Genomic DNA, 114,017 nt, shown 5'->3' on the forward strand with positions numbered 1-114,017 from the left:
CTGTTCCACCTCGTGTACGGCGTGATGGACACCTACGCCCACGGCTACAAGGACCTGGCGAACTACCTGACCACCGCCCCCGCCGTCGAAGGCCCGTGGTCGGACCCGGTCAGGCTGCCGGGACGCGGATTCGACGCCGCGCTCTTCCACGACGACGACGGGTCCTCGTACCTGCTGAACATGGTCTTCGACTCGCGCCCAGGGCGCGGGTTCTCCGGGATCGAGCTCCAGCCGCTCGGCGGCGGCAAGCCGCGGCTCATCCTGGAGAACCGGCACGTGACCGAGGGCCCGCACCTCTACCGGATCGACGGCTGGTACTACCTGATGGTCGCCGAGGGCGGCACCGGCTACGACCACTGCGTCAGCGTGCTCAGGTCCCGCGCCATCGAGGGGCCCTACGAGGCCGACCCCGCGGGGCCGATGCTCACCGCCCGCCACGATCCCGGGCTGGAGCTGCAGAAGGCCGGGCACGGCTGCCTCGTCCAGACGCAGGGCGGCGAGTGGTACCTCTCCCATCTGGTGGCGCGGCCGTACACGCCGCGCGGGCGATGCGTGCTGGGCAGGGAGAGCGCGATCCAGCGCGTCGAGTGGGATGGCGGGTGGCCCCGGGTGCCGGGCGGGGTCCCCGCGGTCGAGGTCCCGGCCCCGGCCGAGACCGTCCCCGCCTCCGCCGCGCCGCGCGGTCCGTGGCAGGTCGCCGGCGCCGACTGGAGCACGTTGCGCCGCCCGGCGACGCCGGACTGGGTGACGTTCGAGGAGGGCAGGGTGACGATCGAGGGCGGTCAGTCCCCGTACGGCCTGCGCACCCCCAGCCTCGTCGCCCGGCGCGTCACCAGCAGGCGCTGCACCTTCGAGGCGAGCGTGAGCTTCGAGCCGGACAGCGTGCACCAGTCCGCCGGGATCACCGCCTACTACAACTCGCGCAACTGGTACCACCTGGCCATCACCACCGACGGCCTCGTGCTGACCGGCAGCGACCAGGGCGCCAGGACCGTGCACTTCACGGGCGAGCCCGCGAGCCGGCTCGCGGTCGAGTTCGACGGCGAGGTGCTGCGCTTCTCCCGCGACGGCCAGGCCATCCCGGTGGAGCTGGACGCCACGATCCTGTCCGACGAGCACGCCGACGAGATCCTCGACGGCCGGATCCGGTCCTTCGGCTTCACCGGCGCGTTCGTCGGCCTGTGGGTGCAGGACCTGGCGGGCGAGGGGTGCCGGGCCACCTTCGACGACCCGAATTACCGGACGCGGTGATGGTCGCGCCCGCAACCCACGCGGAGATCACAGAGGAGATCACATGAGAAGCACGCGATGGCTCGCCGCGGCGGCGATCCTGACCCTCGCCGCGTGTGGCGGCGACCCGGGCACGTCGTCCCAGCCGGTCGGCCAGGCGGGCGCGGGCGGCCCGGTCACGCTGGACTACTGGACCGACAAGCAGGGCTCGGAGGCCGCGGTCGCCGCGTTCAACGCCGCGCACAAGGACGTGCAGCTCAGGTACGTCAAGACGCCCGCCGCCGACCTCGTCAAGAATCTGCGCAACGCTCACAAGGCCGGCGACAAGGCGACGATGCCGTGCATCGCCCAGGCCGACAACCGCAACGGCGGCCAGCTCCTGGCCGAAGGCGTGATCAAGGACCTCACCAAGGAGGTGGCCGGCAGCACGGCCGCGTTCTCGCCGGGCGGCGTGGAGTCCCTGACGCTCGCCGGGATCACCTACGGCGTGCCGGACAAGCGCGACCCGCTGTTCTCCATGTACTACAAGCCGATCTTCGACAAGCGCGGGCTGAAGTACCCCACCACGTGGGAGGAGCTCATCGAGGTCGGCAAGGGCCTGAAGAAGGACGGCATCGCCGTCTTCAACCTGGCCGGCGAGGACCCTTCGACGCTGATGGGCCTGGCCTGGCAGGCGGGCGCCCGCTGGTACACGATCCAGGGCGACGCCTGGAAGATCGACTTCACGGACGACGCGTCGAAGTGGTCGGCCGGCATCATGCAGCAGCTCCTCGACGGCGGCCTGGTGGAGAAGATCTCCTACGCCGAGTACGCCGCCATGATGCGCGAGTACGACCAGGGCAAGATCGCGATGCGTCAGGTCTCCACCTGGCAGCTCGCCGGCCACCAGCGCAACATGAAGGACTCCCTCGGCAAGTGGGAGGCCGGGCCCAACCTGCTCGTCAAGGGCCAGTCGCAGCCCGTGTCCGCGGCCGACACCGGCGCCCTGGTGGTGCCGTCGCTGTGCAAGGACACCGCCAAGGCGGCCGCGGCGGCGCTCTGGCTGGCCACGGAGAGCAAGCCGGTCGCGGCCATGGCCGACCCGGTGGGCGGCTCCGGCTGGTACCCGGCCGTCGCCGACCCCGCGCCCTACCTGGACGCGGTGCTGCCCAAGCAGCTCTGGGGCGAGCACGCGGAGGCGGGCAAGCAGGTGATCGCGGAGTCGGACAACTTCGCCGCCGGCTGGGTGTACGGGCCCAACTCCACCGCCATGTACGAAGAGCTGGCCGACAAGTGGGGCAAGGCCATGAACGGCGAGATGAAGGTGGCCGACGTGCTGGAGCACATGCAGCAGTGGACGGTCGCCGACCTGAAGCAGAAGGGCGTCAAGGTCGCCGGTTGACCGCCGTGCGGGGAGCCGGGCGGCTCCCCGCATGACTTCTAGGGAACCACTCATGTCTTCTGTGACACAGCGCAAGGGCGCGGCGTTCTCCGTGCCGTTCTTCGCCGGCTTCGTCTGCCTGTTCGTCATCCCGCTCGGCTACGCCGTCTACCAGAGCCTGTTCACCGTACGCACCTCGGGGCTGGGCATCGGCCCGCGTCAGGAGGTGTTCGCCGGCTTCGGTAACTTCGCGCGCGGGCTGTCCGACTCGACGTTCTGGGCGGCGGTGCTGCGGGTGACCGTGTTCGCGGCCGTCCAGATCCCGATCATGCTCACGTTGTCGCTCACGATGGCGCTGCTGCTCGACTCGGTCACCAAGCGGGTGGCGCACCGCTACCGGCTGGCGTTCCTGGTGCCGTACATGATCCCGGGGATCGTGGCGGCCCTGATGTGGATGTACATCTACAGCCCCCGCCTGGGGCCGCTGATGGACCTGACCGGGATCAACTTCTTCGCCTCCGAGCTGATCTGGGTCTCCATGGGGAACCTGCTCACCTGGGTGGGCGCCGGGTTCAACATGCTCATCGTCTACGGGGCGCTGCAGTCGGTGCCGCGCGAGATCTTCGACGCGGCCCGCGTGGACGGGGCCTCCGAGCTGCGCATCGCCCTGTCGATCAAGCTCCCGTACGTGCGGGGCGCGCTGGTGCTGACCGGCATGCTGTCGATCATCCACATGCTGCAGATCTTCAACGAGCCGCTGTTGTTCCGCAACGTGGTGCCCGAGGTCATCACCAAGGACTTCACGCCGATCATGATGATCTTCTACGAGGCGTTCGACAGCAACGACTACAACTACGCCGCCGCCCTGTCGATCATCCTGGCCGTCGTGGTCGGCATCATCTCCATGCTCTTCTACCGCTTCACGAACAGGGCCCAGCAACCATGACCACACTCGCAACCGCCGGGAAGCGGGACAGGCGGGCGGCCAGGGCCGCCGAGGGCCTGCCCGTCGGCGCCACGCAGTCGCGGATGTCGCAGGCGCTGGTCCTGTCCGGCTTGGGGCTGTTCGCGCTCTACTCCGTCGCCCCCGTCTGGTGGCTGATCGTCTCGGCCACCAAGAATCAGACCGACCTGCTCTACACCGGCGGGCTCTGGTTCGGTGAGTTCAATCTCGGCCGCAACCTGGGACAGGTCTTCACCTACGGCAACGGCATCTTCGGGCGCTGGGTGCTCAACTCCTTCCTCTACGCCGGCGTCGGCGCGGCGGTGTGCACGCTGATCTCGCTCGCGGCCGGCTACTCCCTCTCGCGCTTCTCCTTCCGCGGCAGGGGCACCGGGCTGGCCATGGTGATCGGCTCGTTCCTCATCCCGGGTGCGATGCTGACCATGCCGCTCTACCTGCTGTTCACCAAGATCGGGCTGGTCGACACCGTGTGGGCGGTGCTGCTGCCCGCCTTCATCAGCCCGTTCTCGGTCTACCTGGCGAAGGTGTACGTGGACGGCGCCGTGCCGCCCGAGCTGCTGGAGGCGGCGCGGATGGACGGCGCTGGTGAGCTGCGGATCTTCTTCCAGATCGTCACCCGGCTGATGACCACCGGCGCGGCCACCGTCTTCCTGCTCGCCTTCGTCAGCAACTGGAACGGCTTCTACCTGCCGCTCACCATGTTGCGCGGCGAGGACAAATGGCCGCTCAGCCTGGGCCTTTACGCCTGGAACCTGCAGCGCACCGAGGCCGAGACCGACCTGACCGCCCTCGTGCTCACCGGCTCCCTGCTGGCCGTCGTCCCGCTCGCCGTCTTCATGATCGCGATGCGCCGCTACTGGCAGTCGGGCGTGACTCTGGGCAGCCTCAAATGACCTTGCGGGGAGCCCCTGTACCGGCCGCAGACCGCGAGCGCTGCCTCTGGTCCGGCGCCGTAGCCAGCCTTCCTGATCGTCTTACGGGCAGGGCGCCTTGTACGGACGCCCGGGAACGTACTGCGCCCATTCGGCCTGCGTGATCGCCGTCCCCGAGGCTTCGCAGACGTTCGCGCTCGCCTGCTCGACGTTCACCCCCCAGAGCTGCGCGGCGAGCCCGGACGTGCCGGCCAGGACGCTGCCGTCCGCGCTGAACTCCAGGTCGCCCACCGGGCTCTGGCCCGCGAGCACCGCCCAGAGCACGGGCTTGGCGCGGTCGGAGACGTTCCAGATCCTGATCGTCATGTCCTGCGACCCGGTGGCCAGCGTCGTGCCGTCGGCGCCGAAGGCGACCCCGGTCACGTCCGACGCATGCCCCTGCAGGACGGCCAGCCGCTGCGGGCGCTCGGGCTTGGCGACGTCCCACAGCCGGGCCGTCCCGTCCGTGGCCGCCGTGGCCAGCGTCTTGCCGTCCTTGCTGAACCGCAGGTCGAGCACGCCGCCCGCATGCGCGGTGAAGTCGGCCAGCCGGCGCGGCTTGGCGGTCTTCGACACGTCCCAGAGCCGTACGGAGGCGGAGCCCGAGCCGGTCGCGAGCATCCGGCCGTCCGGGCTGAACGCGACCGGGCCGATCCGCTCGTCCACCCCGTCCAGCGCCGAGACCCGCTTGGGCGCGGCGGGCGCGGCCACGTTCCACAGCGCGGCCTTGCCGTCCCGGCCGGTCGTCGCGACCATCCGGCCGTCGGGGCTGTACACGACGGAGCGCACCCCGCCCGTGTGCCCCGTGAGCGTGCCCAGGAGTTTCGGGGTGGCCGGCTCGGCGAGGTCCCACAGCCGGACGGTCCCGTCGAGCGAGGCCGTGGCCAGGCGGCGGCCGTCCGGGCTGAAGCACGCCGCCAGGACGAGCCCGGTGTGCCCGCTCAGCGTGGACAGGGGAGTGGTCACCGCGGGGTCGGTGAGGTCCCACAGCTTGACGGTCTTGTCGTCGGACGCGGTGGCCAGCGTGCGGCCGTTCTTGGTGATCGCGAGCCCGTTCACCTGCGCCGTGTGGCCGGTGAGCCGGGTGCGGGGGGCGACGCGGGCGGGGTTGGCGACGTTCCACAGCCGGGCCGTGCCGTCGGCGGCGGAGGTGGCGAGGTTCTGGCCGTTCGGGCTGAACGCCACGCCGGTGACGCCGTCGGGGAAGCCGGTCAGGGTGGCGGTGAGCCGGGCGTCGCGCGGGTCCTCGACGTCCCACAGGCCGACGGTGGCGTCGGCGGACGCGCTGGCCAGGAAATCGCCGTCGGGGCTGAACACCACGTCGTCCGCCTGGGCCTGGTGCCCGCGCGCGGTGCCGGCCAGCTTGGCCGCGGTGATGTCCCACAGCTGTACCGCGCCCGTGGCGGCGGCCGTGGCGAGGTATCGGCCGTTGGGGGCGAACGCCACGCTCCTGAGTGCGCCTTCCTGCGAGGTCAGCACCGCCAGGCTGCTGGGCTGCGCGGGGGCGAGCACGTCGAGCAGGGTGAGGGTGCCGCCGGTGGAGGTGATCGCGATGATGCGCCCGTCGGGGCTGAAGGCGACCTTGGTCAGCGCGGTGCTCTGCTGGACGACGGAGACCTGTTTGGGCTTGGCGGGGTCCGCGACGTTCCACAGCCGCACCGACTTGTCGGCGGACGCGGTGGCCACGAGATCGCCCTTCGGGCTGAAGGCCACGGACGTCACCCGGTCCGTGTGCCCCTTGAGCGTGGCCAGGCTCTTGGGCTTGGCGGTGTCGGAGACGTTCCACAGCCGCGCGGTCTCGTCGGCGGAGCCGGTGGCCAGGACCTTGCCCGTGGCGTTGAACGTGGCCGCCGTCAGCGCCTTCGTGTGGCCCTTCGCGACGCCGAGCGCCTTGGGGCGGAGGGGGTCGGCGACGTTCCAGAGCCGGGCGGTGGCGTCGGCGGAGGCGCTGGCCACCACGCGGCCGTCGCTGCGGTAGGCCACCGATTCGACGGGGGCGGTGTGCCCCAGCATGCGCGCCCCGATCGGGCGGGTGAGGCTGCCGAGCAGCGCCCCGCGGGCCTCAGGGGTGGCCGAGAGCCGGTAGGCGCTCAGTGCGAGCTGGGCGCCGAGTGAGGTGTCGGGGGCGCTGTTGGCGGCGGCGGCGATCTGGCGGGAGAGCGCCTGGTCGCGCTGCGCGGCCGCCTCGGTGGCGCGCTGGCCGGCGTCTCTGCTCTGGAGCAGCGCCACGACGCCGCCGGCCGCCGCCACCAGGAACAGGACGGTGAGCGCGGCGATCGCGCCGCGGGCGATGAGCGAGCGCCTGCGCTGGCGGCGCGCGGACGCCCGGAGGAACTCGCGCTCCGTGGACGTGCCCGCCCGCTCGGTCATCGCCTGATTACCGGCGGCCGTCTGCTCGGCCATCGCCTGGTTGCCGGTGGCCTTGCCGACGGCCGTCTGCTTGGCCATCGCCTGATTACCGACGGCCGTCTGGGCCGCGGCCAGCCGGGCGTCGGCGTACAGGTACGAGGACGGCTGCCCCTGCTGCTGCCACGCCTCGGCGTCCTCGGTCAGGCGGCGGCGGACGAGCAGCCCGGCCCGGTCGGCGCCGATCCAGCTCGCGAGCCGCGGCCAGGCCGTGATGAGCGCCTCATGGGTGAGCTCGGCGACGTCGTCCGCCACCGTGACGAGACGGGCACGGACGAACTCGCCCAGCACCTGCCGCGCGATGGACGGCGTCGCGGGCAGCAGCTCGGCGAGCGGAACCCGCCTGCGCGACGCCTCGCCCCGCTCGTCCACCCGGACCAGCCCGGTCAGCAGCTCCTGCGCGATCTGTTCCGACTCCGCGCCGAGCCGCCGCAGGCTCTCCTCCGCGCTCATCGCCAGGGCCCGCGCGACGCCGCCCGCCGCCTGGTAGTCCGCGACCGTCAGGACGTCGTCGTCCATCCGCCGCTGCCAGGTGGCCAGCAGGGCCTGGGAGAGCAGGGGCAGCACACCCCCCAACCGCTCCAGCGCCTCTTCCCCGGCCCGGACGTCCGCGAGGATCAGGTCGGTGAGCCCGGCCTCCAGGGACAGCCCGGATCGCGCGGCCGGCTCCTCGATCGCCGAGCGCAGCCCCGACTCGCTCATGGGCACGACGATCTCGGGACGCCGCATCGACTCCAGCAGGCCGGGATAGACGGCGCAGCGCCCGAAGTAGTCGGCGCGGACCGCGATCACCACGGCCGCCGACTTGGCCAGCTCGGCCAGCGCGGCCACGAACTGCCGTCTGACCTGCTCGCTCGCGCAGGCCGTGAACAGCTCCTCGAACTGGTCCACCAGCACCAGCAACCGCCCCGGGACATCGGGCAGCGCCCGCCGCACCCCGCCCGGATCCGACTCGATGATCGCGCGCAGGCGGACCGGGTCGAGGCGGCCGAGCCGGGCCAGCTCGCGGGCGAGCGCGGTGAGCGGATCGGCGCCGGGAACGAGCACGACGTACTCGCCGGCCATCTCGCTGCGCAGCGCGGGCAGCACCCCGGCGCGCAGCACCGACGACTTCCCGCAGCCCGGCGATCCGGTCACGATGAGCGGATCGCCGGGCCCGAACGCCTGCCGCACGCGCATCGTCAGCCATCTGGTCAGGTCTTCGCGGCCGAAGAACAGCGCGGACTGCTCGGGCCCGTACGCCGCCAGGCCCTGGTACGGCCCGGCGGTGACCGCCACGGGCCGGACCGGCGGTCCAGGGAGGGCGCTGGGGGGCGTGTGCGCCGGGTTGACCGCGAGCGCGGGCGGCTCGCCGAAGCCGGCGGCCGTGCGGCGCGGGCGGGGGAAGCCCGAGCCGGGCAGCGAGCGGGCCAGGCGCTCGTAGACGTGGTCGAGCGTGAACGACGCGGGGCCGCCCTGCTCGCCCTCGTTGAGCAGCCTCAGCAGCGCCCCGCTGAGCGCCGTGTGCCGGACGCCGGGCAGCGCCCACGCGTTCTCGTCCCTGCTGGACGACGTGAGCAGGTACGCGCCCCGCCACGCCGGGTCCGGCACGCTCTCGGGAGCCGGCCGGCCGCTGCCCCTGAAGCAGCAGTCCAGCACGACGACCGAACGCTCGGCCCGTGAGGTCGCCAGGATGTCGCGCACCACGGCGTACGGGAGCGCCTGGTAGCCGGGAACGCCCTGGGCGAGGTTCACGGTGGCGCGCGTGGCCAGGTGCAGCTCGTTGTCGGGGCTGAACACGCCGTGTCCCACGTAGTAGAACAGCAGGGCGGACGTGGCCTCCTGCGCCGCCTTGGCCAGCGCCTCGCCCAGGTTGGCCGGGGTCGCGGGGTCGAGCAGCACCGTCAGGTTCGCCGGGTTGAGCCCCGCCCGCTCGACCAGGCACTGGCCGAGGTCGGTGAGGGTCGCCGGGACCGCGGGAGCCTGCGGCAGGCTCGACGAGGGGCGGTGCGCGCCCGTCCCCGCGATCAGGACCCGGACCCCCTCCGAGGCCAGCAGCAGGGGTGGACCGTTCCACGGGGCCTGCCGTACGAGCCGGGTCTGCGTCGCAGAATCGTTCTCGGTCATCCGGCGCTCCACGGCATGGGAGATCAGTCGGCCACAGTGACAGTTGTCGGCGAGGCGCCGTGTGCGGCGACAGCTTCGGCCCGAAAGGACGAGCCGGCTGATCCGGACGACCCCCCGATCGGCACATATCGCATGCGGGAAAAGCGGGCGAGCCCGCGTTTCCCGGTTGTTAGGGTACGCAGGTCTTCGCCCGCCGTCGAGGGGTGCGGGCCCTTGACCTACCAGTTCGCGGGCAGCCCGGAGGTGGTGGCGGGCAGGGCGTGGCCGGGCGGGTGGATGACGTACGTGACGCCGCCGCTGCTGGAGCTGCGCAGCCACACGTTCTCGAACGCGGCCCGCGGATAGACGTGCCGCACGGCGGTGTTGCTGGACGAGGCCGGGTCGTTGGCGATCACGTCGCCCGCCGTGGTGAAGCCGACGATCGCCATCAGGTGGCCGTTGGTGCCGTACCCGGCGCCGGGCAGCTCGCCCTTCTTGAACGACTGCGAGGTGATGACCGGGATGCCGGCCTTGATGAGCTGTTCCAGCTCGGTCAGCGAGCGCAGCCGGGTGATGAAGCCGTCCATGCCGTAGCGTCCCGCGTAGGCGGTGTTGAACGGCCAGTTGCCGGCGCCCTGGTAGGCGTGGTCGTAGGTGTAGCGGGCGGCGTAGTCCACCTCCGGGTTGGGGTCGGCGGGATCGACCCAGGAGGTGTCCTGCGCGCTCGGCCACTTGCCCCAGAAGCCGAGGATCATGGTGGTCGAGGTGGGGCTGCACCACGCCTCGCCGCCGCCGTCCCATTCGGGGTAGTGGCCCTGGTGGACGTTCTGGGAGCGGCGCGGCACGGCCAGCTCCGTCCCCCACGCGCCGCCGCCCGGGCTGACCGGCACGGTCTTGCGCTCGGGCACGTTGGAGGCCATGACGCCGGACGTGCGCACGCGCGGCGTGATCGCCGAGCCCGGCGTGCGGTAGAGGGTCAGGCGCAGCTGGTAGGCGCTGACGGGCTTGCCCGCCGCCGCGACCAGGGTGTCCACGGCGACCGTGGCGTCCGCGTCGCCCTGACCGGGCACCGAGGTGCGGCGGATGTCGCCTTCGGCGTAGGCCCAGCGGCCGAGCGAGTACCACGTGGTCAGGCCCTCCGCGTTCCTGGCGCGGGTCTCGATCTGCAGCCAGCTGCCCTGGGGGAGGTCGGCGGTCCAGGAGGCGATCAGCTCGGTGGCCGGGAACCCGACGGGCCGCTCGGGGCCGGTCCAGCGGGCGTACTCCCAGGTCTTGGTGCCGAGCGCGTCGGTGTAGGAGGTGGTGCCCGCCGCCGTGCCGAACGACAGCCCGTCGCCGGCCGTGGTGCCCTCCTGGGTGCCGGTGGCGAAGTCGGCCCGCTGGAAGACCACGTCAGGGGTCGCGGCGGCTGGTTTGGTATCGGCCCTCGCGGCCGCCGTGGTGAAGGTCATGATGAGGAGGCCGAGCAGGAACACGGTCAGCGCGCGCATGTACTCACCTTTTTGGAAGGCGCCGGATGCGGCTGACATTAAGCACAGCAGGCGGGTAAGGCATCGGGAAATCTACGTATCGGCATGAACCATCGGATCCATGACTTCTCACGGCATGAACCCGGATGGAAGGGTGACTCGGGAGAATGAGCTGACCACAGGAAGCAGGACATGCGGAAATATGTGATTTTGGGGGTGCAGGGCAGCGGCAAGGGCACGCAGAGCGCCTTGCTCGCCGGCGACCTCGATCTGGTGCACATCAGCGTCGGCGACATCTTCCGCTGGCATGTGAAACACCACACCAAGCTCGGCGCGCAGGTCCGCCGGCTGGTCGCGGCGGGTGAGCTGGTGGGTGACGACCTGGTGGAGGACGTCGTCAGGGAACGGCTCCAGCAGCACGACTGGAACTACGGGTTCGTCATCGACGGCTTCCCGCGCAACCGGCGTCAGGCGGAGTTCTTCCTGGAGAGCTACGACATCGACGGGGTGATCCACCTGGACCTCCCGGACGAGGAGGTACGGCGGCGCGTCCTGGCGCGGCGGCTGTGCTCGCGGTGCGGCATGGACTACAACCTGATCGCCCACCGGCCCGAGACGGAGGGGCGGTGCGACGTGTGCGGCGGGGAGCTGGTCAGCCGGGAGGACGACAGCCCGGAGGCGCTCGCCAGGCGGCTGCAGGAGTATCACAGCAAGATCGACCCGGTGGTGGAGCTGTTCCGCCGCAAGGAATACGTCATGACGATCGACGCCCGCGCCGACAAGGCCACCGTCCAGCGCACCATCCGCACCCGCTTCAACCTCCCGCCGTACCTCCCGTCCCAGGAGGAGCCGGTACGGCTGTCCGGCTAGAGCTAGAGCCGCGAAGGCGGAAGTTTCTCCAATATCTGCACTCAACCTCCGCCAAGTCCGGTGATCCTCGGCGCATTCGGAGGATCGGATGGGGGCGTGAGGTTCTTCGCCGCCCAGTTGCTCCGCTTCGCGTGGGCCGAGGCCAGGTCGTGCGCGTTCGCCGTCGCCCTGTTCGCGGGGCTGGCCGTGTCGTCGGTCCTGCCGCTGCCGATCCCGCGCTACGACGCGCTGCTCGTCTACGCCGTGGGCGTCACGGTGCTCTTCCGCGTCCTGCGGTGGGAGAGCACCGCGGAGACCGTGGTCATCGCCGGGTTCCACCTGGTCGGGCTCGCCTTTGAGATGATCAAGGTACGGCTCGGGTCGTGGAGCTATCCGGAGGACGCCTGCACCAAGGTCGGCGGGGTGCCGCTGTACAGCGGGTTCCTCTACGCCGCGGTGGGCAGCTACGTCTGCACGGCCTGGCGGATCTTCTCGTTGCGCCTGGTGGCCTACCGGACGGTGCCGGTGACCCTGGTGGCGCTGGCGATCTACGTGAACTTCGTCAGCCAGCACTGGTGGATCGACCTGCGGGTTCCTCTCGCCTTCGCGCTCGTCCTGGTCACGTGGGGGACGGTGGTGCACTTCATCGTGGGCGGGCACCGCTACCAGATGCCGCTGGTGCTGTCGCTCGCGCTCATCGGGTTCTTCCTGTGGGTGGCCGAGAACCTCGCGACCTTCCTCGGCGCCTGGCAGTACCCGTACCAGCGGGAGACCTGGCGGCTGGTCCACCCCGCCAAGTTCGGGGCCTGGGCGCTGCTGGTCAGCGTCACGTTCGTGATCGTGGCCACCTGGCAGGCGAGCCGGGGACGGCTGCACCTGACGGCGGCGTCGCGGGGGGCCTCGCGGGGCTGGGCGCTGCCGGTGCGCCGGATCCCGCAAGCACCCGGCGACCGCTGACCACCGCGGCGTGGCGGGGGCGTCCCGGGGGCAAAGACTCGGCCACGGCGGTGCATGGGTCGGGTGTGGTCGCCGGTGCGCACGGGTTCCGTACGAGGAGGATCGCACCGGGTCGAGCAGGCACGGAACGTTCACGCGGGGAGAACGAGATGAGCATGCCCAAGATCGCGGCGACGATCGCGCTCGCCGCGCTGAGCGGCTGCGTCGCCCCCGCCGCCGGATCCGTGGCGGCGCGGCCGGTCCACGACGCCGTCGCCCCCGTGCCCCGGAGCGCGAGCCTGCGGATCGCCAAGAGCGTCGCCCCGAACCCCATGATCATCGGCGGCGAGTCCGTCTACGCGGTGACCGTCACGAACACCGGCGACCAGGACGCCGAGAACGTGCGGATCACCGATGTCCTGGACCCCGACGTCACCCTCGTCAGGATCCCCGCCGGCTGCTCCAGCGCCGGCCGGAGCATCGCCTGCGGCGGCCCGGGCCTGACGATCGGCCCGGGGGACAGCGTGACGTACCGGATCCCCGTCACCACCGACCCGGCCCTGCCCGACGGCACGAACGTGCGCACCCGCGCCCAGGTCTCGGCCTCAGGAGTGCCCGAGGACGCCACCCAGCTCGTCAGCCAGACCCGTACGCTGACCGACGCCGAGATCACCAAGACCGCCCCCGCCTCCGTGAACCCGGACGGCACCATCACCTACATCCTGACCGTCACCAATCACGGCCCCTCGCAGGCGGTGGACGTGACCGTGCAGGACGAGACCGACGGCAACCGGACCACGATCATCGACCGCCCGGCCGAATGCCCGGGCGGCGGCCTCACCCTCACCTGCCCCCTCGGGACGCTCGCCCCCGCCGAGAGCAGGACGTTCGCCTTCACCGTCGCGCCCGACGTCACCGGCGTGATCGAGAACTGCGCCGCCGTCTACACCGGCAGCCGCGAGGAGAACACCGCGAACAACCGCTCCTGCGCGGAGACCGCCGTGGAGCCCGTGAAGCCCGCGCAGTCCCCGAGCCCGACGCCCAGCCCGCCCACGCCTACGCCCACGCCGAGCCCGACGCTCACGGTGACGCCCACAGCGCCGGGGACACCCGCCGCGACCCCTGCGGAGAGCCCGGTGGCCGCGGGCCCGGACGAGAGCCCCGAGCCGGGCCCTCAGGAGGGCGGAACGGTGGAGGACGCGGGCCCGCCGCCCCCCAGGCCGGAGGCCGGGGACGAGGTCGCGGCCCCGCGCGAGGACAGGGACACCCTGCCCATGACCGGCGTCTCGGTCTGGATGCTCTGGCTCGGCGTGGCCGTGCTCCTCGCGGTCGGCCTGCTCGTCCGTTACTTCTCCCGCCGTGAGCCCACCGACGGCACCCCGTGACGGCCCGCCGGATGTCCGATTCGTGCAAGACCGGGCAGGCCCGCGCTTCCTACGGTGACGTACATGAGCATTCTCACCGACCGAATCCTCCATCCGGGGCAGGACGGATATGACGACGAGCGGCTCGGCATCAACCGGGCCGCCGAGTCCCGCCCCGCCCACGTCCTGACCGCCGCCACCGAGCAGGACGTCGCCGCCGCCGTACGGCTGGCCGCCGGGCGCGGACGGCCCGTCGCGGTGCTGGCCTCCGGGCACGGACCCTCGGCAACGGCCGACGACGCCGTCCTGATCAACACCGGCCGCATGACCGGCGTCCGCGTCGATCCGGTGCGTCGTACCGCCTGGGTCGAGGCCGGCGCGCGCTGGGCCGGCGTACTGGAGCAGACCACCCCGCACGGGCTCGCGCCGCTCAACGGCTCCAGCCCGAACGTGGGCGCCGTGGGCTACCTGACCGGCGGCGGCGCGGGCCTGCTCGGCCGCCGGTACGGCTTCGCCGCCGACCACGTGCGGCGGCTGCGGGTCGTCACGGCGGACGGCCAGGTCCGCGACGTCACGCCCGAGCGGCACCCCGACCTGTTCTGGGCGGTACGCGGCGGCAAGGACAACTTCGGCGTGGTCACCGCCATGGAGATCGACCTGTTCCCGGTCCCGCGCCTGTACGGCGGCGGCCTGTACTTCCCCGCCGAGTCCGTGCCGGGCGTGCTGCGCGCCTACGCCGAGTGGACGCGAGGGGTGCCGGAGGAGATGGCCTCCTCGGTGCTGCTGGCCGCCAATCCCGACCTGCCCGACGTCCCCGAGCCGCTCAGGGGCCGGTTCATGGCCCACGTCAGGATCGCCTACAGCGGCCGCCCGGAGGACGGAGCCGAGCTGGTACGGCCACTGCGCGAGCTCGGCCCGCGCCTGCTGGACACCATACGGGACATGCCGTACGCCGAGGTCGGGACCATCCACCACGAGCCCACGGCCATGCCCTTCGTCGCCTATGACCGCAACGTGCTGCTGCGCCCGCTGGACGAGGACGGCGTGGCCGCGCTCGTCTCGCTCGCGGGACCGCAGGCCGAAGCCCCGTTCATCGCCGAGCTGCGGCACTTCGAAGGCGCCTACGCGCGTGCCCCGGAGCCGCCCAACTGCGTCGGAGGCCGGGACGCCGCCTACTCGCTGTTCGTCGGGACCGATGCCGCGCAGGAGAGCCGGCGGCGGCGCGACGAGCTGTTCGGCGCCCTGCGCCCCTGGTGCACGGGCGGCGCGGTGCTGAACTTCATGGGCGTGGAGGACACGGGCACCGACCGGGTGCGCGCCGCCTACGCGCCGGCCGACTTCGACCGGCTCCGGCGGATCAAGGCGGCCCACGATCCGTCGAACCTGTTCCGCGTCAACTTCAACATCCCGCCGCGGGCCTGACTCATCGCGTGCGGGGCGGCTTCCCGTCCCGGCTCCACGACCCGAGCACCAGCAGCGTCTTCGTCCCCGTCACGTTCCCCGCCGTGCGCAGGCGGTCGATGACCTGCTGGAGATGCCCCAGATCCCGCACGCGTACGTGGATCAGCGCGTCGGGATCGCCGGCGATCGTGAACACCGCCTGCACCTCGGGCACGTCCGTCGCCGTGCGGATGATCTCGCTGACCGGCGTCGTGCCCGGATAACGTAGCTCGGTGAACGCCTCGATGCCCCACCCGAGCTTGGAGTAGTCGATCTGCACACTGAACCCGGTGATCACGCCGAGCTCCCGCAGCCGGTCCACCCGCCGCTTGACGGCCGCGACCGACAGCCCGACCAGCTCCGCCATCTCGGAGAACGTCCTGCGCCCGTCCTCCCGCAGCAGCCGCAGCACATGGTGATCGATGTCGTCCACCTCGGCCATGTGAGAACCTCTCTCTCAGGCGCAAAGAACATCGGCCGCGAAGCCCGGACCCTCACATTGTTTGCATCTTTCGCCGTACATTGCATCTAATACTTGCGCAAAAGCTGCCCGTGTTGCTGTGCTGGGAGTTACCCACGTACGAAGCCAGGAGGTCCGCGTGAGCGTGAGCGAGACTCCCGCCCCCGTGTCGCTCGACGACAAATACACGGCAGCCGACGGCCGCGTGCTCATCTCGGGCATCCAGGCCCTGATCCGCCTGACGCTCGAACAGCGCCGCCTCGACCAGGAGCGCGGCCTGGACACCCGGGTGTTCGTGTCCGGGTACCAGGGCTCGCCGCTCGGCGGGGTGGACCTGGAGATGGGACGCGCGCGGAGGTTCCTGGAGCAGGCGGGCGTGGTGTTCCAGCCCGGCCTGAACGAGGAGCTCGCCGCCACCTCCGTCGCCGGCACCCAGCTGCTCGGCCAGGTGCCGGGCCGGCGCCACGACGGCGTGACCGGCTTCTGGTACGGCAAGAACCCCGGCCTCGACCGGGCCGCCGACGCCATCAGGCACGCGAACACCGCCGGCACCGCGGCCCTGGGCGGCGCGGTGGCCTGGATCGGCGACGACCCCGGCTGCAAGTCCTCCACGCTGCCCAGCTCGTGCGAGCCGATGTGCCAGAGCCTGTCGATGCCGCTGCTCGCGCCCGGCTCGGTCGGGGAGATCGTCGAGTTCGGGCTGCACGCCGTCGCCATGTCCCGCGCCACCGGCCTCTGGGTCGGGCTGAAGATCGTCGCGGACATCGCCGACGCCTCCGCCACCGTGGACCTGGGCCCGCTGCGCGCGGGCATCCCGGCCCCGGAGCGCGAGCCGGGCGGCGCGGTCCCCATCCTGCTCGGCCCCGCCGCGCTCGACGCCGAGCACGACGTGCTCACCCGCCGGCTCGACCTGGCCCGCGCGTACGCCCGCGCGCACGGCCTCAACCGGATCATGTCGGGCCAGGGCAACACCGCCCTGGGCATCCTGGCCTCGGGCACCACGTACGCGGTCGTGCTGCGCGCGCTGGCCGACCTCGGCCTGGACGAGGCCGCGCTGGACGCACTCGGGGTGCGGCTGATCAGGCTCGGGATGCCGTTCCCCATCGCGTACGACGAGCTGGCCGCCATGACCGCCGACCTGGACCGGGTGCTCGTGGTCGAGGACAAGGTGCCGTTCCTGGAAGGGCAGCTCAAGCAGGCACTTTACGGCGGCGAGCGCGCCCCCGCGATCGCCGGCAGGGAGCTGCTGACCGCCCGCGGCACGCTCGCCGCCGAGGACGTGGCCAAGGCCGTAGCCACCTGCCTGGGCATCGAACGGCCCCGTCGTCCGCGCCGCCGCGGCCTGCTGCCCGTGGTGGCCGCGCGCACCCCCTACTTCTGCTCGGGCTGCCCGCACAACACCTCCACCCGCACCTCCGACGACACCCTGGTCGGCGTCGGCATCGGCTGCCACGCCATGATCGCGCTCGACGGGCACGGACGCGGCACCCAGGTCGGCCTCACCCAGATGGGCGGCGAAGGGGCGCAGTGGATCGGCCTGTCGCCGTTCACCGACGACCGGCATTTCGTCCAGAACCTCGGCGACGGCACCTTCCACCACTCCGGCTCCCTGGCGATCAGGGCCGCGGTGGCGGCGGGGGTGACGATGACGTACAAGCTGCTCTACAACGACGCCGTCGCCATGACCGGCGGCCAGCGCGCCGAGGGCCGGCTGGACGTGCCCGCGCTGACCCGCGAGCTGGCCGTCGAGGGCGTGCGGCGGGTGGTGGTCACGACGCCGGAGCCGGAGACGTACCGAGGGGTGCGGCTGGCGGCGAACGCGTCCGTGCGGCACCGCGACGACCTCCCCGAGGTCGAGAAGGAGCTGGCGGCGCTCGACGGCGTGACCGTGCTGATCCACGACGACCGGTGCGCGGCCGAGGAGCGGCGGCTGCGCAAGCGCGGCAAGCTGCCCGTGCCGACCAGGAAGGTCGTGGTCAACGAGCGCGTCTGCGAGGGCTGCGGCGACTGCGGCGACGTCTCCACGTGCCTGTCCGTGCAGCCCGTCGAGACCGAGTACGGCCGCAAGACCCGCATCCACCAGGCCTCCTGCAACTCCGACCTGAGCTGCCTCAAGGGCGACTGCCCGTCGTTCCTGCTGGTCGAGCCGGGTACGAAACGGGCGCACGAGACCCCTGGGCTGCCCTTCGAGCCGCCGGAGCCCGAGTCCAGGCCCGGGGGAGAGGTGCTGGTCAGGATGCCCGGCATCGGCGGCACCGGCGTGGTCACCGTCTCGCAGATCCTGCAGATGGCCGCCCATCTCGACGGGCTGCACGCCGCCGGGCTGGAGCAGACCGGGCTGGCCCAGAAGGGCGGGCCGGTGGTCAGCGACGTGCGGATCTCGCCGCGGCCGGTCAGCGGCTCCGTCCGCGCCTCGCAGGGCACCGCCGACGTGCTCATCGGGTTCGACCTGCTCGGGTCGGCGGCCGACGGCAACCTGGCCGTCGCGTCCCCCGAGCGCACCGTCGCCGTCCTGAACACCTCCGTCGTCCCCACGGCCGCCATGGTCACCGGCCGGGTGGCCGTGCCGGGGCACGCCGAGGCGGTCACCCGCGTCGAGTCCGCCGCCAGGAGCACCATCTGCCTGGACGCCCACGAGCTGGCAGAAGCCCTGTTCGGCGACCACATGCCGGCCAACCTGCTGCTGCTCGGCGCCGCCTACCAGCACGGCTGCCTGCCGGTCTCGGCCGCGTCCGTGGAGCGGGCCATCACCCTCAACAGGGCCGCCGTCGAGCAGAACCTCGCCGCCTTCCGCTGGGGCCGCGCCGCCGCGGCCGACCCGGAGCTCGTGCGCAAGACCGTGCTGCCCGCCGCCGAGCCCGAGCCCGAGGGGCTCGACCAGGTCGTGGCCGCCCGCGCCGCCGACCTGACCGGCTACCAGAACGCGGCCTACGCCCGTACGTACACCGAGGACGTGCGCCACGTGGCGGCCGTCGCGGCCGAGCGGGCGGGCGCGGAGGCGGGCGCCGCGATCGCCCTCGCCTACGCCCGCGGCCTGCACAAGCTCATGGCCTACAAGGACGAGTACGAGGTCGCCCGCCTGCACCTCGACCCGGCCGAGAAGGCGCGCAGGGAGCGCGAGTTCGGCCGGGGCGCGGTCGTGTCCGTGCTGCTGCACCCGCCGCTGCTGCGCGCCATGGGCATGAAGCGCAAGATCGAGGTACGCCGCTCGGCCGGCGTCCTGTTCCGCGGGCTGCGGGCGGCCAAGGTGCTGCGGGGCACGGCGTTCGACGTGTTCGGCCTGGCCAAGGTACGCCGCGTCGAACGCGCCCTCGTCGCCGAGTACCGTGACCTGATGCGCGCCGCCCTGACCCGGCTCACTCCCGGCACCGCCGACGCCGTCGAGGAGATCGCGGGCCTGCCCGACCTGATCCGCGGGTACGAGGACATCAAGCTCGCCAGGGTCGCCGAGTTCCGAGAGCGCGCCGGCACCGCCCTGACGCGGCTGGGCGAGCCCGCCGCCGCACACCCCGCCTGAGCCAGGAGTGACCGTGACAGTCGACCGCCTGCTGCCCGACCAGGACGCCAAGGACCTCATCGAGCTGACCCGCGAGATCGCCGGCAAGGAGCTCGCGCGCCGGGTCGACGAGCATGAGCGCGCCGAGACGTACCCGGACGGGTTGTTCGCCACGCTGGGTGCCGCGGGGCTGCTCGGGCTGCCGTACCCGGAGGAGCTTGGGGGCGGCGGGCAGCCGTACGAGGTCTACCTCCAGGTGATCGAGGAGCTGGCGATGCGGTGGGCCGCCGTCGCGGTCGCGACCAGCGTGCACACGCTCGCCTGCTTCCCCGTGGCCGCCTACGGCACCCCCGAGCAGCGCGACCGGTGGCTGCCCGACATGCTGGCCGGACGCCTGGTCGGCGGCTACAGCCTGTCGGAGCCGCAGGCCGGCTCCGACGCGGGCGCGCTCACCTGCAAGGCGGAGCGGGTGGAGAACGGCTACCGGATCACCGGCAACAAGGCGTGGATCACGCACGGCGGCATCGCGGACTTCTACGCCCTGTTCGCCAGGACGGGGGAGGGCTCGCGGGGCATCTCCTGCTTCCTCGCACCGGGGGCGGCCGACGGGCTCTCGTTCGGGCGGCCCGAGGAGAAGATGGGGCTGCACGCCGTGCCGACGACCAGCGCGCACTGGGACGGCGCGGTCCTGGACGCCGACCGGCTGCTCGGCGAGGAGGGGCAGGGGCTGCAGATCGCCTTCAGCGCCCTCGACTCCGGCCGGCTGGGCATCGCCGCCTGCGCCACCGGGCTCGCCCAGGCGGCGCTGGACGAGGCCGTGGCCTACGCCAAGGAGCGGCAGACGTTCGGCAAGAAGATCATCGATCACCAGGGCCTCGGGTTCCTCCTCGCCGACATGGCCGCGGGGGTGGACAGCGCGCGGGCGACGTACCTGGACGCGGCCCGCCGGCGGGACGCGGGGCTGGCGTACAGCCGGCAGGCGAGTGTGGCCAAGCTGGTGGCGACCGACGTCGCGATGAAGGTCACCACCGACGCGGTGCAGGTCTTCGGCGGGTACGGATATACGCGCGAGTTCCGCGTGGAGCGCTATATGCGCGAGGCCAAGATCATGCAGATCTTCGAGGGCACGAACCAGATCCAGCGGCTGGTGATCAGCAGGCACCTGGCCAAGTAGCCTCTGACCGCGTGCTTCCCCCGTGCCCGGGCGCCAGGATGTCCTCGACACTCGATGGGGCACAGCGGCTTCCCGCTCGGCCAGGCGCTCCAGAAGAAGCATGCCGAAGGCGAGTCGGCGATTGCGGCCACCACCCAGAGAGCCGGAGACAAGATCAAGGCGAGGAGGGGCAGGATTGATGACGACGTTCAAGAAGTGGAACCGCGCCAAGCACGTTGAGCAGGCCGGAGGGGAAGAGGCTCTGGCCGAGACCCGACGGATGGTCGACGATTTCATTGACGCCTGGCAGCTCGCCCAACGCCGCAAGAGCGCCGCTCTAACGCGCCGCCATGATGGGTGTGACGAAGGCGCGTGTCTCACAGATCGAGCGTGGCGAAGTCTCATCAGTGGATGTGGTGGCCCGTTACGTGGAGGCCATCGGCGGACATCTTGAGCTCACCGCCAGTTTCCCCGGCGGCACCTACCGGCTACGCGCCAGCAGGATGCGGAAGACGCATAAGCGACACTTCAAGTTCGTGGGCTCGCATGCCAAGCCGCGCACTACCGACGCCCGATAGCTAGCCCAGCAAAGGAACCAGTCGGCCGGCACGGCCATGTCCAGGCTTCGATGCGGCCGGACTGGAGTGCCTCGGGTTGAGCGGAGGCGGAAGGTTAACCCCGGGGTCGGCGTGGTCGCTGGCTCGTGCTCTGGTCCGTCTCGCACGAACGGGCAGCTCTCCCAAAGAAGCTTTTCGTGATCAGCCCCCTCCGCTGAAGAAGCCGCGCGATCAGGTATCTGTCAGCCGTCGCCGTTTATCGTGCCGCAGTTGCCCACCCAGTGCTCTTAGCCTGTTCAGCTTTCGGTCCGCCGGATCGCCTGCGGCCACTTCGAGCAGGTATGACCTGAACAGCGCTTCTGTGTCGCGCGTCATGCAAAGCTGATCGAGCTTTTCCTTAAGGGGAAGTGCCGCGGAATGAGTACTGGCGTCGTCCGCAGAAGCGGCCGTTCCCTTCTCCGCCTCGTTCAGCAATTTCCCGACTGCCTGGTGTGACATACCCAGCAGGTAGCCGATGTCCCGGTGAACGTAACCCCTTCGCGCCAGATCAGCCACTGTTGCTTGCGTCGCTTCGGCAGCCTTCTGTTTGACCAGGGTCGCCGCGAGACGGGTTGTCAGCGTGGCCTCCAGTTCTGCAGCGACTTCGTCGTCGGTCACGGTCAACTCGAAGTCGGCGTCAATCTCGGAGACACCCACATCCAGCATGGCAGCCACCAGGTCGCGCGCCATTTCCTCGGATTGCTCCAAGCGCTTCACCTGGGTGTGGTAACTGCGCTTGAGGCGGGGTCCGGAGACAGTCAAAGCCCACCAGGCATCACTCCTGCTGGCGGTGATGGTGTAAGTGTCGCGCTTGCTCACTGCTCCTCCTGCTCCTTCGCAACCTCGGCAAGGGATGCTCTCCCAGTTCTCCGGGATTCCTTTCGCTGTGCGCTCGTTGACTTCCGAGTGGAGAGACGCCGGCATCGCTTCCGAGCCGACATGCCACTTGGTGTGGTTGCCGCCTTCGCTTGAACGAACGGACACGTCGTATTCCTTGGCGAGCCTGCGCATCCGCCGCTCAAGATCCCGCTTCCTCATCACCAGTGTAGGCTACCGAGGTTGCATAGAAACAGGCAACTAAGGTTGCAGATTCATGCGGCGCCCGCCCGGAACGCGCTTGTGCTCTGGGCGCAATTTAGGAAATCGCCACTACCAAATTACGTCCGGCCCACTATCGTAAATATGGGCTGGATCGTTACAGGTTTTGCGGGCCCATTGTAGTGATCTTTCTCATATTGTTGAATGATCATGGCGAAAGGTAAAGCTTGTTTGTTGTTTCGCACCACAACAGATTGAGGGTGTCAGTGAACAAGTTAGTCAACGCGGCGGGGCGGCCGAGGCCGCCCCGCCGCCTCGCCTTGGCGACGGCGCTTACAGTGACAGCATCGCTACTGGTGGCAGGTGTCCCAGACGCAGCGCAGGCCGTTGCAGGGCCGACCGTGCCTGCCACACCTTCCGTCACCAAACTCCCGCGTCCTGACGATCCTGACGCATCGCTTAGAGCGGCTATCGAGGAAGCGAAGAAGCAGAATAAGCCGGTAGCAGTGGAGGAGGCGTTCACCGAATCATCTCGTACCTGGGCTTATCCCGACGGGCGTTTGACGTTACAGTCATATGCGGGCCCGTCGCAGCTTAAACAGGGCGATGGTTCGTGGGCGTGGATAGATACTTCTCTGGTGGAGAAGGACGGCGTCCTAAAGCCCAAGCTGGCCAAGGCCGACGTGCAGTTCTCTCTTGGCGGGAACGCTCCGTTCGCGTCGCTGGAGCGTGACAAGGGTCAGCGGTTCGCCTTGTCGTGGCTGAAGGATCTGCCGCGGCCCAAGGTCGAGGGAAATGTCGCCACCTATGCGGATGCGGCCGGTCCCGGCGCGGATCTCGTGCTTACCGCGCTGCCCGACGGCTTCCGGCATGATGTCATCCTGCGGGAACGTCCGTCCGCGCCGGTGGAGATCCGCATCCCGATCGAGACGGACAAGCTCACCTTCGGCAAGTCGAGGGACGGCATGCTGAAGCTGTCCGACGGTTCCGGAGCCGTGGTCGCGCAGGCCCCCGCTCCCGTCATGAGCGAGGCTGCCGCCGCTGCCACAACCGGGACGGGGCAGGCTGCGCGGGCGCAGTCTTCCGCCGAGATCACTACCCAGGTCGAGAAGGACGGCAAAGGCAAGAGCACGCTGGTGCTCACTCCCGACCCCAAGTGGCTGGCTGATCCGGCCAGGCGCTATCCCGTCGTGGTGGACCCGACCACCACGTTGACGCTGCAGTCGAACTTCTACCTGTATTACAACTGCGGCAGCAGCTCCATCATGACCGGCGACGCGCTGTGGGCGGGTAGCTCGCAGTCCAGTTGCGCCACGACGCAGCCGGTCAGCCATCTACGCACCTACCTCGACTTCGACACCACGGCGATCGTCGGGCGCGCGGTCGGCTCGGCTCAGCTGGAGTTGTACGCCTCTCGGGCGTTCAACGGCTGCTCTTACACCGGAGCGCTGAAGGTCTCCCGGCTCATCTCCGGCTGGGGCACGGGCGCTGAAGCCAATCCGCCGCGCGACTGGGCCAACAAGCCGAAGGTCGCCGAGGCCGGCTCTCAGCTGCAGGTGTGTCCCGCCTACAACCAGGTCCCGCGCGCGGTGACGTGGGAGATCAAGGACATCGCCAACGCCTGGGCGGCCGGTGCCACTGATCACGGCCTGCAGCTCCGCGGCGAAAACGAGATCCAGAACACCGGGGCCGGCACCCCGGGCTGGATCGAGTTCGACTCCTCCTACAAGACCGGGGGACGCCCGCCCAAGCTGACCGTCAGCTACATGCTGCCGCCGGAGATCCCCACCGTGACGGCCGAGTCCATCGATTCCCTCGACGGCACCGACGCGATCGCCCGCGCGCAGAACGTGAAGGTCGGCTTCAGCTCAAGCGTGCCCGAGGCCACCAACCTCAACTACACCGTCACCGTCAACGAATCCACGATGATCCCGCCGCCCACGGCGCCGACGGGACATGTCGCGCATTGGAAGTTCGACGAGGACACCGGCGCGGCCAGCGCAGCCGATGCCAGCGGCAACGGCCACACCGCCACCTACTCCGGCAGCCGCCGTAAGAGCGTCACCGGCAAGGCCGGCTCGGCCATCGACTTGAACGACATGACCGGCAGCAACGGCTGCTGCGTCCCCGACTCCTACGCCGCCACCAGCAGAGCGGTACTCAGCCAGAACTCCAGCTTCTCCCTCAGCACCTGGGTCAAGCTGAAGAACAGCGACATCACCCAGTACGTCGCCAGCCAGGACGGCGACCCGTTCGGACTGGCCCTGTACTACCTGAGCACCTCACAGAAGTGGCGGCTGCAGGTCAGCGGCGCTGGCGGCTCGACCGGCTACGGGATCTGGGTTGACACCACTCAGCCCGTCAGAACCGATGCCTGGTCGCACATCGTCGCCCTGTATGACGCCTCGGCCGCCAAGATCCGGCTCTACGTCGACGGCGTCCTGTCAGCTGAGGCCGACTACCAGCCATCCGGCACCGTCACCAGCGGACCCTTCCGCATCGGTGCCAGGAAGGGTGACACCGGCCAGCAGTACCTGCAGGGCGCCATCGACGACATGCGCCTCTACCAGCGCGCCCTGACTGCCAAGGAGGTCAAGGACCTCTACGGTGAGGTGTCCGCCACCAGCTACAATGCCAAACCGTCCGGCCAGGTCATCGAGCAGACCTTCGAGCTGCATAACCCGGCCAGCCTCAAGTTCGTGGTCAAGGCATGTCGCACGAGCGTCACCCCGCCCTCCTGCAATGAGGGCCCGGCCTACAGGATCACCTCCGACGCCCCGATGCTGCCATCCGATGCCGAGACCGGCATGGCCGACCCCACGCAGCCGATCCTGTCCGGCATGGTCAATCGCCCTTCCGGCGGTCAGATGAGTGCCAAGTACTACCTGTACGACAGCAGTGGCACCCCCGTCGGCGCGGCCCCGCTCGGCATCCGCACCGTCAACGGTGGCGAACGAGCCTCCTTCCAAGTGCCGGCCAGCACCGTCCAACCCGGCACCACCTACACCTGGCAGATGAGAGCCTGCGTCGGCGAGGTCAGCTCGGCACCAGACCCCGACCCGGACCCCGGCCCGACCCCGGACCCCGATTTGAAGGCTCGCTGGTCCTTCGACGAGGGAACGGGCACGATTGCGGCAGATTCCTCGAGCAATGATCACACTGTCACGCTCAACGGCGCGACGTGGGCAACCGGCAAAGACCAGTCCGGGGTGCAGCTCAACGGGACCTCCACCAGCTATGGCGTCACGAACGGGCCGGTGATCCATACCAACGGCAGCTACACCGTCTCGGGCTGGGCTCGCATCGACAACACCACAGCCGACCACACCCTCGCCAGCCAGGACGGAGCAGTCAACAGCGCCTTCAAGCTCGGCTACGCCCCGGGCGACAAGAAATGGCGCATGATCACTTACCAGTCCGACACTACCAACGCGACCCCTGTCAGAGCCCTGTCCACCCAGGACGCGGTCGCCAATCAGTGGACCCACCTGGTCGGCGTCTACGACGCCGCCGCCGGCAGACTCCGGCTGTACGTCAATGGGATTCTCAACGCCGACGTTGCCTTCACCAGTACCTGGGACGCCACCAGCAACGTCCAGATCGGCCGCAGCAAGGCCAACGGGGCACTCAACTACTACCTCAAGGGCAGCTTCGACGAAGTCCGCTTCTACCAAAGAGCCCTCACCACTGAGGAGATCACCGCCCTCCACACCAACCCTGCCATTGAGGCCACGGCGTCGGCTCCGGCTGCCGTACACGAAGTCGTCAACGGACCAGAGGTGTGCACGGCCAAGACAGCAGCAGTCTCTTTCACCACCCCCGGCACACCCCCGCCACCCCCAGTCGAGGACATCCGGAATCTGACACTGGGCAAGGACAGCTTCGTCATCAAGACAGCTAAGACGGACCCCGTCGCATGCAACGGCGCACCGTGCACCGTGGAGGACGTCACCGTCATGCGGGTCGGCGGCATCGGCGCCGACAGAACAGCAGCAGTGATCGGGTTTAAGCTCGACGAACTGCCAGATGGGGTGGCCATCTCCGAAGGCATTTTCAAGCTCGGCACCGCCGCCTGCGCGGGAGTCGCCTGCCCGACGGATACTGTCGTCACAGCAACGCCGTTGAAGACACCAGTCACCAGCGAGAGCAAAGGGTCGGATCTGCCGAACGATGCCAGCGGCGGCGACTTCTCGCTGCCGATCGGCGATGCTAAGGCGGACATCGCTGACGATGCTTTCCGGTGGCTGCTGCTCACCTCCAACAAGGACGAGGTCATCACCTTTGGCGAGGCGGCAGCGGTTGAGCAGCCGTCGCTGGTGCTCACTTACCTGCCTGCGAAGCCACCGAGCAAGGTTCTCAATCTCGCTGCGCAGGCAGGCGATGCCAGTGCAATGGCCAGTTGGGGCCTGCCCCTGGACAACGGCAGCATGGCGATGCTGGACGGCTACGACGTCGAGGTGGCCAACAGCACTGGCTCCGTGGTGAAGACCCTGGCGGTCAAGGACCCGTATGCGGCGATCACCGGGCTGACAAACGGCGAAGCCCACACAGTAAAGGTACGCGCCAAGACCGCATTCGGGCAGAGCGACTGGGAGACGACGACGGTCACCCCGAAGGCCGTGCCGCCACCGCCGGTCAAAGACGCGACCAACCCGTGTATCCCGTTCCTGGATGGCGAGCAGCCGCCGACAAGGGCTGCGGCCCAGGAGTCCGGGGCGCAAGAGTATGTCGACCGGGTCAAGGGCTACTACCAGGCGCAGGACGCCGTCCTCGAAGGCCGATCGGCCACGATCTGGGACGCGGCTGGTGTCACTCCCTCCGGGCCCAACACGGCGAAACTCTCACTCCTCAACGCCGCCCTGGTTCATGATCAGCGGGCTCTGGAGGACAGAGGCATTACTCGAAGTGGCTCCGCGGTAGAGGTGCGCAACGGCGTGGTGCAAGCCATGCCCAATGGCACTGTTCGGGTCTTCGCCGAGGTGAAGCGCACCTGGACCGACACAAGCGATTCCGCACCTGGCACGGCCGTGGCTGAGGCACGATTGACAGCCGGTACAGCGGGCCAAGCCGAAGGCATCGAATCCACCATTTCCATCTCCGTCTTCGACCGCTGCGGAAATCACACCTTCATTGACGCCCCGCTGCCGAACTACCAAGACGGGACCGACGGGTATGATCCGTGCTCCGGTTTCGCGCACCCCGATGGCCAGGTCGAGGAGGTCTGCGGGGTATCGAGTGGCACTACGGGAGGTAGTGCGGGACCGGGTCAGTGCGCGACGTATCACTGGAGTCTGTACTGCGAGAAGACCGACTACCTCGGGAAGAAGGGGTGGCATGTCCGCAGCTCCATCGAGTCCGAGTGGCTTCATCACGAAGGGTACGGCAACCTGAATCTCATGCAGCGGTGGGATATAGACACCTTCAGGAATCACATGTTTCTATATCCGACAAACGCGAAGTGGGGATGGGGGACCGAGTTCGGCAAGGCCGTAGCTAAAGCGCTTAAAAGCAAGCAGTATGGCACCGGGATGGGCATCAAGGCGTTCACTACCTTCCGCCACAATCTCCAGGTGGCCGAGGCCAAAGCAGGTGTTACGGTTGATCCATTGTCCTGGAATGGTTCCGGCACGACGACAGGGACAATCGTCGGCGAGTTGGCGGTCAAGTACGACCAGGATCAGAAGATCGGCGAGCACACCGCGGTAAATGACGATCCGTTTTACCCGATGGCGGTCGATGAGTCCTACAGGCATGTCGTATCGGAATGCAAGGCGCCCTATTTGGGTAACTGCGAAATCGATCGGTTCGGCCACTATCTGGAAAGCGGTCTCAAGCTCTTCTTCACATTCAAGGGCCAAGGGTACTCGGTCAAAGTTCGCCACACCGTCCGTTGCGACGTGGAAAGATACGGGATCGAGAACGACTGGGGAGCGTACGTCAAGGGAATCACCATCCCCTTGAAGTGCGTTCGGGGATCCACTCTCGAAAACCAGAAATTCCCGATGAACTAACCTGTCCTGTCCGGTGACGCGATAGCTGGAGGGGCGAATTATCGGAATCCGATAATTCGCCCCCTCTCAATGAAAGGATCGTGATGGCGCTTGGCCACGACGAGTCGCTCGCAAGAGGGGAGTCATGAATGAAGGGTTTAACGCGCTCGCGCCTACGTCTTCTTGCGGCTTCGTTTATGGGCCTTTTTGCTATTGCAATAGGCATCCTCTGGGTGCAGTGGAATGCCCGCGCTGGTCTCTGGGGAAATTATCTCCGCACTGAGCGTGCTCGTGTGGTGCTCGCGAATGCCTATGCTGTTGGGAATCCCGACTACAGCATAAACTTCAAATATTTGGATGACGATGACATTCAAATAACACCGTTCGGCGGATCCATTGAAGTTCATGTTGAACCGCGCCCACCGGATCCCCTCTTCGAGAGACCGGAGCGGCTGCATTCGCAAAATCTGCACCTCAGCCCAGATGGGAGTATCAATGTTCCGCAGCTACCTAGATGGAGCATGACAGAAGCCCTCTCCATCTTTTCGGATGAGGGAGAGGCGACGCGGCCCAGTAAAGAGAACGTGGACGAACTGCTCGGTCGCCTGGGTAGGGGAGTTAGCGCCGTGGCGGTGGTGAAACTGAAGGCCCCCCTGGAGGAGGAGGATATCTATCGTATGCAGTCTGGTTCTGAAGATATCGATATGGTATTGCTCTCCCCGGGAGATCATTCCAGAAAACCCATCTCATGGAGCAAGGATTTCTGTGCACAGAGAGGCTTCGAGGCCTGTAGCGGATCTCCTGTGCAGGTATTCCAACGATGGGTTTCGCTGCTCGACACAAGCGATATAACCGCGCTTGCAGCATTCGGCCTGGATTTGGGCGAGCTGCAAAAATGTGCGGCCGCGGGACTTGTTTATGGATTTATCACAAGTGGCGATCCTGTGCCGATGAGAAGACTACTCAGTAATGCCAGCATTGAGTCACTTCAGGTCGTGGACGTAAGGCTGCGTTGACCGGTATCACTCTAAGAGTGGCTCTGCCAAGATTCGCACCCGCACATCACCGCTGGAACACGCCGCGCATTGGTCAGCCTGGAGGCGCCGCCATCAAGCACGTGCGCGCTGGTACCACCGCCGAACTCGCCTTGTGGCGTTGAACAGGTGCTTGATCTCGGCGACCGTCGGCGGGATCAGGCCGGGGTTCTCGGGCGGCTGCTCATCGGGATGGCTGGGTGGCATGGCCTGGGTGTCGGTACGGTTCCGTGCTGCCGCCGCGCTGGTCACGCAGACCGCCAGGGCGGCCATGACCAGCACGATGTGCCGCAGGAGGGCCTCATAGAGGCGGACCTGGGATTCGTCCAGGCCGAACAGGCTCTTGCCGGCCTCGAAACTCTCCTCCACCGGCCATCTCAGCCCTGCGGCGGGATCAGGCGGGGCAGCGTGACCGGCCGACCGTCGGGGACGAAGCAGTAGTGGAAGGCCAGCTCGCCGGTGGTGCGGTGCTTGCGGATGAGCAGGTAGTGGGCGGGGCTGGCGGTGGCCGTCCAGGAAGGCGCGCAGCTTGGTGCAGGCGCCGTAGACCTCGTCGTCGGCCACGAAGTCCAGGCGCACGTTGTCGGCATAGGACTCGCTCAGCAGGTCGATTACCAGTTCGCCCTTGGTGGCGAAGGTGAGATCCAGCGGCAGGCTGGTGATGAGGGCGGTGACGGGGTCGCTGATCTGCTCAGCGGGATCCATTGCCGGCCGCCGATCAGCGCGTGCCCACGCTGGCGCGGACGTAGGCCAGGTAGACGGTGTTGATGCCGTTGTCGATGCCGCCGGGCGCAGCCCATGTGCGGGTGCCACCGGAATACGGCGGAAACGGGCCGCGGACTGAGGTAACCACTGGTCAGTGGCCTGCGAGTGCGGCGTAGGCGGTAGATCTGCCGCAACCGCGGTGGCCTCGACCAGGCCCTCGCCGCTGTGCGCGGGACGGCAGCGTCCTCACGGTGACCAAGTTCGACCGGATCGCCCGCAACATGGTCGAGGCCAACGAGATCCTGACCGACCTGTCCGGACGCGGCGTCCTGTTCGGCCTGGGCGCCAACGTCTACGACTGGAACGACCGGTTCGGGCGGCTGTTCCTGCAGCCCCTCGCCATGGTCGCCGAGTTCGAGGCCAACCTCGGGCACATGCGCACCTGCGGGGGCATGGCCCTGGACAAGAAGAACGGCAAGCTACGTACGTAGGTGTAGGTCCGGCCGTTCTCGGCGGCCTTGGCGCGGTCGGCCTGGGCGAACAGGGCGGTGCAGCGGGGCCGTCGGCAGCGCAGGCCTTCGCCGACGTCGGCGGCGTCCCAGAGCAGCCCACCGACGTCCAGGGGCATGAGGGGTGGGGTCGCACGCCGCGGCTTCCCAGCAGCCGGTCGTCCCGTGCCGGCCGGTTCTCCTCTCGTGGGTCCACGATTACGTGGGCGTACTTGTCCCTGGCGACGTCGGGCTGCTTGAACCAAGACGAAACCGTGTCTGACAGAACCCGACCGCAGCCCGGGAGTCTGGCAGCTATCGGGGCGGGGAAAGCGCCGTGTTGAAGGCCTTTGCGAGCGTGCCTTCAAGCCCCGGGCGATTGGGTGACCGGAACCACGACCCGTGAGATCGACAAGTCGATCGTCCGGTGTGACGGCAGCATCCTCGTTGAGGTAGCCGGGTCGTCGCCGGTTCCCAGATTCCGCTCCCAGCGCGGATGCGACCCGCCCGCAACGACCAGCCGAATCCGGTTGTTTCGCGCGAACCGGTGCGCGACGGCGTCGAGCTCCATACGAATTAGGCCCTGGGGCGCCGAAGGGTCGAGTCGGACGAACCCGTCGCTGACGTTGCGCGAGCGGCCTTGGGCATCCACTTCCGACACGCGAACGAACAGGTCGGCGAAGGGGTTGTCGGAAGTGTGGCCCAGTTCTACAACTGGGCTGCCGACGACCTCGAGCTCCGTGGTCAACGGATCTGAGGTGAATGTCAGCACATCGGAACGCGAGGCGAGCGCGCTGTCATCGGTGTAGCCCGCGGTCACTCCCGGGGAAACTTGTGTGACGAACGCGCCACCGTACGTGGGGGTCGGCTGGGCTGGGTCGTAGGTGAACTCGCTCACTTCTCCGGCGTCGGCCGGTTGAGCGGTCAGGAGGTGGCCGGAGCGGGGATACAGGATCTGCTCGACCGTCGCCGGCGGCCAGGACGGAAGGTCGCGCCACCCCTCGCCGGGGCCGCTGATGAACACCTTGACCGGCGTGGCGCGGCGCCGGTCGCTTGATCCGGCCAGATGCTCGTCGAACCAGGCGAGGGCTTCGGGGAGCAGGACGCGGGCACCCTCGGCGCCCCCCTGAGCATGCGTCCACGGACCCATGGTGAGTCCGGCATCGACGCCCCGATCGGTCAGCCGCGCGTACTCCGCCAGCGTCTGGCGAAGAAAGCCGTCCTGCCAGCCGCCCTGCAGCAACACGGGAACGTGCACCCGATCCAGCGCTTCAGTCAGGTCGGCGCGTTTCCACCATGGGTCTCCCAGATCCCGCCGGCTGACCCACTCGCGATACCAAGGCGCCTTCCCGTCCATCAGCTTTTCGGCGGTGTCGGCCAGCGGAAGAGCTGCCAGGGCCTTCTTGATACGGCCCCGGGCAGACAGAACCGCAATCATGCGAGGCAGGATGGGCTCCTCCTGCTTGGTGGTGACGAACGACCATTCGAACATCGTGCTGAGCGAGAACGCCCCGCCGGTGTAGACGAGTGCGCCGAAGTTGTGTGGCGCGCACGCGATGACCGCGGTTACCAGCTCTGGAGGCGGATCCATCAGCAAAGTCCACGCGGCGAAGCCGACAGATGAAAAGCCGTGCGTGGCGAAGCGCCCGTCGAACCACGGCTGCTCGCGCATCCAAGCGACGATGTCGGCCGCATCGTCGACTTCCCGCATGTGCGGTTCGAAGGTTCCCCCCGATCCGAACGTGCCCCGCCACCGGACCAGCACGACCCGATAGCCATGGCAGGCGAACACTGCGCCCGTCATCGCCGTGCCCATCACGTTGTAGCCGTAGGGGGAGCTGACGAGAATCGTTCCCGACACCGGTCTCTTCGGCTCCAAGAGATCCGCCAACAGCTCGACGCCGTCTCTCATCGGGATCCGCACGTTGTGCGTCACGCTGTAGTCGCTTGTCGAAGCGGGCAGCCGAGCGTACTTCGTCCACAGCAGGTCGGCGAGCCGTTGCCCGAGCGTCCGATCTTTGGCTCGTTGGTTCATCTCTCTCCTCTGCACCACAACACGTGCCTGGCCATGCGGCTCTCCCATCGCCCGCATCGGCCCGCGGACGCTCGACCCGGGTCCCGTCTGCCGCCGAGCGGTATCCCTCGTCCGCCGTCTGGCACACAGTAACACCAACTTTCAATAACTACTGAAAGTTCGTGTTACTACGGTACCCTTGCGACGAGACGACTGAAGGGAGCGCCGTGCGCGAAGACGAGATGGACGAACTCGCCAAATTCGTCGAGCGCTTCGCCTCCACCCTCACCGAGGCCGGCTTCCCGCGCCTCGCCGCCCGCGTCTTCGCGACACTCCTGGCCAGCGAGAGCGGGCGAATGACCGCGGCTGAACTCGCGGAATGGCTGCACGCCAGCGCCGGTGGGGTCTCGGGCGCCGTCCGCTACCTGGTCCAGCTCCGCCTCATCCGCACGGAACGGGACCCGGGAACGCGCCGCCACGCCTACGTCGTGGACGGCTCGTGGTACGAGTCCACGCTCCTCGCGAACCCGTTCCTCGAAAGAGGCGAGGCCGACCTGCGAGACGCCATCGCCATCCTGGGTGACTCACCAGCGGCCGACCGGCTGAACGAGACGCTCGAGCTCATCCAGTTCCTCAAGGACGAGACCCGCGCGATGATGCGCCGCTGGCATGAGCGCAAGGCGGCACTGCGAACACGGTGAACCGCCGAGACGGGCGTCACCTACCCAGTGGGCTTCAACGAGGTTGAGGAACCGACAGTCAGCCGCTATCGATGAAAACGATCTTGCGAGGAGGCCAAAGGGCAGAAGCGGGATGCGGGTGGGATGCTGCTGGTCAGCGTCCCGCGAGTGCCGCGTAGGCGGTGGAGCGGCCAATCTTGAGGGTACGGGCAGCCTCAGTGATCGAGACACCGTCGTCGACCAGACGGCGTAGTGTGGCCAGCTCGGCGGGGCCGATGACGTGCGGCCGGCCGGTCTTCTTCTTGCCCGGCAACATGGCACCAGTGGCCTCACGGCGCTTGGCGGCGGCGATCCCCTCGGCCTGGCGCTCGGCGCGCAGCTCCAGCTCGTATTCCGCGGCTGCGGCCAGGACCGCGAACATGAACCGGCCCTCCTTGGTGCCCAGATCAAAGTTCTCCGTCAGCGACGCCACCGTGATGCCTCGGTCGCGCAGCTCGTTGACCGTGGTCAGCACGTGCCCCGCTGAGCGGCCCCACCGGTCGGACTTCCAGAACTTCAGCGTGTCGCCCGCCTGAGGCAGCACCAGGAGCGCCTCCCACGCCGGTCGCGCGACCCCGCGCTTGCCCGACTCCTTCTCCATGACCAATTCGTCGTAGCCGCTGGCTGCCAGGGCGTCGAGCTGGAGCTGCGGGTTCTGGTCACGCGTCGAGACTCGTGCGTACGCCCAGACGGTCATCAGCCACCCTCCCGGCGGTGTCCAGAAACGTAAACCTTTCCGGACACCTTAGCGACCAGGCACGATGCCGTCCAGAAACGTCTGTCCAAAAAGTCGATCCAACATGATCGGGTATTTCGTCACGGGGCGAACAGGACGCGGGACTCAAGATCGAGGCGAGTAGTGGGAGCGGCCGGCGGGCTGAGGTTGAGTATCCAGTTGCCGAACCGGCGGATGACGTGGGTGATGTAGGGCGAGATGGTGGCCAGGTCATCCGGATCGACGGGACGGCCTTCGGCGGCGATGGCGTTGGCGGCGTCGGTGATGTCGCAGGCGGTCGAATGAATGACACAGTTGGCCAGCAGCTCGTTGAACTTGATGATCTTTTCGTGGTAGTCGGGGTCGTTGTGGCCGATGAGCTTGCCGCCGAACATGAGCCAGTCGGCGAAGCCGTGGAAGGCCTCGTTGCGGTTGGTGACCTGGGTGATCTGCTCGCGCAGGTCTGGATCCGACAGGTAGCGCAGCAGCGTGATGGTGCGCACCGCGCGGCCGAGTTCGCGAAAGGCTCGGTAGAGGCGGTTTTTCCGGGAGTGATTGCCGAGCCTGCGCAGCAGGGTGACCGAGGAGATCCGGTTCTGGCGGATGGAGATCGCGGTGCGCAGCAGGTCGGTCCAGTGAGTCTCGATCAGCCGCCAGTCGATCGCCTCGTCGCCGAACAACGAGTCGATGTGCTCGTAGCGGGTCTCGGCGTCGGGCCGGTAGAAGATCAGGTCGTGCCAGTTGCGGATGCGGGGCAGCAGGTCGAACCCCAGGAGGGCGGCCAGGCCGAAGACCGGCAGCGACTGGCCTTGGGTATCTGCGTGGATGGTGTCCGGCTGGATCTCCGAGGCGTTCTTTAGCAGGCCCTCGATGATGTAGACCGCCTCCCACACCCCACAGGGAATGAAGTGGCTGAACAAGGCGACGTAGGTGTTCGAGATGTGCCTGTACGCCAGGCCGCCGTAGCCTCCGTATCGGATGTGGGACTCGGCGAGCAGGTTGTTCTCCCACGTCTCGACTTGGGAGCCGTCCGCGGCCACGGTCTTGCCGTCACCCCACACCGAGGCAATGTCGAGCTGATTGAAGGCGTTGATTACCGTGGTGGAGGCTTTGGCGATCTTCTCGCTGGTGGCGTGCTTGTTCGCGGCCAGGGCTAGCTCGGCGGCGCTGACCTTGCCGCGCATGTGCGCGGCAACCTGGGCCGGGCCGAGCAGGGTGCCGTAGGTGAACACCATGAGCACATACCGGCCGAGCGCTTCCTTGATCTTCGGGTCGGAGCCGGACGCAGGCCCGAAGTGATGGTGCCATCCCAGCTGGTAGGCGGTGCGGGTGAGGATGTCCAGCAGGTCGCGCTGCGGCAGCCGATCGTGTACCGCCTCCTCCAGCTTGAGCGCTTCCGCGCTCCGCTCGGCGCCTTTGCGGCGGCGCAAGACGGGCCGGCCACCCTCCAGGACGAGGTCGGTGTTGCCCGGGTAGCCGGCGTCCACGCTCGCCGCGGTGTCGGCCAAAAGCTTCTTGTAGTGGCCGGTCAGCTCGCGGGCCTCGGCCGGCAGCCCGGCCTCGGTGCAGAACTTTTCGACCAGGGGCGCGCACTCCTCCCAGGACATGAGCTGGTCGTGCAGGTTGGCGTAGGAGTCCGACCCGGCCACCGCGATATCGCCTGATCGCAGCTCGGCGGCGAGGTAGGAGAACACGCACACCTCCAGATGGCGGCGTACCAGCATGCCCGGCCGGGCCGGATCCTTCAGAATCTTCCGCCACATCCCCGAAGCGAACGCGTCGATGGCCACCGACAGCGTCACGGTCACCGAGGCACCATCGGGGCCTTGCCGCTCCACGGTGAGGCGTTCGGGGACGAACGCGGAACGGGCGCCGCGCTGGGCCATCACGTACTCCACCGCGTCCAGAACACTGCGCTCGGCGTTGGTCGACTCCAGGTCTATCGAATCCACCAGCGTGAACAACGCCGACCGGTGCGAGCGGTAATGCTGGTCCAGCAGAGGCAGGTAGTTCTTGCCATGATGAGCTGAGACCGCTTCATGCGCGGCTGCGAGCGCCTCCAGACCTCCGGCCTGGTCGAGGGCCTTGAGCACCAGCCGGCCCGCCCGCTCGGTCACCGCCTCCTGGCCATCGCCGCTGTCCAGTGTGCCCGCCGCGGCGTCGGCGCCACCCTCACCGTTCTGCCGGTCCGTGGAGGTCATGGCCTCGCGGACGCCGTCCAGGACCTCGCCGAACACGCCCAAGAGCCGTTCGGACTCGGCGCGATGCATCTCCCGCAGCGTCTCCAGCTGGTCGCGGCCCTTCTTGTGGATGGCGGCCATCCGCTTGCAGAACATCGTCACCACGTCGTCACGGACCCCGGTCCGGACCGTGTGCAGGAGGCTGACGATCAGGGTGAGCCGCTTGTCCTCATCCAGTACCTTGCGCAGGTCGGCGACGTCGGTCACCCGTGCTTCGCCCGCGAAATGTGCGATCTTCCCCGGCGGGATTGCCTCCAGCCACTTCTCCGTCGACCCGAGCGCGTCCAGGTTCTGCAAGAACGCCAAGCGTGCCTTGAACTTGCCCAGCGACGCGGCCTGCGCCACGTCCTTCAAGGCGTCGTACTCGCTGCGCCGGGTGACCGGATCGACCACCAGCAGCCGGGCCAGCCTGGCGCGCGCGGCCGCATCCACCCGACCCGCCACCAGCGTGAAGAAGCCGCGATTGACCTCGGTACGGATCTTCTTGGTCAGCTCATCCAGCGTCGTGTAACCGGGCAGCTCACACTGTGCCCGGACCAGCTCCTCCAACGCCACATTGATCAAATCGGCCGGGTTGTCCTTCGCCTGCACCGCCTTGCGGATCGCCTCGGCCGCCACCGCCCGTACCCCGGCCGCGTCGTACACCACACCCATGCGCTGGCGTACGAAACTCCGATGCCGCTTGGCCGAGCGCTCCGCGGCAGCGGTCAGCACAACCCGCTCTGCCAATCCGATCACGCCGCGGATATGCTCGGCCACCACCGTAGGAACGTCTGTGAGCTTCGGGAAGTATCCCAGCCGCTGGTATGCCTTCAACCACACCAGCAGCGCCAGCAGATGCTGATCGTCCTGCGTCTTGCCGCGCGCCCACCCCACCTCAGCCAGCGACGGGGTGAACACCTCCGCCAACTCCCGAACAGACACCGCCCGCGCGAACCTCGGGTAGGCCGTCCGATCGATCGACGCCACCCGAACCCCCGGAAACCGTCACCAATCAGCGCGAACCCTCAGATCTTAACGACCGGTGATCAAGCCAGCGGCCCGTTTCCGCCGTATTCAGGTGGCACCCGATGTGCTGACGTTTGACGCCCACGGTGGCCGTGCCCTTCTTCTCCTGGCCGGACTCATCCAGCACGCCCACGGTCAGGCTGCCTGGCCGGGCGGCGGCATCGAGGCGGGTGACGGCGAAGCGGCGCACGGTGCTCATCGCGCCCGCGGTGTCCCATCGGGCGCGGTTGAGCAGGTGCTGGGTGGCGTCCGGGCGGCGGTCGCCGATCCATTCGGCGATCGTCCAGCCGTTGCGCCGGGGCAGTTCGGACATGACGGCTCGGACGTACTTGGCGGCCTGAAGCCGCGGCTCGATCCGTGGGAACATCCGGGCCAGCGCGGTCATGAGGTCATCGAAGTTCCGTTGCACACGCTGGGCCTCTACGATGAGGGCAGCAGCCGCTTTGGATCTTGTTCTCGTCACACAGACATGATCACGAGCGGCTGCTCTCGTTGTACGGGAAACCCGTCAGCAGACCACATCGACCCGGCACCGTGTCATCGCAGCTCGCACAGCAAATGGCGGCTGGGGGTTCACCCAAGGCCAGGTAGTGAAGGTTTCTGGGCTGCTGGCAGGAGCGCCAGGGGGATCGGCCCGGCGGTGTAGATGCCTGGCCCGATTTTACAGATGAGCTGGCCAAGGGCCCAGCGTGACAGCTGCCGATACATGGTGTTCAGAGTGACATCGCCGAGGTGACGGGCGATGTCACAGGCCCTCCAAGAGCGGTTGGGGTCTTGGTGGTGGAGGGCCAGGACCTGTTGTTGTCTGCGGCGGTCGGCCGCGGCGATGGGCCCTTCGTCGCGGGAGGCGGCAGGTAGTGGGGTGGGAGTGTCAGGAGGGTGATGTCGAGGTCGGTGATGGCGCGGCTGCGGTCGGGTCTGCCGTCGTCGAGTCGTTCGTGGTAGCGGGAGATGGGCGACTTCACTTTGCGGGTGCTGACGCGCGGGCGGCGGGGTGGCAGCAGCCCGGCCAGGACACGGCGTCCGATGGACCCGACCAGGCCGGTGGCGGTGCCGGGGTTGTCGCCAGGGCGAATCACCAGGTTGCGGGCGGCGTGCAGGGCGATGGAGAAGCCGCAGCGGTCGGGGTCGGTGCCGGGCTGGGACTCGGCGGCGTCGACCATCACGGTGCGCAGAAGTTGATAGAGCGTCAGCACCGACCACATTTCCTGCTGCAGGCCGGCGGGGTCGCCGGAGTGCAGGATCCGCCCCTGCATGATCGTGTGGCGGAGCGCGTAGTAGGCCGATTCGTGTTCCCACCGCTGATGGTAGAGGTCCACCAGGGCGGCGGCCGGATAGCGGCGGGCATTGGTCAACGTGGTGGCCAGGCGATACGTGCCGGCGAAGGTGGTGCCGTCGGTGCAGGTCACTGTCACGCGGGCCTCGATGATGCGGATCTGCAGGCTACCGATCATCGAGACATAGGAGCAGTCGGTGAGGGTGGCCAGAATGGGGGTGCGCCGGTTGCTACGCAGCCGGCCGAGCACCTGGGCGCCGGTGGCGCTGACTTGGGCGAGGAAGGCGTTGCCGTCGAAGCTTTTGTCCCGTAACACGAGCATGTCGGGCGTCAGCAGGTGCAGCAGGCGCCGGGCATAGCCGCTCTCGCCTTCGCTGGTGGGGCCGAAGACCGCGCCGATCAGGGCTCGGGTTCCGGTCTCGACGAGTGTCATCAGTTCCAGCTGGGGGTAGCCGCCGTGGCTGGGGCTGCCCAGCCAGGCCCGGTTACGCACGGTGTCGGGAGCCTTAAGGGAGCTGCAGCCGTCGAGGGAGACTGTGCGGTAAGCCCCGAACCGGTGCTCCGGGCGTGGTGGGCTGCGCCAGCGGTCCGCTCAGCACCTCGAACAGGCGCCGCATCGGCGCGCCACCGACTCTGCGGCGCAGGTCACGCAGGGCTTTGGCGGTGGGCGTCACGACCGGCAGGGCGGTCAGCGAGGCCGTCAGCTTCTGCCAAACCCAGCAGGTAGCCGACCTCGGGGAACAGACACATCGCCAGCAGGAAGTAGACCCCGACCCGCGAGGGCAGAGCGCGCAGGCGACGCTGCACCCCGCGGGTCTCCTCCAGGACCGCATCGACGAGCTCGGACGACACGAGCGCGGTCAGCTCACCCAAATGTCCGGGCGCGAACATTCGCCCGGCCGCCCAGCGGGGCGAAGAGTCCGCGCCGGTGGCGCGGGAAACAGCAGAGCTGGCATGCTTGACGGTCAACGGAGATCCAGTTCTTCCACGGCTGGTTGTGGAAGATCACCGTTCTACTGGATCTCCGCTCCCACGTCCTGAGAACTGGCGCGCTTGACGGCGCTACAGAAACGTTAACTACCTGGCCTTGGGCCAGCTCCACCTTGTCGGGAACCATCTGGGCTACCGCGTCGTAGTTGTAATTGCATTGCTTGCGGGGTGACGTCTTGTCCCCAGTCAGCGCCCGCTCGATGATGCGTTCGACGATCTTGTGCGTGGTGTCGCGCATCCGAAGATTTCAAGGCCCGGCAGCCCCCCGAGCGGTGATCCGTGGCTGGCTTGACACCGTCACGATCACCGTTCAGGGCACACCCCGCTCCACGACATACGGACAAACACACGAGGGCGTGGGGACTTAAACTGGCCACCAACGGCGACCTCAACTCGGCCACTTGGTGATCAGCGGACACCTGGCGAAGTAAGGCCTGCTTCCGCCTGGTTCGTGGCCGTTTTACCAGTCGCCTCGGTAGAGCTGGCCGCGTACCGCGCCGCCGGGGAATGCGACGGTGTGCAGGTTCACGTACCAGTTCTTCGGGTTGTTCCAGATGCGGCCGGCCACCGCGGCGGAGGTGGTCGTGCTCCCTGCGACGCCGTTGACGCCGGCGGGGAGGCCCTTCTCGGCGGCGAAGAAGGGCACGACGACGGGCCCGTTCTTCCCCTTCGGGGCGCGGTGGATGTGTGCGCCGACCGGTGCCCCGATCCGGTTCCAGGCGGTGGCGAACCAGACGCGGGTGCCCTCAGGCTGCACCAGCCACCCGGCGCGGCCGTTGTGGTCGCCGACCTTCGTGCCGGGCGCCGGGATTTCCTGGTGCCCGTCGGCTCGGGTGGTGAGGGTCTTGCCGAACCCGTGCGCCAGGATCGACTCCAGGTCCACCGGGCGGACCCGGTGCAGCTGAGCTCGTACGGCGCCGCCGCCGAAGCCGGCGTTGTGCAGGTTGGCGTACCAGTTGCCGGGGTTGTTGACGATACGCCCTAACAGGTTGAGGTCCTTGACCTCGACCGTGCCCTTGACGGCGTGCAGCGTGGCGGGCAGCGCCTCGCCGAAGAACGGGACCCTGACGTCGCCGTTCTCGCCCGCCTGGCCCCGATGGATGTGGAACCCGCTGGGCGCGTCCACGTTCTGCCAGCGGACGGCGTAGTCGACCCGGTGGCCGTGGATGCGGAACACGGCGAGCGCGCTGCCGTCGGGATCACCTACCTTCATGCCCTGGGCGGGCACTTCGTTCGCGCCCTTGAGGGATGCGGCCAGGTAGATGGGGGTGGTGGCGTGCGCGGAGAGCGGAACGAGCGAGGTGGCGATCAGCGCGGCGGCCGCGGACAGGCCGGGGGCGATGAGGGTGCGGAGGTTCATGGACTCCCTTTCGGTTCTCTCGGCGTGGTACGGCTGTTGCCGCTGTGAGGTTCAACTGGGAGGTTCAACCGCCGGAAGAACCGGGGGTGCCGGCGCCCGGCCGGGACCGGACGCCGGCACCCGTCACGTCACGTCGATGAGGTCACGGTCCGGCCGAGATGCCGGGTGAAGAACCGGGCCGCGCTGTCGGCCTCGAACCTGGGCAGCTCCATGTGCTTGCCCGTGTTGGCGTGCAGCGTCTTCTCCTTCGAGGCGAAGGCGTCGAACAACGCGAGACCTGACTCGCGCGGGACGTGCTCGTCGTCCCACTGCATCGTGAACTCGACCGGCACGGTGATCTGCCGCGCCGCCTCGATCAGTGACTCGGACCAGAAGACGCCGAGGACCGCGGCGGCGATCCTGGGCTCGGCCGCCGTCAACGGCACCCCGATCGCGCAGGCCATGTTCACGCCGAAATAGCCGACCGGTCCGTCGGCGCCGATCTCCGGCAGCTCCTGGAGGGCGTCCAGTGTCGCCCGCCACTCCGGCACGGCACGTTCGGCCAGATCGGCGTTGTACCGGGTGATGATCGGGCCGACCGGCTCGCCCGCCGCCATGGCCTGCCGTAGCGCGGCGATCTCCCGCTCGTCGGTCGGCGTACGCGGCCGGCCGCCGTGCCCGGGGGCGTCGATGGCGGCGACGTTGAAGCCGCAGGTGGTCACGAAGAGGCGGGCACGGCCCGCCATTCCCGGCGCCCTTTTGTCCTGGCCGCCGCCGTGGCCCATCAGGACCAGGGGTGCGCGATCGGCGCCGGACTCGGGTGACCAGAGGACGCCGGTCACCTCGCCGACGGTGAAGTCGCGTTCGAGGACGCCGTTCGCCGAGGTCTCAGCCGTGAAGTGCACAGAATGCATAGGTGTTGCCTTTCGGGATCGCCTGGTTGTCGAGGCGCTCCCGGCGACACCTACGTCAATCGCCGACCGTGCGGAGGAGAGGGAGCACCCATCTCGATACAGCGTTCATGGGTCTCACCTCCTGATGCGATGTCACGGTCTCCCGCACGCTATCAACTGCAGCTCAGCCCGCCCAACTCCTTTTCTTGAATGCGTTGATTGTCTGGTTCATGACGAGGTCATGCCGGGCCGGTGATCGCGTCTCTGGTTGGCTCGCGCCCCGCCCAGCAGGCTGGTCTCAGGCCGATCAGGAGGAGAGATCATGGTGGAGTTGCTCCAGCGTCACGAACGTCAGGGACGGCAGGCGCGTCAGGAACGGCGGCCGGCTTGGCACGGTCCGCTCACCGCGTGCGCCGCGGCGATGGGCGTGCTCGCCGCGGTCAGCGCGATCGGGCTGGTGGTCGACGAGCGGACGGTGATGGGCGAGGGAGTGTGGCTCAAGCCGTTCAAGTTCGCCGCCTCCTTCGGGCTGTACGCCATCACGCTGGCCTGGATGATCGGCAACGTGCGGCGGTGGCGGCGGACGCTGTGGTGGCTGGGGACCGTCACCGTCGCCGGCTTCGTCCTCCCCGAGATCTCCGCCATCACCTTCCAGGCGGTACGAGGTGTGCGCAGCCACTTCAACTTCGCCACCGCGCTGGACGAGACGGTGTTCATGGTCATGGGCGGAGCCGCCTATCTGGGCTGGCTGCTGACGCTCGTGCTGGGGGTGTTCCTGGTGCTGCAGCGCCGGGTGGACCGGGCGATGGCGTGGGCGATCCCGCTGGGTATCGTCGTCTCGCTTGCGGGCATGTCGGTCGGCTACCTGATGACCGCGCCGACGCCTGAGCAGGCGCAGGCGCTGGCCGGCGGGATGGAGCTGGCCACGATCGGCGCGCACACCGTCGGCGCCTCCGACGGCGGCGGCGGGATGCCCGTGACCGGATGGTCCACCGGCGCGGGCGATCTGCGGGTCGCGCATTTCGTCGGCCTGCACGCCCTGCAGGTGCTGCCGCTGATCGCGGCCGTGCTGCGGCGGTTCGTGGCCGTCGCCAGGACCAGGACCTTGCTGGTGATCGTCGCCGCGTTCGGCTACGCGGGAGTCACCGGGCTGCTGCTCTGGCAGGCCCAGCGCGGGCAGGCCGTCGTCCACCCCGACGGCACGACCCTGCTGGCCGCCGGCGGGCTCGTCGCCGCGGTGTCACTGGCCGCGGCGATCGTGGTGGCGGTCAGCGGCAGGCGGTGATCGTCGTGGCGGTCAGTGGCAGGCGGGGACGCGGGTCCGCTTCGCGTCGCCGGACTCACCTTCGTAATGATCTTGCGCCGGGAACGTGGTGGTCACCGGCAACGCCATCCCGGGTAACGGCGCCGCCGACCGGACCGGCCTGCGGTGCGAGCGGAAGAGCGGCACGTCGCTGACCGTCGTCTCCACCGGGGACTTCGTCAAGAACGTGCCCAAACTCCTGGTCAAGGTGCCGAACGACGCCACCGTCACGGTGAGCGTGGGCCTCTGACGCCCCGGCTGTTCCCGGCTGCCGTGTTCTGGAAGCCTGCCAGACCGGCGGCCGGGGCAGTGGGCACGTCAGCCTGGCGTGAGCGGGTGCATCCCGGAGGCGTCGGCGATGGGCGCGGGGAGCTCGGGGGCGGCGAAGACGGCGGCCAGGGCGATGTCGGTGCTGGTGTGCAGCCGGATGTGCCGGCCCGCGTCGGTGACCTCGATGACGCGAGCGGGAGGGCCTTTGAGCGCGGTCAGGTGGATGGCGCCGCCGTGCTGGAGCGCGAAGGTGTGGGCGTCCAGCAGCACGCGCAGGCCGCTGCTGTCGAGGAAGGTCACCCCGGCCATGTCGAACACCAGCTGGTCCGCGTCCGTCTGGCGGACCTCGCCGATGTAGGCGTCCAGCTCTGGAGCGCTGGCCAGGTCGATCTCCCCGACCAGGATGATCACGGTCGCGCCGGTGTGGTGCTGGTGGCGCATTCGTAGCGACGACATCGAACCTCCGACGAAGCAGCCTGTGCAAGGAGGCGGCCTCGCCGCGGGATCCGGATGAGGACGCCTCAAATAGAGCAAACCACACCGCACCGACGTCAGTAGGAACATTCTGCCCTCAAGAGGCCGATCCGGGTCATCCAGGCCGGCAGGTCCAAGACGGGTCGCGGCCGATGATGCCGAGCAGGCGGTCGAACGGCGGGGCATCCGCCGGCACGGGCACCGGTGGTCCGAAGGCGCCGCGCTGCCGGCCCATCTCCACCATCTGGCCGGTGAAGTGCAGCGCCCGCGAGACGGCCTCGGGGTCCGGCTCGTACTCCTGGCCGGTGGCCCTGGCCAGGTCCCAGCCGTGCACCACCATGTCGACGAGGTACATGTGGGCCAGCGCGGGCATCGGCAGGCCCATGGCGGGGCTGGTGCCCTCCCAGGCCTCGGGCCTTGACCAGGCGGCAAGCATGCGCTCCGCCCGCTCCGGGAAGTCGCCCGCGTAAGCTCCCTGCTCGGTCCTCGGCCCCTTGCGGGCCAGCGACTCGAACATCTCCGCCACCCACTCAAGGTGGTTGAGCAGGTCCTTGACGTCGAACTTCGCGCAGGGCGTCGGGAGCCCGAGCTGCTCCTGCCGGACCGCGCGCACCAATCCGGCGGTCCGTTCGGTGGCATGCGTCATCAGCGGCATCATGTCTTCCATGACAGCCATCGTGTCCCGCCGTCCGGAGGCGCGGCTTGTAGAAACGCGACAGCGCGGCTGGGTGGATCCGTACGCGGGGCTTGAGGCCTTTGATTACGCCCGGCACGCGCCATCGCCTGAAATTTCGGCGTATGTGGGCCACTTCTGGGTCGTCACGTGGACCGACCTCCCCGAGCCGTACGTCCAGCGCATCGTCTCCCACCCCACCGTGAACATGACGATCACCCACGACTTCCACCGGATCGCGGGAGTGATCAAGGGCGGGTTCTCGTACACGATGCGGGGCGGCGGACGCGTGCTCGGCACGCGGTTCCGCCCCGGCGGCTTCCGGCCGTTCCTCGGCGGCCCGGTGTCCACGCTGACCGGGTGCTTCGCGGAGATCGGCGAGATGTACGGCGCAGCGGGCGCGACCCTGGTGGAGCAGGTTCTGGCCGAGCCCGACGCCGGGGCCGCCGTCGGGCTCATCGAGGCGTTCCTGCTGGAGCTGGGGCCTGAACGGGACCCGCTGGCGGAAGAGGCCGCGGCGCTGGTGGCGATGGCGGAGGACGACGTGTCGGTGACCAGGGTCGACGAGCTGGCCGCCAGATCGGGGCGGTCGGTGCGCTCGCTCCAGCGGCTGTTCCGGGACTATGTCGGCATCGGCCCCAAGTGGGTGATCCGCCGCTTCCGGCTGCACGAGGCCGCGGAGCGGGTCTACGACGGTCTCGACCTCGCCACGCTCGCCGCCGAGCTCGGCTACACCGACCAGGCCCACCTGACCCGCGACTTCACCGCCGCGGTCGGCATGCCACCCGGCGCCTACGCCCGGCTCAGCAGCGCCGCCCAGACCTGAGCGCAGGCGGCGGCCCGTGCGGCCCCGGCAGCGCCGCCCAGACCTGAGCGCAGGGCTCCGGGCATGCCGGTGGCGACCGCCTCCAGGACGGCCGCCACCGGGGTCTCAGGGGTCAGGCGCTAGGGCAGGTGTTCCGGTACTCCTCGATCGCGGAGCCGCTGGGCGGCGGGCAGAGGAACTGCTCGTAGCGGGTGTCGTCATCGACGAACCGCTTGAGCCAGGCCACCATCGACTTGGCCATCGTGGTGTTGGTGGTCTGCGGGAAGAAGTGGCTGGCGCCGTTGAGCTCCAGGTACGCCTTCTCCGCCGACGACGGGATGCTGGTGTAGAACGGCTCGGAGTGCGAGGACACCGGGGCGACGGTGTCGCTCTCTCCACCGATGATCATGGTGGGGACACGGATGCCCGACCAGCTCTTGGTGAGGTTCCAGGGCGCGAGTGGTACGGCCGCCTGCAGCGAGGGACGATCGTTCGCCGCTTCGAGGGTGCCGCCGCCGCCCATCGAGTGCCCGGCCACCGACAGCCTGGAGGCGTCGATCCGGCTGCGTACGGCGGTCGCGCTGTCCTCCACGAGGTAGTCGAGCGCCGCGAGGAGCTGGCGGCCCCGGCTGGCGGGCTGATCGTAGACGGAGTTCGTCTCGATGCCGATCACGACGAAGCCGTGCGAGGCGATCCTCGGGCCGAGCCACGAGAGGCTGGACCATCTGGCGGTGTAGCCGGGGGAGATGGCGATCGCGCCGAAGGTGCCCTGGCTGGTGTCGGTCGGGTAGTAGATCACTCCGCCGCCGAAGCCGCTGACGCTCAGCGAGGAGACGGTCTGCTGCGTGGTGGCGAACGGGCCGCGGCTGGCTTCGAGTGCGGCGTTGGTGGGTGCGGGGCCGCGCTCGTACGGGCCGGCCGCCTGGGCGGGGGAAGCGATGGCGAGGGCGCCGCCGATTAAGGTGAGGGTGAGGGCGAGCTTTGGGGCGAGCTTGGTCAACGTTCGCGCGCCGCGCTGGGGGGTGGAGAGCTGCACGTCGTCATACTCCCTGCTCGTTGGGGGGTGACTGCGGTCTGTCGCCATTGTTCGGATGCGCAGTCAGTCGTGCATCGGTGAAATCACCGGTCTCTCGTTCAGGACATGAGCCTTACCAGTTCGACACGGGAGCGGATGCCGAGGCGGCTGAAGATGTTCCTGAGGTGATGCTCGATGGTGCGCCTGCTCAGGAAGAGCTGCTCGGCGACCTCCTTGTTGGTCGCGCCCTCGGCGACCATGCGGGCGATCTGCAGCTGCTGCGCCGTGAGCTGCTGCGTGGCCGGGGTCCCGGTGGCGCGCACCGGTTCGCCGGAGGCCCGCAGCTCGGTCCTGGCCTGCTCGGTCCACAGGCGGGCGCCGTACCGCTCGAACGTCTCCAGCGCCGTGTGCAGGTGCGTCCGGGCCGCGCCGGGGCGGCGTTCGCGGCGCAGCGCGCTGCCGTAGAGGAGCTGCGTACGCGCCGCCTCGAACTCGCACACCCCCTGCCCGTGCAGCTCGATCGCCTCGCGGAAGCGCTCCTCCGCCTCGCCGGGCGCGGCCAGGAGCGCGCGGCAGCGGGCGACCAGCGCGCGCAGGTCGGGGCTGCGCGTGCTGCCCACCCAGCGTTCGAGCACCCGCAGCGCCGCCGCGGCCTGCTCATGGTCGCCGGTACGCGCGCACGCCTCGATGAAGTGCGGGGTGGCCATCACCCGGATGACGACGTGGCTGCTGTTGCGCCGCTCGGCGCGCAGCCGGTTGGCGGCGTCGGCGGGGCGGCCCGCGGCCAGGTCGAGGTAGGCCAGCGCCCAGTTGCCGATGGCGCCCGCGATGCCCAGGTCGTGGGCGTCGGCCAGGTCGGTGGCGGCGTCGGCGCGCACCCGGCAGGTCTCCTGGTCGCCCTCCACGGCGGCGGTGATCGCCAGCCAGGCGAGGTGCTGGGCGGCCGTGTTGAGCTGGCCGGTCTCCTGGGCCAGGCGCAGCCCTTCCGCCGCGGTCGTCGCGACCGAGGCGTAGCGGCCCATCCAGATCTCCGGGTAGATCGTGTACTCCAGCAGCTGCGGCATGGCGGAGGCGGCGCCGCGTACGCGGGCGGCCGCGACGGCGCGGGCCGACAGGCGGTGCGCCGTGGCGTCCTCGCCGAGCAGCATGCTGGCCACGCACGCCCACACGAGTACGGCGGGATCGCGGACCGAACCGGCCAGCTCGACCACCCGCCGCAGCGGACCGGCCGCCTCCTGGTGCAGGCCGCTGAAGGTGGAGGCCATGCCGTCCAAATACTCGAACATGAGCTGGGCCGGCACCGCCTCGTCCGGGCGGCGCAGGGCGGCGGCCTGGCGGGCGATGGCGATGAACGCCCGGTTGTCGCCCGCCCGGTAGCTGGCGTCGGCGGCCCTGACCAGCGCTCGCACGCCGAGCATCCGGTGGCTGCCGATCAGGCTGGCCGCCGCCGACAACAGCTCCTCGCGGGCGCTGCCCGTCTCGCCGCCGAGGAGCTCGAGGCTGCCGTGCAGGAGCTGCACGTGGCCGCGCAGCTCGTCCAGGGCCGTGAGGTCGGGGGCGGTGAGGCCAGGAGCTGCGAGGTCAGCAGCTGTGCGGCCGGGAGCCGTGAGGCCGGAAGCTGCGAGGCCGGGAAGAGCGGTGAGGTCGGGGGCGGTGAGCGTGCGCAGGCCGGCCAGGAGTGAGCGGGCGACCTGGGGGCGGCCCGCGATCCACGCGTGCCTGGCGGCGGCGGCCAGCCGCTCCGCCTTGACCCGGTCGTGCCTGGTCAGCTCCGCCGCGCGTTCCAGGGCCAGGTACGGCTCCGGCCGGCCGCCGAGCGGCCTGGCCTCGATCGCCGCCGCGGCCAGCTCGTCGGCCAGCCGCTCCGGCGGCCCGTCGAGCGCCCAGGCCCGATGCCACGCCCGCCGCAGCCGCCCGGAATCCCCGCGCCCCTCGTCCGATGCCACGTCCTCCCTGTTCGCTGGCTCGTTCAGGAGGAGGGCGAGGTGGCGGTGGGCGCGGCGGCGTTCGGAGAGCGAGGCGTCGTAGTACGCGACCGCGCGCATGGCCGGCTCGCGGAAGTCGTAGCGGTCGCCGCCGGAGTGCAGGATGCCGGAGCGCTCGGCCGGCTCCAGCGTGGCGAGCGCGCACGCGGGGCGGGCGGCCTCGATCAGGGTGGCCGCGTCCAGTCCTGGGTCGGCGGCGATCAGCAGCACCAGCCGCCGCGCCTCCTCGGGCAGGGCGGCGAGCCTGGCCGCGTGCTCGCGCCACAGCCGCCCGGCCCTGGGTAGCGTCGCGGGCGGGGCGGCCAGGCCGGCGAGCTGGTCGGTGGTGAGCGCGCCGATGAGCTCGCCCAGCGCCTGCGGGTTGCCCCTGGCGATCTGGTCGAGCGCCGCCAGCAGGTCCTCGGGCAGCCGTACGGCGGACAGATCGCCGGCCAGCTCCCTGACCGCGACCTCGTCCAGCCCGCCCAGCACACAGGCCGGGACGCCGTCCGGCCCCCCGTCGCGCGCCGCGAACAGCAGCACGACCGGCTCGCCCGGCGCCCGCCTGGCCGCGAACGCCAGCGCGTCCCTGCTCTCCTGATCGAGCCGGTCCACGTCGTCCACGCAGGCCAGCACCGGCCGGTCGGCGGCCACCGCCGCCAGCAGGCCGAGCACGGCGGCGGGCAGCGCGAGCCCACCGCCGCCCGAGCCGGACTCCAGCGCCAGCGTCAACGCCCGTGCCTGCGCTTCCGGCAGCGCCGCGGCGGCCGCGGCGACCGGCCGCAGCAGGCCGTGCAGCCCCGCGTACGGGACCCGCGACTCGGGCTCCACGCCCGCGACCCGCAGCACCCGGAAACCGGGGCCGGCCAGGGCCGCGGCGAGGTCGAGCAGCGCCGTCTTGCCCACGCCCGGCGCGCCCGACAGCAGCAGCGACCCGCCGGAGCCGGCGCGGGCGTCGTCGAGCAGCCGCACCAGTGCGGCCTCCTCCTGGGCGCGCCCGCGCAGCACGGGGGAGCGCGTGACGGGAGGCACGTCGTTCGGTGACGTGACAGGGGACACGTCGTCCAGTGTTACGCGCGGATGTCAGGACTGAAAGGGACGTTCTGAAGGTGACGCTGAGGTCCCCGATGCTGACGCGCCATCCCGGCCCGCTGACGTCCCCTCATGGTTCCGGCGGCCCGGCAAGGGACGTCCCTGGTCGCCGGGGCCGCGCAGGGCCGGGCGCGCCTAGGGATATCCCGGAGTCACCGCCCGGGGCGCAGCCGGTGAGCCGGAATTACAGTCGGGGGGCTTTGCGCAACACGACCGGAAGGGGAATGCCGCTGACCGAACCCGGCACGTGCGGGCCGCCGGAAGAGGCGCTATGCGAATTACCTTGATCGTGGACGCGGAACGGCTCGGAAGAGGGCCGGCCGCCCTCGACGACCGGACCGAGGCGGGCGCGGAGCTGCTCGCCTGTGTACGCGGCCTGGGCGGACGGATCCGGGCGCTGCACCCGGGCGCCTCCGACCCTGCCCTGTCCGCGTTCTTCGAGATCGAGCTCCCCGGCACATCGGCCCCGCAACGGGCGATTTCCGACCTGCTCGACTGTCAAGGCGTGACCGCTGCCTACGCCAAACCGGCGGACGAGCCGCCATGAGCGCAAGCGGGATCATGCGAGAAGGAATGCCATGCCACCGAACAAACGCCGAACCGACCGAAGCAGCAGCACCCCGTCCCCGTATCCGACAGAGCGCGAGCTGGTCGTCATCGCCAAGGCCAGCGCCCGCCTGACCACCGACGCCTCCGGGATCTCCTCGGCCGGCGGGATGGACATCACCCCGCTCCAGGACGTCACCGGCGCCGCGAACGTCACGATGGTGCCCATGTTCGGCTCCGAGGAGCACCTGCGGGCCTCCCTCGCCGCGGACGGCACCCCGGGCCTGCCCGACCTGTCGGTCTTCTACCGGATCCTGGCCCCCGACGACCAGCTCGAAAGCCTCGCGGAGCGCGCGATGGCGGCCGAGGTCATCGAGGCCGCGTACGTCAAGCCGGGCGCGCACCCCCCGGTCCGCACCGACGAGATGGTGCCGGAGGCCAAGGAGGGGCCGCCCGCGCTGACCCCCGACTTCGTCACGCGGCAGGGCTACCTCGACCCCGCGCCGGGCGGCGTCGACGCCCGCTACTCCTGGACCGTTCCAGGCGGCCGGGGCGCGAACGTCAACATCATCGACATCGAGGGCGCCTGGCAGTTCAGCCACGAGGACCTGCTGGTCAACCAGGGCGGCGTCGTGGGCGGCACGCCGACGGCGGACCTCGGCTGGCGCAACCACGGCACGTCCGTGGTGGGTGAGTTCAGCGGGGACGCGAACCAGCTCGGCATCACCGGCATCTGCCCGGACGCCCGGGTCAGCGCCGTGTCCATCTTCGGCATCGGGAGCGCGGCGGCGATCAGGAACGCGGCCGACCGGCTGCGCCCCGGCGACCTGATCATCATCGAGCTGCACAGGCCGGGACCGAGGTTCGCCTTCGCGAACCGCGCCGACCAGCGCGGATTCATCCCCGTCGAGTGGTGGGAAGACGACTTCCAGGCCATCAGGTACGCCGTCGCGCGCGGCGTGGTCGTCGTCTCGGCGGCCGGCAACGGCGCGGAGGACCTCGACGACGCGCTCTACTCGACCCGGCCCGCCGGATTCCCGCAGTCGTGGCGCAGCCCGTTCGACCGGGCCGGCCGCGACTCCGGGTCGATCCTCGTGGGCGCGGGCGCGCCGCCCGTCAACACCCACGGCCGCGACCACGGCCCGGACCGTTCCCGCCTCGGCTTCTCCAACTGGGGCTCCGCCGTGGACGTCCAGGGCTGGGGCAGGGAGGTCACGACCACGGGCGGCCTGGGCAGCGGACCTGGCGACCTGCAGGGCGGCCCGAACGAGAACGAGTGGTACACCGACCGCTTCTCCGGCACCTCCAGCGCCACCCCGATCGTCACCGGCGTGCTCGGCGACGTCCAGGGCGCGCTGCGCGCCGCGGGCCGGATCCCGCTCACGCCCGCCCGTGCCCGTGCCGAGCTGCGCGCCTCCGGCTCGGCGCAGACCGACGCACCGGGACGGCCGCGCGCCCAGCGCATCGGCAACCGTCCCGACCTGCGCGCGATGCTGCCCAGGGTGCTGCAGGCCGCGGCGATCTGGACCGGCACCCAGTTCACCGGCGCGCTCGGGCCCGGCCAGACCGCCTGCTGGTTCACCTTCAACTGGCCCGCGCACTGGAACGTGCTGTGGACGGTCGTCCCGACGACGCCGCAGCCGGGCGCGCCGCAGCTCCGCTGGCGCACCCGCGTCGAGCGGGCCTCGGACACCTACGCCACCTACTGGATCTGCGTCTCGAACCTCACGCAGAACCAGGTCGGGATCGAAGGTCGTTACGCCGTACTCGGATGGTGAGAAAGGTCTACCCATGTTAGTAGGAGTGCAGTTCACCGGGACCGTGCCGGCGAATCAGTCCCGCCGCTGGTTCACCTTCAACTGGCCGGCGGCCTGGCAGGTCGACTGGAACGTGATGTCCACCTCGCCCGTGCCCGGCGCGGCGCAGGTCGAGTGGGACGTCGCGGTCGAGCGGGCGAGCGCCGACCGGATCACGTACTGGATCACCATCCGCAACGTCACCGGGCAGGACGTCAACGTCGAGGCCCGTTACGCGGTGCTCAATTAGCAGGGGGCAGCCATGCGCGTCCATTTCGAGTTCGACGGCACCGCCGTGCCGCAGCCCGGCCAGGCGGGCGGGGCCCACCAAGGAGCCCAGCAAGGGGGCTGGCAAGAGGGCATGGAGACGCTCAGCGCCGGCGCCGCCCAGCCGGGCGCCGCGACGGCGCCCGGTCAGGTCCCGGCCTTCACCGGGCTCCTCGAGCCGACGGGCGGCCCGTACGACGCGGGCGCGGCCCCGGCCGATCTGGTCGAACGGCTCGGAGCACGTCCGGGAGCCGCGATGACGCCGGCCGGTGACGGGCGGCAGACGATCGACGGCGGCACGGCCCCGCGGGGATAGCGATGGAGAGCGGCCGCCCCGGCACCACCGGGGCGGCTCCCGGCGGCGGGCAGGGTCAGCGCGTCTCGACGGGCGGGCTCCCGCGCGTCTTCGACAGGCGGCCGGCGACGGCGGGCAGCAGCCCGTGCGGCAGGAACAGCACGACCACGATCAGCACGAGCGCGTACACGGCGTACGACAGCACGCTCGGCGCGTACGTCGGCATCCCCGGCAGCGCCGACAGGCTGTTCAGCCCCTGCACCAGCAGCGTGATCGCGCCCGCGCCGACGACCGCGCCCCAGATCGTGCCCATCCCGCCGACGACGGCCATGACGATGTACTGGATCGAGATGAGCACCGGGAAGGACCCGGGAGCCACGTACCCGGTGTAGAAGCAGTAGATGCCGCCCGCCAGCCCGGCGAAGGCGGCGGACAGCGCGAAGACGACCAGCTTGTAGCGCCCCACGGGGATCCCCGAGGAGGCGGCGGCGGTCTCGCTGGTGGCCAGCGCCCGCAGCGCCCGGCCGGGCCGCGAGGTGATGACGTTGTGCGTCACCAGCATCACCAGCGCCAGCCCCGTCCAGGTCATGTACGCGTACGCGGGAGCCGTGCCCATCTCGAACGAGCCGACGCCGAACTGCGGGATGGCCTGCAGCCCGATGTCCCCGCCGGTGATCTCCAGCTGGCCGGCCAGCGAGAGCAGGATGAGCTGCATGGCCAGCGTCGCGAACGCCAGGTGGTGGCCGCGCAGCCGCAGCAGCGGCGTGCCGATCACCAGCGCGAAGACGGCCGCCGCCAGCGGCGCCGCGATCAGGCCCACCAGGGGCGGGACGCCGTTGAGCGCGAGCATCGCGGCGGTGTAGGCGCCGATGGCGTAGAACGCGCCCTGGCCGAGCGAGACCTGCCCGGCGTACCCCATGAGCAGCGAGACCCCGACGGTGACGATGGCCGCCAGCCCCAGCAGGATGTAGACGGCCAGCGCGCTGTCGTCCAGCACCGCGGGCAGCGCGAGCGTCACGGCGGCGACCAGCAGCCCGGCCACCAGCCTGATCATGTGGCCTCCTGGGAGATGGCCGAGCGGCGGCTCGCCTGGACGATCATGACGAGGAGCATGAGGCCCAGCGCCACCTCCAGCTGGTGGGAGCCGTAGCCGTAGCCCGCGGCCATGGTCTCGGCCACGCCCAGCAGCAGCGCGCCGGCGAGCGTGATCACCGGGCGGGTGAGCGCGCCGAAGACGGCGGCGGCGAAGCCGTTCACGATGAGCGTCACGTCGGTGTCGAACGAGATCGGCCGCAGCGGCGTGACCAGCACCCCCGCGATGCCGCCGAGCAGCCCGCCGAGCGCGAACGCCAGCAGTCCCATCAGCCGGACGTCGATGCCGACGACGCGGGCGGCGTACGGGTTCGAGGCGCACGCGGTCAGCGCCTTGCCGAGATAGGTGCGCCCGAAGAAGAGCGCGAGCAGCAGGAACGCGGCCACCGTCACGCCGATGACGAGCAGGTGCTGCGTCTGGATCCGGGCCCCGGCCACGGTCACGGAGCCGGCCAGCCCGGGGGCCGAGCGCGGCTGGTCGCCCCACAGCACGATCTCGACGGCGTACGCGAGCACGCCCACCCCGAGCGTGACGATCAGGGACGAGAGCGGCGTCGTGCCCCGCTTGCCGATCGCGGCCAGCCCCGTCAGCAGGCCCGCGAGCGCCGCGACCAGGGCGGCGGCGACCTCGCTGAGCCCGTGCGGCAGCCCGAGCCCGAGCAGCGAGGACGTGCACAGCCCCGCGGCGACGGCGAACGTCCCCTGCGCGAAGTTCACCACGCCGGTGACCCGGTAGATGGTGACCAGACCGCTGGCGATGAGCGCGATCGCGCAGCCGACCGCCAGGCCGTTGAGGAGATAGGTCAGGAAGGCGCTCATGTGATCGCCCCGCCCAGGTACGCGCTGGCCACCCGGGGGTCGCCGGCCAGCTGCTCGGAGTCGCCCTCGGTGACCAGCCGCCCGGACTCCAGCACGTACGCCCGCCGGCACAGGTCGAACGCCAGCCGCGCGTTCTGTTCGATGAGCAGCACGGTCAGCCCCTGCTCCCGGTTGAGCTCCGTCAGGTGGGCGGCCAGGTCGGCGGTCACGTTCGGGGCCAGCCCGAGTGACAGCTCGTCCACCACGAGAGCGTCGGGCCGCGACATCATCGCCCGCCCGAACGCCACCATCTGCTGCTCGCCCCCGGACAGCACGCCCGCCCGCCGCCCGGCCAGTTCGGCCAGCCTGGGCAGCAGGTCGTAGACGAACGACGGGTCCCGCTCGCCCGAGCGCCAGCCGCCCAGGGCCAGGTTGTCGGCGACGGACAGATCGGGGAAGAGCTGGCGTCCTTCGGGGATGAGGGCCAGCCGGCCCGCCGCCGCCACGGTGCCCGAGGTGGGTTTGAGCAGGCCCGCTAGGGTGTTGGCGAGTGTCGACTTGCCCGCGCCGTTCGGGCCGAGCAGGGCGACCATCTCGCCCCGGCGCACGGTGAGGGTGACGTGGTCGAGCGCGGTGGCGGTGCCGTACGAGACCACCAGGTCCTTGACGTCGATCATGTGGCCTGTCCGAGGTAGGCGGCGAGCACCAGCGGATCGGCCCGTACCTCGGCCGGTGAGCCGTCGGCGATGACCTGGCCCAGGTCGAGCACCACCACGCGATCGGCCAGGCGGGTCACGAACGCGACGTCGTGCTCGATCAGCAGGATCGTCAGCCCGTCCGCGCGCAGCTCCTCCACCAGCGCCGCGAGCCGTTCGCGCTCGCTGCCGCGCAGCCCGGAGGCGGGCTCGTCGAGCAGCAGCAGCCGGGGCTGGGCGCACAGGGCGCGGGCGAGCTGGAGCGCCCGCTGCTGGCCGATGGGCAGCAGGTCGGCGGGCCTGTCGGCCCACTCGGCCAGCCCCACCCTGGTCAGCGCGGCGTCCGCGGCCTGGGCGATCTCGCGCTCGTCGCGCCGGTGCCGCGGCAGCCGCAGCGCCGCCGAGACGAACCCGGCCCTGGTGCGCCCGTGCGAGCCGACCATGACGTTCTCCCTGACGGTCATGCCGCGGAAGACCCTGGCCGCCTGGAAGACGATGGACATGCCGAGCCTGGCCCGCCGGTGCGGCGCGAGCCGGTCCACGCGGTGGCCGAGGAAGGAGATCTGGCCGTGGTCGGCCGCCAGGTGGCCGGTGATCAGGTTGAAGAGCGTGGACTTGCCGGCCCCGTTCGGGCCGATGACGCCGCAGACCTCGCCCTCCGCGACGGCCAGTGAGACGTCGCGGACGGCGTAGACGCCCCCGAAGGAGCGGGCGACCCCGGTGACCGTCAGCACGCCCTACCCCGCCGCGGTGACGGTCTTGGTGAGCTGCTCCTTGGCCCAGTCGGTGGGGACGAACTGGCCGTTCTTCACCGTGTTGACCGAGATGTACTCGGGGGAGAGGCCGGAGTGGTCGGTGACGGAGTAGCGGAAGCGGCCGTTCGGCGTGATCAGGTCCATGGTCTCCAAAGCCTGCTGGATCTTGGTCTTGTCGGTGCCGTTCGCCTTCCTGATCGCCTCGAACAGCAGCAGGCTCGCGCTGTAGCCGTCCTGCGCGAACTGCGGTGGCGGGTAGCCGTGCTTCTGCTGGTACGGCTTGGCCATCTGATCGATGATCTGCTTCTGCTTGCCGTCGGGCAGGTGGTCGCCGACGACGCCGATGGCGCTCTGCACGGTCATGCCCTCGGCGGCGGCGCCCATCGGCTCCAGCCACAGCTTGCTGGCCTGGGAGGCGGTCAGGAACAGCGGCGTCTTGAGCCCCGAGGCCACGTACTGCTTGGCGGCCGTCACTCCTGGCGCGCCCGAGCCCCAGAACACCAGGGCCTGGGCGTCGGAGTCGCGCACGTGCTGGAACAGGGGGCTGAAGTCGGAGGTCGTGGTCTCGTACGGCTCGTCCACGGAGATCTTCACGCCGTACTTGGACGCGAGCGCGACCATGGACTTGTGCCCTGAGACCGAATAGGCGCTCTTGGAGTCCCAGGCCACCGCGACCGTCTTGATGCCCTCGGCCTGGATGTACTGCAGGTAGCGCTCGGCGTACATGCTGGACAGGGCGGGGGTGACGAAGACGTACGACTTGATCGGCTCGACCTGCTCCTGGGCCGGGGCCAGCGACAGGTACGGCATCTTGTCGCGCTGCGCCAGCGGCTCGATCGCCAGCGCCGAGTTGGAGAACACCGGGCCGATCAGCGCGTCGATCTCGCCCTTGATCTGGTTGTAGGCCACGATGCCCTGGTCGGGGGCGGTCTTGTCGTCGCGGGAGACCAGCTCCACCTTGCGCCCGAGCAGCCCGCCCTGGGCGTTGACCTGCTCGATCGCCAGCTCGACCGCCTTCTTGTCCTCGCTGCCGAGCGGCGTGTAGTTGCCGGTCAGGGAGACGATGAGGCCCACCTTGATCGGGTCGGCCGCGCCGCTTCCGCCGCCGCCGCCGTCATTGCCACCACACGCGGTGGCGGCGAGCAGGAGACAGACCAGGGACGGAAGAAGCCTGCGCATCAGGACCTCCTGGACCGCGTGAGACGGCCTCGCTGCAGGGGACGGCTCGGCCCCGGAGGACCCTCCGCGTGGCCCTGAATGTAGGCAGGTACATTACGGCTGTCAAGAGAGTGCCTAATATCCGAGGGAGGGTGATATGCGGCCTCAGTCGGTGATTCTGACCTTTCTCGGTGACCACGTATACGGCCGCGGGATCTGCGTGTCGTCGGGCAGCTTCATCGAGGCGTTCGCCAGGGTGCGGATCTCGGAGGAGGCGACCCGCTCGACGCTGACCCGGATGGTCCGCCGCGGCCTGCTGCGCCGCCAGCGCGCGGGCCGCCGCATGTACTTCGGGCTCACCCCGGCCAGCGCCGAGGTGCTCAGGGACGGCGAGCGGCGGATCTGGCACAGCGGCGTCGTCAACGACGGGGACGGCGACCGATGGACGCTGGTCGGCTTCTCGCTGCCCGAGTCCTGGCAGCGGCAGCGGCACGAGCTGCGCTCGCGGCTGATCTGGGCCGGGTTCGGCCCGTTGCAGAACGGGCTGTGGATCGCTCCTGGCGACGTGGACGCGACCCGCCTGATCGAGGATCTCGGCGGCGGCGTGAAGGTGTTCTCCGCCGAGCCCAGGCCGCCCACCGACATGCAGGCCCTGGTCGGGGAGGCGTACGACCTCGCGGGGCTGGGCGAGCGCTACCGGGCGTTCCTGCGCCGCTGGGACCAGGCCGACCCGGCGCCGGGAGCGCCCGACGACCTGGCCCGCTCGCTCACGCTGCTCACCGAGTGGCTGCAGATCATCAGGACCGATCCGCGGCTTCCGCTGCGTCACCTGCCGCACGACTGGCCGGCGGAGAAGGCCCAGCGGGTCTGCCACACGCTGCACGAGCGGTTCAGGCCGGAGGCGGCGGAGATGGCGGCGCGGCTGCTGGACACGGTTCCCGATGAAACTTGGGCAGAACGGTGACAGCCATCGCATAGTGGCCTAACTTGAGGCTTGAGCGTCAAGGAGTGCCGATGCGGAATCAGGGGATTGGATCATGGCCGGCACGCCGGGCGCGCATGACGCCCGACCGCGTGGCGCTGAGCTACCAGGGCCGCGACCAGACCTACCGTGACCTGCGCGAACGGACGTACCGGCTGGCTTCGGCGCTGGGTGTGGGGCGCGGGGAGCGGGTCGCTTACCTGGGGGTCAACCAGCCGGGGCTGGTCGAGACGTTCTTCGCGGCGGGGCTGCTCGGGGCGGTGTTCGTGCCGCTCAACGCCCGGCTGGCCACGCCGGAGCTGCGCTACATCCTCGACGACGCCCGGGTCTCCGCCCTCGTGCTGGGCGAGGAGCGCGACGGTGCGGGGCTGCCGGGCCGGCACATCACGGCGGCCGGCTACGCGGGGCTGATCGCGTCGGGCTCCCCCGAGCCGATCGACGAGCCCGTCGGCCAGGACGACCCCTGCCTGATCATGTACACCTCCGGCACCACGGGACATCCGAAGGGGGCCGTGCTCACCCACGGCAACCTCATCTGGAACACCTTCAACCTGCTGGTGGACGTGCCGCTCGCGCACGACGAGGTGACCCTGGTCAGCGCGCCGCTGTTCCACATCGCGGCGCTGGCCCAGACGCTGATCCCGACCGTGCTCAAGGGCGGCCGGGTCATCCTGGAGCCCTCGTTCGACGTGGACAGGACGTTCGAGCTGATCGAGGCGGAGCGGGTGACGGTCATGTTCGGGGTGCCGTCGATGTTCGGCTTCCTGACGCGGTCGCCGCGGTGGGCGGGGGCGGACCTGTCCAGTTTGCGGCACCTGTTGTGCGGGGGTGCGCCGGTCCCCGAGCCGCTGATCCGGATATATCAGGATCGGGGGTTGACGTTCCTCCAGGGGTACGGCATGACCGAGACCGCCCCCGGCGCGCTCTTCCTGGGGGCCGAGCACTCGATCGCCAAGGCGGGCTCGGCGGGCGTGCCGTGCTTCTTCTCCGACGTCCGCCTGGTCGCCTTCGGCGGGGCCCCGGCGCTGCCCGGCGAGCCCGGCGAGGTGTACGTCCAGGGCCCGAACGTGATGCCCGGTTACTGGCAGCGGCCGGAGGAGAGCGCGAAGGTGCTCTCGCCCGACGGGTGGTTCCGCTCGGGAGACATCGGCGTCGCCGACGAGGACGGCTACGTCCGCATCTCCGACCGGCTCAACGACGTGATCATCTCCGGTGGCGAGAACGTCTACCCGGCCGAGGTGGAGAGCGTCCTGTTCGGGCACCCCGCGGTCGCCGAGTGCGCGGTGATCGGCGTGCCCGACGACAGGTGGGGCGAGGTCGGCAAGGCCCTGGTCGTGCTGCGGCCCGAGGTGGGCGCCGAGGCGGACGAGCTGCTGAAGCACCTGGACGGCCGCCTGGCCCGCTTCAAAATCCCGAAATATCTCCAATTCGTCCCCGAACTGCCCAAGAACGCGGCGGGGAAGCTGCTCAAAGCCCCGCTCAGAAAGCTCTACGGAGGGTAGACGACCCGCCTGGAGCTCGCTCTCTAACACCAGCGGAGATGATCTGTAATGCGCACCTCGCCCCCTTTCCGAGCGGACCACGTCGGCAGCCTCCTCCGCCCGCCCGCGCTGCTCAGCGCCCGTGCCGACCGCACGGGTGCGGCGCTGCGGGAGGCCGAGGACCAGGCCATCAGGGAGGTCGTACGCAGGCAGGAGGAGGCCGGCCTGCAGAGCGCGACCGACGGCGAGTTCCGCCGGGCCTCCTGGCACATGGACTTCATCTACCGGCTCGGCGGCGTCGGCCAGGCCGCCGACGAGCACATCACGGTCCGCTTCCACAACGAGGCCGGTGACATCGAGTTCACCCCGGCCGCGCTGAGGGTCCACGACCGGATCCGGCTGACCGAGCCGATCTTCGCCGACGACTTCGCGTTCCTGCGCGACACCGTGACGACGGCGGTGCCCAAGCTGACGATCCCGTCGCCCAGCATGGTCCACTACCGCGGGGGCCCGGCCGCCATCGACCCGAAGGTCTATCCGGACGTCGAGGAGTTCTGGCGCGACCTGAGCGCGGCCTACGCCGAGCAGGTGCGCAGGATCGGCGCGCTGGGGTGCACGTACCTGCAGTTCGACGACACCAGCCTGGCGTACCTGAACGACCCCGCCCAGCGGGCCGAGCTGGCCTCCCGCGGTGACGACGCCGAGCACATGCACCTGCGCTACATCAAGCAGATCAACGCCGCGATCGCGGCCAAGCCGGCCGGCATGACGATCACGACGCACATGTGCCGGGGCAACTTCCGCTCCTCCTGGGCCGCTTCCGGCGGCTACGACTTCGTCGCCGAGGCGCTGTTCGGTGAGCTGAAGGTGGACGGGTTCTTCCTGGAGTTCGACGACGAGCGCTCGGGTGGGTTCGAGCCGCTGCGGTTCGTGCCGCCGGGCAAGATGGTCGTGCTGGGGCTGGTGACCACCAAGCGGGGGGAGCTGGAGTCGAAGGACACGCTCAAGCGGCGGATCGACGAGGCCGCCAAGTTCATCGACCTGGACCAGCTCTGCCTGTCGCCGCAGTGCGGGTTCTCCTCCACGGTCGAGGGCAACGAGCTCACGGCCGACCAGCAGTTCGCCAAGCTGCGCCTGATCGCCGAGACGGCCCAGGAGGTCTGGGGCTGAGAGCCGGTGACGAACCGCCCTCGGCCTCAGGGCCTGGGGCGGTCCGTGGCTACCAGTTCCAGCTCATGACGTTCTCCAGGAAGAAGCGCTGGTTGGCGTTGCCCCAGCAGGGGAACGCGACGATCGCCGCGCCGTCGTTCAGGCTGCCGTTGCTGACGTCCAGGCAGTTGCCGGTGAAGGTGCGGATCTGTACCCGGCCGCGAGTGCTGCTTTCGAGGGAGAAGCGCTGGTTGGCGCCGCCGTGGCAGCGGTACTGGATGATCGGCGCGCCGTCGCGCTTGCTCCCGTGCTGCACGTCCAGGCACTTGCCGGAGAAGGTCTGGAACGCCACCTGGCCGTTGCTCAGCCGCCTGACCCTGAAGCGCTGGTGCGACTTGCCGTCGCAGCCGAACTGGATGATCGGCGCGCCGTCCTGCGTGCTGACGCCGGCCACGTCGAAGCACTTGTCGGCGAACGTCTGGATCTCCACGGTGGTGTCGTACCACTGGCCCGTCGCCGCGCCGGCGGGCGTCGGGGGCAGCGCCGCCAGCGTGAGCGCCGCGATGGCGCCACCGGTGATCAGCCGCGTCAGGCGGGTGGTGGCGCGAGTGGTGGTGGGGAACCTCATGTCAGATCCTTTTCTGTGGTGAATGGCCGGCCCCTGGCGTGCTGAATACGCCGTTCTGCACGGGACGAACGACCGCACAACGCGAACAACGCTCATTGTCGCGGATCACATGCTAACTGCGGCCATAGGCGTTGTCGTTTGCACACGCCCGCGCGTTCTCGTCAAGTGCTGGTAAGAGCGCGGCGAATGTCCTTTATTTATGAGGATAAAACAGACTAAGAGGCGCTCTGAGCTGGGGGGATCTGTCGGAGCTGCGGCCTATTGGTGTCTTTGCCAGGGCTTTGAAGGCCGCAACGGTAGCCGAGTCGGACCAACGGTGATAATCGGTGCGGCAAGGTCTCCAGCGATGAAATCTCGTGGCGTATACGACCTTGCCGCTCGAAAGCCAGTAAGGAATCGCGGCGAGGACGATATATGACTTGCACCATTTTGCGCATTCTGCGATTCGTCACGGTTGGCAGCTTCTGTTTCTCCTTCCAGTACGCCTGCGCAGTCGTGCTGGCCAGGCTCGGCGCGCCCTGGCCCATCGCGAACGCCGCCGGCTTCCTCCTCTCCGCGCAGCTCAACTTCCTGCTCAGCTCCGGATGGACCTGGCGGGACCGGCCGCCAGGATGGGACAGGGCCGCGCCGTGGCGCAGGTGGACCTCCTACAACGTCACCGCGGTCCTGGCGCTCGGCATCAACACGGCCGTCTTCACCGCGAGCTACCAGGCGATCGACTCGCTGCCGGCGGCCGCGCTCGGCGTGCTGGCCGGGACCGTGGCCAACTACCTGATCTGTGACCGGGCGGTCTTCCGCCTGCGCGACTCGCGATGGGTGCGGCCCCGCGCGGCCGTCCCGATGATCGCCGACCGCGTCGTACGGGGACGGTGAGGACCGATGGCGGACCTGGAACAGGGGACGAGGACCACCACCGACGGCGTGGCCGTCATCATGCCCGTCCACGGCCAGGCCGGCAGCCTGGCCGGCACGGTCGGGGACTTCCTGACGACGATGGCCGCGGCCGGGCACGACCACCGGATCGTGGTCGTCGACGACGGCGGCGGGGACGCGACGCGCGAGGTCCTGGACGAGCTGGCGGCCCGGCATCCGGACCGGATCGTGGCCGTGCGCCACGACTCCGGCGGGGGCTACGAGGCGGCGGTCCGCACCGGCATCAAGGCCGCGCTGGAGCGTACGACCATGGGACGGCTGCTGCTGCTCGGGGCCGACGGCCGGCTCAGGGCCACCGACCTGCCGGTGCTGCTGCGCGTGCAGCGCGAGGAGCGGGCCGACGCGGTGATCGGATTCCGTGAGTGGGCGGGGCCGCTGTTCCGCCGGGCCGACGGGCGGGTGCGTACGGTGGCCGGCCGCCTGCTGCTGGGCACCCGGGGCCGCGACGCCCTCTGGGACTATCGGCTGCTCGACTGGCGGCTGCTGGACGAGCGCGGCGAGAGCGTGGCGGTCGAGCCGGCGCCGCCGTCCAGAGCCGGGCACGGCGACCTGCGGATCATCGAGCACCCGCTCGGCGGCTCGGACGAGGGCGCGCGGACCGCGGTGGTGTCGTTGCGGAGCACCGCCGGCTCGCTGGCCAGGACGGTGCCTGCGCTCGGCCTGGCCTACCGGGACCTGGTCCGCGACGGGCGCCGGCGGAGCTGGGCGCGGCGCCTGCTGCGGCCTGAGGATCCGGTGCTCGCCCTGCTGATGGCGGCGTGCGCGGTCCTGTCGCTCGTCGCGTTCTTCTACCACCTCCGGCTGGGCTCCGTGCTGTCCTACAACGACAGCAGCTCCCACCTCCTCATCGCGCGCCGGGTGATCGACAGCCCGACGGCCGGCGTGGCGCAGCTCGGGGGCGTCTGGCCGCCGCTGCCGCACGTGCTGGCATTGCCGTTCATCTGGCACGACGGCGTCTTCTACTCGGGCCTGGCCGGCTCACTGGTCTCGATGGCCTCGTACCTGGTGACCGTGCGGTACGTGTACCTGATCGCCCTGGGCATGGCGGCGGGCGGCGGGCGCGGCCGGGCGGCCGGGCTCGCGGCGGCCGGGCTGTTCGCGCTCAACCCCAACGTGCTCTATCTGCAGAGCACCCCGATGACGGAGCTGCTGCTGTTCGCGTGCACCGCCGCGGCCGTCCATCACCTCCAGGTCTGGTGCCGCACCGGCCGCTACACGCAGCTCACGTGCGCCTCGGCCGCGACGGTGCTGGCCACGCTGACCCGCTACGAGGGCTGGGTGCTGGCGCTCGCCCTGACGGCGGTGGTGGGTTACGTCTCGCTGCGCCGCTGGCGCAGCCGGTCCCGGCTGGAGGCGCAGCTGATCTTCTTCGGGGTCGTGGCGTTCAGCGGCATCCTGGGCTGGGTGACGTGGAGCCGGGTGATCTTCGGCGACTGGCTCTACTGGCACTCGGGCGAGTACGCGAAGCCGTCGCTGTGGGTGTCGCCCGACGACCAGAACATCGGCGCGCTGGACGTGGCCTGGCTGACCTACTCACGCGCCATGGTGCACGACCTCGGCCACCTGACCCTGGCCGTGGCGGCGGCGGGCGTGCTGGCGTACGCGTGGCGGCGGCGGCTCCAGCTGGAGGCGGTCGCCCCCTACACGCTGCTGATCTTCGTGCCGTTCTTCGTCTACGCCCTCTACATGGGGCAGCGCCCGCTGCACGTGCCCGAGGTCCACGGGAGCTTCTACAACGTCCGTTTCGGCCTGGTGATGGCCCTCGCGGCGGCGGTGTTCGCCGGCTACCTGGTCGCGCTGCTCATCGAGTACGCGACCGCGCGGTGGCCGCGGCGCGAGCGCTGGACCAGGGTGGCGCCGGCGGCGGCCGTGGTCGCCACCGTCCTGGCGGTGCCCGGCACGGCGACGCTCGCCGAGCCGACGGACTGGCACGCCGGCAGCGACGAACGGGCGGTCGCGGGCGCGGCCGGCTGGCTGCGGCGCCACTACGACGGCGGCCGGCTGCTGATGGAGAACCACGGCAACGAGACGGCCGTCTTCGACTCGCGCGTCCCGCTCGGCCGCATCGTCTACGAGGGCAGCTTCCGGATCTGGGACCGGGCCCTGGCGGATCCGGCCCGCCGCCGCATCCGCTGGATCTACGCGCGCACCGTCGAGGGCAAGGAAGACCGCACCTGGCGGGCGCTGCGCGCCAACCCGTCGCTGACCCGCGACTACACCCTGGTCTACAAGGACGCGATCCAGCACGTCTACCGCCGGAAGGAAACGTCATGACCAGGACAGAGCTCGAACCGGCCGGCGCCGGCCCGGCGGAGTGCGGCGGCCTGACCACCGCCGAGCTGAGCGCCCGCCACCTGCTGAGCAGGGGGCAGGCCACCGCCGGCTGGCTGGCGCTGGGCGTGCTCACCGGCGCGCCGCTCCTGCACCTGGTGACCGGCTGGGGGCCGTCGCTGTTGTGGTGGGGCCAGGCGATGGTCGCGGTCGTGACCGCCGTCTACGTCCTGGTGCTGGTCTTCAGGACGGCCATGGTGCTGGGCGCGCTGGGGTCGTCGATCATCGCGTTCGGCGAGGAGGGGCCGCGCCGCACACCCGACGCGGGGCTGCCCGTCTACACCGTCCTGGTGCCGCTCCACCGTGAGGCGAGGGTGCTGCCGTACCTGCTCGACCGGCTCAGGAGCCTGGACTATCCCGGCGAGCTGCTGCAGATCATGCTGCTGATCGAGGAGGACGACGACGAGACCAGGGCGGCGCTGCCCGAGCTGGCCGAGCCGTTCGAGGTCGTGATCGTGCCGCCGTCGCTGCCGCGTACCAAGCCCAAGGCGTGCAACATCGGGCTGGCCCGCGCGCGCGGCGAGTTCGTGGTCATCTTCGACGCCGAGGATCGCCCCGACCTCGACCAGCTCCGCAAGGCGGTGCACGCCTTCCGCGGGCTGCCCGACCGGGTGGTGTGCGTCCAGGCCGAGCTCCAGTACTGGAACCCCTGGACCAACTGGCTGACCCGGTGCTTCGCCGCCGAGTACGCCACCAACTTCAGCCTCCTGCTGCGCGGCCTCGACCGGTACCGGCTGGCGATCCCGCTGGGCGGCACCTCGAACCACTTCCGCACCGACGCGCTGCGCACCCTGGGCGGCTGGGACCCCTACAACGTCACGGAGGACGCCGACCTCGGCATCCGCATCGCCCGGCGCGGCTGGGACGTGCGGATGATGGTGTCGGTCACCGAGGAGGAGGCCAACAGCCGCCTGGGCAACTGGATCAGGCAGCGCAGCCGCTGGATCAAGGGCTATCTCCAGACCTGGCTGGTGCACACCAGGCACCCGGTGCGCCTCTGGCGTCAGCTCGGGACCAGGCGGACCGTCGCCTTCCACCTCACGATGGGCTTCTCCACGCTCACCACCCTGGTCAACCCGTTCTTCTGGGCGCTGACGCTGATCTACCTCTGCACCGGCACCCGCTACGTCGAGGCGCTCTTCCCTCCCGTGTCGCTGTACTTCGGCGCGGCCACCATGGTCTTCGGCAACTTCCTGATGATCTACTGCATGATGGCCGGCTGCATGGAACGCGGTCTCTTCCCCGCCGTGCGCGCGATGCTCAGCGTCCCGCTCTACTGGGGGCTGATGAGCGTGGCCGCGTACAAGGCGCTCTTCCAGCTCGCCCGGCCGAGCCGGCGGCACTTCTGGGAGCTGACCGAGCACGGGCTCGTCGACCACGACACCGGCGCCGTCAGAGCGTGACCACCGAGCCGGTGAGCCTGGCCCGCTCCGCGGCCCAGACCACGCGGTGCGTCATCAGGCTCTCGGCCGCGTCCGAGCGCAGCAGCGACGGGTCGCCCGACGCGACGGCGGCCAGGAAGGCGTCGGTGAGCCCCTCGTCGCCGCCCCCGTGCCCGTCGGCGGCCGACGGCCCGCCCGCGCCCGCGTCGTCGGCGCGGATGAGCTCTTCCTCGCCGGTCCTGAAGTCGACCAGCCGCAGCGTGGTCCCGTCGCCGTCGATGTAGCCGTGCGTCCCGAACAGGCGGGTGCGGCGGTGCTCCATCGGCGTGAACGCGCTCATCGTGAACGAGCACGTCGCGCCGTCGTCGAACTCCATCACGACCTCCTGGTGGTCCACGACGTCGTTGTCGCAGGCGTACACGCACCGGCCGTACGGACCCGTGCGCAGCGCCGCCAGCACGTCCTCCTCGGTACGCCCCGGCGTGACGGCCGACAGCGGCCAGAACTCGCTCTCGGGATCCCCCAGGCACCCCAGGTAGAGGCGCGGCGCCGAGTACGGGCACGACGGCTCCAGCGGGCAGTCGAGACACCGCTCCGCCGCCCCCTCGGGCGCGTCCCCGGCGTGGAAGTGTGACAGCGAGCCGAACGACGAGATCCGGGCGGGCGGCCGGCCGAACAGGTGGACCAGCCAGTCGATGTCGTGGCACGCCTTGGCCAGCAGCATCGGCGCCGAGGTGTCCTGGCGCCGCCAGTGCCCGCGGACGAAGGAGTGCGCGTCGTGCCACCACCCGACGGGCTCCAGGTGCTGCACGCTGATCAGCCGCCCGATGCGCCCGCCGTCGAGCAGCCCGCGCACCACCCGCGTGTAGGGCGTGTAGCGCAGCACGTGGCAGACGGCGAGCAGGATGCCGTTGCGCCGGGCCGCGTCGGCGATCCTGGCCGCCTCCCGCTCGGTCGTGGCCATCGGCTTCTCCAGGAGAATGTGGTATCCGAGGCCGGCCAGCGTCACGGCGGGATCGGTGTGCAGCTGGTCGTGCGTGGCGATGACCGCCGCGTCCGCCAGCCGGCCCGCCGCCGCCAGCTCCTTCCAGCCCGGGTGCGCCAGCTCGGGCGCGATCCCGAATTCCGCGGCGAACGCGGCGCGCCGCTGCGGGTCGGGCTCCGCCACCGCCACCACCCGCCCCGCGCCCGTGGCGTGCGCGCGGCGCGCGTAGGTCAGCCCTCGCAGGCCGCCGCCGACGACGGCTAGAGTCACCTCAGTCATGGAACCTTCCCCGAAGAAATATCATGGAGAGCATCATTATTCGGTCTGGGAATGCTGACAGCAAGGGGGGCCGATGGGTGCGGAAGTGAGCGGCGGTGACCTGTCCCGCCTCAGGCAGCTCAACGCGCTCGCCGTGATCAGGGCGCTGCAGGGCCAGCCGTCGCTCACCCTCACCGAGGTCGCCAAGCGAACGGGGCTGTCACGCGCGTCCACGGAGGACGTCGTCCGCGAGCTGCTGCAGAAGGGCTGGGTGGCCGAGGCGGGCGCCACGGCGGGCGGCGTGGGCCGTCCGGCCAGGCGTTACCGCTTCAGGGCCGACGCGGGCCGGGTGCTGGGCGTGGACATCGGCGGGCACAAGGTGCTCGCGGTCCTCGCCGACCTGGACGGCAACGTGGGCAACAGCGCGCGGGTGCCCGTCACGCCCGAGATGGGCCGGGTCGAGCGGCTGGCCGCGGTGGACCAGGCGGTCGCCGCCTGCCTGGAGGACGCCGGGCTCGCCGCCGGCGACGTCTGGGCGGCCGGCGTCGGCACGACAGGGCTGGTGGACGGCGCGGGCCGGGTGATGCTGTCGGAGGCGCTGCCCGAGTGGACGGGCGTGGACCTGGCCGCGCACGTGAGACGGCTCGTCCCCGGTCCCGTGCTGGTCGAGAACGACGGCAAGCTCGCGGCTCTGGCCGAGTGCTGGCGCGGCGCGGCCCGCTACGCCAAGGACATGGTGTTCCTGCTGGCCGGGCTGCGTACCGGGGCCGGGCTGGTCATCGACGGCAAGCTGCACAGGGGCTTCGGCAACGCGTCTGGCGAGATCGGCGCGCTGCCCGTGCTCGGCTGGATCCGCGCCCAGGAGCACCTGAGCGCGGCGAACGGCGAGGCGGGCGACGTGTTCGCGGCCGCCAGGGCGGGGGACAAGGCGGCGGCCACGGCCGTGCGCCGCTACGTCCGCGATCTGGCGCTCGGCGCGTCGGCGCTGGTCCTGGCGCTGGATCCGCAGATGGTCGTGGTCGGCGGCGGCTTCTCACGCTCGGCCGACGTGATCATCGAGCCGCTCAGGCGCGAGCTGGACCGCTGGTGCATCCGTACGCCCGAGGTGCGCATGTCCGCGCTCGGCGACGAGGGCGTGGTGCTCGGGGCCGTCCGCCTGGCGCTCGACGACGTGGAGGACCGGGTGCTCGACGGCCGCAGCCCGCTCGTGAGCCATCTGTAACACATCCACTCTTGAAGAAAATTTCACTGGACTCCATCATTACTCCCACGTTCTAGGAGAGGACTGGGAGATGTGGAAGTCGGCTCGTAGCGGTGCGGCGCTCCTCTGTGCGGCGTTGCTCGCCTCCGCCTGCGGCGGTGGTGAGCAGGCCGGCACGGGGGCGCCGTCGCAGGAGAAGGTGACGCTGTCCTACGGCGTCTGGGACGCCACCCAGCAGGCCGTCATGCAGGAGCTCGGCACCGAGTTCAGCAAGACGCACCCGAACATCGCCATCGACGTCCAGCTCACCCCGTGGGCCGATTACTGGACGAAGATGAAGGCCGCGGTGAGCGGCGGCGCGGCGCCCGACGTCTTCTGGATGAACGGCCCCAACTTCCGGCTCTACGCCTCCAACGGCGTGATCAAGCCGATCGAGGAGCAGGTCGACACGTCGGTCTACCCGAAGTCCCTGGTGGACCTCTACACCTACGACGGCAAGCTGTACGGCCTGCCGAAGGACATGGACACCGTCGGCGTCTGGTACAACAAGACGCTCTTCGACGCCGCGAAGGTGAAATATCCGGCCGGCGACTGGACCTGGACCGACTTCAAGGAGGCCGCCGCCAAGCTCACCGACGCGGGCAAGGGCGTCTACGCCGTCGGGGCCGAGCTCACGAGCTTCCAGGAATACCAGTACAACACCATCTACCAGGCCGGCGGCTACGTGATCTCCCCGGACGGCAAGAAGTCCGGCTACGACGATCCCAAGACGATCCAGGGCCTGAAGTTCTGGACCGACCTGATCACGGCCAAGCAGTCGCCCGACCTCAAGACCATGACCGACACCGCCCCGCTCCAGCTCTTCGAGGCCGGCAAGCTGGCGATGTACTGGGGCGGGTCCTGGAACGTGGCCGAGTTCACCAAGAACGACTACACCAAGGACAAGGTGGACGTGGCCCCGCTGCCCAAGGGCGAGAAGCAGGCCACGATCATCCACGGCGTCGCCAACGTGGTGTCGGCCAAGACCGAGCACCCGGCCGAGGCCCTGGAGTTCGTCAAGTTCCTCGGCTCCAAGCCGGCCGCCGACATCCTCGGCAAGAAGGGCCCGATCCCGGCCTACAACGGCACCCAGAACGACTGGGTGGCCGCCCATCCCGAGCTGAAGCTGCAGGTCTTCCTCGACGCGGTGTCGTACGCGGTGCCGTACCCGGTCTCCAAGAACACCGCCGCGTGGCAGGAGGCGGAGCTCACCCACCTCACCAAGGCGTGGACGGGCGAGGTGCCGGTCGACAAGGCGGCCGCCGACCTCGCGGCCGGCATGAACGACCTGCTGGCCAAGGAGTGACGTGACCACCCCGGTTCTTGGCACCACAGAAACGCGGCGGCCCGCCCGGGCGGCCCACGCGGCGAAGCGCAGGCCCCGCACGGAAGCCCTGTGGGGGTACGCGTTCATCGCCCCCACAGGGCTGGGCCTGGCGATCTTCTACCTGTGGCCGGTGCTGCAGACCGCGTACTTCTCCTTCACCGAGTGGGGCGCGTTCGGCGGGCACACCTGGACCGGGCTGGACAACTACGTCAGGCTCGCCAGCGACCCCGAGGTGGGTCAGGCGGTGCTGAACACGCTCGCCTACACCGCGCTCGGCCTGGTCGGGATCCCGGTCGCCATCGTGTTCGCCGCGCTGATCAACCGGCCGGGGCTGCGCGGCGTGAGCGTGTACCGCACGGCCTTCTTCCTGCCGGTGATCACCATGCCGGTCGCCGTCGCGATGCTCTGGCGGTGGCTGTACAACGGCGACTACGGCCTGGTCAACCAGGTGCTCGCGGTCTTCGGCGTGGACGGCCCCAACTGGATCGCCGACCCGGCCACCGCCCTGTACGCGCTGGTCGTGGTGGGCGTCTGGAGCAGCGTCGGCTATAACCTGATCATCTTCCTGGCGGGGATGCAGGCCATCCCGAAGGAGCTGTACGAGGCCGCGTCCATGGACGGGGCGGGCCGCGTCAGGCAGTTCTTCAAGATCACGCTGCCGATGCTGTCGCCCACGGCGTTCTTCATCTCCATCGTGTCGGTGATCGGCTCGCTGCAGCTCTTCGACCTGGTCTTCGTGATGACCGGGTCGGGGCAGTCGGCGCGGGCGAACCCGGCGTACGCGCGGCTGCAGACCGTGGTGCAGCTGTTCTACGAGCGGGCCTTCGTCACCAACGACCGCGGCTACGCGGCCGCGATCGTGATCGCGCTGCTGGTGCTGATCGCGGTCCTGACGATCCTGCAGTTCCGGCTCCAGCGCAGGTGGGTGCACTATGTCTGAGCGTCGCGCGTTCGGCGTGCACGCGATCCTGATCGCGTCGTCGCTGGCGATGGTGGCTCCGTTCGCCTGGCAGATCATCACCTCGCTCAAGACGCTGAGCAGCGCCACCCAGGTGCCGCCGTCGCTGCTGCCCGAGGGCCGCTGGGACAACTACGCGAAGGTCTTCGAGCTCCTGCCGTTCGGCCACCAGTTCCTCAACACGGTGCTCATGGCGGCCGGCCGGGTGACCGGGCAGGTGCTGTTCTGCTCGATGGCCGCCTACGCCTTCGCCCGGCTCCGCTTCCCCGGCAAGAACGTGCTGTTCGCCGTCTTCCTGTCGGTGCTCATGGTGCCGCCGCAGCTCTTCGTGATCCCGCAGTACCAGATCATGTCGTCGCTCGGCTGGCTCAACAGCCTCCAGGCGATCATCGTGCCCGGCCTGTTCAGCGCGTTCGGGGTGTTCCTGCTGCGGCAGTTCTTCCTGGCGCTGCCACGCGAGCTGGAGGAGGCGGCCCGGCTCGACGGCGCGGGCCCGGTGCGGATCTACTGGTCGATCATGCTGCCGCTGGCCAGGCCGGGACTGGTGGCGCTGGCCGTGCTCACCCTGCTGTGGGCGTGGAACGACCTGTTCTGGCCGCTGGTCGTCAACACCGATCCGGAGAAGATGACGCTGTCGGCGGGGCTGTCGGCGCTGCAGGGCCAATACCAGACCGACTACCCGATCCTGATGGCCGGCTCGCTCATCGCCTCCCTTCCCGTGATCGCCGTCTTCGTCTTCCTGCAACGGCAGTTCATCCAGGGCATCGCCCACACCGGCAGCAAAGGCTGACCCCCCATGTTCTTACGCAGACTCGCCGCAGCCGTGGTGCTGCTGCTCGGCACCCTCACCGGAACGGCCGCCGCGAGCACCCCGCAAGCCGGCCTTTCGCTGGCGGTGCCCGCCTACTTCTACCCCGGTGACCTGTGGCGGCAGCTCGCCACGCCCGGCGTCGGGATCGTCGTGGCGAACCCGTTCTCCGGGCCGGGCAAGGACTTCGACCCGAACTACGCGCAGGCCATCTCCGAGGCCCGCGCGGCCGGGATCACCGTGCTCGGGTACGTGGCCACCGGCTACCTCGGCAGCACGGGCCGGGCGACGCGGCTCGGCGAGACCACGCCGCTGGCCTGGCTGGCGCAGTCGCAGCAGGAGGTCGCCCGCTGGTACGAGCTCTACGGCGGGTACGGCCTCGGCGGCGTCTTCCTGGACGAGGTGCAGAACGTCTGCGGCCCGTCGAACTCCTACTCCGGCACCTACCGGGCGCTCGACCAGTCGATCAAGAGCCTGCACCGGGGCGCGTTCACGGTCATCAACCCCGGCATCGGCACCGAGGAGTGCTACGCCGACATCGCCGACGTGAGCCTGACGTTCGAGGGCACGTACGAGACCTACCAGAGCTGGCAGCCGCCGGCCTGGCAGCGCGGCCGGGACCCGCGCAGGTTCTGGCACCTCGTGCACGCCACAACCACCGAGGCGCAGATGGCCGACGCGATGCGGCTGGGCAAGGAGCGCGGCGCCGGCTACATCTACGTCACGCCCGACGTGCTGGCCAACCCGTGGGACACGCTGCCGCCGTACTGGGCGGCCGAGCTGGCGGCGGCCAAGGCGCAGGACACCACCGCGCCCGCGCGGCCGGGCGCGGCCGTGGCCGTCAAGCGCACCCCGACCGCGCTGAGCCTGGCCTGGCGGCCCGCGCCCGGCGCCGTCGGCTACGACGTCTACCTGGACGGGCTGCGGGTGGCGGGCACGGCGGGCCGCGTCCCCGCCCTGACCGTCCGGAACCTGGAGCCGCGCACCCGCTACACGGTCACGGTGCAGGCGCGGGACCTGGCCGGCAACGTGTCGGCCGCCGGGGCCGCCGCGTCGATCGAGACCAGGCGGCCCGACCCGTCGCCGCCCGCCACTCCCGCCGGGCTGCGCGCGGACCAGGTCAAGGTGGCCAGCGTCCGGCTGGCCTGGGCACGGAGCGCCGGCGCGGCCTCGTACGACGTCCTCATGGACGGGCGGCGCCTGCTGCGGCTGCCCGCGGAGCTGCTGCCCGGCGACGCGACCGTCCCGGTCACCGGCCTGACCCCGGCGACCGCGTACACCTTCTCCGTGATCGCCAGGGACGCCGGCGGCAACGTCTCGGCCCCCACGCCGAGCCTGAGCGTCACCACCGCCGTGCCCAGCGGCGACCCGATCTCCGAGCCCGGCGGGTCCGTCGTCGCGGACGGCGTCACCTACCAGACGCGCTACAACCTGCCCTTCGACTTCCACCACGTCTACATCGACCTCGACGACGATCCCGCCACCGGGTTCGCGGTGGCGGGCATCGGGGCCGACTACCTGATCGAGAACGCGTGGTTCTACCGGCACGCGGGCGAGGGCTGGAACTGGACGCCCGTGGACGCGAACCCGCTGGTCTCCTCGGCCGACGACCTGTTCGTGTGGCGGGTGCCGCTCGCGGGCGCCGGGCCGCACAAGGTGGTCTTCCACGGCTCGGGCAGCTCGCCCGAGGCCTACAGCCCGGCTGTCACGATTTCCTGACGCTGACCTGCCGTGCGCGCTTACCGCATGACGATCGTGGTGAGCGCGCGCGGCGGGAGGGTCACCGTGCGGCCCGTCACCTGCGACGGCGTGAGCGAGTTGGCGTTGTCGGTGACGTAGGCGGTCGCCCGGCCGCGCACGCCCTGCCAGGTGACGGGCGCGGTGCCCGTGTTGAGCACCTCGACGACCCGTGAGCCGTCGGCGTTGCGGAAGGCCGACACCTTGAGCGCGGGGTCGGCCGCCGTCGCGTCCAGCCGGACCGCGCCCGGCCTGATGAACCTGCTGTACGCCGCCAGCGCCCACAGCCGCTTCGACACGCGATACGTCTTCGCCACGTCGTCGATCTGCAGCAACGCCCTGGTCGCGCCGCGCGAGGCGCCCAGCCAGTAGACGTAGCCGGTGACGTTCCCGAGCGTGAGCGCGTCGTGGACGGCCTGCGCGATCGTGAAGCCGTCGTAGCCGCTGCCGTCGTCCCAGTTCTCGTTCCAGGTGTTGCCGTTGGGGTTCCACTCCGACATCCACGTGGGCCTGGAGGTCGGCAGCGGGGCGTCCACGGGGCTGGCGTAGGTGTGCCCGGTGTGGGTCTTCACCCAGCGGCGGGCCTGGGGGTCGGCCTCGATCGCGGCCGTGTACGCCTTGGCCTCGTTCCAGCCGAAGGAGTCGCAGCAGGCGAGCCGCACGCCCTTGGCGACCGGGCCGAGCACCTTGACGAACTGGGTGGCCTGCTCGGGGGTGAAGCGCATGGAGGCGTACGTGGCCGTCCAGTCGGGCTCGTTCGTGAACCCGAGGTCGGTGATCTTGATGCCTTCCCTGGCGTAGAACTTGGTGTAGGCGACCAGGTAGTTCGCGTACGCCTGCTGCCACTCGGGCTTGAGCGTGCCGCCGTTCTTGTCGTCGCCGTTGTCCTTCATGTAGCCGGGCGCGCTCCAGGCGTCGGCGAAGAAGCGCTTGACGCCGTACGCCTTGGCCTCCTTGGCCACCCAGACCTGGCTGTTGTCGTCGCCGTCCCAGACGTACTTGGGCGGGGCGTCGGGACCGCCCGGGTCCTCCGGCTGGATCGACACCATGTGGTCGTACGGGCTGCCCGCGGGGGAGGAGCCGATGCCCAGCCGCAGGATGCTGAGCCCGGCGCCCTTGCCGCGGTCGAACCACAGGTCGAGGATCTCCCGCTGCTGCTCCGGGGTGAGCGCCTTGAGCAGCTCGTTGCGCCGGAACGCCTGGGAGACGCCGAACCCGTCGATGTCCTGGTGCCTGACGCGTTCGTTCACGGAGACGGCCGGCGGGCCGGCTTGGTGCGTCGGGCTCACCGCCGGGAGTCCGAGCAGCGTGATCGCGACAACTCCTCGTAACATGAGCGTCCTCCGAAAGTTTCGGATCCGTGACGATATGTTTCGCCGATGGCCGGAACCGTAAACGCAGGGGAGGGCTGCCGTCAACCACCTGATCACAGGCTGGTCAGGAGCCGTGTGCGGACGCCGCTCCAATCGGCGATATTTCGGACTCCCGGTGAATAATCCTGCGACGGTCGTCATTACGTCGCGGGATAACCAGAGAAATGTGCGCTCGCCGGTCATGTTCGGCGCGCGCATTTGTCGATGACGATTATTCGAGCCGGAGCGTTGGAGGGCTCATGGGATCGTCGAAGCCGCCGGTGGAGCTCCTGATCGGAGGCGCGTTCGTCCTGGTCGCACTGGCGTGTGCGGCCGTCGCCCTGACCCTGTCCGCCACCGCGGGCATGGTGGCGATGGCCGTCGCCGTCGGGGCCTTCTCGGCCTGGTCGAGACGCCTGGTCGTGGGACCAGCCATCGGGGTGATGGCGTGGTGTTTCGCCACCGGGTTCCTGCTGAACGGCATGGGGGAGCTGACCCTGACCTGGCCTGACGACGAGGCCAGGCTGCTCGGCTTCATGACCGTCGGGACCATGGGGAGCGCCTGCGGGACGGTCGGCAGCGTCCTCGGGACCGCCCGGCGGCGGCGCCACCGCAGGCGGGGCCGCCGCCGCGGGCCAGCCCTCCTGGAGCGGCGCTGCCCGGCCGAATTACGCGCGACCGGCGAATGGCCGCCGCCGCCGGGCCGGGAACGGCGTCCCGGCCCGGGGAATTCTCATTAGCCCGCTGAATGCGGCAGATTCTCGGCGCGCTCTTTGATGGTCAGCATCTGCCGGCGCATCGCCAGGAAGTCGCCCACGTCCATCGTGGCGAGATAGGTGGTGCCGCGCAGGCCGGGCGTGGCGCGGATCCGTACGCGGACGACCATCCGGGTCCTGCCGTCGAGGTCGCGGAGGGCGATGGAGCACGTCGTGGTGGCGTCGGGGCCGCGCATGGCCAGGACGAGGGTGTGCGGCGGGTCGGCCTCCTCGACGACGAACCCGGCACCGTCCGGGGCGCCGGACAGCACGTCACCGACCTTGAACCCCTGCCGCCCGGCGGTCTGCTGCCCGGCGGTTTGCTGTCCGCCCTCGGGACCCTGCGGACCTGCCGCCGGACCCTGCTGAGCGGCCCCGGGGCCTTGGCCCGTGGCTTCCTGGCCCTGCTGCGCGGCGTCGGGACCTTGGCCTGCGGTCTCCGGGCCTTGGGCCGCGGCTTCCGGGCCTTGGCCTGCGGCTTCCGGGCCTTGGGTGCCGGGGCTTGCCGCGGGGCCGCTCTGGTCGGTGGCGCCAGGCCATTCGGAGGATCGAGGTCTCTCGGACGGGCCTGTGTGGGTGTGGCCATGGCCCGGGGTGTAGGCGCCGAGCTGGATCAGCCACGCCCAGACGGAGGCGGGCGGCGCGTCGATGGTGATCGCGCGGGTCGCCTGGTACTGCGGCACCCGGACGAGGTCGTCACCGGCCATGCCCCCGTGGACCTCTCGGTCGTCGGCGCCCCAGCGGAGGTGCCACGGGCGGACGGCGAACAGGTAACCTGCCGCCGCACCGACCGCCAACCGGAACAGAGAGCGCGGAACGATCATTACGAACCCCTTCTCATCGCTGGTCGGAACGCCCAGTCTCGGGGGTGCCGCCGGAGTTGAATAGGGCCTTCCTCAGCAAAACGCCATATTTCCGGATTTGTTATAGGGCGGGATGCCGGGAATGGCGAGAAACGCGGCGGATGTCAGATCTGGTTCGGCTTCCACGCGGTGAGGTCGTACGTATCCGCGACCGTCCGCCACGCCTGCGCGAACCGGGCCTTGGCGGTCTGGGCGACCTCGGATCTGTCCAGGCCACGCTGGTAGTCGGGATCGTCGGCGATGGCTCCCGTGCAGCCGCCGTTCACGTAGCGGCGCGCCCAGGAGAGGAACGCGGTGTCGGCGTCGTGGGAGGCGTCGAGCGCGTCGACCAGGGCGTCCTTCAGGCCGGCTCCGTCCGGGAGCGCGGTCGCGGCGAGCGCCTGGGCTGAGGCGAGCTGGTCGCGGCGGCTCTTGGTGATGTCCTGGATGCTGTCCACCCCGTCCGGTTGGCAACTGCTCGCGCTCGCGATGGCGTCGGACAGGCTGGAGCGCGCGGAGCTGCTGCTGGCCAGCAGGTCGTTCATCGCCTTCGCCTGCTGGGCGGCGGCCGGGTCGGAGGCGGCCGGGTCTGAAGCGGCGGGGTCTGAAGCGGCGGGGTCGGAGGTGGCAGGATCGGAGGTGGCGGGGTCTGAAGCGGCCGGGTCGGATGAGGTCTCGTCGGGGGAGGTCTCGTCGTCCGTGGGGCCGGAAGAGTCGGTGCCGCCGGTCGTGTCCGGCGTCTGTGGCGACGTGGCGCCGCCGCCTTCGGGGCCGGTGGTGGCGACGGCCGGGACGTTCCCCTGCCGGGATTCGGCTGCCTCGTTCGCCGAGGGTGCGCGGTTGGCGACGATCCACCAGGTCACGGCAAGGGCGAGACCGGCCGCTGCCAGGCTGGCCAGCACCGAGGGCCGCCGCCAGACCGGCGCGCGCCCGCGCAGCCTTGGGGGCTCCCACCCGCCCTGCCCCGCCGGCGCCGCGAACTGCCCACCCGGCGGCGGAACGGGGACGCCGCGCGGCCCCACCGGGTAGCCGGGTGGCCCCGGCGGATGGCCGTCCGGTCCGGGGGGCGGCCATGCGCCGGCCGAGGACGACCAGGAGGAGGCGGGCGGCGAGCCGGCGGACGCCCCGGTCGGATAGCCGGTCGGGTAGCCGCCCGGGGGTCCGGACGCGGAGCCGCCCGGAGGTCCGGACATGGGGCCGCCCGGGTAACCGGATGCGGGGCCGCCTGGGTAGCCGGACGCAGGGCCGTTCGAGGGGCCGTTCGGAGGGCCGTTCGGGGGCTCGGCCGGAGGTCCGCTCGGAGGGGGCACGGGAGGGGGATCTTCAGGGGGGAGGTGGGCTCGGCAGCGGGGGCACACGGTGAGGTTGCCGACGTGGGATCCGCAGCGCCTGCAGAGGCGACTGGAGTCCGATTCATGCACCAATGCACCCTCCCGAGAATCCTATAAAAAGGGACAAATGCTTTCTGGGGCCGATCTTCTTATGGTCTCTCGCCTTCCCGGCTCCGAGTGAGACTATTTGCTAACAAGGTACCTCCGACACATTCGCGCCGCATAAGCTCGCCCCCGCACGTAAAAACGAACGGGAGAGGACCATGGTTCTCAATAGCTCCAGTGCGGACTCCCTGCGCGATACGCATGCGAACGCCCCCCAGATGAGCAACGTGACGCGCTACCTCTGCGCAGCCGCCTACCTGGACAGCGGCTTCCGCGACAGGGTGCTGGGCGAGCTGTTGTCCGACCCGTACCGGGCGGTCCCTCCCTCGTACGGCGGATTCGACCTCATGCCGGTGCTCCACCACTGCCGCCGCTCCCGGACGATGCTGGTGGTCCGCGACGGCCTGATCGCCGGATTCTGGATCATCGGCTTCCTGATGGCCCCGCTGAGCGCGATCACGTGGGCGTTCGCCCTCATCCCGTTCGTCCTCCTGACCGCCGACCGGGTCCGGCGCGGCCCGCTGTTCTTACGGCTGCTGATCTGGCTGTGGGCGGGCTATTCCGTCGTCTCGCTGCTCTTCCTCGTGTTCCTCAGCGAGGCGGTCGGCCTCGTGGGCGGCCTGGTGAGCGGCCTGCTGGCCGGGCCGTCGTCGTACGACGACCTCTACGGCGCCGGCGCGGCCTCCAGCAGCCTGGCGAGCGGCCTGGTGCAGTCGCTGCTCATCCCGGCCGGCACGCTGGGCATCGCCGTCGTGTACCGGATCGCGATCTACATGACGCTCGCCGGCACGCTCAGGCCGGGCACGCCCGAGCCGATCACCCGGGTCACCCACCCCAAGACCGGCCGCCGCCTCGACTACATCCGCAGGGCCCAGTGGGGCAACGTCACCATGTACGCGAACGAGGACGCCTTCATGGGCGCCGGGACCATCGAGCGGAGCTGGTCCATCGCCGTCGAGCTCGACCGTGTCCGCGACGGCCTGGGCGGCAGGCGGCAGGACGACCCGGTGGACATCGACCCGGTGGAGCTGCACGCGTTCGTCCGCGGCCGGCTCGTGGACATGCGCGACCGCGTGCTGCGCCCCAACGAGGGCATCCAGCGGCTCGACCTCGGGGACCACGTGGTGACGCGCGGCATCTTCACCGTCAACGACTGGCACCGGGACCGGGCGTCGGTGGCGCATCCGTTCATCGGCAAGGACGGCCTGCCCCGGTCCCTGGCCACTCCCGAGGAGATCGCGGCCATCGCCCGCCATCCGCAGGGCGGGGTCCGCTACTACCAGCGAGTGACGATCAACAACGCCGGGCAGGAGATCCGCGACCTGCGCGGCAACCTCGTCGCGCCGGCCGAGGACCAGGAGGCGCTGACGTCGGCGTTCATCTATCTGGCGGTCGAGGGGCGGATGCTCTACACGCAGTTCGTGGTCACGGTGCTGCCGCCCGCGTTCGGGCCGTACCACGTGGTGGACCGGCTGCCCACGATGACCGGCGGGCGGATCGCCTGGGAGGCGGTCAGGGTGCTGCGGCTGCGCCTGCTGCGTGACGTGCTCGCCGCACCCGTGCGGGTGGTCAGGACGGGTGTGCAGGCCGTCAGGCAGAACATGATGGCCCCCGACCCGGGCAAGCACATCGTCTATCCGTACGGGTCCCGCTTCAGCGTCCGCGAGCTCGGCGCGAGCGAGGACCTGCAGACCCACATCCAGGTGCTCGACATGGCCAAGTACATCAGGATGATCGAGCAGCGGCTCACCAAGGCGGTGCTCGACTTCCTGGAGGAGCGTCAGGTGGAGACCGGCGCCTACCGGTTGCAGGCGGCCGGCGTGACCATGAACACGGTGTCGGTGGGCGCGGGCGGGTCGGTGAGCGGGCCGATCGCCTTCGGGCAGCACGCGTCGGCGACCGTGCACAACAACGCGAGACCGGGTTCATGACGAGCGAGGAGGCTTCCATGGGTACGGAGTACGGCGTCCACATCAGCGGCGGCGACGTCAGCGGGCCCATCGCGATGGGCGCACACGCCCGCGCGACCGTGCACAACGTGACCATGGCCGCAGGAGGGGAGCTCGGTCAGCTCCTCGACCGGCTGGAGCGGCTGCTCGGCGAGCACGAGGCGAAGCTGGCCGAGCCGCACCGCGCGGCCAGGGACGTGGCCGACGTCCGGCAGGAGCTGGCGGAGGCCGAGCCGGACAGGTCACGTGTCCTGGACGCGCTCAAGCGGCTCTCCGTCCGGGCGGCCGAGGTGTCGGTCATCGTGGAGGTCGTCTCCCAGATCCGCGACCTGCTCCCCTGACCCACCCCCCGCCGATCAGAACGGGGAGCTGGTCATCGTGTACCACGTCGGAGCGCAGGCCAGCAGGGCCAGTGCGACGAGGACCGCGAGCGACTTGAGTGCGCGTGAGGTGGTGATGATCGCGGGCGCGATGGGCCGCTGCTTCCATCGTCCGACCGCGATGAACGCCGAGACGCCGCCGAGCACGAGGTTGGCGGGCACGAGTTCGTACTCGCCGCGCAGGATGTGGAAACCGGCCGCGAGGATCATCGTCAGCGTCAGGCCGGCGGCGGCGAGCGGCGTCAGCATCGGCTTGACCCTCGCCATCGCCGGCAGGATCAGGCCGACGCCGCCCAGCACCTCACAGACCCCGATGAAGACGATCAGGGGCTGAGGCACCGCGGCGTACCAGGCCACGGCCCGGGGCGCCGCCGCATACAGAGCCGCGTCGTACAACAGCACCTTGCCGAAACCGCTGCCGACGAAGAAGAAGCCGAACAGCGCTTGGAGCGACCAAAGCGCGCCGTTGAGCGTGAACCTCATTCCGCGCTTCTTGGGCTGCTGATCAATGTCCTTGATGCTGAGGAGGTTGTCGCTGACCTGCTGGTTCATGTCCTGTCACTACCTTTCAGATCGGGTTGGCAGCCGCCGCGTCGCGCCGGCTGTGTGGTGGCCTCCCAGGTGAACCCGTCCGGGTCGACAAGGGCGTTTCCCTGTTCTCAGTCCTGGATGAGGCCGAGGACATTGCCATCGGGGTCGGTGAAGGTGGCCACCAGGCGGCCGCCTCCGACGTCGTGCGCCGCCTCCTGCACCGTGGCCCCCGCGGCGGTCACCTCGGCGAGCTTCGCCTCGATGTCCGGCACGTGCCAGTAGGCCACCGGGGTGGTCATGCCCTGCGGTCCACCGTTCGGCACCAGCCCGATGTGCTGACCGCCGGCCTCGAAGCCGACGTAGTAAGGACTGTCGTTCTCCGGCTGGACGCCGAGCAGGGCCGCGTAGACCTCCTTGGCCTTGGCCAGGTCGGACACGGGGTGCAGCACAGTCTTGATCATGATTACTCCTGTGGGCGCGATCCGTTGTGCTCCTAGTTTTCATCCCGGCCTGGTCGGTGAGCATCCGTGGTGACCACGGAACCGACCACGGATCGCATGCACGGATGGAGCACGGAGAAGATGCGACAAAATATGACTGTGGCGACAGAAGGTGACATCTCTCCAAGAGAGACCGAGGTGCTGCAGCTCCTCGGCGCTCACCTCAGCAACGCTGAGATCGCAGCGCGGCTGTTCATCTCGGTACGTACCGTCGAGAGCCACGTTTCCTCGCTGCTGCGCAAGCTGGGGGTGCCGGATCGGCGAGCACTCGCCCAGCGCGCGGTCGTCGAGCAGCCTCATCGGGAACCGGCCCCCCTGCCGGCCCCGCTGACCTCGTTCATCGGCCGGGTCAGGGAGCGGGCGGAGCTGGCCGACCTGATCATGAAGCATCGCCAGGTGACCGCGGCCGGTCCTGGCGGCGTGGGCAAGACTCGCCTCGCGTTGGCGGTGGCAGCGGAGGTAGCCGATCAGTACGCCGACGGGGTGTGGTTCGCCGACCTGATCCCGGTCACCGATCCCGGCATGATCGCGACCGCTGTCGCGGGTGCGCTGGGACTCGGCGAGCAGCCCGGCCGCGACCTGACCGAGTCGGTGGTCGCCGCGCTGGCCGACCGTCAGGCGTTGCTGGTGCTCGACAACTGTGAGCGCGTCGTGGACGGGGTGGCGCTGTTCCTTGAGCGGCTGCTCGCGGCCTGCCCTCGGGTGAGCGTGCTGGCGACCAGCCAGGCCCGGCTGATGGTGCCGTTCGAGCGGGTGTATCAGGTCCCGCCGTTGTCGCTGGCCGGAGAGCCGGACGCGGTCGCGTTGTTCCTGGAACGGGCGGCGGCGGCCGGCCGGCCGCTGGATCCGCCACGGCACGACGAGATCGCCGCGATCTGTGCGCGGCTGGACGGCATGGCGCTGGCGATCGAGCTGGCCGCGGCCCGCTATCCCACGCTCGGCCTGGACGGCATCACCGCCGCGCTGTCCCACCCGCTTCGGATGCTCACCGGCGGCTCCCGCGCCGACGAGCGGCATCGCTCAGTGCGGGCCGTGCTGGACTGGAGCCACGCCCTGCTGGAGCCGGCCGACCAGGAGCTCCTGCACCAGGTGTCGATCTTCGTAGCGCCCTTCACCGCATCGGCGGCGGCCGAGGTCACCGAATCCGCGATGGGCGTGGTCGCCGACGGACTGGCCCGGCTCGCCGAGCAGAGCCTGCTGGCGGTGGCGGCATCCCCGCAAGGCACCTGTTACCGGGCATTGGAGACCATCCGCCAGTACGGGACGGAACGGCTCAGCCAGGCCGGTGAGCTGGCCGGTGCCCGGGTCCGGCACCTGCGCTGGTGCCTCACCCAGGCCGTCGACCTGGGGGCGGCCGGGCCGGACTGGCGGGCCCGGTTCGACGCGGTCGCCGATGACCTCCGTGCGGCGCTGACGTGGGCGGCAAGCGAGCCGGAGCGGCGCGCGGACGCCTACCGCCTGGCCCGGCACCTGGCTGAGCTGACGTTCACCCGCCATCTGATCGGTGAGTCCCAGCATCGCTACGAGCAGGCGTCCGCGCTCGCCGACGACCCCGCCGCCACCGCCTCCATGCTCCGGCAGGCGGCGGCCGTGGCCGGCTGCCGGATGCGCGGCGATGACATGTACCGCCTCTACCGCGCCGCCGGGGCCGCCGCCCGCCAGGCAGGCGGTACGGCCGGCGCCGACCTGGCGACCGCCGCGATCGTCACTTATCGGTTCGACACCCAGTTCGAGCAGGTCCCGGAGCCGGAGGAGGTGATCGCGCTGATCACCGAGGCGCGTGAGCTGGCCGGCGACGATCCGTCAGCCCGGGCCATGGTGGCGCTGGCCGAGGCGGGGAGGATGCTCACGGAGGCGTTCGGTTCCGCCGGCGACAGTGCGCGAGAAACCGTCACACGTGTCGAGTCGGCGGTCGAACTCGCCCGCCAGGCCGGTGATCCGCTCGGCGAGTCCGCCGCGCTCGACACCCTCACCGTGGCCCAGAGCTGGGCCGGTGACACGTTTGCCAGTGCCGCCACGGCGCGCCGCCGGATCACCCTCCTGTCGTCCGTGCCGGACAGCCCGGCCAAGACCCACGAGCTGATCGACGCGCTCGCCGCGTCGATGGAGTCCAGCCTGGGCGCAGGGGATCTGCCGAATGCCCGCCGGTGGGCGCGGCAACTCGCGGATCATCCGCTGCTGGCCGAGGTCGGCCATCGTGCCACGGCCTGGCTGCTGGTGGCCGACGCGCTGGCGGGCAACGCCGGCGATGTGCTCGCCGCCAGTACCCGGTTCCTCGACGCGTGGCGCCGCGCAGGCAGCCCCGCCCGGGCAGGGCTGGGCCCGCCGGCGGCCGCGGTGGCCATGATCCACGGTCTCCGCGACGACCGCGCCGCCCACGGCGAATGGAGCGCGATCCTCCACCAGCTCGACGCCTCGCCGTGGCAGACCCATGGCTACGGGGCGGTGTTCGACGCCCTCCTCATGCTCCATCGTGGGCAGGCGGAGGAGGCGATGGAACGGATGGCGCCCGAGCCGGGTGCGGCACGGATCCCCTGGATCTGGCTTCACTGGTATGTGGCACTTCGTTCAGAAGCCGCCGTGCTCGCCGGGACCTCCGATGCCCGCGATCGCGTGGCCGAGGCCCGGACCATCGTGGCCGGCAACCCGGTCGCCCGCGCCATCGTGGAGCGGGCGGAATCCGTCCTCGACCAGGACCAGAAGCGCCTGCTCGGCACCGCGGACGCGTTCGAGGCCGCCGGCTGCCCCTACCAGGCGGCGCGGACGATGATCCTGGCCGGTGGCGTGCATGCCGCCCGTGGCGCCGCCGTCCTGGCCGATCTCGGGCTCGCCCCCATGACCGTCACCTGAGTACGCGGAAGGCGGCGCGATTCCGTACCGGTGCGCGTCCACCGCGTCAAGGGCGATCGCGAGCCGGTAGCCCGCCGGGCCTCAGCGGCCGAAGCAGATCGTGCGGCCCGGTTTGACCTTGTCGGCCTTGTAGGTCACCCGGTCGATCGACGTTCCCCGGGGATCCACCAGGATGATGGTGTCGCCCGCGTTCCCGAGCCGCAGCCGCCCGTCCAGCACGACGCGCAGGGCCGCCCCGGCCTCGATGGCGCCGCTCAGGGCGCTGCGCCCGCCGGCGGCGTCCGACAGCGTCCAGTTCGCGAGGTCGATCGCGCGCGGCGTGAGGTTCAGCAGCGTGACCGTCTCCGCGCCGCGATCGGCGCCCTGCGGATCCGGCAGCGCCGCCACGATCACCAGGTCCCCGGCCGCGACGAGCGGCGGCTTGACCGGCGAGCCCGGCCCCGCCGGGTCCGGGCTGATGATGAACTCCTCCGGCCACATCGTGAGCTGGAGCTGCTGCCCGGCGCCCCGGACCACGTCGTGCAGGTTGCCCCGCTCCAGCAGGCGGATCAGGAACAGCTCGTCGTCCCGGTTCACCGGGTCGGCCCGCAGCCAGGCGTCGAAGCCGTCGAAGTCGGTGAACCCCGCCGCGAGGTACGGCACGACGCGCCGGAACAGCTTCGGCCACATGACCAGCGCCTCGGCGGCGGCCAGGTCCACGATGGCGGCCGCGCCGTCGGGGTCGGCCGTCGAGCGCGGCCAGATGCCGGCCGGCAGCGCCTTCTCCCTGGCGGCCTGCGACACACCGGCCAGATGCGTACGCAGCTCGGCGGGCAACGTCGCGTAGAACGCCGGATAGACCAGCCCCCCGGCCAGCAGCCGGCCGTTCACGGACGCGTCGGCGAGCGGGCCGTCCATGAACACCTCGGCCCCGTCCGCCCCCGGGTGGTCGCCAGGGAAGACGAACGCGATCAGCCGGCCGTTCGCGTCGATGCCGTTGGTCAGCACGTGCCCGCGGAGGGAGTCCTGGTCCGCGGACTCGACCTTGTTCGGCAGGTCGCCGAAGTACCGGACGTTGGTGAACCCGAGCAGCCGCAGCAGCTCGTCGCGGGCCGCGTTGGCGCCGGCGAGCTCCTGGTGCGTGTCCGCGAAGTGGGTCTCCAGCGCGTCCACGGCCTCCAGCCGGACGGAGACGCCGCGACCGCTGATGTTCGGCGGCCGGCCGGAACGCCGCGGCAGCGTCTCGACCAGCGCGGGAGAGTCCGGCTTGAACTTGACGGTGTCCCCGTCGGGCTCGGGTCCCTGCCGCGGGAGATCCGGGTACCGGATCACGAAGCTGCCACGTAACAGTGTGTAACTCATGATGCCCCCCATCTAGTAGCCAGCGGAGCGTAACTCGCGTGGGGGGCATCGTCCACGTATCTGGACAAATGCCAGAAAGGTCAGCGGTACACGGCGACGGCCGCCTCCGCGACCAGCGTGTCCACGTCCGCGACGAGCCCGTCGATGACGGGGGAGCCGGCCGAGGCGATCTCGCGCAGCCGGGCGAGGAGGCGGGCGGCCGGCAGGTCGAGGTAGAGCTCCTCCTCCAGCCGGAGCACCGCCACCAGCCCGCACAGCGCGGCGCACCGGGCGTCCGGCGGTTTCCAGCCCTCGACCGCCGAGCGCACCCCCGAGGAGGCCCGTACGACCGAGGCGATGTCGGCGAGCTGATAGCGCGTGTACGGCAGCATGCCCAGCCGGCGCTTGCTCACCCGGACGAGCACGCCGGAGGCGAGCAGCGCCGCCCGGGTGCGTTCGTGGATGCCGTCCGCCGCCTTCTTGATCAGCGACGTGACGCTTTTGTGCGGGTTGCCGCGGGCGACGTCGGAGAGCAGGTCGTCGCCGATCGCGTCGCCGGTGGGCGGCAGGCGCGTGACGGCGCCCTGGCCACCGGCGACCGCGACGTAGCCGCCGAGCGCGAGGTCGAGCAGCACCGCCCCGGCCAGCCCCAGAGCCAGCGAAGACTGGTGGATCAGGGGCTTGCCGGCCTGGTCGTGGGCGATGAGGTACAGGTCCTGGTGCAGCGGCAGCCGGTTCATGGCGGGGCAGGTGTCCTTCGCTCGTTACCGGCGCGGCAGGTCGGCGCGCTTCGGGTCTCCGTGCTTGGGGTCTCCGTGCTTGGGGTCTGAGTGCTTCGGGTCTCCCAGGTTCAGGTCGGCGTGTTTCAGGTCGATCGGCAGGCTGGCCATGGACGGGCGGCGGCCGGCCGCGTACTGGGAGCCCAGCACCAGGAGGCCGAGGCCGAGCCAGACCAGCGCCGCGATCTGCGCCAGGACGTTGGCGTTGATCACCACGAAGATGAGGATCCCCATTCCGATCAGCGGCGCGATGAGGTGGGACCACCACTTGTTCGAGTCGAGGCGCAGCGAGTAGTGGATGATGACCGACACGTGCAGGACCACGAAGGCGACCATGGCGCCCACGTTGACCAGGCCGGTCAGCAGGTCGACGCCGTCGGAGCGGGTGGACATCCAGATCCCGAGCCCCACGGAGATCGTGGAGGTGAGCAGGATGGCGTTGCCCGGCACCGAGTGCCGGACCGACACCTTGGCGAGGAACGAGGGGAGCTGCTTGTCGCGCGCCATCGCGTACAGCAGGCGTGACACGGCGACCTGGGCGACCAGCGTGTTGGCCAGGCCCCAGGAGAGCGCGGTGGCGACCGAGGTGAGGTGCCCGAGCCATTCGCCGCCCGCGACGGTGGCCGCGTCGTAGAACGCGGTCTTGGTGTCCGCGGCCATCAGGCCGGTGGGGTCGGGCACCAGCAGGGCGGCCACCCAGACCTGGGTGATGAACAGCACGCCCGCCAGCACCAGCGCCAGGCGCATGGCCCGGCCGACCTGGGCCGAGCCGCCGGTGGACTCCTCGACCAGCATGCTGATCCCGTCGAAGCCGAGGAACGACAGCACCGCCACGGACACCGCGGCGAAGATGACCGGCCAGGAGAACGTGTCCAGGTTGAACAGCGGCGAGAGGCTGAAACCGCTGCCCTTGCCCTGGAGGAGGGCCCAGACGCCGGTCGCGAGGAACAGCGCGAGCACGACGAGCTGCAGGACGATCATCACCCGGGTGAGCTTGACCGTCATCCGGATGCCACGCAGGTTGATCACCGTGTTGACCAGCACGAAGATGAGCAACCAAGCCCAGACGGGCACCTGCGGCACGCTGGAGTTCATGGCGATGGACGCCACCAGGTAGAGCAGGGACGGCAGGAGGATGTAGTCGAGCAGGATCATCCATCCGGTCATGAACCCGACCGGCGGGGAGATGCCACGGCCGGCGTAGTTGTAGACCGAGCCCGAGAGGGGGAACGCTTTGACCATCTGGGCGTACGACGCGGCGGTGAACAGCAGCGCGACCATCCCGACGAGGTACGCCAGGACCGGCATGCCGTCCGAGGTGGAGTAGACCAGCCCGAAGATCGCGAAAGGCGCGATCGGCACCATGAAGACCAGGCCGTAGAAGACGAGGTCGGTCAGCCCGACCCCGCGACGTAACTCCTGCCGGTAACCGAACTGCTCAATATTCTCTTGTGTGCGCACGACAAACCTCTCCATGTCGTCATGCAAGGTGCGGGGGTTTGATCGGTGATCCTTCCGTAGGCGGGCCCCGCGTCGCAAGCCCGATGGCGGTGATGCGCCACAAGTGAAGGGCTGCGTCAAACCTGGAGTCAGCCGAGCCGCGACTGCAGGCCGTCGAGCACGCGCTGGAGACCGTACTCGAAGGAGGTCTCGTTGTCCTTGGCCGGGTCGCTCTCGCGCTGCGCGGCGTAGCGCGCGCGGAGCCGGGGATAGTCCGCCACGGCCCGCTCGGCGGCCGGCCACAGCCGCTCCACCCACTCCTGCTGGGTCTTCCCGCTGCGGGCGACCATGGACAGCCACGCGGCCTCGCTGGTGGACACCCCGAGCACGTAGGCGACGACCGTGTTCATCGCCCGGTCGGCCTCGTCGAGCGGGAAGCCGGCGGCCTCGAAGACGGCGAGCGTGTGCTCGGTCTGCCGCAGCATGTTGGGCCCCAGGTAGGCCAGGCCGACCTCGCCGAGCTTGGCGGCCATCCAGGGATGGCGCAGGATCATGTCGCGCAGGCCGTGCGCGACGCGGGCGACGGTCGCCCGCCAGCCGGTGGCGTCGCCGGGCTCGGGCAGCGGCAGCTCGCCGTAGACCTCGTCCACGGCCAGCTCGAACAGCTCGTCCTTGTTGGCCACGTGCCGGTAGAGCGAGGTGGCCCCGGCGCCGAGCCGGTTGCCCAGCTTGCGCATGCTCAGGGCCTCGGCGCCCTCCTCGTCGAGAAGGCGCACGGCCTCGGCCACGATGTGCTCCCGGCTCAGCGCCGGCTGCTCCCGCTCGCGGCGGGGGCGGGCCCACACCGAGGGGATCGGCTGCTCGTCTGCTGGCATGAGTGCACCCTAGCGCACGATGTACGCAGTTGCGCACGCTCGTCGTCGTGCGTACAGTGTGCGCATCAAGAGAACGACGTACGCAACGGAGGATCGACATGTCGGAGAAGCGGCATCCACGGCGCTGGCTCATCCTGGTCGTGCTGTGTCTCAGCACGCTGGTGCTGGTGGTGGACAACGGCGTGCTGATGGTGGCCATCCCGCCGCTCACCAACGACCTGCACGCCACGGCCCAGGACATCCAGTGGATCATTGACGGCTACATCCTGGTGTTCGCGGGCCTGCTGCTCACCGCGGGCAGCCTGTCCGACCGGTACGGCCGCCGCCGCGTGATGATCGCCGGCCTGGTGTTCTTCGGCGCGGCCTCACTCCTGGCCGCGTACGCGGGGAGCCCGGAGCAGCTCATCGCGGGCCGCGTCCTGATGGGCGTCGGCGGCGCGCTGGTCATGCCGAGCACGCTGTCGATCCTCATCACGGTGTTCGACGACGCCGAGCGCCGCAGGGCGATGACGATCTGGAGCTCGGTCCTCATGGTCGGCCTGGTGGGCGGCCCGGTCGTGGGCGGCGTGCTGATCGCGAACTTCTGGTGGGGCTCGGTGTTCCTGATCAACGTGCCGGTCGTGGTGCTCGCGGTCGCCGCCGCCGTCGTGTGGATGCCGGAGTCCAAGGGACCGTGGCGCAAGCCCGACCCGCTCGGCGCGATCCTGTCCACGGCCGGCCTGTCGTCCCTGGTCTGGGTGATCATCGCCCTGCCGCAGCACGGGCTCGCGGAGCCGTCCACGCTGGCCGCGCTCGCCGTGGCGGTGCTCGGGCTGGCCGGGTTCGTGGTCTGGGAGCTGCGCACGCCGGACCCGATGGTCCCGCTGGGGCTCTTCCGCGACCGCAACTTCAGCGGCGGCAGCCTCTCGCTCGTGCTGGTGCAGGTCGGCAACGGCGGTCTGCTGCTGACGATGACCCAGTACCTGCAGTTCGTGCTCGGCTACTCGCCCACGGAGGCCGGTCTGGCGCTCGCCCCGATGGCGCTGGCCGTGATCGTGGTCAACGCGCTCGTCGCCACCGTGGCCCAGAAGATCGGCAACCGGGCGCTCACGGTGTCCGGGCTGATCGTGCTCGCCGCCGGGTTCGGCCTGCTGGCCACGCTGTCGCCGGGCGACGGCTACGGGACGGTGGCCACCGCGCTGATCCTTTTCGGCGTCGGCGGCGGTCTGTCGCAGCCCGGGGCCACGGCGGCGCTGATGGGAGCGGTGCCGCAGGAGCACGCCGGGGTCGGCTCCGCGCTCAACGACACCGTGCAGCAGGCCGGGGCGGCGCTGGGCGTGGCGATCCTGGGCAGCGTCCTGGCCGGCGCCTACACGGGGGCGATGCCGGACACCGCGCCCGAGGCGGCCCGCCGCTCGATCGGCGCCGCGCTGAGCGAGGCCGCCCGTACCGGGGACACCGGCCTGATCGCCGCCGCCCGGGAGGCGTTCGCCGGCGGGACGGCGCTGGCCTGCGCGGCCGGGGCCGGCGGGGTGCTGGTCGCGGCGGTGCTGGCGTTCGCGCTCCTGCGCGACCGCAAGCCCGCCGGGGAGATCCAGGAGGCGGCGGTATTGACGGAGATCTCGTGAGAACTAGATTCCAAGTACACGAACGACTCGGCGGACGACGTGCGCGACGTCGACCTGTCGGTCTGCCACCTGCTCAGCGGCCCCATCGCGGTGGAGGGGGCCGAGCCGGGCGACCTGCTCGTCAGCGCCGCCCCGGTGGAGGGCCGCGTCAGCGGCGTGGTGGACATCCCGAACGCCTGCTGCACGCTCTACCTGCCCACGGCCATCTTCGACTTCGACATCCGCCCCACGGCCGACGGCCCGCGGCGCGCCGGCCGGGGCTCCCGCGCCGTGAGCGGCTGACGTCATGCTCGAATGCGGCACCTTCGAGCTGGGTGACGTCACCTTCTGGACGAGCGCTTGGTGTGGCCATGGTGGCCCATGTGGGCGCCGCGCGCCGGCGGCTTGCCGTAGCCGAGCGTGCCCATCATCCCCTGCTCCTGGTGGTAGAGGTTGTGGCAGTGGAACATCCACTCGCCCGGGTTGTCGGCCAGCACGTCCACGCTGAGCCGCTCACGCGGCTTGATGTTCACGGTGTCCTTGCGCGGCCCGCCCCGGTCCGCCACCCGGAGCTGGAAGGTGTGGCCGTGCAGGTGCATGGGGTGCCACATGGGCGAGGTGTTGTCCATGATCACCCTGATCGTCTCGCCGCGCTCCACGCGCACGCGCATCGGGTCGCTGCTCAGCTTGCCGTTGAGCGTCCACTCGTTGCCCGAGTCGCTCATGCCGAGCGTCACGGTGACGGTTCTGGAGGGGCGGGGGAGGTGGTCGGAGCGCCGGGCGTACAGGTCCTGATATTTCAGTAGCCGCCGGTTGAGCTCCGGCACCTCGGCGTCGGACGGCGGCGGGAGGGCGGCGCCCGAGGTCCGCACCACGGCCTGGGCCCGCCCGCCCTTGCCCTCGGCCAGCGCGACCAGGGGGAACGCCCCCGAGCCGAGCGTCACGACGACGTCGTAGCGCTCGCCCATGCCGATCAGGATCGTGTCCACGGTGACGGGCGCGACCGGGAACCCGTCCGTGTGGGTCACGGTCAGCCGGTGCCCGCCGAGCGCGACGCGGAACGCGGTGTCGGCGGCGGCGTTGATCAGGCGGAGCCTGACCCGCTGCCCTGGACGACCGGAGAACGTCGTGGGCGCGTCCGCCGCGCGCCCGTTGACCAGGTAGTACGGGTGGTGCATCTCCGCGGTCACCCCGCCGAGCAGCGGGCTGCGCAGGGTGTCGTCGTGCTCGGCGGAGGAGTTCAGTCTCCGCAGCGCGTCGTCGGGGGTGCCCCCGAGCCCGTCCAGCCAGTCGTCCAGCACGACGGTGTGCTCCGCGTCGTACCCGAGCGGCTCGCGCGGGTCGTGCACGATCAGCGGGCCGTACAGGCCGCGGTCGGACTGGGTGCCGACGTGCGAGTGGTAGAAGTACGTCCCCGCGTCGGGCACGGTGAAGACGTAGTCGAAGTGCTCGCCGCGCCGGGTCGGCTGCTGCGAGTAGCCGGGCGCGCCGTCCATGGGCAGGGCGAGCCTGATGCCGTGCCAGTGCACGGTGGTCGCGGCGGGCAGCGCGTTGACCAGCCTGGCGCGGACCGTCCCCCCGGCCGTCGCCTCGATGAGCGGGCCGGGGAGCAGGCCGTTGTAGGCCCAGGTGCGCACCGTGCGCCGGCCCAGGGAGACGGTCGCGGGCGCGGCCCGCAGCACCGTCCCGCGCGGCCGCAGGATGCCCTGCCCGGCGCCCGCCGCGCTCGCCGGCACCGTCGCGGCGCCGAGCGCGGCGAACGCGCCGGTGATGAGCGACCTGCGGGAGACCCGCCCGCCGAGCCCTCGCATTCGTACCGAACCGTCCACAGATACTCCCCCCGTTCCCCTCGAAAAGTAACGGAGAGTGATCGGGAACGCGCTTCGCCACGCTGATGGTCAAACCGGGCGGTACGGCGGAGCGGTGGAGCCGCGGACGACCAGGGACACCGGCAGCAGGAGCGAGCGGGCCGGCCGGTCCGGCTCGCCGATGCAGTCCAGCAGCATACGGGCGGCCTCGGCGCCCAGCTCGTGGTGCGGCACCGCGACCGTGGTCAGCGGCGGGCGCAGCTTGTCCAGGAACGGCATGTCGTTGAAGCCGATGACGCTGAGGTCGCCGGGGCAGGACAGGCCGCGCTCGGCGAAGACGTCGTAGCAGCCGAGCGCGATGAGGTCGTTGCCGGCCACGACCGCCGTGCAGCCGGTGCCCCTTTCCAGCAGCTCGCGCATGGCGGCGGCGCCGTCGTCCTCGCTCCAGCGGGCGCACTCCACCACGAGCGCGGGGTCGTCGGCCAGCCCCTGGTCGCGTACGGCATGGCGGAAGGCCTGGGACCTGACCAGGCCCGTGGAGGTGGACAGCGGCCCCGACAGGTGGGCGATCCTGGTGTGGCCCAGCTCCGCCAGGTGACGCACGGCCGCCGCCACCCCCGTCGCGTCGTCGCCGGTGACGGCCGGGATCCGCAGGTGCCCGACCTGGCGGTTGATCAGCACCATGGTGACGCCCTGCTCGTGCAGCTGCTGGAGCAGGGGGTGGTCGAGCCGGGCGGTGGCGATGATGAGGCCCTCGACCTGGCGTGAGCGCAGCGACTCGATCTTGGCGCGCTCGCGTTCCTCGTCGTTGTCGGTGTTGACGATCCACACGTTGTAGCCGCCGGACTCCAGCACGCTCTCCACGCCGCGCACGATGGGCGGGAACAGCGGGTTGGTCAGGTCGGGGATGACCAGGCCCACCGTGCTCGACCGGGAGGTCTTGAGGCTGCGGGCGACCGAGTTCGGCTGGTAGCCGAGTGCCTGCGCCGCCCGCATGACGCGCCGGGCGGTCTCCGCGCTGATCTGCTGGCGCGTCTTGGGGTTCAGGGCGCGCGAGGCCGTGGCGGTGTGCACGCCCGCGGCCTCCGCGACGTCGCGGAGCGTAGGGGCCGACGAGGGGTTGGGCTTCATCGGCTTGGCTCTCCTGCTGCGTCGGGGTCGTCGATGAGGCCGCGGGCGAGCAGGTCGCCACCGGGCGCGGAGCCGTAGCGGCGCCTGAGGCCGATGATCGTGGACAGCGAGGGCACGTCGGCCCGGCCGTCGGCGACCAGGCCCTCGGCGGGATCCGTCAGCCGCCGCAGGTAGCGGGCCGCGGTCTCCGGCCGCAGCCGCAGCGCCGTGGCGGCCTCCTCGGCGACGACGTCGTCCAGGCCGCCGCCGAGGATCGCGCGGGCGGTCTCGGACAGCGCGGCGGCGAGGTCGCGGGCGGCCTGGCTGGCGCCCAGCGCGCACACCACCGTCCCCAGGTACGGCCTGGGCGCCCCGGCCAGCCGGATCGCGCCTTCGTCCTCCGCACGCAGGTCGGCGCCCGCGTTCAGCATGGTGGCCGCGCAGCCGCCGGTCAGCAGCGCCTCCAGGCGGCGCGGGGTGGAGCCGAGCGAGGCCACGCGGTAGTCGCCCGGTCGCAGGCCGAGCGCGTCCAGCGCCGCGTAGAGCGCGAACGCGTACCCCGAGCCGGGCACGTCCACCCCGATCAGCGCGCCGTGCAGTTCCGAGGCCGAAGTCAGCCCGGGACGGCCGTAGAGCGCGAGGCCGAGACCGCGGTCCACGGCGGAGACGATCCGCACGTCGCCGGTCCTGCCGAGCGGGTTGCCCGGCACGAACCGGTAGGCGAGCACGTTGTCCGGGCTGGTCAGCGCGGCCTCCAGCTCGCCGTCGAGCAGGGCCCTGAACTGCGCGGGGGAGGACGGGACGGCGACCTCGGTCACCTCGGGGCCGACCAGGCCGAGGCTGTGGCCGGTACGCAGCAGCACGGACGGGCTGAAGGCGCCCACCATGAGGGGCTGTGTCACCGTGCCTCCTCCGGGCGGTCGTGCAGTCGTTTGCGCCAAGCGGCCAACTTGTCGCGAAGGTCTTGACAGTACCTGCATTGAAACGGATGCTCCAAGCCAGCGCAATCGTTTGCGGGAGCGAATCACGCGCGCGGCGTAAAGCTCATCGAAGGAGGGCTCATGACCGCCCAACCCCCCAGACCACCCGCACGCCGGTCTCGCCTGACCGTGATGGGAGCCCTCGTCGTCGCCCTGGCCCTGACGGCCTGCGGGCAGCGCCCCTCGGAGACCCAGGCGGGCGAGGTGAAGCGGCCCATCGTGATCGGCGTCTCGCTGCCGCTGACCGGGGACTTCGCCCAGCCGGGCAGCGAGGCCAAGCGCGGTTACGAGATCTGGCGCGACATGGTGAACGCCAAGGGGGGCGTCCTGGGCCGGCAGGTCGAGCTGAAGATCGTCGATGACGCCAGCAACCAGGACACCGTGGTCGCCGACTACACCAAGCTGATCACGCAGGACAAGGTGGACCTGCTGCTCGGCACGTTCTCCTCGCTGCTGAACCATCCCGCCTCCGCGGTGGCCGAGAAGAACGGCATGGTGTTCGTGGAGCCGGCGGGCGGCGCGCCGAGCATGTTCGAGCGCGGCTTCAAATATCTCTTCTTCGCCCAGCCCGCCACCGCGCCCCGCCAGGCCGACGTGTTCGTGAACTGGGTCAAGTCGCTGCCCGCCGACCAGCGTCCCAAGACCGCCGCCTACCCCAGCCAGGACGACCCGTTCGCGCTGCCGGTCATCACGTCGATGCAGGAGCAGCTCGAAGCCCTGGGCGTGCGGACCGTCTACAGCGAGGTCTATCCGGCCGACACCACGAACTTCCAGAGCGTCGCCAGCACCCTGGCCAGCAAGAAGCCGGACCTGGTCGCCCAGGGCGCGGTGTTCGAGGACGGCGTCGGCATGGTCCGCGCGCTCAAGCAGCTCGGCTTCTCGCCGAAGATGCTCTTCCAGACCTCCGCGCCCAGCAACTCCAGCCAGTACAGCGACGCCGTGGGCCTGGCCGGCACCGAGGGCGTCTTCTACACGGTGAGCTGGAACGAGAAGGCGACCACGCCGCTGAACGCCGAGTTCGTGGCCGCGTACCGCAAGGCGCACGACGCCGCGCCCGCCGAGGACGCCGCCGACGCGTTCGCCGCCGCGCAGGTGCTGCAGGCCGCCGTCACGGCGGTCGGCGCCATCGACCAGGACAAGATCCGCGACTGGCTGCACGCGAACACCGTGCAGACCCTGCTCGGCCCGCTGAGCTGGAAGGAGAACGGCGAGCCGAAGGGCAGCTTCCTGCTCGCCCAGTGGCAGTCGGGCAAGGTCGAGGTGGTCGGACCGCCCGAGCTGGCGACGACGAAGACCGTGGTGAACCCCAAGCCGGCCTGGAAGTGAGCCATGGCGCACCTCATCCAGGCCATCGTGCTCGGCCTGCTGATCGGCGGGGTCTACGCGCTGATGGCCTCGGGGCTGACGCTGATCTTCGGGGTGATGCGGATCATCAACGTGGCCCAGGGCGCGTTCCTCGTGCTGGTGGCGATGGTGACCTGGTGGCTGTGGAACATGACCGGGATCGACCCGATCCTGGCGTCGGTGATCACCACGCCGATGATGTTCGGGCTCGGGTGGCTGGCCTACCGGTTGCTGATCTCGCGCATCCGGGGCTCCTCGCCGTCGATGTCGGTGCTCCTGACGTTCGGGCTCGCGCTGGTCATCGAGGGGGTGCTGAACCTGACCGCCGGCAACAAGTTCAAGTCGGCCAGCCCGTCCTATTTCGAGGAGTCCTTCAGGGTCGGGACGGTGTCGCTGCCGAAGGCGCAGGTGTTCGGGTTCGGGGCGGCCATGGTCGTGCTGGCCCTGCTGTACTACGTGCTCAACAGGACGTGGACCGGACGGGCGATCAGGGCGGCCACGCAGAACCCGTCGGGAGCCGCCCTCGTCGGCGTGGGCGCGGCGGGGACGGCGGCGCTGGCGTTCGCGATCGGCAGCGCCACGGCCGGCGTCGGCGGGTCCATCCTGTCGGTGCTGTATCCGTTCTTCCCCGCCTCGCACTACGAGTGGATCTCGCGGCTGCTCGGGATCGTGGTGCTCGGCGGGCTCGGCAGCCTGCCCGGCGCGCTCGCCGGGGCGGCCATCCTGGGGCTGGCCGAGACGCTCACCGCCACCTACGGCTCGCTGGGCTGGTCCACGCTGGTGTTCTACGTCGTGATCATGGCGGTGCTGCTGGTCAGGCCGCAGGGCCTGTTCGGCGCCCGGATCCGGGAGGACGCGGCATGAGGCGGGCGCACCTCGTCGCGGGGGCGTGCCTGGTCGCGCTCCTGCTCTATCCGGTGGTCAACCCGTGGCAGCCGTACCCGCAGGCGGTGCTGCTGATGGGGTTCCTGCTGGCCGTCCAGGCGACGGGCTGGAACATCATCTCCGGGTACGCCGGATACATCTCGCTCGGGCACAGCATGTTCCTGGGGTTGGGGGCGTACACGGTGGGGATCCTGGCCCTGCGGTGGGGCGTCAACCCGCTGTGGGTGGCGCCGCTCGGCGGGGTGACGGCGACGGTCGTCGCGGTGCTGATCGGGTCCGTCGTGCTCAGGACGCGCGGGCACGCGTTCGTGATCATCACGATCGCGATGCTGCTGGCGGCGCAGATCCTCGCGGTCAACTCCCGGGGCCTCACCCGCGGCTCCGACGGCATCACGCTGGAGCTGCCGTTCTGGCACCGCGACTTCCAGAACATCCCGTTCTACTACGCCTTCCTCGGGCTGCTGGTGGTGACGGTGCTGTTCAGCGCCTGGATCCGGCGGACGAAGCTCGGCACGGGACTGGTCGCGATCAGGGAGGACGAGGGCAAGGCGGCCTCGATCGGCGTGCACACCACCCGCTTCAAGGTCGTCGCCTACGCCGCGAGCGCGTTCTTCATCGGGGTGGGTGGCGGGGTCTACGCCTACTACCTGACCTTCATCAACCCGGTCGGCTCGTTCGCGATCCTCGGCAGTGTGACGATCGTGCTCGCCGCGCTGGCCGGCGGGCGCGGCACCCTGTACGGGCCCGTCGTCGGCGCGTTCGCCGTCAACCTGGTCAGCGAGGCGGCCACGGTCTACGCGGGCGGCGTGCAGTCGCGGGTCCTGCTGTTCGGGGGCGCGCTGGTGCTCGTCGTGCTGTTCCTGCCCAAAGGGCTGCTGCCGACCGCCGAGGCATGGTGGCGCCGGCGGCACCCGGCGAAGGTGGAGTACATCGAGCGGGTCTCCTCCGTACGCGATCGGGTGCCTCCCGTGCCGCCCGAGCCCGGCGACGTCCTGCTGTCGGTACGCGGCGCGACCAAGCGCTTCGGCGGCCTGGTCGCGGTCGACGACGTGTCGCTCGACGTCCGCCAGGGCACGATCACGGCCCTGATCGGCCCGAACGGCTCCGGCAAGACCACCCTGTTCAACCTGGTCACCGGCGGGCTGCCGCTCGACTCGGGCGAGATCTGGTTCGACGGCCGGCGCATCGACCGGCTGCGCCCCTGGCGGCGCTGCCATCTCGGGCTCGGGCGCTCGTACCAGGTGACCAGGCTGTTCAAGGACATGACCGTGCGGGAGAACGTGGTCGCCCCGCTGGCCGACGCGCGCTGGCGCACGATGCTGTCCGACGCCGTACGCGGCCACGAGGCCGACCGCGCCGGCGAGCTGCTCGACCTCGTCGGGCTCGGCCGCTTCGCCGGTCAGCAGGCGGGCGCGCTGTCGTACGGGCAGCAGAAGCTGGTCGAGCTGGCCCAGGTCCTCATGCTGGAGCCGAAGCTGATCCTGCTCGACGAGCCCGCCGGCGGCGTGAACCCGAGCCTGCTCGGCCGCATCGTCGAGATCATCCGCGAGCTGAACGCGGCCGGCGTCACCTTCCTCGTCGTCGAGCACAACATCCCGCTCGTGCTCGGCCTGTGCGACCCGGTCGCCGTGCTCGGCGGCGGCCGGCTGATCGCCGAGGGACCGCCCGATCGCGTCCGCGAGGACCCCGTGGTGCTGGACGCCTACCTGGGCTCCGACTGGGTCCCGGCGGTGAGCTAGATGCTGCAGCTCAAGGCGGTGGTCGCGGGCTACGGCGGCGGCAGCGTGCTGCACGGCGTCGATCTCGAATGCGCCGAGGGGACGATCACCTGCGTGGTCGGCCCCAACGGCGCCGGCAAGTCGACCGTGCTGCGCGTCATCAGCGGCCTGCTCGCCCCGGCCGAGGGCGAGATCCGGATGAACGGCGAGCCCATCGGCGGGCGCGCCCCCGACGAGATCCTGCGCAGGGGCATCGCCCAGGTGCCGCAGTCGCACGCGCTGTTCCCCGCCATGTCCGTGCAGGAGAACGTGCTGATGGGCGGCTACCTGATCCGCAAGGACCGCGCGCTGCTGCGCGAGCGGCTCGACCGCGTCAGGCAGCGGATTCCCATCGTCGCCGAGCGCGCCCGCGAGCACGCCGGCAACCTCAGCGGCGGCCAGCGGCGGATGGTCGAGATCGCCCGCTGCCTCATGCTCGACCCGCGCCTGATCCTGCTCGACGAGCCGTCGCTCGGCCTGGACCCGCGCGGGCTGGCCGGGGTGGCCGCGGTCATCCACGAGCTCAACCGGGCGGGCACCACCGTGCTGCTGGTCGAGCAGAACGTCCGGCTCGGGCTCGGGCTGGCCACGCACGGCGTCGTCATGGAGGCCGGCCGGGTCCGCCTGACCGGTACGGCCGCCGCCGTCCGCGACAACCCCGAGATCGCCGCCCTCTACCTGGGCGGAAGCTCCCCCTTGAAGGCAGCTCCACACAACAGAGGTGGGTCACCGTGGACGAGCGAGTCGCCTCCGCCATCGCACACTGGGGACCCCGGTTCACCGCCAACGGGGTGACGGTCTCCGACTTCGAACGCATCACGCACGGCCTGGAGACCTGGGACGGCTGGTGCGCGGCCTGGTCGTCGGCCGCCGCCGAGCACGAGGAGCTGGGCAGGCAGGCGCTGGCCACGGACCGGCTCCTGTCCGCCGGGCAGCACCTGGCGCAGGCCGCCCTGTACTTCCACTTCGCCAAGTTCGTCTTCGTGGCCGACCTCGAACAGATGCGCAGGGCCCACCTGAGAGCGGTGGCCTGCCTCGACGACGCCCTGCCGCACCTGTCGCCGCCCGGCCGGCGCGTCGAGATCGCCTTCGACGGCGGCCTGCTCGTCGGCGTGCTGCGGCTGCCGCCCGGCCCCGGGCCGCACCCCGCCGTGCTGATGCTGTCGGGCCTCGACTCGGCCAAGGAGGAGCACCGGGTGGTCGAGCAGCTCTTCCTCGAACGGGGCCTGGCCACGTTCGCGGTGGACGGGCCGGGGCAGGGAGAGGCCGAGTACGACCTGCCGATCAGGGGGGACTGGTCGCTGCCCGGCAAGGCGCTGCTCGACGCGCTGTCGGCCCAGCCGCGGATCGACGCGGCCAGGATCGGGGTGTGGGGGGTGAGCTTGGGCGGCTACTACGCGCCCCGCGTGGCGGCGGCGGCCGGCGACCGGGTCAAGGCGTGCGTCGCGCTGGCCGGCCCGTACGACTTCGGCGACTGCTGGTCCGGCCTCCCCGACCTGACCAGGGAGACGTTCCGCGTCCGGGCGCGCGCCGGGTCCGAGGAGGAGGCCCGCCACATCGCCTACACCCTGACGATGCACGGCTCCGCGGGGGCGATCAGGGCCCCGCTGCTGGTCGTTTTCGGGCGCAAGGACCGGCTCATCCCGTGGCGGCAGGCCGAGCACCTGGCCGTCGCGGCGGGAGGCGACAGCGAGCTGCTCATGCTGGAGGAAGGCAACCACGGCTGCGCCAACCTGGCGCCCTGGCACCGTCCCTACACGGCCGACTGGCTGGCCCAGCGGCTCACCACTGCCGCACCCACGAAAGGCGAACCGGGATGACTGAGACACGACAGCGGGTGGGCTGGATCGGCGCCGGCCGCATGGGAGCGCCCATGGCCGAGCGGCTGGCCAAGGCCGGCGTGGACCTGGCGGTGTGGAACAGGACGGCCGCCAAGGCCGAGCCGCTGCGCGCGCACGGCGCGGAAATCGCCGCCACGATCGCCGGGCTGCGCGACCGTGACGTGGTCTTCACCATGGTCGCCACCTCCGCCGACCTCGACCAGGTCCTGGAGGAGCTGCTGGGCGACGGCGGGGGACCGGGCACGGTCGTCGACTGCTCCACCATCTCGATGGAGTCGTCGGCCGCCGCCCGGCAGGCGTGCGCGGCGCACGGCACGGCGTACCTGGCCGCGCCGGTCAGCGGCAACGGCAAGGTCGTCAGGTCCGGCGGGCTCAGCCTGGTCTGCTCGGGGCCGCGCGACACCTACGAGCGGGTGGCCGGGCTCCTCGCCCACCTCGGCAGATCCGCCACCTACGTCGGCGAGGGCGAGACCGCCCGCCTGGTGAAGATCGCGCACAACCTGATGCTCGGCGTCGTCACCCAGACGCTCGCCGAGATCACCGTGCTGGCCGAGAAGGGCGGCGTGCCCCGGCACGCGTTCCTGGAGTTCCTCAACGACAGCGTCATGGGCTCGGCGTTCACCCGCTACAAGTCGCCCGCGTTCGTGCACCTCGACTACACGCCGACGTTCACGCCGGTCCTGCTGCGCAAGGACTTCGACCTGGGCCTGGCCGCCGCGCGCGCCCTGGACGTGCCCATGCCGGTCACCGCGCTGACCGCGCAGCTCATCCAGGCCGGCCTGGGCGCCGGCCGCCCGGACGAGGACTTCGCCATCCTGCTCGACCTCCAGGCCGCCGCCTCGGGGCTGGAGCTGAAACCCGAGGACGTGGCCGTGGACGACGGGCTGGGCTCGTGACCGGGCCGCTGCCCGCGCCCGGGCACATGGGCGTCGACTACGAGCAGCGCGTCGACTTCGACCGGCTGCGCGACCACCGGCTGCGCCGGGCCCGCGCCGCCCTGGAGGGCAGCGAGTGCGGCGCGTTCCTGCTGTTCGACTTCTACAACATCCGGTACGTCACCCAGACCTGGATCGGCGGCGCCCTCGGCGACAAGATGACCAGGTACGCCCTGCTCGCCCGCGACGCCGCGCCCAAGCTCTGGGACTTCGGCTCCGCCGCCCGCCATCACCGGCTGCACAGCCCCTGGCTGGACCCGGCCGACTGCCACGCCGGCATGCTGGGCCTGCGCGGCGCCATCGCGCCCACCGCCGGCCTGATGGCCGACGCGGTCCGCCGGATCAAGGGCATCCTGGAGGACGCCGGGCTGGCCGGCGCGCCCGTGGGGGTGGACATCGTCGAGCCGCCCTTCCTGTTCGAGATGCAGCGGCAGGGCCTGCGGGTGGTGGACGCGCAGCAGCTCATGCTGGACGCGCGGCAGATCAAGTCGGCCGACGAGATCATGCTGCTCACCCAGGCCGCGGCCATGGTGGACGGCGTCTACCAGGACATCGTGGAGGCGCTCAAGCCGGGCATCAGGGAGAACGAGATCGTCGCGCTGGCCAACAAGCGCCTCTACGAGATGGGCTCCGACCAGGTCGAGGCGATCAACGCGGTCAGCGGCGAGCGCTGCAACCCGCATCCGCACAACTTCTCCGACCGGCTGATCCGGCCGGGCGACCAGGCGTTCTTCGACATCATCCACTCCTTCAACGGCTATCGGACGTGCTACTACCGCACGTTCAGCGTGGGGAGCTCGACGGCCGCGCAGCGGGAGGCGTACGGCAGGGCGCGGGAGTGGATGGACGCGTCGATCGCCATGATCAAGCCAGGGGTGGGCACCGATCAGGTGGCCGCGGTGTGGCCGGAGGCGACCGCCTTCGGGTTCGAGGACGAGATGGCGGCGTTCGGGCTGCAGTTCGGGCACGGGTTGGGGCTCGGGCTGCACGAGCGGCCGATCATCTCGCGGCTCAACAGCATGCGGGAGCCGATCGAGCTGCGGCCGGGGATGGTGTTCGCGCTGGAGACGTACTGCCCGGCGAGCGACGGGTTCTCGGCGGCCAGGATCGAGGAGGAGGTCGTGGTCACACCGGACGGGTGCCGGGTCCTGACCCTGTTCCCCGCGCAGGACCTGATGGTGGCCAACCCCTACTGAGGGTCGTCCCGCTCGATGGCGGCCAGCACGGCGGCCCGGTCCAGGGGGAGGTCGCGGACCCGCACGCCGATCGCGCCGGCCACCGCGTTCGCGATCGCCGCCGCCACCGGGCCCTGCGCCGCCTCGCCGGCCCCCACCGACGGCGTGCCCGGATGCTCGACGAGCTCCACCGCCACCTCGGGGGCCTCGCCGAAGCGCAGGATCGGGTAGCTCTCCCAGTCGCCGCTGGTGATCCGCCGCCGGTCGAACCGCACCCGCTCCTTCAGCGTCCAGCTCGCCGCCTGGGTGGCGCCGCCCTCGATCTGGTTGCGCACGCCGTCGGGGTTGACGACCTGGCCGACGTCCACGGCGAGCGTCAGGCGGCGCACCCGTACGTCCTGCTCCGCCGTCACCTCGGCCACGGCCGCGCAGTAGGCGCCGTTGCCCTTGTACCGCGCGAACCCGAGCCCCCGGCCCGACCCCTCCGGCAGACCGGAACCCCATCCGGCCGCGCCGGCCGCCCGCCGCAGGACCGCGCGCCCGCGCTCGTCGCTCAGGTGCGCCAGCCGGTACGCCAGCGGATCCAGGCCCGCCGCCAGGGCCAGCTCGTCCATGAACGACTCGATCGCGAACACGTTCATGAACGCGCCGAGCGAGCGCAGCGCGGACGAGCGGATCGGCGTCTCCAGCACCCGGTGCCCGGTCACCTCAAGGTGCGGGAAGTCGTAGATCGGCACCGCGTTGCGCGCCATGCCCGAGCCGGACGCGGGCGACGGGTCGGTGGCGGCGGGGAGGCGGTGCGGCCGCTCCAGGTGCGCTCCGGCGAGCAGGCCGGGGCAGCCCAGGTAGCCGGGGCGGCTGGTGTGGCCCTGGCTCCACACCTCGTACCGCCAGGAGCGCACCAGGCCGGCCGCGTCCACCACGGCCGCCACGTCCGCGGACATGGCCGAGCCGAACGGCGCCCAGGTCAGCTCGTCCTGCCGGCTCCAGCGCACGTGCACGGGACGGCCCGGGGCTGTGCGGGCCAGCAGCGCGGCGTCCAGGGCGGCGTCGTCGGCGGCGTTGTGGCCGTAGCAGCCCGCGCCCTCGACGTGACGCACCTCGATCCGGTCCTGCGGCAGGTCCAGGACCTGGGCGAGCGCGGCGCGCAGCGGGTGGACGCCCTGGGTGTGGCTCCAGACCTCCAGCGTGCCGTCGGGATTCCAGCGGGCGGCGGCGCAGCTCGGGGCCATGGCGGCGTGGGCGATGAACGGCCTGCTGTAGGAAGCCGCGCGCACGCCGCCTTGCGGCACCGGCCCGGTGGTGGTGTGTGCGGCGGGAGGGTGGACGTGGAGGGTTTCGTGCGGGCCCGTCCGCAGGAAGCCGCGCAGGTCGTGCTCGTCGGGCAGGGTGTCGCGCTCGTCCCACCGGGCCGCGCGGCGCAACCGGTCGAGCGCCTGGTCGGCTTCGGGCTCGCTGCCGGCCACCACCCCCAGGAACGAACCGTCCCGCACCACCTGGGCGCGGTCGTGCGGGCCTTCCTCCGGCACCACGTCCACCAGCCGGGCGCCGGGGGACGGCGGGCGCAGGACCCGGCCGTAGAGCTGACCGGGCAGGCGCAGGTCGTGCACGAACCTGGGGCGCCCGGCCACCTTGTCGGGCAGATCCAGCCTGGGCACACTCGTCCCCACGAACCCCGGCCCCCCGTCCCCCTCCACCGGCCCGGCATCGAGGGTCGTGGGGTGGGTGGCCGGGCCAGGTGGTTCCGGGGTGGCCGGGCCGGGGCCAGGCGGGTGGAGGGTTGCCGCCTTCGCCAGGTCGGCGTACGTCGCGGTCTGGTCGCCGTACCGGAACTCGCCGTGGCGGACCGTCACCTGGCCGGGGGAGACGCCCCAGCGGCGGGCGGCCTCGGCGGTGCAGGCGGCGCGGACGCGGGCGCAGGCGGCGCGCAGCGCCGGGCCCGAGCGGGCGATCGACATGCTGCCCGCCGTGAACCCCTCGTCAGGGCCGTCCCCCGTGCGCGCGGGCAGCATCCTGACCTGCGCCAGGTCGGCCCCCAGCGCGTCGGCCGCGATCTGGGCGAGTGCCGTGAGCACGCCCTGCCCGAGCTCCACCTTCCCGGCCCGCACGGAGATGACCCCGTCAGAGCCCACCGACACGCTCATCGGACCTGGGTGGCGGCGCGTAGGACGGCGCGGACGATGCGGCGGTGTGCGCCGCAGCGGCACAGGTTGCCGTCGAGGGCCGCCACCGCCGCCTCCTCGTCCGGCCGGGGGTCGCGCGCCAGCAGGGCGGCGGCGCTGACGATCATCCCCGAGAGGCAGTACCCGCACTGCCCCGCCTGCTCCTCCAGGATCGCCTGCTGCACCGGGTGCAGCTCAGCACCGGGCGCGAGCCCTTCGACGGTCACCACCTCCCGCCCCTCCGCCGCCGCCAGCGGCGTGTCGCAGGCCGCCGCCACCCGCCCGTCGAGCAGCACGAAGCAGGCCCCGCACAACCCCACCCCGCAGCCGAACCGGGTGCCCACCAGCCCGAGCTCCCCGCGCAGCACGTCGAGGAGCGGGATGCCGGGATCGGCCGCGACCTCGGCGGGCGTCCCGTTGACGGTCACCCGCATCACCGCCGCACCCCCGCGTCCGGCCCGTCGGCGAAGACCTCGGGGTGCTGCGACAGCTCCACCCGGGTACGCCGGATATGCCCGCTCAAGCACCGCTCGGCGTCCACGGCGTCACCTCGTACGATGGCGTCGAGCAGCAGCCGGTGCTCGGCGTTGACCACCCACCGCCGCGCCGGCCCGGAAAGCCGCATGAACGCCCGCCGATAGTGCTGCGTCTCGTTCCACAGCCGGACGACCATCGCGGAGAGCTGCCCGATGCCGCACCCGGAGTACGTCAGCAGGTGGAACTCGCGATCGAGCGCGAGGAACTCGCCGATGTCGGTGTTCGCCTCGATCGCGTCCTGGATCAGCGCCAGACCGCGGTGGTCGTCGCCGGTCAGGTGCGGGATGCTCTCGGCCAGGGCGAGAGGTTCGAGCCGTTCGCGCATCTGGTAGATCACGTCCACCTGGTGCATGCCGAGCCGGGGCACGCGGGCGCCCCTGCGCGGGTGGTGCTCCGTGAGCCCTTCGGCCTCCAGCATGCGCAGCGCCTCCCGCACCGGCAGCCGGCTGGCCCCCAGGCGCGTGGCCAGCTCCTCCTGCCTGATCCGCTCGCCCGGCCCGATCCTGCCGCTGAGTATCGCCTCGCGCAGGTGCCCGGCCACGCGCTCGCTCTCCGGGATCCGCGTCGTCTCACGTGCGCGCACGGTCGAACGCCTTGCCGCCCGGGTAGGACACGAGCTCGAACTGCATGCCCCAGGGGGCGAGGAAATAGACCCACCGCTGGCCCTCGCTCGGCCCGCTGCTGGCCGTCGGCTCCCCGAGGACGCGGACCCGCCGGCTCTTCAGGTAGGTGACCGCGGCGTCGAGGTCGTCCACGTAGAGGGCCACGTGATGTCCGCCGATGTCGCTGTTGCGCGGCACCTCGGGATGCTGGCCGGGCGCGTCGTACTGGAAGACCTCGAAGATCGCCTGCCCGCCGCACCTGAAGAAGTGCAGCCGCCGCATCACCGCCCGCGGGTGCACGTTGAGGTGATCGCTCATCCACGTGCCCTCGTCGCGCCGGAAGGGGCCGAGCGAGTACATGTACTCGCAGCCGAGCACGTCCACCAGGAACGCCATGGCCTCGTCGAGATCGGGCACCGTGAAGCCGATGTGGTCCACCCGGCTGAGCCCAGGGAGTCCGCCCATCCCGTCACCTTCCCTTTTGGATCCAAAACAGCGTACGCCACCCCTTCTCGCCCGCAAAGGACTGTTCTTTGGATCCATCTCGTGTAAGGCTGAGGAATGCCCCAGCACCACCGGCTCCAGCCGCAGGCGCCCTGGGTCGAGGTCGTCGCCACGCAAGAAGACTGGGACGCGGCCGATCCCTCCCTGCTCACGACCATGCTCGGCCAGCTGCTGCTGATCAGGACGTTCGAGGAATATGTGCTCGACCTGGCCAAGGCCGGGCTCGTGCACGGGCCCGCCCACTCCAGCATCGGGCAGGAAGGCGGCGCGGTCGGCTCGATCCTGCCGCTGACCAGCGGCGACACGGTCAACGGCGCGCACAGGGGACACCACCAGTTCCTGGCCAAGGCGCTGGCGCACGTCGAGCCCAAGGGCATCGACCCCACGAAGGACTTCTCCCCCGAGGTGCGCGAGGTGCTCCTGCGTACGCTCGCCGAGATCTGCGGCCTGGACCGCGGCTTCAGCCACGGCCGCGGCGGGTCCATGCACCTGCGCTGGAAGGAGGCCGGCGCCATCGGCACGAACGCGATCGTCGGCGGCGGCGTCCCCATCGCGGCCGGGTCGGCGTGGGCGCACCGGCAGGCCGGCACCGGCGCGGTCGCGGTCACGTACTTCGGTGACGGCGCGGCCAACATCGGCTCCACCCTGGAGACCCTGAACCTGGCCGCCGCCTGGCGCCTGCCCCTCTGCTTCTTCGTCGAGAACAACCGGTACGCCGTCTCGACCGCCGTCGAGGAGGCGACCGGCGAGCCCAGGCTCTCGGCCCGCGGCCCGGGGTTCGGTGTGGCGAGCTGGAAGGTGGACGGCATGAACGTGCTCGCCGTCCACCTCGCCATGCGCGAGGTCCTCGCCCACCTGCGCGCGGGCCACGGCCCCGCCGTGATCGAGGCGGACGTCTACCGCTACTTCCACCAGAACGGCCCCTTCCCCGGCAGCGCGTTCGGCTACCGGACCAAGGAGGAGGAGCAGGAATGGCGCGCCCGCGACCCGATCGACCAGCTCTCCGGGCATCTGGTGCGCCGCGGCCTGCTGAGCGCGCCCGACGTCGAGCGGGCGGCCGCGCGGGCGAGAGACCTCATGGCCGGCATCGGTGACGTCCTGCTCGAACCACTCCCTGGCGGCAAACCAGGGCAGCGCCAGATCAGGCCGGGCGAATGGCCGGACCCGGGCTTCGCGCATGTGGGCGTACGAGGGGATCTGTCCGAGTTCGCGGGAGTCCGGATGGCCGACCGGGACACGTTCACGGGGGAGCTGTCCGAGCAGAGGTTCATCGACGCCGTCGCCGCCGTGATGGCGCGGCGGATGAGCACCGACGAGTCGATCGTCGTGCTGGGCGAGGACGTGCACCGGCTCAACGGCGGCACGAACGGCGCCACCCGCGGCCTCAAGGAGGCTTTCCCCGGCCGCGTCCTCGGCACCCCGATCAGCGAGAACGCCTTCACCGGGCTGGCCGGCGGCATCGCCTCCGACGGGCGGCACCTGCCGGTCGCCGAGCTCATGTACGCCGACTTCATGTGGGTCGCGGCCGACCAGCTGTTCAACCAGATCGGCAAGGCCAGGCACATGTTCGGGGGCGACGACGCCATGCCGCTGGTGCTGCGCAGCAAGGTCGCCATCGGCACCGGGTACGGCTCCCAGCACTCCATCGACCCCGCCGGGATCTTCGCCACCGCCCCGGGCTGGCGGATCGTCGCGCCCACGACGCCGTTCGACTACGTGGGGCTGATGAACACCGCCCTGCGCTGCAAGGACCCCGTCGTGGTGCTGGAGCACGTGGACCTGTACGCCTCCACGGGCGAGGGCCCGGTGGACGACCTGGACTACTGCCTCCCCGTCGGCCGGGCCGCCGTCCGCCGTCCGGGCTCGCGGCTCACCGTGCTGACGTACCTGGCGATGACCGCGTACGTGCTGCGCGCCGTCGAGGCGCTCGACCTGGACGCCGAGGTGATCGACCTGCGCTGGCTCGACCGGGCCAGCCTCGACTGGGACACGATCGGGGCGAGCGTCAGGAAGACCGGGAACGTGCTCCTCGCCGAGCAGGGGCCGGTCGGGACGTCGTACGGGGGATGGCTGGCCGACGAGCTCCAGCGGCGGCTCTTCGACTGGCTCGACCAGCCGGTGCAGCGGGTGACCGGGGGCGAGGCGTCGCCGAGCATCAGCAAGGTGCTGGAGCGGGCGGCCATCGCCAAGGAGGAGGAGGTGGCCGCCAAGCTCGCCGAGATGGCGGCCTACTGACCGTGGCGGGGGTGTGGCTGAGATGGCGGGGTGTTGAGATGGCGGGGTGCTGAGGTGGCCAGACTGCTGCGCATGCCGGAGGTGGCGGCGAACGCCGGCGAGGCCGTCCTGCAGGGGTGGACGGTGGCGGTGGGTGTGCCGTTCGCGGCCGGGGACGTGATCGCGACCATCGAGACCGACAAGGCGGTGGTGGACGTCGAGGCCGAGATCGACGGGGTGCTGCTGCGTACGGTGGCGGCGGAGGGCACCGCCGTCGCGGTCGGGACGGTCATCGCGGTCCTGGGCGAGGTGGGGGAGCCGGCCGGCGCCGAGCCGCCTGCGCGGCGCTTCTCCAGCCCACTGGCGCGCCGCCTGGCCAGGGAGGCTGGCCTGCCGCTGGAGGACATCACCGGCACGGGCCCGAACGGCCGGATCATCCGCCGCGACGTCGAATCGGCCATCGAGCACCGCGCCGCGAACCCGGCGGCCGGACTCCACGATCCGAAGCTGCCGGCGGAGCTTCGCGGCACGGAATCGGTGGCCGGACTCCGTGATCTGGAGCCGTCGGCCGAGCGTCGCGGCACGGAATCGGTGGCCGGACGCCATGACGCGGAGTCGGGGGGCGGGCGGCATGACGAGGCGCCGGTGGCCGAAGGCGTTGCCGAAGCGGGGGCGGAGCGGGCCGCCGCACCGGGTTCCGCGTTCGTCCGTGAGGTGCCGCATGCGCGGGCCCGGCGGGCCATCGCCGCCAGGCTGACCGCGAGCAAGCAGCGCATCCCGCACTTCTACCTGCGCGGCACCGCCCACGTGGGCAGGCTGCTCAAGCTCCGCCGCCACCTCAACCGCACCGCCCCCCGCAAGGTCACCCTCAACGACCTCGTCATCAAGGCGGTGGCGCACGCGCACCTGCTCGTACCCGAGATGAACGTCGTCTGGACCCCCGACGCCACCCGCGCCTTCGGCACCGTGGACGTGGCCGTCGCCATGGCCACCGAGCCCGGCGGATCGGGGCTCGTCACCCCCGTGCTCAGATCCGTCGAGCGGCAGTCCGTCCTCGCGATCTCCGCCGCCGTCAGGGACTTCGCCGACCGGGCCGCGTCAGGCCGGCTGCGCCAGGACGAGCTGGAGGGCGGCGTCCTGACCGTGACGAACCTGGGCATGTTCGGCGTCGAGGAGTTCGCCGCCATCATCAACCCGCCCCAGTCCGCGATCCTCGCCGTCGGCGCGGCCCACCGGGAGCCCGTCGTCAGGGGCGGGAAGCTGAAGGCGGGCGAGGTGATGCGCGTGACGCTGTCCGTCGATCACCGGCCCATCGACGGCGTCGTGGCCGCCGCCTGGATGCGGGAGTTCCTGGCGCTGCTCGCCGACCCCGTCCGCATCCTCGCCTGACCGCCGGGCCAAGGGGATTGATCGAGCGTACGGCTGCGCCTATGGTGTTAATCGTTTAACACGTACAGAGGCGGAGATGTGAGGACTATCCCCGCCCTGACCAGTCATCCGACGTCGCATCCATCAAAATCCCCTTATTCCTGTAGGGAATGCTAGGTTATTCGACTAACATGAGACCAACAGCGCGACAAGTGGCCGAGCTGGCGAACGTGTCAGTGGCGACCGTCTCCTACGTGCTCAGCGGCCGGGACCGCCCGGTGGCCGCCGAGACGAGGCAGCGGGTGCTCGACGCCGCCAGGCAGCTCGGCTACACCCCCAACCAGGCCGCGCGAAGCCTGCGCAAGCGCCGTACCCAGCGGGTCTGCCTGGTGCTGAGCTCGCTCGGCGGCGTGCCGACCGACGAGCGGCTGGCCACGGACCTGCACGAGATGGCGGACGCCCGCGGCTACTCCGTGGTCACGCTCGCCGTCTACTCCGATGCCCGCGCCGGCGCCGCCATCGACGTGCTGCGCGGCGGGATCGCCGACGGCGCGCTGATCAACGTCGTCGGCGACCACCTCACCCGCGACCTGCTCACCGGGCTGGCCGCCACCGGGCTGCCGATGGTGGTGCTCAGCAACGAGAGCGGGCTGGACGGCTGCGACGTCGTACGCACTCCGGAGGTGGAGGTGTCCGTGGAAGCGGTCGAGCACCTGCTCGCGCAGGGACGCCGGCGCATCGCGTTCATGGCGCACCGGCACGAGCTCTACCGGGACAAGCCCGCGGGACGGCTGCTCGGCTACCTGACGGCGCTCGACCGGCACGGCGTGGACCAGCGGATCGTCACCTCCGGCGCGGACGACCGGGTGTCGGCCTACCAGACCGCCACCGAGCTCCTGAGGTCTCCCGACCGCCCCGACGCGATCTTCGCCGCCTCCGACCGGGCGGCGATCAGCGCGATCTGGGCGGCCAGGGACGCGGGGCTCGACGTGCCAGGGGACGTCGCCATCGTCGGCGCGGGCAACATCGACGAGGGTCTCATCAGCAATCCGCAGCTCAGCACCATCGGCCCGGTCAGGCACGACTACACCGACGTCGTGCGCCTGCTCTTCGACCGCATTCAGGCCGAGGAGCCGCCACCCGCCCGCGAGATCGTCCGCTCCTGGGCGTTCGTGCGGCGGGGCTCGTCCTAGAAGGGAACCCCCGAGATGTCCTCCCACTCCTCCCCGATCTCCCGCCGCGACCTGCTCCGCCTGGCCGGGGCGGCGGCGGCCGTACCCGTCCTGTCGTCCTGCGCGGGGGCACCGGCCGCGCAGAGCGCCGCGCCCGGGACCTTCACCGTCTACTGGAACGCCGGCCACGACTACCAGGCCTATCGCGCGGTGATCGCCGAGTTCGAGCAGGCCAACAAGGTCAAGGTGAACCTGCAGAAGTACCAGTGGCCCGACCTGCGGACCAGGCTGCTGGCCGACTTCGCCTCCGGCACCGTGCCCGACCTCGTCGAGGAGCCCGGCGGGTGGGTGCAGGAGTTCGCCATCTCCGGCAACGCCCGCTCGCTGCAGGACTACGTCGACCGCGACGGCGCCGCGATGGGCTTCCCGTCCGACTGGCAGCCGGTGACGGTCGAGCGGAACTCCTACCAGGACAAGGTGTACGGCGTGCAGCTCCACCTGACCTGCAACACCCTCGTCTACAACAAGGCCATGCTGCGCGAGGCGGGGGTGGAGCCGCCGACGACCTGGGAGGAGTTCCTGGCCGCGGCCAAGAAGCTGACCAAGGACGGCGTGTACGGCGTCGCGCTCAACCAGGACTACACCTACGTCTGGCCGTGGATGGTGCAGGCCGGCGTCACCCCGTACGACCCGGCGACCGGCAAGGTCATGACGCCGACGGCGGACGCGGCCGCCGCGCTGCAGTTCCAGGCCGACCTGATCCACAAGCACAAGGTGGCCCCCGTGCCGGTGTCGGGCACCGACTACTCGGGCCCGCAGAAGCTGTTCTCCGCCAAGCGCGCCGCGATGATCTTCACCGGGCCCTGGGACCTGGACCCGATCAGGAAGACCAGCCCCGACATCGAGCTGGGGGTCGCGCCCCCGCTCAAGCACAAGGTGCAGGCCACGCAGGCGGCCGGCGTCAGCATGTTCGTCCCGGCCAAGGCGGCCAGGCCCGACCTGTCGTGGGACTTCATCAAGCGCATCACCACCCTGGAGGTCGAGCAGGCCGCCACCAAGGAGACCGGCATGCTCATGCCGCGCGCCTCGTGGGCGAAGCTGCCGGAGGTGCAGTCGAACGAGGCCATCAAGGTCTTCGCCGACGCGCTCCCCGACGCCAAGGACTCCTCCCAGCAGGTACGCCTCACCGGCCAGCTCGGCAAGTGGGAGGAACAGCTCAAGGTCGTCTACCAGCAGGTCCTCATCCAGAACCAGCCGGCCGCGGCGGCGCTCGGCACGTTCAGCCAGGCGGCGGAGGGCTTCCTGCGATGACCTCGCTCGCACGGCGGCGCCGGGCCCTGCCCTCGCTCACGCTGCGGCCCCGCACCCTCGCCGGCCGGTACGCCAGGACGGCCTACCTGTTCCTCATCCCGGCGATCCTGTTCTTCGCGATCTTCTTCTACCTGCCGATCGGCAACGTGGTCGCCACCAGCCTGCGCACCGGCCCGCAGGCCGACCAGTGGGCCGGGTTCGCGAATTACGGCCAGGCCCTGGCCGACCCGGCGGTGCGGCACTCGTTCCTGGTCACGGTGGCGTTCGCGGTGGCGGTGGTGATCGGCTCCATCGTGCTCGGGCTGGTGCTGGCGCTCGCGATCGACCAGCCGCTCAAGGGGCGGGTGGTCTTCCGCGTGCTGCTGCTGGTGCCGTACCTGACCTCGGTGGCGATCGTCGGCCTGCTGTGGCGCAACATCCTGGACCCCGAGCTGGGCGTGCTGAACCGGGTGCTGGGCGCGGCCGGCCTGCCCGGGCAGCAGTGGCTCAACACCGCGCCGCTGCTGACGATCGCCGCCGTCACGCTGTGGCAGAGCGTGGGCTACACGATGGTGCTGTTCCTGGCCGGGCTGCAGGGCATCCCCGAGACCTACCACGAGGCCGCCAAGATCGACGGGGCCGACTCCTGGCGCCGGTTCTGGCGGATCACGCTGCCGCTGCTCGCCCCGACGACGCTGTTCGTCTCGGTGATGGCGGTGATCTCGGGGCTGCAGGCGTTCGGGCAGGCGTACATCATCACCAACGGCGGCCCAGGCGACGCCACCGACCTGTCGGTCTTCCACATCTTCAACGTCGCCTTCCGCACCCGCGACTTCGGCTACTCCTCGGCGCAGTCGGTGCTGCTGCTGGTCGTGATCGTGGCGTTCACGCTGGTCCAGCTCAGGGCCGGGCGGCGCGGGGAGGTCACCTACTGATGCGCAAGCCGCTGCTCTACACGCTGCTCGGGCTGGCCTGCCTGGTGACGGTGCTGCCGCTGCTGTACATGCTGTCCCTGTCGCTCCAGACGGAGGCGGAGACGCTGTCGGCGAACGCCGTGCTCGTCCCCGATTCGCCCCAGTGGGGGAACTACGCCGAGCTGTTCGCCCGCGCGCCGTTCGGCAACTTCATCGTCAACAGCCTCGTCGTGGCGGGCGTGATCACGCTGGCGCACCTGGTGTTCGACCCGCTGGTCGGGTACGTGTTCGCCAAGTTCCGCTTCCCGCTGCGCAACACGTTGTTCGTGGCGCTGCTGGCCACGCTGATGGTGCCGTTCTTCGTGCGGATGATCCCGTTGTACGTGCTGATGGCCAACATGGGGTGGCTGAACACGTACCAGGGGCTGATCACGCCTTTTCTTATGGACGCGTTCGGGATCTTCCTGATGCGGCAGTTCATCCAGCCCATTCCCGACGACCTGATCAGCGCGGCCCGCATCGACGGCGCCTCCGAGCTGGGCATCTACCGGCGCATCATCCTGCCGCAGACGCGGCCGGCGCTGGCCGTGCTCGGGCTGTTCACGTTCGTCTTCCAGTGGAACGAGTTCCTCTGGCCGCTGGTCGCCACCACGACGCCCGAGATGCGTACCATCCCGGTCGGGCTCACCCTGTTCAACCAGGAGTACTTCACGTTGTGGCACCTCACGGCGGCCGGCTCGGTGATCCTCTTCGTCCCCACCGCCGTCCTGTTCGTCCTCACCCAGCGGTACTTCGTCAGGGGCATCGCCCTGACCGGTCTCAAATAAGGAGTTTCTGGTTTTGCGCCCGAACGTGATCGTCGTCTTCACCGACCAGCAGCGGTGGGACACCGTCGGCCCCTTCACCCCGAACCTCGACAGAATGGCCAGGCACGGCACGCAGGCCACGGTCGCGCTCACCCCGCAGCCGGTGTGCGCCCCCGCCCGTGCGGCGCTCCAGACGGGCCGCTACCCGACCACGACCGGCGTCTACCGCAACGCCCGCGTCCTGCCGCCCGAGGAGCGGACGCTGGCGCATCACTTCGGCGCGGCCGGCTACGTCACCGGCTACATCGGCAAGTGGCACCTGGCCGGCAGCGAGCCGGTGCGGGAGGAGGAGCGCGGCGGCTACCGGTCGTGGCTCGCGGCCAACGCGCTGGAGCACACCTCCGACGCCTATCGCACGATCGTGTACGACGAGGCGAATGACCCCGTGATGCTGCCCGGCTACCGTTCCGACGCCCTCGTGGACGCGGCCGTCCGGTTCGTCGCCGACCACCACGACGAGCCGTTCTACCTGTTCCTGTCGTTCCTGGAGCCGCACCACCAGAACGAGGTGGACAACTACCCGGCCCCCGACGGCTACGAGGAGCGCTACCAGGGCCGCTGGATGCCGCAGGACCTGGCCGCGCTCGGCGGCACCGCGCCGCAGCACATGGGCGGCTACCTGGGCCAGGTCAAGCGCCTGGACGAGGGGCTCGGGCGGCTGCTCGACGCGCTGCGCAGCATGGACCTGCTGGACGACACGATCGTGGCCTACACCTCCGACCACGGCAACCACTTCAAGACCCGCAACGGCGAGTACAAGCGGTCCTGCCACGACGCGTCGCTGCGGGTGCCGCTGGCCGTGCGCGGCCCGGGGTTCGACGGGGGCGGCGCGATCACCCGGCCGGTCAGCACGATCGACCTGCCGCCCACGCTCCTGGACGCCGCCGGGCTGCCGGTGCCGGAGGCCATGCAGGGGCGCTCGTTCCTGCCGCTGGTGCGCGACTCCCGCGCCGAGTGGCCCTCGGAGGTGTTCTTCCAGGTGAGCGAGTCGGAGGTGGGGCGCGGGATCCGTACGTCGCGGTGGAAGTACTACGCGGTCGCCGAGGACGCCCACCCGTGGGACGTCCCCGCCGCGTCCCGCTACCGCGAGCAGGCCCTGTACGACCTGGACAACGACCCGCACGAGCTGCTGAACCTGGCGGGGTTCGGCTCGCACGCCGGGGTCGCGGCGGAGCTGCGCGAGCGGCTGGTACGCAGGATCGTGGCGGCGGGGGAGGCGGAGCCGGTCATCGAGCCGGCCGTGGAGCGGGAGGGGCGCGAGCAGGCGATGACCGACCCGGCCGTCCGCCTGACCGGCCCAGAACCCGTCCGCTTCGGCCACCAGCGCCCCACCACCCCAGCCCGGCACCCGTCGCCCGGCTCACCCTGACGGGGTCCCCCGGCCTTGCCCGACCGGCTGTTTCTGGCCGGCTGTTCATGACGCGGCGCCCGCACCCGAGGCGGGGTGCGGGCGCCGCGTCGGGGTCAGCTCTGCGCGTCCGCGGGCTTGTGCCCGTGGGCGCCGCCGCTGCGCGCGGCCGTGGCCGGCGCGCTCGCCGTGCCGATCGTGCCCGTGTCGAAGGCGTACGTGGCCACCAGGGTCGCGACGGCGTC

93 protein-coding genes and 3 pseudogenes (2 of these 96 only partly in view) are annotated in these 114,017 nt (G+C 70.6%); 53 read left to right on the forward strand and 43 right to left on the reverse strand.

The window, feature by feature from the left end:
* The 4 genes in view from ABEA43_RS04810 to ABEA43_RS04825 are tightly spaced (at most 52 nt apart) and all read left to right on the forward strand, a layout consistent with a single transcriptional unit that may run on beyond the window.
* A protein-coding gene (locus ABEA43_RS04810) for a glycoside hydrolase family 43 protein (RefSeq protein ID WP_345559071.1) crosses the window boundary here: on the forward strand, positions 1–1,251 show its 3' portion. The gene continues 243 nt to the left of window position 1, outside the view; only the last 1,251 of its 1,494 coding nucleotides appear in the window; its start codon lies beyond the left edge, outside the window; its stop codon occupies positions 1,249–1,251.
* Between the two features lie 43 nt (positions 1,252–1,294).
* Positions 1,295–2,611, forward strand: a complete 1,317-nt coding sequence (locus tag ABEA43_RS04815) for an ABC transporter substrate-binding protein (RefSeq protein ID WP_345559073.1) — start codon at positions 1,295–1,297, stop codon at positions 2,609–2,611.
* A gap of 52 nt (positions 2,612–2,663) precedes the next feature.
* Positions 2,664–3,536, forward strand: coding sequence for a carbohydrate ABC transporter permease (locus ABEA43_RS04820; protein ID WP_345559075.1), 873 nt, complete (start codon positions 2,664–2,666; stop codon positions 3,534–3,536).
* Positions 3,533–4,447: a carbohydrate ABC transporter permease gene (locus ABEA43_RS04825; RefSeq protein ID WP_345559077.1), complete on the forward strand. Its 915-nt coding sequence runs from the start codon at positions 3,533–3,535 to the stop codon at positions 4,445–4,447. The genes ABEA43_RS04820 and ABEA43_RS04825 overlap by 4 nt, the downstream gene beginning before the upstream one ends.
* Positions 4,448–4,528: 81 nt before the next feature.
* Here ABEA43_RS04825 and ABEA43_RS04830 read toward each other — a convergent pair whose 3' ends face one another.
* Positions 4,529–8,977: a caspase, EACC1-associated type gene (locus ABEA43_RS04830; RefSeq protein WP_345559079.1), complete on the reverse strand. Its 4,449-nt coding sequence runs from the start codon at positions 8,975–8,977 to the stop codon at positions 4,529–4,531.
* Between the two features lie 218 nt (positions 8,978–9,195).
* Positions 9,196–10,446 carry a C39 family peptidase gene (locus ABEA43_RS04835; RefSeq protein WP_345559081.1) on the reverse strand — a complete coding sequence of 417 codons (1,251 nt, stop codon included), beginning with the start codon at positions 10,444–10,446 and terminating at the stop codon, positions 9,196–9,198.
* Positions 10,447–10,617: 171 nt separating this feature from the next.
* On the opposite strand from ABEA43_RS04835, the gene ABEA43_RS04840 reads away from it, so the two are divergent.
* From ABEA43_RS04840 to ABEA43_RS04855, 4 genes are all read left to right on the forward strand, one after another.
* The gene (locus ABEA43_RS04840; RefSeq protein ID WP_345559083.1) at positions 10,618–11,295 is read left to right on the forward strand and encodes an adenylate kinase family protein; all 678 of its coding nucleotides are present in this window, start codon (positions 10,618–10,620) and stop codon (positions 11,293–11,295) included.
* 96 nt (positions 11,296–11,391) lie between these two features.
* The gene (locus ABEA43_RS04845; protein WP_345559084.1) at positions 11,392–12,231 is read left to right on the forward strand and encodes a DUF817 domain-containing protein; all 840 of its coding nucleotides are present in this window, start codon (positions 11,392–11,394) and stop codon (positions 12,229–12,231) included.
* Between the two features lie 149 nt (positions 12,232–12,380).
* Entirely contained in the window at positions 12,381–13,595 is a 1,215-nt protein-coding gene (locus tag ABEA43_RS04850) for an LPXTG cell wall anchor domain-containing protein (protein ID WP_345559086.1), read from the forward strand.
* Positions 13,596–13,658: 63 nt separating this feature from the next.
* The gene (locus tag ABEA43_RS04855) at positions 13,659–14,996 is read left to right on the forward strand and encodes an FAD-binding oxidoreductase (protein ID WP_345559088.1); all 1,338 of its coding nucleotides are present in this window, start codon (positions 13,659–13,661) and stop codon (positions 14,994–14,996) included.
* Position 14,997: 1 nt separating this feature from the next.
* On the opposite strand, the gene ABEA43_RS04860 is transcribed toward ABEA43_RS04855, so the two are convergent.
* Complete coding sequence (locus tag ABEA43_RS04860) at positions 14,998–15,456, reverse strand: Lrp/AsnC family transcriptional regulator (RefSeq protein ID WP_345559090.1); 459 nt, start codon at positions 15,454–15,456, stop codon at positions 14,998–15,000.
* A 157-nt stretch (positions 15,457–15,613) separates the two neighbouring features.
* Here ABEA43_RS04860 and ABEA43_RS04865 point away from each other — a divergent pair, with 157 nt between their 5' ends.
* Positions 15,614–18,991: an indolepyruvate ferredoxin oxidoreductase family protein gene (locus ABEA43_RS04865; protein ID WP_345559092.1), complete on the forward strand. Its 3,378-nt coding sequence runs from the start codon at positions 15,614–15,616 to the stop codon at positions 18,989–18,991.
* A 13-nt stretch (positions 18,992–19,004) separates the two neighbouring features.
* The gene (locus tag ABEA43_RS04870; protein WP_345559094.1) at positions 19,005–20,144 is read left to right on the forward strand and encodes an acyl-CoA dehydrogenase family protein; all 1,140 of its coding nucleotides are present in this window, start codon (positions 19,005–19,007) and stop codon (positions 20,142–20,144) included.
* Between the two features lie 767 nt (positions 20,145–20,911).
* On the opposite strand, the gene ABEA43_RS04875 is transcribed toward ABEA43_RS04870, so the two are convergent.
* On the reverse strand, positions 20,912–21,757 hold the full coding sequence (locus tag ABEA43_RS04875) for a hypothetical protein (RefSeq protein ID WP_345559096.1): 846 nt from the start codon (positions 21,755–21,757) through the stop codon (positions 20,912–20,914).
* A 638-nt stretch (positions 21,758–22,395) separates the two neighbouring features.
* Between ABEA43_RS04875 and ABEA43_RS04880 the strand changes: the two genes are divergently transcribed.
* Entirely contained in the window at positions 22,396–27,768 is a 5,373-nt protein-coding gene (locus ABEA43_RS04880; protein WP_345559098.1) for a LamG-like jellyroll fold domain-containing protein, read from the forward strand.
* 128 nt (positions 27,769–27,896) lie between these two features.
* The gene (locus ABEA43_RS04885; protein WP_345559100.1) at positions 27,897–28,763 is read left to right on the forward strand and encodes a hypothetical protein; all 867 of its coding nucleotides are present in this window, start codon (positions 27,897–27,899) and stop codon (positions 28,761–28,763) included.
* A gap of 135 nt (positions 28,764–28,898) precedes the next feature.
* On the opposite strand, the pseudogene ABEA43_RS04890 reads toward ABEA43_RS04885, so the two are convergent.
* Positions 28,899–29,584 (reverse strand): annotated as a pseudogene (locus ABEA43_RS04890) (transposase family protein); the annotation flags it as partial.
* 153 nt (positions 29,585–29,737) lie between these two features.
* On the opposite strand from ABEA43_RS04890, the gene ABEA43_RS04895 reads away from it, so the two are divergent.
* Positions 29,738–29,977: a recombinase family protein gene (locus ABEA43_RS04895; protein WP_345559104.1), complete on the forward strand. Its 240-nt coding sequence runs from the start codon at positions 29,738–29,740 to the stop codon at positions 29,975–29,977.
* Positions 29,978–30,338: 361 nt separating this feature from the next.
* On the opposite strand, the gene ABEA43_RS04900 is transcribed toward ABEA43_RS04895, so the two are convergent.
* Complete coding sequence (locus ABEA43_RS04900; protein WP_345559106.1) at positions 30,339–32,009, reverse strand: CocE/NonD family hydrolase; 1,671 nt, start codon at positions 32,007–32,009, stop codon at positions 30,339–30,341.
* 206 nt (positions 32,010–32,215) lie between these two features.
* Here ABEA43_RS04900 and ABEA43_RS04905 point away from each other — a divergent pair, with 206 nt between their 5' ends.
* Positions 32,216–32,689 (forward strand): GbsR/MarR family transcriptional regulator, encoded by a 474-nt coding sequence (locus ABEA43_RS04905; RefSeq protein WP_345559108.1) that lies wholly within the window; start codon positions 32,216–32,218, stop codon positions 32,687–32,689.
* 133 nt (positions 32,690–32,822) lie between these two features.
* Here ABEA43_RS04905 and ABEA43_RS04910 read toward each other — a convergent pair whose 3' ends face one another.
* The 9 genes and pseudogenes from ABEA43_RS04910 to ABEA43_RS04945 all read right to left on the reverse strand — a co-directional run bounded on the left by ABEA43_RS04910 (position 32,823) and on the right by ABEA43_RS04945 (position 41,189).
* A complete protein-coding gene (locus ABEA43_RS04910; protein ID WP_345559110.1) occupies positions 32,823–33,404 on the reverse strand; it encodes a recombinase family protein in 582 nt (193 codons plus the stop codon).
* A 119-nt stretch (positions 33,405–33,523) separates the two neighbouring features.
* Positions 33,524–36,631, reverse strand: a complete 3,108-nt coding sequence (locus ABEA43_RS04915) for a Tn3 family transposase (RefSeq protein ID WP_345559112.1) — start codon at positions 36,629–36,631, stop codon at positions 33,524–33,526.
* 94 nt (positions 36,632–36,725) lie between these two features.
* Positions 36,726–37,079 (reverse strand): annotated as a pseudogene (locus ABEA43_RS04920) (transposase); the annotation flags it as partial.
* A gap of 304 nt (positions 37,080–37,383) precedes the next feature.
* Positions 37,384–38,439, reverse strand: coding sequence for a transposase (locus tag ABEA43_RS04925; protein WP_425570170.1), 1,056 nt, complete (start codon positions 38,437–38,439; stop codon positions 37,384–37,386).
* Positions 38,440–38,452: 13 nt separating this feature from the next.
* Positions 38,453–38,620, reverse strand: a complete 168-nt coding sequence (locus ABEA43_RS68110) for a hypothetical protein (RefSeq protein WP_425570171.1) — start codon at positions 38,618–38,620, stop codon at positions 38,453–38,455.
* Positions 38,592–38,819 (reverse strand): transposase domain-containing protein, encoded by a 228-nt coding sequence (locus ABEA43_RS04930; RefSeq protein ID WP_345559116.1) that lies wholly within the window; start codon positions 38,817–38,819, stop codon positions 38,592–38,594. The genes ABEA43_RS68110 and ABEA43_RS04930 overlap by 29 nt, the downstream gene beginning before the upstream one ends.
* Complete coding sequence (locus ABEA43_RS04935; protein ID WP_345559118.1) at positions 38,812–39,174, reverse strand: hypothetical protein; 363 nt, start codon at positions 39,172–39,174, stop codon at positions 38,812–38,814. Before ABEA43_RS04935 ends, ABEA43_RS04930 begins: the two co-directional genes overlap by 8 nt.
* Positions 39,175–39,396: 222 nt before the next feature.
* Positions 39,397–40,296 (reverse strand): CHRD domain-containing protein, encoded by a 900-nt coding sequence (locus ABEA43_RS04940; RefSeq protein ID WP_345559120.1) that lies wholly within the window; start codon positions 40,294–40,296, stop codon positions 39,397–39,399.
* Positions 40,297–40,424: 128 nt separating this feature from the next.
* Positions 40,425–41,189, reverse strand: a complete 765-nt coding sequence (locus tag ABEA43_RS04945; RefSeq protein WP_345559122.1) for an alpha/beta hydrolase family protein — start codon at positions 41,187–41,189, stop codon at positions 40,425–40,427.
* A 301-nt stretch (positions 41,190–41,490) separates the two neighbouring features.
* Between ABEA43_RS04945 and ABEA43_RS04950 the strand changes: the two genes are divergently transcribed.
* Positions 41,491–42,453, forward strand: a complete 963-nt coding sequence (locus ABEA43_RS04950; RefSeq protein WP_345559124.1) for a hypothetical protein — start codon at positions 41,491–41,493, stop codon at positions 42,451–42,453.
* Between the two features lie 85 nt (positions 42,454–42,538).
* Positions 42,539–42,721, forward strand: coding sequence for a hypothetical protein (locus ABEA43_RS04955; RefSeq protein WP_345559126.1), 183 nt, complete (start codon positions 42,539–42,541; stop codon positions 42,719–42,721).
* A gap of 68 nt (positions 42,722–42,789) precedes the next feature.
* Here ABEA43_RS04955 and ABEA43_RS04960 read toward each other — a convergent pair whose 3' ends face one another.
* Together ABEA43_RS04960 and ABEA43_RS04965 are read right to left on the reverse strand one after the other, a co-directional pair.
* Entirely contained in the window at positions 42,790–43,197 is a 408-nt protein-coding gene (locus ABEA43_RS04960) for an STAS domain-containing protein (RefSeq protein ID WP_345559128.1), read from the reverse strand.
* A gap of 133 nt (positions 43,198–43,330) precedes the next feature.
* Positions 43,331–43,882, reverse strand: coding sequence for a TIGR03086 family metal-binding protein (locus tag ABEA43_RS04965; protein WP_345559130.1), 552 nt, complete (start codon positions 43,880–43,882; stop codon positions 43,331–43,333).
* On the opposite strand from ABEA43_RS04965, the gene ABEA43_RS04970 reads away from it, so the two are divergent.
* Entirely contained in the window at positions 43,881–44,714 is an 834-nt protein-coding gene (locus ABEA43_RS04970; RefSeq protein ID WP_345559132.1) for a DUF6597 domain-containing transcriptional factor, read from the forward strand. The two genes, ABEA43_RS04965 and ABEA43_RS04970, sit on opposite strands and share 2 nt — an antisense overlap.
* 112 nt (positions 44,715–44,826) lie before the next feature.
* Here ABEA43_RS04970 and ABEA43_RS04975 read toward each other — a convergent pair whose 3' ends face one another.
* Positions 44,827–45,729, reverse strand: a complete 903-nt coding sequence (locus tag ABEA43_RS04975) for an alpha/beta hydrolase family protein (protein ID WP_425570174.1) — start codon at positions 45,727–45,729, stop codon at positions 44,827–44,829.
* 98 nt (positions 45,730–45,827) lie between these two features.
* Positions 45,828–48,731, reverse strand: coding sequence for a helix-turn-helix transcriptional regulator (locus ABEA43_RS04980; RefSeq protein ID WP_345559134.1), 2,904 nt, complete (start codon positions 48,729–48,731; stop codon positions 45,828–45,830).
* 304 nt (positions 48,732–49,035) lie between these two features.
* Between ABEA43_RS04980 and ABEA43_RS04985 the strand changes: the two genes are divergently transcribed.
* From ABEA43_RS04985 to ABEA43_RS05000, 4 genes are read left to right on the forward strand one after another with little or no spacing between them, the layout of a single operon-like run.
* Positions 49,036–49,311 (forward strand): hypothetical protein, encoded by a 276-nt coding sequence (locus ABEA43_RS04985; protein ID WP_345559136.1) that lies wholly within the window; start codon positions 49,036–49,038, stop codon positions 49,309–49,311.
* 31 nt (positions 49,312–49,342) lie between these two features.
* Positions 49,343–51,088 carry a S8 family serine peptidase gene (locus ABEA43_RS04990; RefSeq protein ID WP_345559138.1) on the forward strand — a complete coding sequence of 582 codons (1,746 nt, stop codon included), beginning with the start codon at positions 49,343–49,345 and terminating at the stop codon, positions 51,086–51,088.
* 13 nt (positions 51,089–51,101) lie between these two features.
* Positions 51,102–51,356: a hypothetical protein gene (locus tag ABEA43_RS04995; protein ID WP_345559139.1), complete on the forward strand. Its 255-nt coding sequence runs from the start codon at positions 51,102–51,104 to the stop codon at positions 51,354–51,356.
* A gap of 12 nt (positions 51,357–51,368) precedes the next feature.
* Positions 51,369–51,689 carry a hypothetical protein gene (locus ABEA43_RS05000; protein WP_345559140.1) on the forward strand — a complete coding sequence of 107 codons (321 nt, stop codon included), beginning with the start codon at positions 51,369–51,371 and terminating at the stop codon, positions 51,687–51,689.
* 55 nt (positions 51,690–51,744) lie between these two features.
* Here ABEA43_RS05000 and ABEA43_RS05005 read toward each other — a convergent pair whose 3' ends face one another.
* Genes ABEA43_RS05005 through ABEA43_RS05025 form a run of 5 tightly spaced genes read right to left on the reverse strand, consistent with a single transcriptional unit; the run spans position 51,745 to position 56,187 of the window.
* The gene (locus tag ABEA43_RS05005) at positions 51,745–52,722 is read right to left on the reverse strand and encodes a branched-chain amino acid ABC transporter permease (RefSeq protein WP_345559142.1); all 978 of its coding nucleotides are present in this window, start codon (positions 52,720–52,722) and stop codon (positions 51,745–51,747) included.
* Complete coding sequence (locus tag ABEA43_RS05010) at positions 52,719–53,579, reverse strand: branched-chain amino acid ABC transporter permease (protein ID WP_345559144.1); 861 nt, start codon at positions 53,577–53,579, stop codon at positions 52,719–52,721. Before ABEA43_RS05010 ends, ABEA43_RS05005 begins: the two co-directional genes overlap by 4 nt.
* Positions 53,576–54,235 carry an ABC transporter ATP-binding protein gene (locus ABEA43_RS05015; protein ID WP_345559146.1) on the reverse strand — a complete coding sequence of 220 codons (660 nt, stop codon included), beginning with the start codon at positions 54,233–54,235 and terminating at the stop codon, positions 53,576–53,578. The genes ABEA43_RS05010 and ABEA43_RS05015 overlap by 4 nt, the downstream gene beginning before the upstream one ends.
* Positions 54,232–54,987, reverse strand: coding sequence for an ABC transporter ATP-binding protein (locus ABEA43_RS05020; RefSeq protein WP_345559148.1), 756 nt, complete (start codon positions 54,985–54,987; stop codon positions 54,232–54,234). Before ABEA43_RS05020 ends, ABEA43_RS05015 begins: the two co-directional genes overlap by 4 nt.
* A 3-nt stretch (positions 54,988–54,990) precedes the next feature.
* Positions 54,991–56,187, reverse strand: a complete 1,197-nt coding sequence (locus ABEA43_RS05025) for an ABC transporter substrate-binding protein (RefSeq protein WP_345559150.1) — start codon at positions 56,185–56,187, stop codon at positions 54,991–54,993.
* Positions 56,188–56,323: 136 nt separating this feature from the next.
* Here ABEA43_RS05025 and ABEA43_RS05030 point away from each other — a divergent pair, with 136 nt between their 5' ends.
* The 3 genes from ABEA43_RS05030 to ABEA43_RS05040 all read left to right on the forward strand — a co-directional run bounded on the left by ABEA43_RS05030 (position 56,324) and on the right by ABEA43_RS05040 (position 59,799).
* On the forward strand, positions 56,324–57,130 hold the full coding sequence (locus tag ABEA43_RS05030; protein WP_345559152.1) for a PaaX family transcriptional regulator: 807 nt from the start codon (positions 56,324–56,326) through the stop codon (positions 57,128–57,130).
* A gap of 95 nt (positions 57,131–57,225) precedes the next feature.
* Positions 57,226–58,650, forward strand: a complete 1,425-nt coding sequence (locus ABEA43_RS05035) for an acyl-CoA synthetase (protein WP_345559153.1) — start codon at positions 57,226–57,228, stop codon at positions 58,648–58,650.
* Between the two features lie 48 nt (positions 58,651–58,698).
* On the forward strand, positions 58,699–59,799 hold the full coding sequence (locus ABEA43_RS05040; RefSeq protein ID WP_345559155.1) for a 5-methyltetrahydropteroyltriglutamate--homocysteine S-methyltransferase: 1,101 nt from the start codon (positions 58,699–58,701) through the stop codon (positions 59,797–59,799).
* 49 nt (positions 59,800–59,848) lie between these two features.
* On the opposite strand, the gene ABEA43_RS05045 is transcribed toward ABEA43_RS05040, so the two are convergent.
* Complete coding sequence (locus ABEA43_RS05045; protein WP_345559157.1) at positions 59,849–60,406, reverse strand: RICIN domain-containing protein; 558 nt, start codon at positions 60,404–60,406, stop codon at positions 59,849–59,851.
* Between the two features lie 429 nt (positions 60,407–60,835).
* Here ABEA43_RS05045 and ABEA43_RS05050 point away from each other — a divergent pair, with 429 nt between their 5' ends.
* Genes ABEA43_RS05050 through ABEA43_RS05060 form a run of 3 tightly spaced genes read left to right on the forward strand, consistent with a single transcriptional unit; the run spans position 60,836 to position 65,073 of the window.
* Positions 60,836–61,279, forward strand: coding sequence for a GtrA family protein (locus ABEA43_RS05050; RefSeq protein WP_345559159.1), 444 nt, complete (start codon positions 60,836–60,838; stop codon positions 61,277–61,279).
* A gap of 6 nt (positions 61,280–61,285) precedes the next feature.
* Positions 61,286–63,613: a glycosyltransferase family 2 protein gene (locus ABEA43_RS05055; RefSeq protein ID WP_345559161.1), complete on the forward strand. Its 2,328-nt coding sequence runs from the start codon at positions 61,286–61,288 to the stop codon at positions 63,611–63,613.
* Positions 63,610–65,073, forward strand: a complete 1,464-nt coding sequence (locus tag ABEA43_RS05060; RefSeq protein ID WP_345559163.1) for a glycosyltransferase — start codon at positions 63,610–63,612, stop codon at positions 65,071–65,073. The genes ABEA43_RS05055 and ABEA43_RS05060 overlap by 4 nt, the downstream gene beginning before the upstream one ends.
* On the opposite strand, the gene ABEA43_RS05065 is transcribed toward ABEA43_RS05060, so the two are convergent.
* On the reverse strand, positions 65,063–66,316 hold the full coding sequence (locus ABEA43_RS05065) for a Gfo/Idh/MocA family protein (RefSeq protein WP_345559165.1): 1,254 nt from the start codon (positions 66,314–66,316) through the stop codon (positions 65,063–65,065). The genes ABEA43_RS05060 and ABEA43_RS05065 overlap by 11 nt on opposite strands.
* A 73-nt stretch (positions 66,317–66,389) precedes the next feature.
* On the opposite strand from ABEA43_RS05065, the gene ABEA43_RS05070 reads away from it, so the two are divergent.
* The 5 genes from ABEA43_RS05070 to ABEA43_RS05090 all read left to right on the forward strand — a co-directional run bounded on the left by ABEA43_RS05070 (position 66,390) and on the right by ABEA43_RS05090 (position 72,347).
* On the forward strand, positions 66,390–67,517 hold the full coding sequence (locus ABEA43_RS05070; RefSeq protein WP_345559167.1) for an ROK family transcriptional regulator: 1,128 nt from the start codon (positions 66,390–66,392) through the stop codon (positions 67,515–67,517).
* Positions 67,518–67,587: 70 nt separating this feature from the next.
* Positions 67,588–68,841: an ABC transporter substrate-binding protein gene (locus tag ABEA43_RS05075; RefSeq protein ID WP_345559169.1), complete on the forward strand. Its 1,254-nt coding sequence runs from the start codon at positions 67,588–67,590 to the stop codon at positions 68,839–68,841.
* A gap of 1 nt (position 68,842) precedes the next feature.
* The gene (locus tag ABEA43_RS05080) at positions 68,843–69,802 is read left to right on the forward strand and encodes a carbohydrate ABC transporter permease (protein ID WP_345559171.1); all 960 of its coding nucleotides are present in this window, start codon (positions 68,843–68,845) and stop codon (positions 69,800–69,802) included.
* Complete coding sequence (locus ABEA43_RS05085) at positions 69,795–70,610, forward strand: carbohydrate ABC transporter permease (RefSeq protein ID WP_345559173.1); 816 nt, start codon at positions 69,795–69,797, stop codon at positions 70,608–70,610. Before ABEA43_RS05080 ends, ABEA43_RS05085 begins: the two co-directional genes overlap by 8 nt.
* 6 nt (positions 70,611–70,616) lie before the next feature.
* Positions 70,617–72,347: a spherulation-specific family 4 protein gene (locus tag ABEA43_RS05090; protein WP_345559175.1), complete on the forward strand. Its 1,731-nt coding sequence runs from the start codon at positions 70,617–70,619 to the stop codon at positions 72,345–72,347.
* Positions 72,348–72,367: 20 nt separating this feature from the next.
* Here ABEA43_RS05090 and ABEA43_RS05095 read toward each other — a convergent pair whose 3' ends face one another.
* Positions 72,368–73,699: a glycoside hydrolase family 30 protein gene (locus ABEA43_RS05095; RefSeq protein ID WP_345559177.1), complete on the reverse strand. Its 1,332-nt coding sequence runs from the start codon at positions 73,697–73,699 to the stop codon at positions 72,368–72,370.
* A gap of 278 nt (positions 73,700–73,977) precedes the next feature.
* Here ABEA43_RS05095 and ABEA43_RS05100 point away from each other — a divergent pair, with 278 nt between their 5' ends.
* Complete coding sequence (locus tag ABEA43_RS05100) at positions 73,978–74,457, forward strand: hypothetical protein (RefSeq protein WP_345559179.1); 480 nt, start codon at positions 73,978–73,980, stop codon at positions 74,455–74,457.
* On the opposite strand, the gene ABEA43_RS05105 is transcribed toward ABEA43_RS05100, so the two are convergent.
* On the reverse strand, positions 74,454–75,296 hold the full coding sequence (locus ABEA43_RS05105) for a hypothetical protein (RefSeq protein ID WP_345559180.1): 843 nt from the start codon (positions 75,294–75,296) through the stop codon (positions 74,454–74,456). The genes ABEA43_RS05100 and ABEA43_RS05105 overlap by 4 nt on opposite strands.
* 143 nt (positions 75,297–75,439) lie before the next feature.
* Entirely contained in the window at positions 75,440–76,507 is a 1,068-nt protein-coding gene (locus ABEA43_RS05110) for a hypothetical protein (RefSeq protein WP_345559182.1), read from the reverse strand.
* 461 nt (positions 76,508–76,968) lie between these two features.
* On the opposite strand from ABEA43_RS05110, the gene ABEA43_RS05115 reads away from it, so the two are divergent.
* Both ABEA43_RS05115 and ABEA43_RS05120 read left to right on the forward strand, forming a co-directional pair.
* Positions 76,969–78,681 (forward strand): hypothetical protein, encoded by a 1,713-nt coding sequence (locus ABEA43_RS05115; protein WP_345559184.1) that lies wholly within the window; start codon positions 76,969–76,971, stop codon positions 78,679–78,681.
* A 17-nt stretch (positions 78,682–78,698) separates the two neighbouring features.
* Entirely contained in the window at positions 78,699–79,040 is a 342-nt protein-coding gene (locus tag ABEA43_RS05120; RefSeq protein ID WP_345559186.1) for a hypothetical protein, read from the forward strand.
* Between the two features lie 15 nt (positions 79,041–79,055).
* Here ABEA43_RS05120 and ABEA43_RS05125 read toward each other — a convergent pair whose 3' ends face one another.
* Together ABEA43_RS05125 and ABEA43_RS05130 are read right to left on the reverse strand one after the other, a co-directional pair.
* A complete protein-coding gene (locus ABEA43_RS05125; protein ID WP_345559188.1) occupies positions 79,056–79,631 on the reverse strand; it encodes a DoxX family protein in 576 nt (191 codons plus the stop codon).
* Between the two features lie 107 nt (positions 79,632–79,738).
* The gene (locus tag ABEA43_RS05130; protein ID WP_345559190.1) at positions 79,739–80,071 is read right to left on the reverse strand and encodes a VOC family protein; all 333 of its coding nucleotides are present in this window, start codon (positions 80,069–80,071) and stop codon (positions 79,739–79,741) included.
* A gap of 132 nt (positions 80,072–80,203) precedes the next feature.
* Between ABEA43_RS05130 and ABEA43_RS05135 the strand changes: the two genes are divergently transcribed.
* A complete protein-coding gene (locus ABEA43_RS05135; RefSeq protein WP_345559192.1) occupies positions 80,204–82,960 on the forward strand; it encodes an ATP-binding protein in 2,757 nt (918 codons plus the stop codon).
* 81 nt (positions 82,961–83,041) lie between these two features.
* Here the strand turns inward: ABEA43_RS05135 and ABEA43_RS05140 are convergent, their stop codons facing one another.
* The 4 genes from ABEA43_RS05140 to ABEA43_RS05155 form a co-directional block, all read right to left on the reverse strand.
* Complete coding sequence (locus ABEA43_RS05140; protein WP_345559193.1) at positions 83,042–84,301, reverse strand: lamin tail domain-containing protein; 1,260 nt, start codon at positions 84,299–84,301, stop codon at positions 83,042–83,044.
* 80 nt (positions 84,302–84,381) lie between these two features.
* On the reverse strand, positions 84,382–85,020 hold the full coding sequence (locus ABEA43_RS05145; protein ID WP_345559195.1) for a GOLPH3/VPS74 family protein: 639 nt from the start codon (positions 85,018–85,020) through the stop codon (positions 84,382–84,384).
* Positions 85,021–85,044: 24 nt separating this feature from the next.
* Positions 85,045–86,520: an APC family permease gene (locus ABEA43_RS05150; RefSeq protein WP_345559197.1), complete on the reverse strand. Its 1,476-nt coding sequence runs from the start codon at positions 86,518–86,520 to the stop codon at positions 85,045–85,047.
* A gap of 128 nt (positions 86,521–86,648) precedes the next feature.
* On the reverse strand, positions 86,649–87,374 hold the full coding sequence (locus tag ABEA43_RS05155) for a TetR/AcrR family transcriptional regulator (protein ID WP_345559199.1): 726 nt from the start codon (positions 87,372–87,374) through the stop codon (positions 86,649–86,651).
* Positions 87,375–87,472: 98 nt separating this feature from the next.
* Here ABEA43_RS05155 and ABEA43_RS05160 point away from each other — a divergent pair, with 98 nt between their 5' ends.
* The 3 genes and pseudogenes from ABEA43_RS05160 (at position 87,473) to ABEA43_RS05170 (ending at position 89,263) form a co-directional block, all read left to right on the forward strand.
* Entirely contained in the window at positions 87,473–88,981 is a 1,509-nt protein-coding gene (locus tag ABEA43_RS05160) for an MFS transporter (protein ID WP_345559201.1), read from the forward strand.
* 30 nt (positions 88,982–89,011) lie between these two features.
* A pseudogene (locus tag ABEA43_RS05165) lies at positions 89,012–89,083 on the forward strand (hypothetical protein); the annotation flags it as partial.
* On the forward strand, positions 89,066–89,263 hold the full coding sequence (locus tag ABEA43_RS05170; protein WP_425570193.1) for an acetamidase/formamidase family protein: 198 nt from the start codon (positions 89,066–89,068) through the stop codon (positions 89,261–89,263). The pseudogene ABEA43_RS05165 and the gene ABEA43_RS05170, both read left to right, overlap by 18 nt.
* Positions 89,264–89,301: 38 nt before the next feature.
* Here the strand turns inward: ABEA43_RS05170 and ABEA43_RS05175 are convergent, their stop codons facing one another.
* The 3 genes from ABEA43_RS05175 to ABEA43_RS05185 all read right to left on the reverse strand — a co-directional run bounded on the left by ABEA43_RS05175 (position 89,302) and on the right by ABEA43_RS05185 (position 92,780).
* Positions 89,302–90,789, reverse strand: a complete 1,488-nt coding sequence (locus tag ABEA43_RS05175) for a multicopper oxidase family protein (RefSeq protein ID WP_345559203.1) — start codon at positions 90,787–90,789, stop codon at positions 89,302–89,304.
* A gap of 69 nt (positions 90,790–90,858) precedes the next feature.
* Positions 90,859–91,899: a LacI family DNA-binding transcriptional regulator gene (locus tag ABEA43_RS05180; protein ID WP_345559205.1), complete on the reverse strand. Its 1,041-nt coding sequence runs from the start codon at positions 91,897–91,899 to the stop codon at positions 90,859–90,861.
* Positions 91,896–92,780: a substrate-binding domain-containing protein gene (locus ABEA43_RS05185; RefSeq protein ID WP_345559207.1), complete on the reverse strand. Its 885-nt coding sequence runs from the start codon at positions 92,778–92,780 to the stop codon at positions 91,896–91,898. Before ABEA43_RS05185 ends, ABEA43_RS05180 begins: the two co-directional genes overlap by 4 nt.
* Positions 92,781–92,939: 159 nt before the next feature.
* On the opposite strand from ABEA43_RS05185, the gene ABEA43_RS05190 reads away from it, so the two are divergent.
* The 7 genes from ABEA43_RS05190 to ABEA43_RS05220 are packed head-to-tail and all read left to right on the forward strand — an operon-like array spanning position 92,940 to position 100,816.
* Entirely contained in the window at positions 92,940–94,184 is a 1,245-nt protein-coding gene (locus ABEA43_RS05190) for an amino acid ABC transporter substrate-binding protein (RefSeq protein ID WP_345559209.1), read from the forward strand.
* Between the two features lie 3 nt (positions 94,185–94,187).
* Entirely contained in the window at positions 94,188–95,066 is an 879-nt protein-coding gene (locus ABEA43_RS05195) for a branched-chain amino acid ABC transporter permease (RefSeq protein WP_345559211.1), read from the forward strand.
* Complete coding sequence (locus ABEA43_RS05200) at positions 95,063–96,826, forward strand: branched-chain amino acid ABC transporter ATP-binding protein/permease (protein WP_345559213.1); 1,764 nt, start codon at positions 95,063–95,065, stop codon at positions 96,824–96,826. The genes ABEA43_RS05195 and ABEA43_RS05200 overlap by 4 nt, the downstream gene beginning before the upstream one ends.
* Positions 96,827–97,639 (forward strand): ABC transporter ATP-binding protein, encoded by an 813-nt coding sequence (locus ABEA43_RS05205; protein ID WP_345559215.1) that lies wholly within the window; start codon positions 96,827–96,829, stop codon positions 97,637–97,639. It abuts the gene before it with no gap.
* The gene (locus tag ABEA43_RS05210) at positions 97,576–98,664 is read left to right on the forward strand and encodes an alpha/beta hydrolase family protein (RefSeq protein ID WP_345559217.1); all 1,089 of its coding nucleotides are present in this window, start codon (positions 97,576–97,578) and stop codon (positions 98,662–98,664) included. Before ABEA43_RS05205 ends, ABEA43_RS05210 begins: the two co-directional genes overlap by 64 nt.
* Positions 98,661–99,581: an NAD(P)-dependent oxidoreductase gene (locus tag ABEA43_RS05215; RefSeq protein ID WP_345559219.1), complete on the forward strand. Its 921-nt coding sequence runs from the start codon at positions 98,661–98,663 to the stop codon at positions 99,579–99,581. Before ABEA43_RS05210 ends, ABEA43_RS05215 begins: the two co-directional genes overlap by 4 nt.
* A complete protein-coding gene (locus ABEA43_RS05220) occupies positions 99,578–100,816 on the forward strand; it encodes a M24 family metallopeptidase (protein WP_345559221.1) in 1,239 nt (412 codons plus the stop codon). Before ABEA43_RS05215 ends, ABEA43_RS05220 begins: the two co-directional genes overlap by 4 nt.
* Here ABEA43_RS05220 and ABEA43_RS05225 read toward each other — a convergent pair.
* Genes ABEA43_RS05225 through ABEA43_RS05240 form a run of 4 tightly spaced genes read right to left on the reverse strand, consistent with a single transcriptional unit; the run spans position 100,810 to position 104,561 of the window.
* Positions 100,810–102,939 carry a molybdopterin cofactor-binding domain-containing protein gene (locus ABEA43_RS05225; protein ID WP_345559223.1) on the reverse strand — a complete coding sequence of 710 codons (2,130 nt, stop codon included), beginning with the start codon at positions 102,937–102,939 and terminating at the stop codon, positions 100,810–100,812. The two genes, ABEA43_RS05220 and ABEA43_RS05225, sit on opposite strands and share 7 nt — an antisense overlap.
* Positions 102,936–103,391: a (2Fe-2S)-binding protein gene (locus tag ABEA43_RS05230; RefSeq protein ID WP_345559845.1), complete on the reverse strand. Its 456-nt coding sequence runs from the start codon at positions 103,389–103,391 to the stop codon at positions 102,936–102,938. The genes ABEA43_RS05225 and ABEA43_RS05230 overlap by 4 nt, the downstream gene beginning before the upstream one ends.
* Positions 103,391–104,077: a GntR family transcriptional regulator gene (locus tag ABEA43_RS05235; RefSeq protein WP_345559225.1), complete on the reverse strand. Its 687-nt coding sequence runs from the start codon at positions 104,075–104,077 to the stop codon at positions 103,391–103,393. The genes ABEA43_RS05230 and ABEA43_RS05235 overlap by 1 nt, the downstream gene beginning before the upstream one ends.
* Complete coding sequence (locus tag ABEA43_RS05240; protein WP_345559227.1) at positions 104,064–104,561, reverse strand: VOC family protein; 498 nt, start codon at positions 104,559–104,561, stop codon at positions 104,064–104,066. The genes ABEA43_RS05235 and ABEA43_RS05240 overlap by 14 nt, the downstream gene beginning before the upstream one ends.
* 96 nt (positions 104,562–104,657) lie before the next feature.
* On the opposite strand from ABEA43_RS05240, the gene ABEA43_RS05245 reads away from it, so the two are divergent.
* The 7 genes from ABEA43_RS05245 to ABEA43_RS05275 all read left to right on the forward strand — a co-directional run bounded on the left by ABEA43_RS05245 (position 104,658) and on the right by ABEA43_RS05275 (position 113,793).
* Positions 104,658–106,835 (forward strand): alpha-ketoacid dehydrogenase subunit alpha/beta, encoded by a 2,178-nt coding sequence (locus ABEA43_RS05245; protein ID WP_345559228.1) that lies wholly within the window; start codon positions 104,658–104,660, stop codon positions 106,833–106,835.
* 54 nt (positions 106,836–106,889) lie between these two features.
* Positions 106,890–108,203 carry a dihydrolipoamide acetyltransferase family protein gene (locus tag ABEA43_RS05250; protein ID WP_345559230.1) on the forward strand — a complete coding sequence of 438 codons (1,314 nt, stop codon included), beginning with the start codon at positions 106,890–106,892 and terminating at the stop codon, positions 108,201–108,203.
* A 170-nt stretch (positions 108,204–108,373) separates the two neighbouring features.
* Positions 108,374–109,375, forward strand: a complete 1,002-nt coding sequence (locus tag ABEA43_RS05255; RefSeq protein WP_345559232.1) for a LacI family DNA-binding transcriptional regulator — start codon at positions 108,374–108,376, stop codon at positions 109,373–109,375.
* A 15-nt stretch (positions 109,376–109,390) separates the two neighbouring features.
* Positions 109,391–110,665 (forward strand): ABC transporter substrate-binding protein, encoded by a 1,275-nt coding sequence (locus ABEA43_RS05260; protein WP_345559234.1) that lies wholly within the window; start codon positions 109,391–109,393, stop codon positions 110,663–110,665.
* Complete coding sequence (locus ABEA43_RS05265) at positions 110,662–111,579, forward strand: carbohydrate ABC transporter permease (protein WP_345559236.1); 918 nt, start codon at positions 110,662–110,664, stop codon at positions 111,577–111,579. Before ABEA43_RS05260 ends, ABEA43_RS05265 begins: the two co-directional genes overlap by 4 nt.
* Positions 111,579–112,385: a carbohydrate ABC transporter permease gene (locus ABEA43_RS05270; RefSeq protein ID WP_345559238.1), complete on the forward strand. Its 807-nt coding sequence runs from the start codon at positions 111,579–111,581 to the stop codon at positions 112,383–112,385. Before ABEA43_RS05265 ends, ABEA43_RS05270 begins: the two co-directional genes overlap by 1 nt.
* Positions 112,386–112,398: 13 nt before the next feature.
* Positions 112,399–113,793, forward strand: coding sequence for a sulfatase family protein (locus ABEA43_RS05275; protein ID WP_345559240.1), 1,395 nt, complete (start codon positions 112,399–112,401; stop codon positions 113,791–113,793).
* Positions 113,794–113,888: 95 nt separating this feature from the next.
* On the opposite strand, the gene ABEA43_RS05280 is transcribed toward ABEA43_RS05275, so the two are convergent.
* On the reverse strand, positions 113,889–114,017 hold the 3' end of the coding sequence (locus ABEA43_RS05280) for a M28 family metallopeptidase (RefSeq protein ID WP_345559242.1). 1,440 nt of this gene lie beyond the right edge of the window; only the last 129 of its 1,569 coding nucleotides appear in the window; the start codon falls outside the window, past its right edge — the gene reads right to left on this strand; the stop codon is at positions 113,889–113,891.

The organism is Nonomuraea rosea (assembly GCF_039539705.1).
Lineage (GTDB): Bacteria > Actinomycetota > Actinomycetes > Streptosporangiales > Streptosporangiaceae > Nonomuraea > Nonomuraea rosea.

What these genes read in the sequence shown, in the direction of transcription:
- ABEA43_RS04820 (WP_345559075.1), top strand. Translation starts at nt 2,664, where the DNA reads ATGTCTTCTGTGACACAGCGCAAGGGCGCGGCGTTCTCCGTGCCGTTC.
- ABEA43_RS05010 (WP_345559144.1), bottom strand. Translation starts at nt 53,579, where the DNA reads ATGAGCGCCTTCCTGACCTATCTCCTCAACGGCCTGGCGGTCGGCTGC.
- ABEA43_RS05045 (WP_345559157.1), bottom strand. Translation starts at nt 60,406, where the DNA reads ATGAGGTTCCCCACCACCACTCGCGCCACCACCCGCCTGACGCGGCTG.
- ABEA43_RS04940 (WP_345559120.1), bottom strand. Translation starts at nt 40,296, where the DNA reads ATGAACCTCCGCACCCTCATCGCCCCCGGCCTGTCCGCGGCCGCCGCG.
- ABEA43_RS05100 (WP_345559179.1), top strand. Translation starts at nt 73,978, where the DNA reads ATGGGATCGTCGAAGCCGCCGGTGGAGCTCCTGATCGGAGGCGCGTTC.
- ABEA43_RS05015 (WP_345559146.1), bottom strand. Translation starts at nt 54,235, where the DNA reads ATGATCGACGTCAAGGACCTGGTGGTCTCGTACGGCACCGCCACCGCG.
- ABEA43_RS05225 (WP_345559223.1), bottom strand. Translation starts at nt 102,939, where the DNA reads ATGAGCGTGTCGGTGGGCTCTGACGGGGTCATCTCCGTGCGGGCCGGG.
- ABEA43_RS05255 (WP_345559232.1), top strand. Translation starts at nt 108,374, where the DNA reads ATGAGACCAACAGCGCGACAAGTGGCCGAGCTGGCGAACGTGTCAGTG.
- ABEA43_RS04985 (WP_345559136.1), top strand. Translation starts at nt 49,036, where the DNA reads ATGCGAATTACCTTGATCGTGGACGCGGAACGGCTCGGAAGAGGGCCG.
- ABEA43_RS04815 (WP_345559073.1), top strand. Translation starts at nt 1,295, where the DNA reads ATGAGAAGCACGCGATGGCTCGCCGCGGCGGCGATCCTGACCCTCGCC.
- ABEA43_RS05140 (WP_345559193.1), bottom strand. Translation starts at nt 84,301, where the DNA reads ATGAGTTACACACTGTTACGTGGCAGCTTCGTGATCCGGTACCCGGAT.
- ABEA43_RS04900 (WP_345559106.1), bottom strand. Translation starts at nt 32,009, where the DNA reads ATGAACCAACGAGCCAAAGATCGGACGCTCGGGCAACGGCTCGCCGAC.
- ABEA43_RS04825 (WP_345559077.1), top strand. Translation starts at nt 3,533, where the DNA reads ATGACCACACTCGCAACCGCCGGGAAGCGGGACAGGCGGGCGGCCAGG.
- ABEA43_RS05070 (WP_345559167.1), top strand. Translation starts at nt 66,390, where the DNA reads ATGGGTGCGGAAGTGAGCGGCGGTGACCTGTCCCGCCTCAGGCAGCTC.
- ABEA43_RS05085 (WP_345559173.1), top strand. Translation starts at nt 69,795, where the DNA reads ATGTCTGAGCGTCGCGCGTTCGGCGTGCACGCGATCCTGATCGCGTCG.
- ABEA43_RS04950 (WP_345559124.1), top strand. Translation starts at nt 41,491, where the DNA reads ATGGTGGAGTTGCTCCAGCGTCACGAACGTCAGGGACGGCAGGCGCGT.
- ABEA43_RS04835 (WP_345559081.1), bottom strand. Translation starts at nt 10,446, where the DNA reads ATGCGCGCGCTGACCGTGTTCCTGCTCGGCCTCCTCATCATGACCTTC.
- ABEA43_RS04830 (WP_345559079.1), bottom strand. Translation starts at nt 8,977, where the DNA reads ATGACCGAGAACGATTCTGCGACGCAGACCCGGCTCGTACGGCAGGCC.
- ABEA43_RS04945 (WP_345559122.1), bottom strand. Translation starts at nt 41,189, where the DNA reads ATGCATTCTGTGCACTTCACGGCTGAGACCTCGGCGAACGGCGTCCTC.
- ABEA43_RS05205 (WP_345559215.1), top strand. Translation starts at nt 96,827, where the DNA reads ATGCTGCAGCTCAAGGCGGTGGTCGCGGGCTACGGCGGCGGCAGCGTG.
- ABEA43_RS05195 (WP_345559211.1), top strand. Translation starts at nt 94,188, where the DNA reads ATGGCGCACCTCATCCAGGCCATCGTGCTCGGCCTGCTGATCGGCGGG.
- ABEA43_RS05240 (WP_345559227.1), bottom strand. Translation starts at nt 104,561, where the DNA reads ATGGGCGGACTCCCTGGGCTCAGCCGGGTGGACCACATCGGCTTCACG.
- ABEA43_RS05180 (WP_345559205.1), bottom strand. Translation starts at nt 91,899, where the DNA reads ATGAAGCCCAACCCCTCGTCGGCCCCTACGCTCCGCGACGTCGCGGAG.
- ABEA43_RS05155 (WP_345559199.1), bottom strand. Translation starts at nt 87,374, where the DNA reads ATGCCAGCAGACGAGCAGCCGATCCCCTCGGTGTGGGCCCGCCCCCGC.
- ABEA43_RS05160 (WP_345559201.1), top strand. Translation starts at nt 87,473, where the DNA reads ATGTCGGAGAAGCGGCATCCACGGCGCTGGCTCATCCTGGTCGTGCTG.
- ABEA43_RS05005 (WP_345559142.1), bottom strand. Translation starts at nt 52,722, where the DNA reads ATGATCAGGCTGGTGGCCGGGCTGCTGGTCGCCGCCGTGACGCTCGCG.
- ABEA43_RS04965 (WP_345559130.1), bottom strand. Translation starts at nt 43,882, where the DNA reads ATGGAAGACATGATGCCGCTGATGACGCATGCCACCGAACGGACCGCC.
- ABEA43_RS05075 (WP_345559169.1), top strand. Translation starts at nt 67,588, where the DNA reads ATGTGGAAGTCGGCTCGTAGCGGTGCGGCGCTCCTCTGTGCGGCGTTG.
- ABEA43_RS05200 (WP_345559213.1), top strand. Translation starts at nt 95,063, where the DNA reads ATGAGGCGGGCGCACCTCGTCGCGGGGGCGTGCCTGGTCGCGCTCCTG.
- ABEA43_RS04960 (WP_345559128.1), bottom strand. Translation starts at nt 43,197, where the DNA reads ATGTCGTCGCTACGAATGCGCCACCAGCACCACACCGGCGCGACCGTG.
- ABEA43_RS05035 (WP_345559153.1), top strand. Translation starts at nt 57,226, where the DNA reads ATGACGCCCGACCGCGTGGCGCTGAGCTACCAGGGCCGCGACCAGACC.
- ABEA43_RS05215 (WP_345559219.1), top strand. Translation starts at nt 98,661, where the DNA reads ATGACTGAGACACGACAGCGGGTGGGCTGGATCGGCGCCGGCCGCATG.
- ABEA43_RS05110 (WP_345559182.1), bottom strand. Translation starts at nt 76,507, where the DNA reads ATGTCCGGACCTCCGGGCGGCTCCGCGTCCGGACCCCCGGGCGGCTAC.
- ABEA43_RS04995 (WP_345559139.1), top strand. Translation starts at nt 51,102, where the DNA reads ATGTTAGTAGGAGTGCAGTTCACCGGGACCGTGCCGGCGAATCAGTCC.
- ABEA43_RS05105 (WP_345559180.1), bottom strand. Translation starts at nt 75,296, where the DNA reads ATGATCGTTCCGCGCTCTCTGTTCCGGTTGGCGGTCGGTGCGGCGGCA.
- ABEA43_RS05120 (WP_345559186.1), top strand. Translation starts at nt 78,699, where the DNA reads ATGGGTACGGAGTACGGCGTCCACATCAGCGGCGGCGACGTCAGCGGG.
- ABEA43_RS05000 (WP_345559140.1), top strand. Translation starts at nt 51,369, where the DNA reads ATGCGCGTCCATTTCGAGTTCGACGGCACCGCCGTGCCGCAGCCCGGC.
- ABEA43_RS04840 (WP_345559083.1), top strand. Translation starts at nt 10,618, where the DNA reads ATGCGGAAATATGTGATTTTGGGGGTGCAGGGCAGCGGCAAGGGCACG.
- ABEA43_RS04860 (WP_345559090.1), bottom strand. Translation starts at nt 15,456, where the DNA reads ATGGCCGAGGTGGACGACATCGATCACCATGTGCTGCGGCTGCTGCGG.
- ABEA43_RS05030 (WP_345559152.1), top strand. Translation starts at nt 56,324, where the DNA reads ATGCGGCCTCAGTCGGTGATTCTGACCTTTCTCGGTGACCACGTATAC.
- ABEA43_RS04970 (WP_345559132.1), top strand. Translation starts at nt 43,881, where the DNA reads ATGACAGCCATCGTGTCCCGCCGTCCGGAGGCGCGGCTTGTAGAAACG.
- ABEA43_RS05245 (WP_345559228.1), top strand. Translation starts at nt 104,658, where the DNA reads ATGCCCCAGCACCACCGGCTCCAGCCGCAGGCGCCCTGGGTCGAGGTC.
- ABEA43_RS04875 (WP_345559096.1), bottom strand. Translation starts at nt 21,757, where the DNA reads ATGAGGAAGCGGGATCTTGAGCGGCGGATGCGCAGGCTCGCCAAGGAA.
- ABEA43_RS05115 (WP_345559184.1), top strand. Translation starts at nt 76,969, where the DNA reads ATGAGCAACGTGACGCGCTACCTCTGCGCAGCCGCCTACCTGGACAGC.
- ABEA43_RS04855 (WP_345559088.1), top strand. Translation starts at nt 13,659, where the DNA reads ATGAGCATTCTCACCGACCGAATCCTCCATCCGGGGCAGGACGGATAT.
- ABEA43_RS05065 (WP_345559165.1), bottom strand. Translation starts at nt 66,316, where the DNA reads ATGACTGAGGTGACTCTAGCCGTCGTCGGCGGCGGCCTGCGAGGGCTG.
- ABEA43_RS05260 (WP_345559234.1), top strand. Translation starts at nt 109,391, where the DNA reads ATGTCCTCCCACTCCTCCCCGATCTCCCGCCGCGACCTGCTCCGCCTG.
- ABEA43_RS05040 (WP_345559155.1), top strand. Translation starts at nt 58,699, where the DNA reads ATGCGCACCTCGCCCCCTTTCCGAGCGGACCACGTCGGCAGCCTCCTC.
- ABEA43_RS04910 (WP_345559110.1), bottom strand. Translation starts at nt 33,404, where the DNA reads ATGACCGTCTGGGCGTACGCACGAGTCTCGACGCGTGACCAGAACCCG.
- ABEA43_RS05025 (WP_345559150.1), bottom strand. Translation starts at nt 56,187, where the DNA reads ATGCGCAGGCTTCTTCCGTCCCTGGTCTGTCTCCTGCTCGCCGCCACC.
- ABEA43_RS04935 (WP_345559118.1), bottom strand. Translation starts at nt 39,174, where the DNA reads ATGCGCGACACCACGCACAAGATCGTCGAACGCATCATCGAGCGGGCG.
- ABEA43_RS05055 (WP_345559161.1), top strand. Translation starts at nt 61,286, where the DNA reads ATGGCGGACCTGGAACAGGGGACGAGGACCACCACCGACGGCGTGGCC.
- ABEA43_RS05265 (WP_345559236.1), top strand. Translation starts at nt 110,662, where the DNA reads ATGACCTCGCTCGCACGGCGGCGCCGGGCCCTGCCCTCGCTCACGCTG.
- ABEA43_RS05135 (WP_345559192.1), top strand. Translation starts at nt 80,204, where the DNA reads ATGACTGTGGCGACAGAAGGTGACATCTCTCCAAGAGAGACCGAGGTG.
- ABEA43_RS05095 (WP_345559177.1), bottom strand. Translation starts at nt 73,699, where the DNA reads ATGTTACGAGGAGTTGTCGCGATCACGCTGCTCGGACTCCCGGCGGTG.
- ABEA43_RS05130 (WP_345559190.1), bottom strand. Translation starts at nt 80,071, where the DNA reads ATGATCAAGACTGTGCTGCACCCCGTGTCCGACCTGGCCAAGGCCAAG.
- ABEA43_RS05090 (WP_345559175.1), top strand. Translation starts at nt 70,617, where the DNA reads ATGTTCTTACGCAGACTCGCCGCAGCCGTGGTGCTGCTGCTCGGCACC.
- ABEA43_RS04850 (WP_345559086.1), top strand. Translation starts at nt 12,381, where the DNA reads ATGAGCATGCCCAAGATCGCGGCGACGATCGCGCTCGCCGCGCTGAGC.
- ABEA43_RS05145 (WP_345559195.1), bottom strand. Translation starts at nt 85,020, where the DNA reads ATGAACCGGCTGCCGCTGCACCAGGACCTGTACCTCATCGCCCACGAC.
- ABEA43_RS05270 (WP_345559238.1), top strand. Translation starts at nt 111,579, where the DNA reads ATGCGCAAGCCGCTGCTCTACACGCTGCTCGGGCTGGCCTGCCTGGTG.
- ABEA43_RS04885 (WP_345559100.1), top strand. Translation starts at nt 27,897, where the DNA reads ATGAAGGGTTTAACGCGCTCGCGCCTACGTCTTCTTGCGGCTTCGTTT.
- ABEA43_RS05060 (WP_345559163.1), top strand. Translation starts at nt 63,610, where the DNA reads ATGACCAGGACAGAGCTCGAACCGGCCGGCGCCGGCCCGGCGGAGTGC.
- ABEA43_RS04990 (WP_345559138.1), top strand. Translation starts at nt 49,343, where the DNA reads ATGCCACCGAACAAACGCCGAACCGACCGAAGCAGCAGCACCCCGTCC.
- ABEA43_RS05125 (WP_345559188.1), bottom strand. Translation starts at nt 79,631, where the DNA reads ATGAACCAGCAGGTCAGCGACAACCTCCTCAGCATCAAGGACATTGAT.
- ABEA43_RS05190 (WP_345559209.1), top strand. Translation starts at nt 92,940, where the DNA reads ATGACCGCCCAACCCCCCAGACCACCCGCACGCCGGTCTCGCCTGACC.
- ABEA43_RS05230 (WP_345559845.1), bottom strand. Translation starts at nt 103,391, where the DNA reads ATGCGGGTGACCGTCAACGGGACGCCCGCCGAGGTCGCGGCCGATCCC.